104 protein-coding genes, 1 tRNA gene and 1 pseudogene (2 of these 106 cut by a window edge) are annotated in these 113,522 nt (G+C 70.5%); 55 read left to right on the top strand and 51 right to left on the bottom strand.

Annotated features, from left to right (window positions below; all coding sequences use genetic code 11):
* The 3 genes in view from ABZT06_RS26645 to ABZT06_RS26635 are tightly spaced (at most 8 nt apart) and all read right to left on the bottom strand, a layout consistent with a single transcriptional unit that may run on beyond the window.
* Positions 1 to 652: the 5' portion of an ADP-ribosylglycohydrolase family protein gene (locus ABZT06_RS26645; RefSeq protein WP_355745777.1), read on the bottom strand. Its footprint begins 515 nt before the window's first position; 652 of the gene's 1,167 nt are visible here — the first part of the coding sequence; its start codon is at positions 650 to 652; its stop codon lies beyond the left edge, outside the window.
* Positions 653 to 660: 8 nt separating this feature from the next.
* Positions 661 to 2,058 (bottom strand): ADP-ribosylglycohydrolase family protein, encoded by a 1,398-nt coding sequence (locus tag ABZT06_RS26640; RefSeq protein ID WP_355745774.1) that lies wholly within the window; start codon positions 2,056 to 2,058, stop codon positions 661 to 663.
* Complete coding sequence (locus ABZT06_RS26635) at positions 2,055 to 3,149, bottom strand: ADP-ribosylglycohydrolase family protein (RefSeq protein WP_355745771.1); 1,095 nt, start codon at positions 3,147 to 3,149, stop codon at positions 2,055 to 2,057. Before ABZT06_RS26635 ends, ABZT06_RS26640 begins: the two co-directional genes overlap by 4 nt.
* 282 nt (positions 3,150 to 3,431) lie before the next feature.
* Here ABZT06_RS26635 and ABZT06_RS26630 point away from each other — a divergent pair, with 282 nt between their 5' ends.
* The 3 genes from ABZT06_RS26630 (at position 3,432) to ABZT06_RS26620 (ending at position 10,626) form a co-directional block, all read left to right on the top strand.
* Positions 3,432 to 4,163: a VIT1/CCC1 transporter family protein gene (locus ABZT06_RS26630; RefSeq protein ID WP_355745768.1), complete on the top strand. Its 732-nt coding sequence runs from the start codon at positions 3,432 to 3,434 to the stop codon at positions 4,161 to 4,163.
* Between the two features lie 411 nt (positions 4,164 to 4,574).
* The gene (gene gltB, locus ABZT06_RS26625) at positions 4,575 to 9,173 is read left to right on the top strand and encodes a glutamate synthase large subunit (protein WP_355745765.1); all 4,599 of its coding nucleotides are present in this window, start codon (positions 4,575 to 4,577) and stop codon (positions 9,171 to 9,173) included.
* A complete protein-coding gene (locus ABZT06_RS26620) occupies positions 9,166 to 10,626 on the top strand; it encodes a glutamate synthase subunit beta (protein WP_355745762.1) in 1,461 nt (486 codons plus the stop codon). Before gltB ends, ABZT06_RS26620 begins: the two co-directional genes overlap by 8 nt.
* 99 nt (positions 10,627 to 10,725) lie before the next feature.
* Here ABZT06_RS26620 and ABZT06_RS26615 read toward each other — a convergent pair whose 3' ends face one another.
* Positions 10,726 to 11,655 (bottom strand): chitosanase, encoded by a 930-nt coding sequence (locus ABZT06_RS26615; protein ID WP_355745759.1) that lies wholly within the window; start codon positions 11,653 to 11,655, stop codon positions 10,726 to 10,728.
* Positions 11,652 to 12,569, bottom strand: coding sequence for a rhomboid family intramembrane serine protease (locus ABZT06_RS26610; protein ID WP_355745756.1), 918 nt, complete (start codon positions 12,567 to 12,569; stop codon positions 11,652 to 11,654). Before ABZT06_RS26610 ends, ABZT06_RS26615 begins: the two co-directional genes overlap by 4 nt.
* A 203-nt stretch (positions 12,570 to 12,772) precedes the next feature.
* On the opposite strand from ABZT06_RS26610, the gene ABZT06_RS26605 reads away from it, so the two are divergent.
* Positions 12,773 to 13,042, top strand: coding sequence for a hypothetical protein (locus ABZT06_RS26605; RefSeq protein WP_355746044.1), 270 nt, complete (start codon positions 12,773 to 12,775; stop codon positions 13,040 to 13,042).
* Here the strand turns inward: ABZT06_RS26605 and ABZT06_RS26600 are convergent.
* Positions 13,017 to 13,997 carry an acyl-CoA dehydrogenase family protein gene (locus tag ABZT06_RS26600; RefSeq protein ID WP_355745753.1) on the bottom strand — a complete coding sequence of 327 codons (981 nt, stop codon included), beginning with the start codon at positions 13,995 to 13,997 and terminating at the stop codon, positions 13,017 to 13,019. The genes ABZT06_RS26605 and ABZT06_RS26600 overlap by 26 nt on opposite strands.
* Positions 13,997 to 15,127 carry an acyl-CoA dehydrogenase family protein gene (locus tag ABZT06_RS26595; RefSeq protein ID WP_355745750.1) on the bottom strand — a complete coding sequence of 377 codons (1,131 nt, stop codon included), beginning with the start codon at positions 15,125 to 15,127 and terminating at the stop codon, positions 13,997 to 13,999. Before ABZT06_RS26595 ends, ABZT06_RS26600 begins: the two co-directional genes overlap by 1 nt.
* A gap of 48 nt (positions 15,128 to 15,175) precedes the next feature.
* Here ABZT06_RS26595 and ABZT06_RS26590 point away from each other — a divergent pair, with 48 nt between their 5' ends.
* From ABZT06_RS26590 to ABZT06_RS26580, 3 genes are read left to right on the top strand one after another with little or no spacing between them, the layout of a single operon-like run.
* Positions 15,176 to 15,958, top strand: a complete 783-nt coding sequence (locus ABZT06_RS26590) for an SDR family oxidoreductase (protein WP_355745747.1) — start codon at positions 15,176 to 15,178, stop codon at positions 15,956 to 15,958.
* A gap of 15 nt (positions 15,959 to 15,973) precedes the next feature.
* Positions 15,974 to 16,588: a TetR/AcrR family transcriptional regulator gene (locus ABZT06_RS26585; RefSeq protein ID WP_355745744.1), complete on the top strand. Its 615-nt coding sequence runs from the start codon at positions 15,974 to 15,976 to the stop codon at positions 16,586 to 16,588.
* Between the two features lie 17 nt (positions 16,589 to 16,605).
* On the top strand, positions 16,606 to 17,763 hold the full coding sequence (locus tag ABZT06_RS26580; RefSeq protein WP_355745741.1) for an acetyl-CoA C-acetyltransferase: 1,158 nt from the start codon (positions 16,606 to 16,608) through the stop codon (positions 17,761 to 17,763).
* A gap of 139 nt (positions 17,764 to 17,902) precedes the next feature.
* Here the strand turns inward: ABZT06_RS26580 and ABZT06_RS26575 are convergent, their stop codons facing one another.
* From ABZT06_RS26575 to ABZT06_RS26560, 4 genes are read right to left on the bottom strand one after another with little or no spacing between them, the layout of a single operon-like run.
* Complete coding sequence (locus ABZT06_RS26575; protein WP_355745739.1) at positions 17,903 to 18,952, bottom strand: nitronate monooxygenase; 1,050 nt, start codon at positions 18,950 to 18,952, stop codon at positions 17,903 to 17,905.
* Entirely contained in the window at positions 18,952 to 19,668 is a 717-nt protein-coding gene (locus tag ABZT06_RS26570) for a CoA-transferase (RefSeq protein WP_355745736.1), read from the bottom strand. Before ABZT06_RS26570 ends, ABZT06_RS26575 begins: the two co-directional genes overlap by 1 nt.
* Positions 19,649 to 20,470, bottom strand: a complete 822-nt coding sequence (locus ABZT06_RS26565; protein ID WP_355745733.1) for a CoA-transferase — start codon at positions 20,468 to 20,470, stop codon at positions 19,649 to 19,651. Before ABZT06_RS26565 ends, ABZT06_RS26570 begins: the two co-directional genes overlap by 20 nt.
* Positions 20,467 to 21,210 (bottom strand): enoyl-CoA hydratase family protein, encoded by a 744-nt coding sequence (locus ABZT06_RS26560; RefSeq protein WP_355745730.1) that lies wholly within the window; start codon positions 21,208 to 21,210, stop codon positions 20,467 to 20,469. The genes ABZT06_RS26565 and ABZT06_RS26560 overlap by 4 nt, the downstream gene beginning before the upstream one ends.
* Before the next feature lie 54 nt (positions 21,211 to 21,264).
* Here ABZT06_RS26560 and ABZT06_RS26555 point away from each other — a divergent pair, with 54 nt between their 5' ends.
* Together ABZT06_RS26555 and ABZT06_RS26550 are read left to right on the top strand one after the other, a co-directional pair.
* Entirely contained in the window at positions 21,265 to 22,005 is a 741-nt protein-coding gene (locus ABZT06_RS26555; RefSeq protein ID WP_355745727.1) for an SDR family oxidoreductase, read from the top strand.
* 22 nt (positions 22,006 to 22,027) lie between these two features.
* Positions 22,028 to 22,981 (top strand): SDR family oxidoreductase, encoded by a 954-nt coding sequence (locus tag ABZT06_RS26550; protein WP_355745724.1) that lies wholly within the window; start codon positions 22,028 to 22,030, stop codon positions 22,979 to 22,981.
* Here the strand turns inward: ABZT06_RS26550 and ABZT06_RS26545 are convergent.
* Positions 22,978 to 23,862, bottom strand: a complete 885-nt coding sequence (locus ABZT06_RS26545; protein ID WP_355745722.1) for a hypothetical protein — start codon at positions 23,860 to 23,862, stop codon at positions 22,978 to 22,980. The genes ABZT06_RS26550 and ABZT06_RS26545 overlap by 4 nt on opposite strands.
* 37 nt (positions 23,863 to 23,899) lie before the next feature.
* Positions 23,900 to 25,678 carry a beta-galactosidase family protein gene (locus ABZT06_RS26540; protein WP_355745719.1) on the bottom strand — a complete coding sequence of 593 codons (1,779 nt, stop codon included), beginning with the start codon at positions 25,676 to 25,678 and terminating at the stop codon, positions 23,900 to 23,902.
* Between the two features lie 84 nt (positions 25,679 to 25,762).
* Between ABZT06_RS26540 and ABZT06_RS26535 the strand changes: the two genes are divergently transcribed.
* Positions 25,763 to 26,635 carry an AraC family transcriptional regulator gene (locus ABZT06_RS26535; protein WP_355745716.1) on the top strand — a complete coding sequence of 291 codons (873 nt, stop codon included), beginning with the start codon at positions 25,763 to 25,765 and terminating at the stop codon, positions 26,633 to 26,635.
* Between the two features lie 83 nt (positions 26,636 to 26,718).
* Here the strand turns inward: ABZT06_RS26535 and ABZT06_RS26530 are convergent, their stop codons facing one another.
* Positions 26,719 to 27,513: a CAP domain-containing protein gene (locus ABZT06_RS26530; RefSeq protein ID WP_355745713.1), complete on the bottom strand. Its 795-nt coding sequence runs from the start codon at positions 27,511 to 27,513 to the stop codon at positions 26,719 to 26,721.
* Between the two features lie 423 nt (positions 27,514 to 27,936).
* Positions 27,937 to 28,524, bottom strand: a complete 588-nt coding sequence (locus ABZT06_RS26525; protein ID WP_355745710.1) for a TetR/AcrR family transcriptional regulator — start codon at positions 28,522 to 28,524, stop codon at positions 27,937 to 27,939.
* Positions 28,525 to 28,659: 135 nt separating this feature from the next.
* Here ABZT06_RS26525 and ABZT06_RS26520 point away from each other — a divergent pair, with 135 nt between their 5' ends.
* The 3 genes from ABZT06_RS26520 (at position 28,660) to ABZT06_RS26510 (ending at position 30,180) form a co-directional block, all read left to right on the top strand.
* Entirely contained in the window at positions 28,660 to 29,091 is a 432-nt protein-coding gene (locus ABZT06_RS26520; protein WP_355745707.1) for a nuclear transport factor 2 family protein, read from the top strand.
* Complete coding sequence (locus ABZT06_RS26515) at positions 29,088 to 29,930, top strand: NAD(P)H-binding protein (protein ID WP_355745704.1); 843 nt, start codon at positions 29,088 to 29,090, stop codon at positions 29,928 to 29,930. Before ABZT06_RS26520 ends, ABZT06_RS26515 begins: the two co-directional genes overlap by 4 nt.
* 91 nt (positions 29,931 to 30,021) lie before the next feature.
* A complete protein-coding gene (locus ABZT06_RS26510) occupies positions 30,022 to 30,180 on the top strand; it encodes a hypothetical protein (RefSeq protein ID WP_355745701.1) in 159 nt (52 codons plus the stop codon).
* Here ABZT06_RS26510 and ABZT06_RS26505 read toward each other — a convergent pair.
* Positions 30,117 to 30,725, bottom strand: a pseudogene (locus tag ABZT06_RS26505) (VCBS repeat-containing protein); the annotation flags it as partial. The gene ABZT06_RS26510 and the pseudogene ABZT06_RS26505 sit on opposite strands and share 64 nt — an antisense overlap.
* Positions 30,726 to 30,948: 223 nt before the next feature.
* Between ABZT06_RS26505 and ABZT06_RS26500 the strand changes: the two are divergent.
* The 5 genes from ABZT06_RS26500 (at position 30,949) to ABZT06_RS26480 (ending at position 37,524) form a co-directional block, all read left to right on the top strand.
* Positions 30,949 to 31,299 carry a chorismate mutase gene (locus tag ABZT06_RS26500; RefSeq protein WP_355745698.1) on the top strand — a complete coding sequence of 117 codons (351 nt, stop codon included), beginning with the start codon at positions 30,949 to 30,951 and terminating at the stop codon, positions 31,297 to 31,299.
* Positions 31,300 to 31,437: 138 nt separating this feature from the next.
* Positions 31,438 to 32,025 carry a response regulator gene (locus ABZT06_RS26495; RefSeq protein WP_355745696.1) on the top strand — a complete coding sequence of 196 codons (588 nt, stop codon included), beginning with the start codon at positions 31,438 to 31,440 and terminating at the stop codon, positions 32,023 to 32,025.
* A 56-nt stretch (positions 32,026 to 32,081) separates the two neighbouring features.
* Complete coding sequence (gene pepN, locus ABZT06_RS26490; protein ID WP_355745693.1) at positions 32,082 to 34,568, top strand: aminopeptidase N; 2,487 nt, start codon at positions 32,082 to 32,084, stop codon at positions 34,566 to 34,568.
* 116 nt (positions 34,569 to 34,684) lie between these two features.
* Entirely contained in the window at positions 34,685 to 36,103 is a 1,419-nt protein-coding gene (locus tag ABZT06_RS26485) for an aminotransferase class V-fold PLP-dependent enzyme (protein WP_355745690.1), read from the top strand.
* A complete protein-coding gene (locus ABZT06_RS26480; protein WP_355745687.1) occupies positions 36,100 to 37,524 on the top strand; it encodes a SidA/IucD/PvdA family monooxygenase in 1,425 nt (474 codons plus the stop codon). The genes ABZT06_RS26485 and ABZT06_RS26480 overlap by 4 nt, the downstream gene beginning before the upstream one ends.
* A 79-nt stretch (positions 37,525 to 37,603) precedes the next feature.
* Here ABZT06_RS26480 and ABZT06_RS26475 read toward each other — a convergent pair whose 3' ends face one another.
* Positions 37,604 to 39,403, bottom strand: coding sequence for a 5'-nucleotidase C-terminal domain-containing protein (locus ABZT06_RS26475; RefSeq protein ID WP_355745684.1), 1,800 nt, complete (start codon positions 39,401 to 39,403; stop codon positions 37,604 to 37,606).
* A 151-nt stretch (positions 39,404 to 39,554) separates the two neighbouring features.
* On the opposite strand from ABZT06_RS26475, the gene ABZT06_RS26470 reads away from it, so the two are divergent.
* Entirely contained in the window at positions 39,555 to 40,253 is a 699-nt protein-coding gene (locus ABZT06_RS26470) for an SIMPL domain-containing protein (RefSeq protein WP_355745681.1), read from the top strand.
* Positions 40,254 to 40,398: 145 nt separating this feature from the next.
* Complete coding sequence (gene pyk, locus ABZT06_RS26465; RefSeq protein ID WP_355745678.1) at positions 40,399 to 41,835, top strand: pyruvate kinase; 1,437 nt, start codon at positions 40,399 to 40,401, stop codon at positions 41,833 to 41,835.
* Positions 41,836 to 41,841: 6 nt separating this feature from the next.
* Here pyk and ABZT06_RS26460 read toward each other — a convergent pair whose 3' ends face one another.
* Positions 41,842 to 42,618: a helix-turn-helix domain-containing protein gene (locus ABZT06_RS26460; protein WP_355745675.1), complete on the bottom strand. Its 777-nt coding sequence runs from the start codon at positions 42,616 to 42,618 to the stop codon at positions 41,842 to 41,844.
* 86 nt (positions 42,619 to 42,704) lie between these two features.
* Positions 42,705 to 42,788: transfer RNA gene (locus ABZT06_RS26455), tRNA-Leu, on the bottom strand.
* Between the two features lie 104 nt (positions 42,789 to 42,892).
* On the opposite strand from ABZT06_RS26455, the gene ABZT06_RS26450 reads away from it, so the two are divergent.
* Positions 42,893 to 43,549: a response regulator gene (locus tag ABZT06_RS26450; RefSeq protein ID WP_031041938.1), complete on the top strand. Its 657-nt coding sequence runs from the start codon at positions 42,893 to 42,895 to the stop codon at positions 43,547 to 43,549.
* Positions 43,550 to 43,618: 69 nt separating this feature from the next.
* On the opposite strand, the gene ABZT06_RS26445 is transcribed toward ABZT06_RS26450, so the two are convergent.
* The 8 genes from ABZT06_RS26445 to ABZT06_RS26410 all read right to left on the bottom strand — a co-directional run bounded on the left by ABZT06_RS26445 (position 43,619) and on the right by ABZT06_RS26410 (position 53,099).
* On the bottom strand, positions 43,619 to 44,335 hold the full coding sequence (locus ABZT06_RS26445) for an ABC transporter ATP-binding protein (RefSeq protein ID WP_355745671.1): 717 nt from the start codon (positions 44,333 to 44,335) through the stop codon (positions 43,619 to 43,621).
* Entirely contained in the window at positions 44,332 to 45,120 is a 789-nt protein-coding gene (locus ABZT06_RS26440) for an ABC transporter ATP-binding protein (RefSeq protein ID WP_355746038.1), read from the bottom strand. The genes ABZT06_RS26445 and ABZT06_RS26440 overlap by 4 nt, the downstream gene beginning before the upstream one ends.
* 41 nt (positions 45,121 to 45,161) lie before the next feature.
* The gene (locus tag ABZT06_RS26435) at positions 45,162 to 46,931 is read right to left on the bottom strand and encodes a branched-chain amino acid ABC transporter permease (RefSeq protein WP_355745668.1); all 1,770 of its coding nucleotides are present in this window, start codon (positions 46,929 to 46,931) and stop codon (positions 45,162 to 45,164) included.
* Between the two features lie 5 nt (positions 46,932 to 46,936).
* A complete protein-coding gene (locus tag ABZT06_RS26430) occupies positions 46,937 to 47,866 on the bottom strand; it encodes a branched-chain amino acid ABC transporter permease (RefSeq protein ID WP_355745665.1) in 930 nt (309 codons plus the stop codon).
* Positions 47,867 to 47,995: 129 nt separating this feature from the next.
* Entirely contained in the window at positions 47,996 to 49,222 is a 1,227-nt protein-coding gene (locus tag ABZT06_RS26425) for a branched-chain amino acid ABC transporter substrate-binding protein (protein ID WP_355745661.1), read from the bottom strand.
* Between the two features lie 226 nt (positions 49,223 to 49,448).
* Positions 49,449 to 50,135 carry a hypothetical protein gene (locus ABZT06_RS26420; protein ID WP_355745658.1) on the bottom strand — a complete coding sequence of 229 codons (687 nt, stop codon included), beginning with the start codon at positions 50,133 to 50,135 and terminating at the stop codon, positions 49,449 to 49,451.
* Positions 50,136 to 50,303: 168 nt separating this feature from the next.
* A complete protein-coding gene (locus ABZT06_RS26415; protein ID WP_355745655.1) occupies positions 50,304 to 50,765 on the bottom strand; it encodes a hotdog fold thioesterase in 462 nt (153 codons plus the stop codon).
* A 54-nt stretch (positions 50,766 to 50,819) separates the two neighbouring features.
* Complete coding sequence (locus tag ABZT06_RS26410) at positions 50,820 to 53,099, bottom strand: FdhF/YdeP family oxidoreductase (RefSeq protein ID WP_355745652.1); 2,280 nt, start codon at positions 53,097 to 53,099, stop codon at positions 50,820 to 50,822.
* 168 nt (positions 53,100 to 53,267) lie between these two features.
* Here ABZT06_RS26410 and polA point away from each other — a divergent pair, with 168 nt between their 5' ends.
* Positions 53,268 to 55,997 carry a DNA polymerase I gene (gene polA / locus ABZT06_RS26405; protein ID WP_355745649.1) on the top strand — a complete coding sequence of 910 codons (2,730 nt, stop codon included), beginning with the start codon at positions 53,268 to 53,270 and terminating at the stop codon, positions 55,995 to 55,997.
* A gap of 363 nt (positions 55,998 to 56,360) precedes the next feature.
* Positions 56,361 to 56,807 (top strand): hypothetical protein, encoded by a 447-nt coding sequence (locus tag ABZT06_RS26400; protein WP_355745646.1) that lies wholly within the window; start codon positions 56,361 to 56,363, stop codon positions 56,805 to 56,807.
* Here ABZT06_RS26400 and ABZT06_RS26395 read toward each other — a convergent pair.
* The gene (locus ABZT06_RS26395; protein ID WP_355745643.1) at positions 56,734 to 57,585 is read right to left on the bottom strand and encodes a DUF4184 family protein; all 852 of its coding nucleotides are present in this window, start codon (positions 57,583 to 57,585) and stop codon (positions 56,734 to 56,736) included. The genes ABZT06_RS26400 and ABZT06_RS26395 overlap by 74 nt on opposite strands.
* Positions 57,586 to 57,893: 308 nt before the next feature.
* Here ABZT06_RS26395 and ABZT06_RS26390 point away from each other — a divergent pair, with 308 nt between their 5' ends.
* The 3 genes from ABZT06_RS26390 (at position 57,894) to ABZT06_RS26380 (ending at position 60,922) form a co-directional block, all read left to right on the top strand.
* Complete coding sequence (locus ABZT06_RS26390; RefSeq protein WP_355745640.1) at positions 57,894 to 59,636, top strand: lytic transglycosylase domain-containing protein; 1,743 nt, start codon at positions 57,894 to 57,896, stop codon at positions 59,634 to 59,636.
* A 144-nt stretch (positions 59,637 to 59,780) separates the two neighbouring features.
* A complete protein-coding gene (locus ABZT06_RS26385; RefSeq protein WP_107405601.1) occupies positions 59,781 to 59,915 on the top strand; it encodes an SPW_0924 family protein in 135 nt (44 codons plus the stop codon).
* Between the two features lie 20 nt (positions 59,916 to 59,935).
* Positions 59,936 to 60,922 (top strand): DUF3068 domain-containing protein, encoded by a 987-nt coding sequence (locus ABZT06_RS26380; protein ID WP_355745636.1) that lies wholly within the window; start codon positions 59,936 to 59,938, stop codon positions 60,920 to 60,922.
* Here ABZT06_RS26380 and hrpB read toward each other — a convergent pair.
* Complete coding sequence (hrpB, locus tag ABZT06_RS26375; RefSeq protein WP_355745633.1) at positions 60,912 to 63,446, bottom strand: ATP-dependent helicase HrpB; 2,535 nt, start codon at positions 63,444 to 63,446, stop codon at positions 60,912 to 60,914. The two genes, ABZT06_RS26380 and hrpB, sit on opposite strands and share 11 nt — an antisense overlap.
* A gap of 31 nt (positions 63,447 to 63,477) precedes the next feature.
* Positions 63,478 to 64,368, bottom strand: coding sequence for a class I SAM-dependent methyltransferase (locus ABZT06_RS26370; protein ID WP_355745630.1), 891 nt, complete (start codon positions 64,366 to 64,368; stop codon positions 63,478 to 63,480).
* Between the two features lie 316 nt (positions 64,369 to 64,684).
* Here ABZT06_RS26370 and rpsA point away from each other — a divergent pair, with 316 nt between their 5' ends.
* The 4 genes from rpsA (at position 64,685) to ABZT06_RS26350 (ending at position 68,447) form a co-directional block, all read left to right on the top strand.
* Positions 64,685 to 66,193 carry a 30S ribosomal protein S1 gene (rpsA, locus tag ABZT06_RS26365; protein ID WP_020120009.1) on the top strand — a complete coding sequence of 503 codons (1,509 nt, stop codon included), beginning with the start codon at positions 64,685 to 64,687 and terminating at the stop codon, positions 66,191 to 66,193.
* Positions 66,194 to 66,431: 238 nt separating this feature from the next.
* Complete coding sequence (locus ABZT06_RS26360; protein ID WP_355745626.1) at positions 66,432 to 67,370, top strand: PAC2 family protein; 939 nt, start codon at positions 66,432 to 66,434, stop codon at positions 67,368 to 67,370.
* A gap of 28 nt (positions 67,371 to 67,398) precedes the next feature.
* Positions 67,399 to 68,016: a dephospho-CoA kinase gene (gene coaE, locus ABZT06_RS26355; protein ID WP_355745623.1), complete on the top strand. Its 618-nt coding sequence runs from the start codon at positions 67,399 to 67,401 to the stop codon at positions 68,014 to 68,016.
* Between the two features lie 50 nt (positions 68,017 to 68,066).
* Positions 68,067 to 68,447, top strand: a complete 381-nt coding sequence (locus ABZT06_RS26350) for a tetratricopeptide repeat protein (protein WP_355745620.1) — start codon at positions 68,067 to 68,069, stop codon at positions 68,445 to 68,447.
* A 22-nt stretch (positions 68,448 to 68,469) separates the two neighbouring features.
* Here the strand turns inward: ABZT06_RS26350 and ABZT06_RS26345 are convergent, their stop codons facing one another.
* Positions 68,470 to 68,736, bottom strand: coding sequence for a DUF6343 family protein (locus ABZT06_RS26345; protein WP_355745617.1), 267 nt, complete (start codon positions 68,734 to 68,736; stop codon positions 68,470 to 68,472).
* 77 nt (positions 68,737 to 68,813) lie between these two features.
* Between ABZT06_RS26345 and ABZT06_RS26340 the strand changes: the two genes are divergently transcribed.
* The 3 genes from ABZT06_RS26340 to ABZT06_RS26330 all read left to right on the top strand — a co-directional run bounded on the left by ABZT06_RS26340 (position 68,814) and on the right by ABZT06_RS26330 (position 71,063).
* Positions 68,814 to 69,722, top strand: a complete 909-nt coding sequence (locus tag ABZT06_RS26340; RefSeq protein WP_355745614.1) for an acyltransferase domain-containing protein — start codon at positions 68,814 to 68,816, stop codon at positions 69,720 to 69,722.
* Between the two features lie 91 nt (positions 69,723 to 69,813).
* Complete coding sequence (locus ABZT06_RS26335; RefSeq protein WP_355745611.1) at positions 69,814 to 70,506, top strand: class I SAM-dependent methyltransferase; 693 nt, start codon at positions 69,814 to 69,816, stop codon at positions 70,504 to 70,506.
* A 92-nt stretch (positions 70,507 to 70,598) separates the two neighbouring features.
* The gene (locus tag ABZT06_RS26330; protein WP_355745608.1) at positions 70,599 to 71,063 is read left to right on the top strand and encodes a DoxX family protein; all 465 of its coding nucleotides are present in this window, start codon (positions 70,599 to 70,601) and stop codon (positions 71,061 to 71,063) included.
* A 147-nt stretch (positions 71,064 to 71,210) separates the two neighbouring features.
* Here the strand turns inward: ABZT06_RS26330 and ABZT06_RS26325 are convergent, their stop codons facing one another.
* Complete coding sequence (locus ABZT06_RS26325; protein WP_355745605.1) at positions 71,211 to 72,005, bottom strand: RNA-binding S4 domain-containing protein; 795 nt, start codon at positions 72,003 to 72,005, stop codon at positions 71,211 to 71,213.
* A 142-nt stretch (positions 72,006 to 72,147) separates the two neighbouring features.
* Between ABZT06_RS26325 and ABZT06_RS26320 the strand changes: the two genes are divergently transcribed.
* Positions 72,148 to 72,879, top strand: a complete 732-nt coding sequence (locus ABZT06_RS26320) for a uracil-DNA glycosylase (RefSeq protein ID WP_355745602.1) — start codon at positions 72,148 to 72,150, stop codon at positions 72,877 to 72,879.
* Between the two features lie 54 nt (positions 72,880 to 72,933).
* Here ABZT06_RS26320 and ABZT06_RS26315 read toward each other — a convergent pair whose 3' ends face one another.
* The gene (locus ABZT06_RS26315; protein WP_355745600.1) at positions 72,934 to 73,602 is read right to left on the bottom strand and encodes a GntR family transcriptional regulator; all 669 of its coding nucleotides are present in this window, start codon (positions 73,600 to 73,602) and stop codon (positions 72,934 to 72,936) included.
* Between the two features lie 177 nt (positions 73,603 to 73,779).
* On the opposite strand from ABZT06_RS26315, the gene ABZT06_RS26310 reads away from it, so the two are divergent.
* Positions 73,780 to 75,249 carry an NCS1 family nucleobase:cation symporter-1 gene (locus ABZT06_RS26310; protein WP_355745598.1) on the top strand — a complete coding sequence of 490 codons (1,470 nt, stop codon included), beginning with the start codon at positions 73,780 to 73,782 and terminating at the stop codon, positions 75,247 to 75,249.
* A gap of 5 nt (positions 75,250 to 75,254) precedes the next feature.
* Entirely contained in the window at positions 75,255 to 75,977 is a 723-nt protein-coding gene (locus ABZT06_RS26305) for an aspartate/glutamate racemase family protein (protein WP_355745595.1), read from the top strand.
* Positions 75,978 to 75,994: 17 nt separating this feature from the next.
* On the opposite strand, the gene ABZT06_RS26300 is transcribed toward ABZT06_RS26305, so the two are convergent.
* The 3 genes from ABZT06_RS26300 to ABZT06_RS26290 are packed head-to-tail and all read right to left on the bottom strand — an operon-like array spanning position 75,995 to position 77,561.
* The gene (locus tag ABZT06_RS26300; RefSeq protein ID WP_355745592.1) at positions 75,995 to 76,450 is read right to left on the bottom strand and encodes a GNAT family N-acetyltransferase; all 456 of its coding nucleotides are present in this window, start codon (positions 76,448 to 76,450) and stop codon (positions 75,995 to 75,997) included.
* The gene (locus tag ABZT06_RS26295; protein WP_355745589.1) at positions 76,447 to 76,860 is read right to left on the bottom strand and encodes a RidA family protein; all 414 of its coding nucleotides are present in this window, start codon (positions 76,858 to 76,860) and stop codon (positions 76,447 to 76,449) included. Before ABZT06_RS26295 ends, ABZT06_RS26300 begins: the two co-directional genes overlap by 4 nt.
* The gene (locus ABZT06_RS26290; RefSeq protein WP_355745586.1) at positions 76,857 to 77,561 is read right to left on the bottom strand and encodes a hypothetical protein; all 705 of its coding nucleotides are present in this window, start codon (positions 77,559 to 77,561) and stop codon (positions 76,857 to 76,859) included. Before ABZT06_RS26290 ends, ABZT06_RS26295 begins: the two co-directional genes overlap by 4 nt.
* Positions 77,562 to 77,648: 87 nt before the next feature.
* Between ABZT06_RS26290 and ABZT06_RS26285 the strand changes: the two genes are divergently transcribed.
* On the top strand, positions 77,649 to 78,410 hold the full coding sequence (locus ABZT06_RS26285) for a nucleotidyltransferase domain-containing protein (RefSeq protein ID WP_355745584.1): 762 nt from the start codon (positions 77,649 to 77,651) through the stop codon (positions 78,408 to 78,410).
* A gap of 17 nt (positions 78,411 to 78,427) precedes the next feature.
* Here ABZT06_RS26285 and ABZT06_RS26280 read toward each other — a convergent pair whose 3' ends face one another.
* Positions 78,428 to 80,347, bottom strand: a complete 1,920-nt coding sequence (locus tag ABZT06_RS26280; RefSeq protein ID WP_355745581.1) for a DEAD/DEAH box helicase — start codon at positions 80,345 to 80,347, stop codon at positions 78,428 to 78,430.
* 181 nt (positions 80,348 to 80,528) lie between these two features.
* Here ABZT06_RS26280 and ABZT06_RS26275 point away from each other — a divergent pair, with 181 nt between their 5' ends.
* The 6 genes from ABZT06_RS26275 (at position 80,529) to ABZT06_RS26250 (ending at position 91,800) form a co-directional block, all read left to right on the top strand.
* On the top strand, positions 80,529 to 81,629 hold the full coding sequence (locus tag ABZT06_RS26275) for a hypothetical protein (protein ID WP_355745578.1): 1,101 nt from the start codon (positions 80,529 to 80,531) through the stop codon (positions 81,627 to 81,629).
* Between the two features lie 120 nt (positions 81,630 to 81,749).
* The gene (locus ABZT06_RS26270) at positions 81,750 to 82,148 is read left to right on the top strand and encodes an SseB family protein (protein ID WP_355745575.1); all 399 of its coding nucleotides are present in this window, start codon (positions 81,750 to 81,752) and stop codon (positions 82,146 to 82,148) included.
* Positions 82,145 to 82,738, top strand: coding sequence for a hypothetical protein (locus ABZT06_RS26265; RefSeq protein WP_355745572.1), 594 nt, complete (start codon positions 82,145 to 82,147; stop codon positions 82,736 to 82,738). Before ABZT06_RS26270 ends, ABZT06_RS26265 begins: the two co-directional genes overlap by 4 nt.
* A complete protein-coding gene (locus tag ABZT06_RS26260) occupies positions 82,738 to 87,510 on the top strand; it encodes a putative T7SS-secreted protein (RefSeq protein ID WP_355745569.1) in 4,773 nt (1,590 codons plus the stop codon). Before ABZT06_RS26265 ends, ABZT06_RS26260 begins: the two co-directional genes overlap by 1 nt.
* A 984-nt stretch (positions 87,511 to 88,494) precedes the next feature.
* On the top strand, positions 88,495 to 88,848 hold the full coding sequence (locus ABZT06_RS26255) for a hypothetical protein (protein ID WP_355745566.1): 354 nt from the start codon (positions 88,495 to 88,497) through the stop codon (positions 88,846 to 88,848).
* A gap of 1,002 nt (positions 88,849 to 89,850) precedes the next feature.
* A complete protein-coding gene (locus tag ABZT06_RS26250; RefSeq protein WP_355745563.1) occupies positions 89,851 to 91,800 on the top strand; it encodes an FUSC family protein in 1,950 nt (649 codons plus the stop codon).
* Between the two features lie 35 nt (positions 91,801 to 91,835).
* Here the strand turns inward: ABZT06_RS26250 and ABZT06_RS26245 are convergent, their stop codons facing one another.
* Complete coding sequence (locus ABZT06_RS26245) at positions 91,836 to 92,816, bottom strand: endonuclease/exonuclease/phosphatase family protein (RefSeq protein WP_355745560.1); 981 nt, start codon at positions 92,814 to 92,816, stop codon at positions 91,836 to 91,838.
* Positions 92,817 to 92,953: 137 nt separating this feature from the next.
* On the opposite strand from ABZT06_RS26245, the gene ABZT06_RS26240 reads away from it, so the two are divergent.
* The 3 genes from ABZT06_RS26240 to ABZT06_RS26230 all read left to right on the top strand — a co-directional run bounded on the left by ABZT06_RS26240 (position 92,954) and on the right by ABZT06_RS26230 (position 95,446).
* Positions 92,954 to 94,306: an amidohydrolase gene (locus ABZT06_RS26240; protein ID WP_355745557.1), complete on the top strand. Its 1,353-nt coding sequence runs from the start codon at positions 92,954 to 92,956 to the stop codon at positions 94,304 to 94,306.
* A 92-nt stretch (positions 94,307 to 94,398) separates the two neighbouring features.
* The gene (locus ABZT06_RS26235) at positions 94,399 to 95,088 is read left to right on the top strand and encodes a DUF899 domain-containing protein (protein WP_355745554.1); all 690 of its coding nucleotides are present in this window, start codon (positions 94,399 to 94,401) and stop codon (positions 95,086 to 95,088) included.
* 172 nt (positions 95,089 to 95,260) lie between these two features.
* Complete coding sequence (locus ABZT06_RS26230) at positions 95,261 to 95,446, top strand: hypothetical protein (protein ID WP_125195555.1); 186 nt, start codon at positions 95,261 to 95,263, stop codon at positions 95,444 to 95,446.
* 2 nt (positions 95,447 to 95,448) lie between these two features.
* Here the strand turns inward: ABZT06_RS26230 and ABZT06_RS26225 are convergent, their stop codons facing one another.
* From ABZT06_RS26225 to ABZT06_RS26215, 3 genes are all read right to left on the bottom strand, one after another.
* Positions 95,449 to 97,392, bottom strand: coding sequence for an ABC transporter ATP-binding protein (locus ABZT06_RS26225; RefSeq protein WP_355745549.1), 1,944 nt, complete (start codon positions 97,390 to 97,392; stop codon positions 95,449 to 95,451).
* Positions 97,393 to 97,577: 185 nt separating this feature from the next.
* Positions 97,578 to 98,042 carry a hypothetical protein gene (locus tag ABZT06_RS26220; protein WP_355745546.1) on the bottom strand — a complete coding sequence of 155 codons (465 nt, stop codon included), beginning with the start codon at positions 98,040 to 98,042 and terminating at the stop codon, positions 97,578 to 97,580.
* Positions 98,033 to 98,695, bottom strand: a complete 663-nt coding sequence (locus ABZT06_RS26215) for an ATP-binding protein (protein WP_355745543.1) — start codon at positions 98,693 to 98,695, stop codon at positions 98,033 to 98,035. The genes ABZT06_RS26220 and ABZT06_RS26215 overlap by 10 nt, the downstream gene beginning before the upstream one ends.
* A gap of 269 nt (positions 98,696 to 98,964) precedes the next feature.
* On the opposite strand from ABZT06_RS26215, the gene ABZT06_RS26210 reads away from it, so the two are divergent.
* Positions 98,965 to 99,825: a helix-turn-helix transcriptional regulator gene (locus tag ABZT06_RS26210; RefSeq protein ID WP_355745540.1), complete on the top strand. Its 861-nt coding sequence runs from the start codon at positions 98,965 to 98,967 to the stop codon at positions 99,823 to 99,825.
* Entirely contained in the window at positions 99,826 to 100,080 is a 255-nt protein-coding gene (locus ABZT06_RS26205) for a DUF397 domain-containing protein (protein WP_123988480.1), read from the top strand.
* A gap of 151 nt (positions 100,081 to 100,231) precedes the next feature.
* Here the strand turns inward: ABZT06_RS26205 and ABZT06_RS26200 are convergent, their stop codons facing one another.
* Entirely contained in the window at positions 100,232 to 101,707 is a 1,476-nt protein-coding gene (locus ABZT06_RS26200; protein WP_355745537.1) for a PLP-dependent aminotransferase family protein, read from the bottom strand.
* Between the two features lie 46 nt (positions 101,708 to 101,753).
* Here ABZT06_RS26200 and ABZT06_RS26195 point away from each other — a divergent pair, with 46 nt between their 5' ends.
* A complete protein-coding gene (locus ABZT06_RS26195) occupies positions 101,754 to 102,233 on the top strand; it encodes a carboxymuconolactone decarboxylase family protein (protein ID WP_355745535.1) in 480 nt (159 codons plus the stop codon).
* Positions 102,234 to 102,282: 49 nt separating this feature from the next.
* On the opposite strand, the gene ABZT06_RS26190 is transcribed toward ABZT06_RS26195, so the two are convergent.
* From ABZT06_RS26190 to ABZT06_RS26180, 3 genes are all read right to left on the bottom strand, one after another.
* Positions 102,283 to 103,770 carry a glutamate synthase subunit beta gene (locus ABZT06_RS26190; RefSeq protein ID WP_355745532.1) on the bottom strand — a complete coding sequence of 496 codons (1,488 nt, stop codon included), beginning with the start codon at positions 103,768 to 103,770 and terminating at the stop codon, positions 102,283 to 102,285.
* 257 nt (positions 103,771 to 104,027) lie between these two features.
* Positions 104,028 to 104,513: an anthrone oxygenase family protein gene (locus ABZT06_RS26185; protein WP_355745529.1), complete on the bottom strand. Its 486-nt coding sequence runs from the start codon at positions 104,511 to 104,513 to the stop codon at positions 104,028 to 104,030.
* Positions 104,514 to 104,664: 151 nt separating this feature from the next.
* Complete coding sequence (locus ABZT06_RS26180) at positions 104,665 to 105,372, bottom strand: DUF2293 domain-containing protein (RefSeq protein ID WP_355745526.1); 708 nt, start codon at positions 105,370 to 105,372, stop codon at positions 104,665 to 104,667.
* Positions 105,373 to 105,374: 2 nt separating this feature from the next.
* Here ABZT06_RS26180 and ABZT06_RS26175 point away from each other — a divergent pair, with 2 nt between their 5' ends.
* The 3 genes from ABZT06_RS26175 (at position 105,375) to ABZT06_RS26165 (ending at position 106,771) form a co-directional block, all read left to right on the top strand.
* Entirely contained in the window at positions 105,375 to 105,533 is a 159-nt protein-coding gene (locus ABZT06_RS26175) for a hypothetical protein (protein WP_355745523.1), read from the top strand.
* Between the two features lie 14 nt (positions 105,534 to 105,547).
* Positions 105,548 to 106,180 (top strand): uridine kinase, encoded by a 633-nt coding sequence (locus tag ABZT06_RS26170; RefSeq protein ID WP_355745520.1) that lies wholly within the window; start codon positions 105,548 to 105,550, stop codon positions 106,178 to 106,180.
* Between the two features lie 159 nt (positions 106,181 to 106,339).
* Positions 106,340 to 106,771 (top strand): CBS domain-containing protein, encoded by a 432-nt coding sequence (locus ABZT06_RS26165; RefSeq protein WP_355745518.1) that lies wholly within the window; start codon positions 106,340 to 106,342, stop codon positions 106,769 to 106,771.
* Between the two features lie 22 nt (positions 106,772 to 106,793).
* On the opposite strand, the gene ABZT06_RS26160 is transcribed toward ABZT06_RS26165, so the two are convergent.
* Entirely contained in the window at positions 106,794 to 107,921 is a 1,128-nt protein-coding gene (locus ABZT06_RS26160) for a magnesium and cobalt transport protein CorA (RefSeq protein WP_355745515.1), read from the bottom strand.
* Between the two features lie 242 nt (positions 107,922 to 108,163).
* On the opposite strand from ABZT06_RS26160, the gene ABZT06_RS26155 reads away from it, so the two are divergent.
* Positions 108,164 to 108,958: a methyltransferase domain-containing protein gene (locus ABZT06_RS26155; RefSeq protein WP_355745512.1), complete on the top strand. Its 795-nt coding sequence runs from the start codon at positions 108,164 to 108,166 to the stop codon at positions 108,956 to 108,958.
* Positions 108,959 to 109,145: 187 nt separating this feature from the next.
* Here the strand turns inward: ABZT06_RS26155 and ABZT06_RS26150 are convergent, their stop codons facing one another.
* On the bottom strand, positions 109,146 to 110,093 hold the full coding sequence (locus tag ABZT06_RS26150) for a sugar kinase (RefSeq protein WP_355745509.1): 948 nt from the start codon (positions 110,091 to 110,093) through the stop codon (positions 109,146 to 109,148).
* A gap of 20 nt (positions 110,094 to 110,113) precedes the next feature.
* Positions 110,114 to 111,022, bottom strand: a complete 909-nt coding sequence (locus ABZT06_RS26145) for a pseudouridine-5'-phosphate glycosidase (RefSeq protein WP_355745506.1) — start codon at positions 111,020 to 111,022, stop codon at positions 110,114 to 110,116.
* 99 nt (positions 111,023 to 111,121) lie between these two features.
* Here ABZT06_RS26145 and ABZT06_RS26140 point away from each other — a divergent pair, with 99 nt between their 5' ends.
* Positions 111,122 to 111,550 (top strand): VOC family protein, encoded by a 429-nt coding sequence (locus tag ABZT06_RS26140; protein ID WP_355745503.1) that lies wholly within the window; start codon positions 111,122 to 111,124, stop codon positions 111,548 to 111,550.
* A gap of 164 nt (positions 111,551 to 111,714) precedes the next feature.
* Here ABZT06_RS26140 and ABZT06_RS26135 read toward each other — a convergent pair whose 3' ends face one another.
* The 3 genes from ABZT06_RS26135 to ABZT06_RS26125 are packed head-to-tail and all read right to left on the bottom strand — an operon-like array spanning position 111,715 to position 112,695.
* Positions 111,715 to 112,269, bottom strand: a complete 555-nt coding sequence (locus tag ABZT06_RS26135) for a methylated-DNA--[protein]-cysteine S-methyltransferase (protein ID WP_355745500.1) — start codon at positions 112,267 to 112,269, stop codon at positions 111,715 to 111,717.
* A 55-nt stretch (positions 112,270 to 112,324) separates the two neighbouring features.
* Positions 112,325 to 112,534 (bottom strand): hypothetical protein, encoded by a 210-nt coding sequence (locus ABZT06_RS26130; protein ID WP_355745498.1) that lies wholly within the window; start codon positions 112,532 to 112,534, stop codon positions 112,325 to 112,327.
* Positions 112,531 to 112,695, bottom strand: a complete 165-nt coding sequence (locus ABZT06_RS26125) for a glycerophosphodiester phosphodiesterase family protein (RefSeq protein ID WP_355746033.1) — start codon at positions 112,693 to 112,695, stop codon at positions 112,531 to 112,533. The genes ABZT06_RS26130 and ABZT06_RS26125 overlap by 4 nt, the downstream gene beginning before the upstream one ends.
* Positions 112,696 to 113,021: 326 nt before the next feature.
* Between ABZT06_RS26125 and ABZT06_RS26120 the strand changes: the two genes are divergently transcribed.
* A protein-coding gene (locus ABZT06_RS26120) for an MHYT domain-containing protein (protein ID WP_355745495.1) crosses the window boundary here: on the top strand, positions 113,022 to 113,522 show its 5' portion. 369 nt of this gene lie beyond the right edge of the window; only the first 501 of its 870 coding nucleotides appear in the window; the start codon lies at positions 113,022 to 113,024; the stop codon falls past the right edge of the window.

Raw genomic sequence — 113,522 nt, 5'->3', positions numbered from 1 at the left:
CCGAGTCCGGGGTCGCGCCCGGCTCGCACGCCGCCGCCACCGCCGCCGCGAAGACCCCCGCCGCCTCTCGGCCGTACGACGACTGGTGGGCGCCCGCGATGTCCAGCGCCTCGGTGTAGGCGGCCCGCGGTTCGGCCGCGTTGACCAGGCCGACCGGGGCCATGTACATCGCCGCGCCGCAGTTGACGATGTTGCCCACGCCCGCTTCCCGGGGGTCGACGTGGCCGTAGTGGAGCCGGGTGACCAGCCACTTCTCCGCGAGGAAGACGCGGTGCAGGGGGAGGGCCTCCGCCTCCAGTTCCGGGATCCAGCGCGGGTTCGTCATCAGGTCGGGGACCAGGTGGTCGGCGATCGCGTAGGCGTCGAGGTGGTCCCTGACCCGGTCGTAGACGCGGATCAGCGCGTGGGTCAGCAAGGTGTCGTCGGTGACGTGGCCGTCGCCCTTGTGATACGGGGCGATGGGGCGGGCGGTGCGCCAGGCGTCGCCGTTCCAGGGGCCGACGATGCCGTGGACGCGGCCGGCGTGGCGTTCGAGGATCTGGTCGGGGGAGTAGCCCTCGACGGGACCGCCGAGGGCGTCGCCCACCGCCGCGCCGACGAGGGCTCCGGTGATGCGGTCTTCGAGACTGCTTTCTTGGCTTTTGGGCGTCATGCCCGGAATCATCCTCCTGGGAGGGGTGGTTGTGCGGCTACCAGGAGTTCGGCGAGTTCCACGAGGTCGGTGCCGGTGAGACGGGGCAGGGCGCAGCCGGAGAGGGTGCGGCAGGAGTCCCGCCACGTGGCGGGGATCGCGGTGGCGCCGCCGAGTGCGCCGGTCAGGGCGCCCACCAGGGCCGGGGCCGAGTCGGCCACGCGGGAGAGACAGGCGGCCGCGGGGATCGCCTCGGCGATACGGCCCTGTGCGGCGGTGGCCAGGGCGAGGGCCACCGGGACGGTTTCGGCGGCGGCGATGCCGTAGCTGTAGACGTGGTCGACGATCTCGTGTTCCAGGGCGGGGATCAGGGCGAAGGCGGTGCCGAAGGTGCGGGCGAGCTGCAGGGCGTGGCGGGCGTTGCGGCCGATCTCCGTCTCCTCGGGGAGTTCGGCGAGGGCCGCCGTCACGCAGGCGTCGACGGGCGTGCCGCTGAGGGCCAGGGAGACGGCCGCGGCCATCGCTCTCGCTCCGTGCACCCCGTCTCCGTCCTGGGTGTAGCGGGCGTCGAACTCGGCCAGGTCCGCGGCGAGTCGGGGGTCGCCGGGGTGGGCGACCGCGAGGACACACGCCCTGACGCAGGCCGCGTCGTCGAAGTAGTGGGGGTTGTCGTGGCCGGTGGCGGGTGGGCGCAGGCCGGTGGCGAGGTTGCCGAGTCCCGCTCGCACGGAGATGCGGGCGCGGAGGGGGAGGACGGCGGACTCGATCTCGGGGGCGCGGTCCGCCGCGGCGGCCACCTCGGCGGCGAGAGCGTTCCAGGTGAGGTCGATGGCGGCTCTCGTACGGCGCTCTCTCGTCAGGTCGCCGAGGGCGGTGTCGTCGCCTGCCCTCAGGAGGGCCTCCGCGGTGAAGGCCGCCCATTCGGCGTCGTCGGAGGGGCCGAGGCGGAGGGGCTCGGGGGGCTGGTTGAGGGCGATGGGGACGGGGAGGGTGGTGGTGGCGTTCTGTTCGGCGAAGGTGTCGAGTTCGCGGGTGAGGCGGCGGGTCCAGTCGGGCATGCGGGCGGCTCTGTGGCGGGCGGCGGGCCAGCCCGCGGCGTCGCCTGCGGCCAGGCCCAGGAGGAGGCCGGTGACTCTTTGAGCGGCCTCGGCTTCGCGGGTTGCCTGCGGCAGCGGGGCCGCGTCGGTGTCCTCGGCTCCGCGGGTTGTCTGCGGTAGCGGGGCCGCGTCGGCGTCCTCGGCTTCGCCTTCGGCCTGTTCGTTCCCACCCGCACCACCCGTGCGGCTTTCGTTGTCGGGTGCGGGTGGCCCCTGTGGGGCGATCTCGCCGTCGGCGGCCGCGGGAGCGTTCGGCTTCGCCGTGGAGGCGGGATCAGCAGGACCCGGATCGTCCGTCGAGCCCTCGCCCCACGGGCCCGGCGGCCTCACCGGCCCGCCCCCGGCTCGCCCGCCGCCAGAGTGAAGGCGTCCGGGTCGGGTGCGGGCCACTCCCGCGTGAGTCCGGTCGTGCCCCACTTCCCGTCCTCGCCCGCCACCAGCAACTCCGCGACGTCCAGCACGTGATGGCCCGCCATGGAGGGCAGACAGCTGCCTCTCGCCGGGCCGATCGCCGCGGCCCACGCCGCCGGGATCGCCGACGCACCCCTCGTCGCGCCGGCCAGCGCACCCGCCACCGCCGCCGTCGTGTCCGCGTCCCTCCCCATGTTCACCGCCGTCAGCACTGCCTCGCGGAAGTCGCCGTCCGCCGCCGCGTACGCGCCGAAGGCGAGGGCCACCGCCTCCGGGGCCAGGTCGGTCCACGGATAGCCGCCGATCACCACCGCGGAGCGGACCGCCCGTTCGCCCCTGTGGGCCACCGCCACGGCGCGGCGCAGGGAGCGGGCGGTCCAGCTGTCGTCCGGGATCACCGCCAGCGCGGAGGCGACGACGGCGACCGCCGGAGCGCCCGCCATGGCCGCCGCCACGCCCGCGGCGACCGCCTGGCCGCCGTAGATGCCCTCGCCGTCGTGGCTCACCGAGCCGTCGACGGCCACCAGGCGGGCCGCCTCCGCGGGGCGGCCCGCCGCGAAGACGCCGAAGGGGGCCGCGCGCATCGCCAGACCGTCGCTCCAGGCGTGGCGGTGCTGAGCCGAGATCGGGGCCGCCAGGCCTCGGCGCAGGTTCTCCAGCGTGCCGCGCTCGCTGAACCCGGCGCCCCGGAACGGCCCCTCGTCCCGGTCCGCGATCCACTCGTGCCAGGCCGCCTCCACGTGCGAGGGGGTGAGGGCCGAGCCGTGGCGGGCGAGGAGCAGGCCCGAGAAGATCGCGTACTCCGTGTCGTCCGTGCCGGTCGGCTCGTCCACCACGTAGCCCTCGATACGGCCCCAGCGGGCGCGGATCTCCGACGGCTTCAGGTTCTCGGCGGGGGCTCCGAGGGCGTCCCCGACCGCCAGGCCCAGCAGGGCGCCGCGGGCCCGTTCGCGGAGTCCGGCGGCGTCCTGGGGGGCCGGGACCGAGGAAACGCGGGCGATCGATGTCATACGCGGCCTCTCCGGGGAGCAGAGGAGGTTCGCGCGCGAGGCGCGGAACCTTTTGCCGTATATGTCCCACCATCGGCGGTTGACCTCAGCCTCCCGGCCCTCAACGTCACCCGGTCGACATCTGAGCGCTCCCATGATCGTCTGCGCATTCGAAGGCAAAGCCGCAGGTTAGTCGAGCCTTTCCTTGCTGGCGGAGCGGAATGGGCCGACGTACTGTGAGCGTTGTTGAGAATTAGAACGTGTCCAAAGTTAGCTTTGGCTTAGCTTCCCTGGGGGACCGGAATGGCCATCATCGACATCGAAGCGCCGCTGCACGAGGCCCACCGCGACAACCACACGCACCGGGACGTGAACGGTGGCTGGCTCAGGCCCGCCGTCTTCGGGGCCATGGACGGTCTGGTCTCCAACCTGGCGCTGATGACCGGAGTCGCCGGTGGGGCCGTCGGTCAGCACACCATCGTGCTGACCGGACTCGCGGGGCTCGCCGCCGGCGCCTTCTCCATGGCCGCCGGTGAGTACACCTCCGTCGCCTCCCAGCGCGAGCTCGTCGAGGCCGAGCTGGATGTGGAGCGCGGGGAGCTGCGCAAGCACCCGCAGGACGAGGAGGCCGAACTCGCGGCCCTGTACGAGGGGCGCGGTGTCGAGCCCGAGCTGGCGCGCGAGGTCGCGCGGCAGCTGTCGAAGGACCCCGAGCAGGCCCTTGAGATCCATGCCCGTGAGGAGCTGGGGATCGACCCGGGCGACCTGCCCTCGCCGCTCGTCGCCGCCGTCTCCAGCTTCGGGTCCTTCGCCCTGGGCGCCCTCCTCCCCCTGCTCCCGTATCTGCTCGGCGCCACCGCGCTCTGGCCCGCCGTGCTGCTCGCTCTTCTCGGGCTGTTCGCGTGTGGTGCCGTCGTGGCCAGGGTGACCGCGCGGACCTGGTGGTACAGCGGACTCCGCCAGCTCGTTCTGGGAGGCGCGGCGGCTGGTGTGACGTACGCCCTGGGCACTTTCTTCGGAACGGCCGTAGGATAGATCGGCTGCTACTTATGCGATGGGCCGCATAAATAGCCGTTACTCGCTGGTTTCGAATGCTTAACCACTGGGCATGAGCCGTAAGCACTGTGGGCAATGACGCTTGCGGCGCGCTCGCGGGGTCGGTGACGACGTTTTCACCGCCCCCCTGGGTCGACGGACCATGATCTGACCGATCGGTCCGGTTCGGCCCCACCTACTTCAAGCCACGTGTGCGACACCCCCCTCGCACCGCGTGGCGTCCGCATGTTGGAACGGATTATCCGGTTCCCGAGATCCGCTCCATCATGTAACCTGCACGAAATTTTGCACTCACGCAGAGGGCCAACGTCGTCCCTCGGCAATATGCACCCCCAGAGCCTCACGTGCCTGGGAGGAGCCCCCAGCCAATTGACGACGACGGGAGAGCCGATGCGTACGCCGCGCCAGCCGTCCCAGCACTCCACGAGTGGCCAGAAGTGGTCGTTCATGGATGCTCGCCCTGCTGCGCAGGGTATGTACGACCCCCGCAACGAAAAGGACGCCTGTGGCGTCGGCTTCGTGGCCACCCTCACCGGCGAGGCGAGCCATGCGCTGGTCGAGCAGGCGCTCACGGTTCTGCGCAACCTGGAGCACCGCGGTGCCACCGGCTCCGAGCCCGACTCGGGTGACGGCGCCGGCATCCTGTCCCAGGTTCCGGACGCGTTCTTCCGCGAGGTGGCCGGCTTCGAGCTGCCCGCGGCCGGTGCGTACGCCGTCGGTATCGCCTTCCTGCCGGAGGACGGCACCGAGGACGCCGTCTCGAAGATCGATACGATCGCCGCCGAGGAGGGCCTCACCGTCCTCGGCTGGCGCGAGGTCCCGGTCGCCCCCCAGCTGCTCGGCGCCACCGCCCGGTCCACGATGCCCGTGTTCCGCCAGGTCTTCGTGACCGACGGTTCGTCGGAGGGCATCGCCCTCGACCGCAAGGCCTTCGTGCTGCGCAAGCGCGCCGAGCGCGAGGTCGACGTCTACTTCCCCTCGCTGTCCGCGCGGACCATCGTCTACAAGGGCATGCTGACCACCGGCCAGCTGGAGCCCTTCTTCCCGGACCTGTCCGACCGCCGCTTCGCCTCCGCGATCGCCCTCGTGCACTCCCGGTTCTCCACGAACACCTTCCCGTCGTGGCCGCTCGCGCACCCGTACCGCTTCGTCGCGCACAACGGTGAGATCAACACCGTCAAGGGCAACCGCAACTGGATGGCGGCCCGCGAGTCCCAGCTGGTCTCGGACCTCTTCGGCAACGACGACAAGGCCATCGAGCGCGTCTTCCCGATCTGTACGCCGGACGCCTCCGACTCGGCGTCCTTCGACGAGGTGCTCGAACTCCTGCACCTGGGCGGCCGTTCGCTGCCGCACTCCGTGCTGATGATGATCCCGGAGGCGTGGGAGAACCACGACTCCATGGAGTCGGCCCGTCGCGCCTTCTACCAGTTCCACTCCAACCTGATGGAGCCCTGGGACGGTCCGGCCTGTGTCACCTTCACCGACGGCAAGCAGGTCGGCGCGGTCCTCGACCGCAACGGCCTTCGCCCCGGCCGCTACTGGGTCACCGACGACGGCCTCGTCGTCCTCGGCTCCGAGGTCGGCGTCCTCGACATCGACCCCGCCAAGGTCGTCCGCAAGGGCCGCCTGCAGCCCGGCCGGATGTTCCTCGTCGACACCGTCGAGCACCGCATCATCGAGGACGACGAGATCAAGGCCGGCCTCGCCGCCGAGCAGCCCTACGCGGAGTGGGTGGAGGCCGGCGAGATCGAGCTCGGCGACCTGCCCGAGCGCGAGCACATCGTGCACACCCACGCCTCGGTCACCCGCCGCCAGCAGACCTTCGGCTACACCGAGGAAGAGCTCCGCATCCTCCTCGCGCCGATGGCCAAGGCCGGTGCGGAGCCGATCGGTTCGATGGGCACCGACTCGCCGATCGCCGCGCTGAGCGAGCGCCCGCGCCTGCTCTTCGACTACTTCACCCAGCTGTTCGCGCAGGTCACCAACCCGCCGCTGGACGCGATCCGCGAAGAACTGGTGACGAGCCTGCGCTCCTCGCTGGGCCCGCAGGGCAACCTGCTCGACCCGAGCGCCGCCTCCTGCCGTTCCGTCGTGCTGCCCTTCCCGGTGATCGACAACGACGAGCTGGCCAAGCTCATCCACATCAACGCCGACGGCGACATGCCCGGCTTCAAGGCCGCGACCCTGTCCGGCCTGTACCGGGTCTCCGGCGGCGGCGACTCCCTCGCCGCCCGCATCGAGGAGATCTGCGCCGAGGCGGACGCCGCCATCGACAACGGCGCCCGGCTGATCGTCCTCTCCGACCGCCACTCGGACGCCGAGCACGCGCCGATCCCCTCGCTGCTGCTCACCGCGGCCGTCCACCACCACCTCATCCGCACCAAGCAGCGCACCCAGGTGGGCCTGCTGGTCGAGGCCGGTGACGTCCGCGAGGTCCACCACGTCGCCCTGCTGATCGGCTTCGGCGCCGCGGCCGTGAACCCGTACCTCGCCATGGAGTCCGTCGAGGACCTGCTGCGCGCGGGCACCTTCCTGAACGGCCTGGACCCCGAGCAGGCCATCCGCAACCTGATCTACGCCCTCGGCAAGGGCGTCCTCAAGGTCATGTCGAAGATGGGCATCTCGACCGTCGCCTCCTACCGCGGCGCCCAGGTCTTCGAGGCCGTCGGTCTCGAAGAGGGCTTCGTCCAGAAGTACTTCAGCGGTACCGCCTCCAAGATCGGCGGCGTCGGCATCGACGTCATCGCCAAGGAGGTCGCCGCCCGGCACGCCAAGGCGTACCCCGCCTCCGGCATCGCGCCCGCTCACCGCGCGCTCGAGATAGGCGGCGAGTACCAGTGGCGCCGCGAGGGCGAGCCGCACCTGTTCGACCCGGAGACGGTCTTCCGCCTCCAGCACTCGACGCGCGCGAACCGCTACGACATCTTCAAGAAGTACACGGACCGCGTGAACGAGCAGTCCGAGCGCCTCATGACGCTGCGCGGCCTGTTCGGCTTCAAGTCGGACCGGCAGCCGATCTCCGTCGACGAGGTCGAGCCCGTCTCCGAGATCGTCAAGCGCTTCTCCACCGGCGCCATGTCGTACGGCTCCATCTCCAAGGAGGCGCACGAGACCCTCGCCATCGCCATGAACCAGCTGGGCGGCAAGTCCAACACCGGTGAGGGCGGCGAGGACGCGGACCGGCTGTACGACCCGGCGCGGCGTTCGTCGATCAAGCAGGTCGCCTCCGGCCGCTTCGGTGTGACCTCCGAGTACCTGGTCAACGCGGACGACATCCAGATCAAGATGGCCCAGGGCGCCAAGCCCGGCGAGGGCGGCCAGCTGCCCGGCCACAAGGTCTACCCGTGGGTCGCCAAGACCCGGCACTCGACCCCGGGTGTCGGTCTGATCTCCCCGCCGCCGCACCACGACATCTACTCCATCGAGGACCTGGCCCAGCTGATCCACGACCTGAAGAACGCGAACCCGCAGGCGCGGATCCACGTGAAGCTGGTCTCCGAGGTCGGCGTCGGCACGGTCGCGGCGGGTGTGTCCAAGGCGCACGCGGACGTCGTCCTGATCTCCGGTCACGACGGTGGCACGGGTGCCTCGCCGCTGACCTCGCTGAAGCACGCGGGCGGCCCCTGGGAGCTCGGTCTCGCCGAGACCCAGCAGACCCTGCTGCTCAACGGCCTGCGCGACCGGATCGTCGTCCAGACCGACGGCCAGCTCAAGACCGGCCGTGACGTGGTCATCGCCGCGCTGCTCGGCGCCGAGGAGTTCGGTTTCGCGACCGCGCCGCTCGTCGTCTCCGGCTGCGTCATGATGCGCGTCTGCCACCTGGACACCTGCCCGGTCGGCATCGCCACCCAGAACCCGGTGCTGCGCGACCGGTTCACCGGCAAGGCCGAGTACATCGTCAACTTCTTCAAGTTCATTGCCGAAGAGGTCCGCGAGATCCTCGCCGAGCTGGGCTTCCGCTCCATCGAGGAGGCCGTCGGCCACGCCGAGACGCTCGACGTCGAGCGGGCCGTCAACCACTGGAAGGCGCAGGGCCTGGACCTGGCTCCGCTCTTCTACGTGCCCGAGCTGCCCGAGGGTGCCGCGCTGCACCAGGTCATCGAGCAGGACCACGGCCTGGAGAAGGCGCTCGACAACGAGCTCATCAAGCTCGCCGCCGACGCCCTGGCCGCCGACTCGGCGACCGACGCCCAGCCGGTGCGCGCCCAGGTCGCCATCCGCAACATCAACCGCACGGTCGGCACCATGCTCGGCCACGAGGTGACGAAGAAGTTCGGTGGCGCGGGCCTGCCCGACGACACCATCGACATCACCTTCACCGGCTCGGCCGGCCAGTCCTTCGGTGCCTTCCTCCCGCGCGGTGTCACGCTGCGCCTGGAGGGCGACGCCAACGACTACGTCGGCAAGGGCCTCTCCGGCGGCCGCGTGATCGTCCGCCCCGACCGGGGCGCCGACCACCTCGCCGAGTTCTCCACGATCGCCGGCAACACCATCGCCTACGGGGCGACCGGCGGCGAGCTGTTCCTGCGCGGTCGTACCGGCGAGCGGTTCTGTGTCCGCAACTCCGGCGCCACCGTCGTCTCGGAGGGCGTGGGCGACCACGGCTGCGAGTACATGACCGGCGGTCACGCGGTGGTCCTCGGCGAGACGGGCCGCAACTTCGCGGCCGGCATGTCCGGCGGTGTCGCCTACGTGATCGACCTCGACCGGGACAACGTCAACGTCGGCAACGCGGACGCCGTGGAGGCGCTGGACGACACCGACAAGCAGTGGCTGCACGACGTGGTGCGCCGCCACCAGGAGGAGACCGCCTCCACGGTCGCCGAGAAGCTGCTCGCCGAGTGGGACACCGCCGTCGAGCGCTTCAGCAAGATCATCCCCAGCACGTACAAGGCAGTGCTCGCCGCCAAGGACGCCGCCGAGCAGGCGGGACTCTCCGAGTCCGAGATCACCGAGAAGATGATGGAGGCGGCGATCAATGGCTGACCCGAAGGGCTTCCTGAACCACGGCCGCGAGGTCGCCAAGTCCCGCCCCGTCGACGTACGTCTGAAGGACTGGAACGAGGTCTACGTCCCCGGCTCCCTGCTGCCGATCATCAGCAAGCAGGCCAGCCGCTGCATGGACTGCGGCATCCCGTTCTGTCACAACGGCTGTCCGCTCGGGAACCTCATCCCCGAGTGGAACGACTACGCCTACCGCGAGGACTGGGCGGCGGCTTCGGAGCGCCTGCACGCGACGAACAACTTCCCCGAGTTCACGGGGCGGCTGTGCCCGGCTCCCTGTGAGTCGGCGTGTGTGCTCGGCATCAACCAGCCGCCGGTCACCATCAAGAACGTCGAGGTCTCGATCATCGACAAGGCGTGGGACAGCGGCGATGTCGAGCCGCAGGCCCCCGAGCGCCTGTCCGGCAAGACCGTCGCGGTCATCGGGTCGGGCCCCGCCGGGCTCGCCGCCGCGCAGCAGCTCACGCGGGCCGGTCACACCGTCGCCGTCTACGAGCGCGCGGACCGCATCGGGGGCCTCCTCCGGTACGGCATCCCGGAGTTCAAGATGGAGAAGCGGCACATCAACCGCCGTATCGAGCAGATGCGCGCGGAGGGCACCCGCTTCCGCACCGGCATCGAGATCGGCCGCGACCTCAAGGCGACCGACCTGAAGAAGCGGTACGACGCCGTCGTCATCGCCGCCGGCGCGACCACCGCCCGTGACCTCCCGGTCCCCGGCCGCGAGCTCAAGGGCATCTACCAGGCCATGGAGTACCTGCCGCTGGCCAACAAGGTCCAGGAGGGTGACTACGTCACCGCCCCGATCTCGGCCGAGGGCAAGCACGTCGTGGTCATCGGCGGTGGCGACACCGGCGCCGACTGCGTGGGCACCGCCCACCGCCAGGGCGCGGCGTCGGTGACACAGCTGGAGATCATGCCGAGGCCCGGCGAGGACCGTGCCCCGCACCAGCCGTGGCCGACCTTCCCAATGCTGTACAAGGTCACCTCCGCGCACGAGGAGGGCGGCGAGCGGGTCTACTCGGTCTCGACGACCCACTTCGAGGGCGACGAGGACGGCAACGTCCAGTGGCTGCACCTCAGCGAGGTCGAGTTCATCGACGGCAGGCTGACCCCGAAGCCGGGCACCGAGCGCACGATCCCCGCCCAGCTGGTCACCCTCGCGATGGGCTTCACCGGCACCGACCGCGAGAACGGACTGGTCGAGCAGTTCGGCCTGGAGCTCGACGAGCGCGGCAACATCGCCCGCGACGCCGACTTCCAGACCAACGTGCCGGGCGTCTTCGTCGCCGGTGACGCCGGCCGCGGCCAGTCGCTCATCGTGTGGGCGATCGCGGAGGGCCGCTCGGCCGCCCGCGGCTGCGACCGCTTCCTGACCGGCGCGAGCGAACTGCCCGCACCGATCCGGCCGACGGACCGCTCGCTGATGGTCTGACCCACCCCTGAGAACGTCCCGTACAAAGGCGTACGGAACACTGGCGGCGCCTGCCTCCACGTCCCCGACCGGACCGGAAGGCAGGCGCCGTCGCCTTTGCTACGGCACCTTGTACGTCTCCCCGTACACCTGCCACTCCAGCGGTCTCCTCAGGTCCAGGTTCCCCTCGTCCAGGAAGCGCCGTTGCGCGGTGTCGACGCGGGAGGTGTCGATGTCCGCGTCGCGGGTCCGCATGGCGTCCTCGCGGACGTCGAGGAAGGTGTCCAGGTAGGCCTTCTCCGAGCCGCCCTCGGTCGGGCTGCCGGACTTCTGCAGGGCGCGCTCGCGCAGGCCGTAGAAGCCGGTGGGGCTGGTGCCGGGGCCGTGGAAGACCATGGCGTCGTAGTAGACGAACTGGCCGAGCGGGCCGAGGCCGTCGAGCTTGGCGAGGCGGACCGCGGGATCGAAGTAGACGCGGTCGCGCTCCGCGTCCTGGGCCTTCTGGAACGCCGGCCGGGTGGCCTCCGTCTTCCAGGCGGCGGTGAAGCCGGGGTCCAGGCCCTCGTGGGAGTCGGTGCCGTCGACCTCGCGCAGGGCGGGGAGGTATTTCGCGAGACCGTTGCCGGGGTGGGCCTTCGTATAGCGCTCGACGAGGGCGAGCAGGTCGTCGGTGCCGGTGCAGAAGCCGATGATGCCGGCCGTGTAGCCCTGGCCGTCGCCGATGTCCTCGATGTAGGCGTAGGCGCTGCGCCAGTCGAGGGTGGAGTTCTCGGCGCTCGCCACGAGTTGCTGGGCGAGGTCCTTCTCGGCGGGGGCGGCGAGGCCCTGCGGCCGGCCGGTGAGCACCTCGTCCGTGGCGCTGTCCGCCTGCTCGGCCCAGGCTTTGGCACCCTCGGCACCCTTGGCGTCCTGGGCCGCCTGCGACCGGTAGGCAAAGGAGAGGTCGGGGCCCGCCCCGCCCGCGTCGGGGTCCTCGGGCGCGAGGACGTAGACCGACGCCGTGACGAGCACGGGGACGGCCGCGAGGAGCAGCAGGCGGGCGCGTCTCACCGGGAAGCCGTCAGTTCGGCGACCTTGGCCCAGGCGGCCACCAGGAGCACCAACAGCAGTACGACGCAGGCTCCCGCCTGTACCAGGGCGCGGCGGTCGTTTCGGGGAGCGTACGCGTAGGCGAGGGTGACGACGGCTCCGGCGAGCAGGCCGCCGAGGTGGCCCTGCCAGGAGGTCAGCCCCGCGGAGATCAGCAGCCACAGCAGCAGTCCCGCCATGAACCGGTTGACCTGGGCCATGTCGGCGCCGATCCGGCGGGCGATCACGTAGTACGCCGCGCCGAGCCCGAAGATCGCGCCGGACGCGCCGAGCGTGGCCTCGGTGGGCGCGATCAGCAGGACGAGGACCGAGCCGCCGAGCGCCGACAGCAGATACAGGGTGACGTACCTGAGGCGGCCGAGCTGGGCCTCGACCACCCGGCCGATGTTCCACAGCGACACCATGTTCATCACGATGTGCAGGATCCCGAACGTGCCCCCGGTCGGCGGCAGATGGAGGAAGGCGCCGGTGAGCAGCCGGTACCACTCGCCGTCGACGACGCCCTCGGTGTGGAAGTCGGCGGGGTAGGCGGCCTGCCACTCGTAGTGGCCGCCGTCCGGGCCCACCAGGCCGATGCCCAGCATCTCGAACCGGTCCACGATCGCCGGGCGCACCAGCTCGCCGACGTAGGCCAGCACGTTGAGGGCGATGAGGACGTACGTCACCAGGGGGACGGCCGTGATGCGCCCGCCGAACGCGGTCCGGGCCTGCCGCACCGACCGTGCCCCCTCCCGCACGCACTCGGGGCACTGGTGGCCGACGGCCGCCTCCCGCATGCAGTCCGGGCAGATGTACCGCTCGCAGCGGGTGCAGCGGACATGGGACTCCACCTTGGGGTGGCGATAGCAGGTGGTGACGGCGGATTCGGGTTCCACGGCCGGCTCTCCTCGGAGTGACAGGGGTGATCTTGAGCCGGTGGGGACGGCGGCGATCAAAATATCCGACGTCGGGAGCGGGGTGAGTGGAGGGGCCGAGTCGATCGGCCGCTGCCGCACGCCCCGTTGGCTGGACCGGACGTGACCGCCACCCTGTGGGTGATCCGACGGGGAGGCGACGACGTAGGGACGGCGCGCGATCGGTGAACGAAACGGCCCGAGGGGGACAGGCCGGCAAGGGCGAGAGACTCGCCGACTGGGCGGACGGGCGGCTCGGCGTCTACGCGCTGGCCAAGGCCAGTCCACGCGCCCCTCGCGCAGGCGCAGCTGCACACCGGGGTGCGGCGGCCGGTCAGGCGCTCCCAGCGGGTGCGGGCCCAGCTCGCGCGGGCGATGTCCGTCCCGGCACGCGGATCGAGAAGACCACGGTGGCGGAGTACCGGGAGCTCACCAGCGGCGATCACCACCACTGAGGACGGTGTCGCGGCACTCGTCGGGGCTGCCCCAGGCGGTGCGCAGGGCGCGGGCCCTGGTGAGCCACAGGGACAGGTCGTACTCGGCCGTGTACCCGATGGCGCCGTGGAGCTGGAGCGCGGTCCGGGCGGTCCGGTACGCCGCCTCGCACGCGGTGACCTTGGCGGCGGCGACGTCTTCCTCGGTCATCGTCAGGGCGGCGCCGAGGATCAGGGGACGGGCGAACTCCAACGCGATCGCCGCGTCGGCGAGTTGGTGCTTGACGGCCTGGAAGGAACCTATGGGTGCGCCGAACTGGGTGCGCTGCTTCACGTGGACGACGGTCCTGTCCAGGAGAGCGAGGCCCGTGCCGAGGGCTTGGGCGGCTGTGGTGAGGCGGGCAATGAGAAGGGCGGGGGCCAGGGGCGGGTCGGTGGCGAGCAGCTCGCCGCCGAGGGGGGTCTTGAAGAGGCGGCGGGCGGGGTCGAGGGAAGGGCTCGGGGGATGGCCGGGTGGGGGTGCGAGGCGGAGTTCGGTGGGCGTCGGACAGGCGGAGACGGCCAACCGTACGTCTGCCATGTCGGCGTCGAGTGTGTACGACCCAGTGGCCAGGGTTGCCGTCGACTCGCCCGTGGCCAGCGACGGCAGCAGGCGTTTCGCCGGGCCGGTGTCGTCCAGTGACGCCAGCAGCGTCGACGCCGTCACCGTCTCGACCAAGGGGCCCGGTACCGCGTGGCGGCCCAACTCCACGAATGCCAAGGCCAGTTCCACGGGACGCGGGCCCAAGCCCTCGTAGGTCTCCGGTACCGCCAGTGCGAAGACGCCCGCGTCGGCGATACGGCGCCACAGGGCACGGCCACTGGTGTGGTGGCCGCGGCTCCAGTCCCGTACGACGGAGGGGGTGTCGGCGGCGGCGAGCATCGCGTTCAGGGAGGTGGCGAAGTCGCGTTGCTCGGCGTCCAGGAGGAAGCGCATCACCGGCGTCCCTTCGGCAGGCCCAGCAGACGCTCGGCGATGATGTCGCGTTGGATCTCGTTCGTGCCGGCGTAGATGGGGCCGGCGAGGGCGAAGACATAGCGCTCGGACCAGTCGGGGTCCTCATCCTCGCCGAGGAGATCCAGAGCCGTCTCGGTGAGCGCGATGTCGTACTCGGACCAGAAGACCTTGTTGAGGCTGGACTCCGGGCCGATCGACTCCCCGTCCAGGAAGCGGGAGGCGGCGGCGAAAGTGAAGAGCTGGTACGCGCGGGCACCGATCAGGGCGTCGGCCACGCGGGTGCGGGCGGACGCGGGGCCGCCCTGGGCCCGCCAGAGGGCGCGCAGCCGGTCGGCGCTCGCCAGGAATCGGCCCGGTGAGCGCAGCATCAGCCCCCGTTCGTTGCCCGCCGTCGACATCGCGATCCGCCAGCCCTGGCCGGGCTCGCCGATGACGTCCTCGTCCGGCACGAACACCTCGTCCAGGAAGAGCTCGGCGAAGGCCGGCTTCCCGTCGAGGCGGCGGATCGGGCGGACGGTGACCCCGGGGGCCCGCAGGTCGAACATCAGGTAGGTCAGGCCCTGGTGGGGTTTCGGGGTGTCCGGGTCGGTGCGGAAGAGCCCGAAGGCGCGGTCCGCGAAGGCGGCCCTGGAGGACCAGGTCTTCTGGCCGCTGAGCAGCCAGCCCCCTTCCGTGCGCACCCCCCTGGACCTCAGAGACGCCAGGTCCGAGCCCGCCTCCGGCTCCGACCATGCCTGCGCCCAGATCACCTCACCGGTGGCCATCGGCGGCAGCACGCGCGCGCGTTGCTCCGGTGTGCCGTGGTCGAAGAGGGTCGGGGCGAGGAGGCTGACGCCGTTCTGGTTGACGCGTCCGGGCGCCCCGGCCGCGTAGTACTCCTCCTCGAAGACCAGCCAGCCGACGATTCCCGCGTCCCGGCCGCCGTACTCGGTCGGCCAGTTGACCACCGACCAGCGGTCCTCGGCGAGTTCCGCCTCCCAGACGCGATGGGCGGCGAAGCCCTCCCGGGTCTCCAGGGAGGGCAGCGGGGAGGCGGGCACATGCGCGCGCAGCCACGCGCGGGCCTCGGCGCGGAAGGCCTCTTCCTCCTGCGTGAACGCCAGATCCATGGACACCCGTCCTTCCCTAACAAGTGTTTGGTAGGTTAGCGTGGCGCTATGACAGGCGTCGAGAGTCCGGTGTACGAACCGGGGCACGGGCTGCTGAAGGGACGCACCGCCGTCATCACCGCCGCCGCGGGCGCGGGCATCGGCGGGGCGACCGCGCGCCGCTTCCTGGAGGAGGGCGCCCGCGTCCTGATCAGCGACGCGCACGCACGCCGGCTGAAGGAGTACGGCGCCGAGCTGGCCGGGGAGTTCCAGGGCGCGGTGACCTCCGTGCCGTGCGACGTCACCGACGAGGCGCAGGTCGGCGCACTGTTCGACGCGGCCGTCCGGGAGCACGGGCGACTGGACATCGTCGTCAACAACGCCGGCCTGGGCGGGACTTCGGAGCTCGTCGAGATGACCGACGAGCAGTGGACCCGGGTCCTGGACGTCACCTTGAACGGCACGTTCCGGTGCACGCGGGCGGCCCTGCGCCGTATGCGCGCAACAGGTGGTGCCATCGTCAACAACGCCTCCGTCGTCGGCTGGCGCGCCCAGGCCGGACAGGCCCACTACGCCGCCGCCAAGGCCGGGGTCATGGCGCTGACCCGGTGCGCGGCGCTGGAGGCGGCCGAGTACGGCGTACGCGTCAACGCCGTGTCACCGAGCCTCGCCATGCACCCGCACCTGGTGAAGGTGACCTCGGCCCAGCTGCTGGAGGAGCTGACCGCGCGCGAGGCCTTCGGGCGGTACGCCGAGCCCTGGGAGGTGGCCAACGTGATCGTGTTCCTGGCCTCCGGCTACTCCTCGTACATGACGGGCGAGGTCGTCGCCGTCAGCAGCCAGCACGCATAGGACGACAATGACTTCGTGCCGACCAAGAAGAAGCCCCAGGTGAGTGCCGCCGCGCCCGCGCGCCGCCGTGAACTCCTCGAGACCGCCGCCGAGGTCTTCGCCGAGCAGGGCTACAACGCCACGACCGTACGCAAGATCGCGGACCACGCGGGCATGCTCGCGGGCAGCCTCTACTACCACTTCGACTCCAAGGAATCGATGCTGGAGGAGATCCTGCGGACCTTCCTCGACGAGCTCTGGGACGGCTACGACGCCGTCCTGGGCGCCGAACTCGGCCCGCGCGAGACGCTGGAGGCCCTGGTCACCGAGTCGTTCCGGGAGATCGACCGGCACCGCGCCGCCGTCGCGATCTACCAGAAGGAGAGCAAGCAGCTGGTGGCGCAGGAACGGTTCGCGTTCCTCGCCGAGTCGCAGCGCAGGTTCGAGAAGGCCTGGCTGTCCACGCTGGAGCGCGGGGTCGCGGCCGAGGTGTTCCGGGCCGACCTCGACGTACGGCTGACCTACCGGTTCGTGCGCGACACCGTGTGGGTCGCCGCGTCCTGGTACCGGCCCGGCGGACAGCACAGCCCGGAGGAGATCGCCCGGCAGTACCTGTCGATGGTGCTGGACGGGATCGCCGTACGTACGTGACTCACTGGGGAGTTGCCATGGCCGAGGCCTACATCGTCGAAGCGGTCCGTACGCCCGTCGGGCGGCGCGGGGGAGGACTGAGCGGGGTCCACCCGGCCGATCTGGGCGCGCATGTGCTGCGCGCGCTGGTCGAGCGGGCCGGGGTCGACCCCGCAGCCGTCGAGGACGTCGTCTTCGGGTGTCTGGACGCGGTCGGGCCGCAGGCCGGAGACATCGCGCGGACCTCCTGGCTCGCGGCCGGGCTGCCCGAGGAGGTGCCCGGGGTGACCGTGGACCGGCAGTGCGGGTCCTCGCAGCAGGCCGTGCACTTCGCCGCGCAGGGCGTGCTGTCCGGGACGCAGGACCTCGTGGTCGCCGGCGGGGTGCAGAACATGTCGATGATCCCGATCGCCTTCGCGACCCGGCAGGCCGCCGAGCCGCTCGGGCTGACCCAGGGGCCCTTCGCGGGCAGCGAGGGGTGGCGGGCGCGGTACGGGGACCGGGCGGTGAACCAGTTCGTCGGCGCCGAGATGATCGCCGGGAAATGGGGGATCAGCCGCGAGGACCAGGAGGAGTTCGCGCTGCGGTCCCACCGGCGGGCACTGCGGGCCATCGACGAGGGGCGCTTCGAGCGCGAGACGGTGGCCTACGGCTCCGTGGCGGTCGACGAGGGCCCGCGCCGGGACACGTCCCTGGAGAAGATGGCCGGACTGAAGCCGGTGATCGAGGGCGGCACCATCACCGCCGCCTGCTCCTCCCAGGTCTCCGACGGGGCGGCGGCCATGCTGCTGGCCTCGGAGCGGGCGGTGCGCGAACACGGCCTCACCCCACGCGCCCGCGTGCACCACCTCTCCGTACGCGGCGAGGACCCCATCCGCATGCTCACCGCCCCCATCCCGGCCACCGCGCACGCCCTGAAGAAGACCGGCCTCACCATCGACGACATCGACCTCGTCGAGATCAACGAGGCTTTCGCGCCGGTGGTGCTGGCCTGGCTGAAGGAGACGGGAGCCGATCCGCGGAAGGTCAACGTCAACGGCGGCGCGATCGCCCTCGGGCATCCGCTGGGCGCGACCGGAGTGAAGCTGATGACGACCCTGCTGCACGAACTGGAGCGCACCGGCGGCCGGTTCGGGCTCCAGACCATGTGCGAGGGCGGGGGACAGGCGAACGTGACGGTCATCGAGCGGCTGTGAGGCGGTGGGACGCCCGCTTCGGCGGACGGAGTCCGGCGCAGGCTCCCGAAGCCCGTGAGGCCCCCTGGGGCCGAGCGGTGCGAAGGGGCCGTCGGGGATGGTGCCCATGTGCGAGGGCGGGGGCAGGCGAACGTGACGGTCATCGAGCGGCTTTGAGGCCCTCCAGGACTTCCTCCGCCTCCTTCATGATCCGCTCCACCAGCTCCGCGCACGACGGCAGGTCGTCGACCACCCCGGCGACCTGCCCGGAGGCCATGACCCCGAGATCCGTACGGCCGTCCACCATCGCCGACTTGAGGAGCATCGGGGTGTTGGCGGCGAGGAGGACCTGGCTCCAGGTGAGGTCCTTGCCGTGGCGCATCGCGAGGCCGTCGTGGAGGAGCTGCCGCCAGGTCAGACCGGAGAGCCCGCGGAAGCGGGCCGCGTGCCGGCCGGCCCGCAGCAGGGCGCGCGTACGCCCCGCGCGCTCCAGGGAGTCCACCAGGTCCGTGCGGAGCATGCGGTGCGGTAGGCCGTCCACCGCCCGGGTCACCGTCACGTCCTTCACCGTCGCCGCCAGGTAGCGCGCCTTCACCGCGTCCGGCACCGTCGAGTCCGAGGTGAGCAGGAAGCGGGTGCCCATGGCGACGCCCGCCCCCCCGTACGCCAGCGCCGCGACCAGACCCCGCCCGTCGAAGAAGCCACCCGCCGCCACGACCGGGATGTCCACCGCGTCCACCACCTGCGGCAGCAGGACCGTCGTCGCCACCTCCCCGGTGTGCCCGCCACCCTCCCCGCCCTGCACGATCACCGCGTCCGCGCCCCAGGCCGCGACCTTCTCGGCATGGCGCCGGGCGCCGACGGACGGGACGACGACGACCCCCGCCTCCTTGAGCACGCCGATCAGCTCGGCGGAGGGCGCGAGTGCGAAGGACGCCACCCGCACGCCCTCGTCGATGATCACGTGCACCCGGTCGCCGGCGTCCGCCGCGTCGGCCCGCAGATTGACCCCGAAGGGCGCGTCCGTGCGGGACCTGACCTCCCGTACGGCCTCCCGGAGCTGGTCGATGGTCATGGTCGCCGAGGCCAGGATGCCGAGCGCCCCCGCGTTCGCCGTGGCCGAGACCAGGCGGGGTCCCGCCACCCATCCCATCCCGGTCTGCACGATCGGATACCTGACCCCGGCCAGCCGGGTGAGCGCGGTCTCCATCAGCCGCCGACCTCCCGTGCGCGCGTGCAGGCCGGGTCGAGCACCTCGCGGATCAACTCCAGTTCATGGGCGGTCGGTTCGCGGGTGTACGGCACCTCGTGCGGGATCACCGGATCGAAGCCGGTGGCCTCCCGGACCTGTTCCACGGTGACCCCCGGATGCAGCGAGGCCAGCCGCATCGAGCGGTCCGGGGTGTCGAAGTCGAAGACGCCGAGGTCGGAGACGACTCGCGGGATGCGGTGGAAACGTGCCCCGGCGGCGTGGTCGTACCCGACCCCGCACACCATGTCGACCTTCTCGACGAAGACCCGGCGGGAGTGTTTGGGGATCCAGTAACTGGTCGGGTTGTTCAGGGTGTTGACCGGGGCGCCCCGCACGCCCAGCAGCTGCCGCTTCGGCCTCGCCCAGTCGCCGATGCAGGAGATGTTCTGGTTGCCGTGGCGGTCGATCTGGCTCGCGCCCATCATCACGTGCCGCCGGCCGCCGGTGACCAGGGCGAGGTGCTGGCGGTAGGGCAGCCAGCCCTCGGGCGTGCCGTCCGGGCGGACCAGCAGGGCCTCGCCGTCGGTCAGCAGCAGGTCGGGGGAGAAGGTGAGGCGGGCGAGCCGGGCTCCGATCGAGGGGATCAGGCCCATCGGGCTCGCGAGGATCTCGCCCGCGTCCCGCCATGCCTCGGCGCAGGCGATCACGCAGTACTCACTCCGGGTCACGGTCATGAAGTCCTCCCCCGGGATAGCGTGCGGCGAACTCCGGCCAGGGCGTGGTCGCGTACTCCCGCTGCACGGCCTCGTCCCGGCCGTAGTCGGGGGCGCAGGAGGTGAAGTGCGCGCCGCCCGGAGCCTCGACCACGCCGGTGACCGTGTGCCGCTTGACCAGCAGCGACTGCGGCGGCGCCTCCTTGGTCAACTCCGCGGTGTCCACGATCCGTTCGCAGGAGACGTACGCGGCGTCGGCCGCCTCGCAGAACAGGTCGTCGAAGTACGGGTCGGGGCCCAGACACTGGCCGTTGCCCAGCCGGTCGGCGCGGTTCAGGTGCACCAGGGCGGCATCCAGGGCGAGCGCGGGCATGGCCACGAACGTCTCCTGGTCGTCGTACGGCGAGGTCACCGTCCGCAGGCCGGGGTTGACCCGCATGACGTCCGAACCGATACCCGCCCGCACCGGCAGGAACGGCAGCCGGTGCGCCGCTGCCCGCAGGCCCCACATGAACATCGCCTCGTCGACCTCCACGAGCTCGAAGGCACCGGCCTCGCGGGCCGCCCGGTAGTGCGGTTCGAGCGGGATCGAGTCGAGGGTGACGAAGGCGGCGACCAGCTTGCGGATACGCCCCGCGGCGGCGAGCATGCCGACGTCCGGGCCGCCGTACGAGACGATCGTCAGGTCGGTGACGTCCGAGCGCAGCAGCGCGCGGACCAGCGCCATCGGCTTGCGGCGCGAACCCCAGCCGCCGATGCCGAGCGTCATGCCGCTGCGCAGCCGGGAGACGACCTCGTCGGCCGTCATGGTCTTGTCGCTCACTCGGCCTCCCTGCCGAACCTGTCACGGACCCGGTCGGCGATCCCGCTGACGCTCGCCTCGTAGGTGAAGCCCTGCTCGTAGCGGTAGCCGCGGCGGACGTCGACCGGGTCGATGCCGTTGATGGCGGCCTTGGCGAGACGCAGCAGCTCACCGTCCTTCGCGGCTATCTCACGGGCCAACTCCCGTGCTGCGACGGCGAGTTCGTCCCTCGGTACGACCTTCCACACCGAACCGTGCCGGTGCAGTTCGGCGGCGGTGACCGTGCGGGAGGTGAAGTACAGGGCGCGCATGAGGTGCTGGGGCACCAGGCGGGCCAGATGCGTGGCCGCGCCGAGGGCCCCGCGGTCCAGCTCGGGCAGGCCGAAGGTGGCGTCCTCGCTCGCCACGATCACATCCGCGTTGCCCACCAGGCCGACGCCTCCGCCCAGGCAGAATCCCTGCACGGCCGCCACCACGGGCACCTCGCAGTCGTACACCGCCGAAAATGCCTCGAAGCAACCGCGGTTGGCGCCGACGAGGGCGGCCGCGCCGCGCGTCTGGATCTCCTTGATGTCCACGCCCGCGTTGAAGCCACGCCCCTCGGCCGCCAGGACCACACACCTGACCTCCGGATCGCGGCCCGCCGCGCGCACGGCGTCGGCCAGGGCGAACCAGCCGTCCACCGGAAGGGCGTTCACCGGCGGGAAGTCGACCCCGACCAGGACGATCCCCTTTTCCGGGGACGAGGTGGAGACACCCATGGCCGCATCAGCTACCTTTCCACCAAACGTTTGTTAGGTGAAGGGTAGCGGTGAATGGAGCTGAACGGGAGGGTCGTGGTCGTCACCGGCGGCACGCGGGGAGTCGGCGCCGGGATCGCCCGCTGCTTCGCCGAGGCGGGGGCGGACGTCGTCGTCTGCGCGCGCAGGCCGCCCGAAGTCCCGTTGCCGAAGGCGCGGTTCGTGGAACTGGACGTCCGCGACGCGGACGCCGTACGGCACTTCTTCGCCGAACTGCCGCGCCTGGACGTCCTGGTCAACAACGCGGGCGGGGCGCCCCATCGGCTGCTCGCCGACGCTCCCGCCGAACGGCATGTCCGCGTGCTGGAGTTGAACCTCCTCGCCCCCTTGGCGGTGTCCCTGGCCGCGTTCGAGCACCTCAAACGGACCCGGGGCTCCATCGTCATGATCGGGAGCGTCAGCGGCGGCCGGCCCTCGCCCGGGACGGCCGCGTACGGGGCGGCCAAGGCGGGCCTGGAGAACCTCGCCCGCTCGATGGCCGTGGAGTGGGCACCGGACGTGCGCGTGAACACCCTGGTCGTCGGCATGGTCCGCACCGAGCAGTCGCATCTGCACTACGGCGACGAGGAGGGCATCGCCGCCGTCTCCCGCACGGTCCCGCTCGGCCGCCTGGCCGAGCCCTCGGACGTGGGCGCGGCCGCCGTGTTCCTCGCCTCGGACGCCGCCGCGTACATCAGCGGGGCCTCGCTTCTGGTGCACGGCGGCGGGGAGCGGCCGGCGTTCCGGGACGCCGCCACGGTCAACAAGGAGACGTGAACCATCAACAGGGAGACGTGAGATGACCGGAATCTGCGACGGCCGGGTCGTCGTCGTCACCGGCGCGGGCCGCGGTCTCGGCCGCGCCCACGCGCTCGCCTTCGCAGCCGAGGGCGCCCGGGTCGTCGTCAACGACCTCGGCGTCGGCCTCGACGGCACACCGGGCCCCGGCAGCCCCGCCTCCCTCGTCGCCGCGGAGATCCGCGCGGCGGGCGGGGAGGCGATCGCCCACGGCGGCGACATCGCGACACCCGACGGCGCCGCGTCCCTCGTCCAGGCCGCCCTGGAGGCGTACGGCCGCCTCGACACCCTCGTCAACAACGCCGGGTTCCTGCGCGACCGGATGCTGGTGAATCTCGACGAGGACGACTGGGACGCGGTGCTGCGGGTCCATCTGAAGGGCCACTTCCTGCCGCTGAAGCATGCGGCGGCGTATTGGCGGGCGCAGACCAAGGCGGGACGTACGCCGGTGGCCAGGATCGTGAACACGTCCAGCGGGGCGGGTCTGTCGGGCTCGGTCGGACAGGGGAACTACAGCGCCGCGAAGGCCGGAATCGTAGGCCTGACCCTGGTCGCGGCGGCAGAACTCGCCCGCTACGGCGTCCAGGTCAACGCGATCGCCCCCGCGGCCCGGACGCGGATGACGGAGCGGACCTTCGCCGACACCATGACCGCCCCCTCCGACGGCTTCGACGCGATGGCCCCGGAGAACGTGTCCCCGCTGGTGGTCTGGCTGGGCTCGGCGGCGAGCGCGGGGGTGAGCGGCCGGGTCTTCGAGGCGGAGGGCGGCCGCATCACGGTGATGGAGGGCTGGCGGCCGGGCCCGACGGCCGACAGAGGTGCGAGATGGACCCCGACGGAGGCGGGAGAGACAGCACTGAAGCTGTTGGGGGAGGCCGAGACACCCCAGCCGGTCTACGGGGCGTCACCGGATCCGCTCCGCCACGACGACGCGGCAGACGGCACACAACCCTAGGTGTCACACTCCAGCACCGTCCGGCACACAGCACACCGCGCCCGCACCCGCCCCCGCACAGGCACCCGGATCCGCTGATGGCACGTGGGGCAGGGGAAGGACACCCGCAACCGCCCGCCCCCGTCGGGGGTGAACGTGTAGGGCACCCCGGGCTGCGGCCCCGGACCCGCGTGCCGCCGATCCCGTGCGTACCGCCGCCGCCCCGCCCACCCCGCGGCCGTGAGCGGCGGCTGCTGCTCGTCCTCCCGAGCCCGCGCCATCCCCCTCACATACGCCGTATACGCCTGAGCGCTGGTGAACCACACCGAGGGATCCTCCCCGAACACCAGCGACCGCTTGGCCAGCACGTACCCGAACTCCTCCGGCGTCAGATACCCCAGCTTCTGCGAGGACGCCGCGTCCTCCCGGTACGCGTCCAGCAGCAGCCACCCCGCCCCCAGATACGTCGTCGCGGTGTCCGTGAGGATCTCGTTCTCGCGCACCCCCGGGAAGGAGAGGTCCAGCCGGTGCAGGTACACGTGCATGACCTCGTGGGCCAGCGCCGCACCGATGTCCCGCCGATGCGTGCGGAAACGGTCGTTCAGCTCGACGAAGTACTCGGGGCCCGCGGTGAGTTCGACGTTCGCCGCGTGGGTCATCTCCCGGAAGCTGACCACGAACCGGGCGTCCGGCAGCCGGTAGTGCCGCACCAGCTCCCGGGCCACCCGCTGCGCGCCGAGATAGAGATCGTCCGTGTCGCAGAACGCCACGTCCACCGGGGCCACGCTCGTCGCGAACGTCTGGACGGTGTCGTAGGAGAGCCGCTTGTAGAGCGCGTTGATCGAGGCCCGCACCGTCTCCAGGTGCGGGTAGCCGTGCTGGACCGGTCCGTCGTTCGTCACGCCCGTACCCCCAAGACGCCCAGAACCCGATTCCACTCTACGAGGTTGTGAGCGGATTCTCGTGGGTCGGATCCGGGGCGCGCAGCCGAAGCCCGGGTGTGTGGGCCGGTGCCTCCTCCAGCTCCAGCACCCACACGTCGTTGCCGTCCTCCCGCAGCACCGGACCGGGAACGTACAGCGTCCGCTGCGGGCCCGCGGACCAGTACCGGCCGAGGTTGAAGCCGTTGACCCACACGAACCCCCGGGTCCAGCCCGGCAGCTCGAGCACCGCGTCCCCGGCGCCCCGCACGCTCACCTCACCCCGGTACAGGCCCGCCGAGCCGTCCCAGGGGACTTCCCCGAAGCCGATCCCCGCCACCTGGTCCAGCGAGTCCAGCGAGTCCAGCCGCAGCCCCCGCGCCCGCACCCCGTGCAGGAACTGCCGCTCGTGCAGCAGCCCCCCGGTGATCCCCTTGGCCTCCCCGCTGCGGGGCCCGTAGTTGACCCGCCCCAGCGACTCCACCCACAGTTCCACGCGCGCGTGCCCCGCGACCGGCTCCTTGAGCTGCACGTCGTCCTCGGTGAGCACCCCGGCCCGCTCCCCGTCGACGTACACCACCGCGAGATCCCTGAGCCCCCGCGCGATCAGCGGGTACGGCTGCCGCGGCCCCGGCACGGTCACCTCGTACCGCACCAGCCCCCGGTCCACGTCCAGCTCCTCGAAGGTCGGCGGGACGGGCCCCTCGAAGAGCGGTCCGCCGCACTCCTCCAGAACGGCGGGCAGGGAAGCCCACTCGGGCAGATTCACGTCACCGCCCTCCGCGAGCACCCCGGGCGCGGGCGGCAGGTCGGCCACCGGCCCGTACGCGGCCAGCACCTCCCTGAAACGCCAGAACTTCTCCGTCGGCCTGCCGTACTCGTCGATCGGCGCGTCGTAGTCGTACGACGTCACGTCCGGCTCCAGCGGACCGTCGTGCAGCGCGCCCCCGCCCCGGTTGGCGCCCGCCCAGCCCGCGAAGTTCGTGCCCCCGTGCGCCATGTAGAGGTTCACCGAGGCCCCGCACTCCAGAATCTCCCGCAGCGCCGCGGCCGCGTCCGCGGCGTCCCGTACGACCTGCTCCCCGCCCCAGTGCTCGAACCAGCCGCACCAGAACTCCATGCACATCAGCGGGCCGTCCGGCCGGTACCGGCGCAGCGTCTCGAAGGCCGTGCGCGCGTCGGAGCCGAAGTTCACCGTGGCGAGGACACCGGGCACCGAGCCGCCGGTGAGCATGTGGTCCTCGGGGCCGTCCGAGGTGCACAGGGGTACGGACACGCCCTCCGTGCGCAGCAGTGCGGCCAGCCACCGCAGGTACTCGGCGTCCGAGCCGTAGCTGCCGTACTCGTTCTCCACCTGCACCATGAGCACCGGGCCACCGCGGTCGATCTGCCGCTCCACGACCTGCGGCAGCAGCCGCCCGAACCAGCGCTCGACCTGGCTCAGGTACCGTTCGTCGTTCGTGCGCGCATGCCCTTGGAGCCAGTGCGGCAGGCCGCCGTTCTCCCACTCCGCGCAGATGTAGGGGCCAGGGCGGACGATCGCCCACAGCCCGGCGTCCCGGGCCGCGTCCAGGAACCGGCCCAGCGCCTCCACGTCCCGGAACTCACCCGGGTGCGGCTCGTGGAGGTTCCACGGCACGTACGTCTCCACGCAGTTGAGGCCCATCGCCCGCAGCATCGCCAGCCGGTGCCCCCACTGCGCCTCGTGTACCCGGAAGTAGTGCAGCGCGCCGGACAGCAGCCGCACCGGCCGCCCGTCCAGCAGGAAATCGGTTTCACCCACCGTGAACTCGCTCATGGGCTCCACCCTCACCACTGGCGACGACCACGTCCATGGACAAAGATCAACGCTGCTTGGACCGAAGCGCAGGCAAGGAGCGCGATGTACCACACCTGGATGCGTTTCCTGACCCCCAGCCCCGTCCACCACCGCCTGGGCCTGGTCTGCCTGGGAGTCGGCCTCCAGTACGGCGCGCTGCCCACCGTCGGTCCCCGCACCCTCGACAGCCACGTCGCCGTCGTCATCAGCACCGGCACCGGGTGGTACGAGACTCCCGACGGGCGGCGTACGACGGTCACCGCGCCCGCACTGCTGTGGCTCACGCCCGGCATCCCCCACCACTACGCGCCGGACCCGGAAACCGGCTGGGACGAGGGGTTCGTCGGCTTCACCGGGCCCGCCACCGCCACCTACACCGAACTCGGCTACATCGCACCCGACCGCCCCGTCGTGCCCCTGTCCGACGCCACCAGCCCGCGCGCGGTGATCGCCCGCATCGCCCGGGCCGCCCGCCGCGACAACCCCCTCCTGGAGGTGGAGACCGGCGCCGCCGTCCACGAGCTCCTGGTCGCCCTGCGCCGCGCCCGCGCCGACCTCGCCCCCGATGGCGACCCCGTCCTCAAGGCCCTCGCCCGCGACGCCTTCAAACCCATGTCCGTCGCCGACCACGCCACCCGGCACGGCATGACCCTCGCCGAACTGCGCACCGCCGTCCGCCGCGGCGCCGGCTGCAGCCCCAAGGACTACCTCCTCGGCATCCGCCTCGGCCGCGCCAAGGAACTCCTCGCCGCCACCGAACTCCCCGTCGCCTCGATCGCCCGCCGCGTCGGCTACGACGACCCCGCCTACTTCTCCCGCCTCTTCACCCGCCGCGTCGGCATGGCCCCGATCCGCTTCCGCGCCCAGGAAAGCCGGACCGTCCCCGGCGGCTGGAGCAACCAGGTGCCGGATCCGGATGATCCGCCGCGGATCTGACGCCGGGGTGGGGGACGCGGGTGCGGGGGAGCGGGTTCCGTTCCGGGCCGATGCGGCCTGATCCGCCGGACAGGCTCTCGCGGCTACGAGGTCGCGCCGAAGTCCTGGGTCCAGTAGGAGCCCGGCTGGGCCAGGCCGATGCCGATCTCCTTGAAGGCGCAGTTGAGGATGTTCGCCTTGTGGCCGGGGCTGTTCATCCAGCCGTCCATGACGCTCTCGGGGGAGCTGTAGCCGTAGGCGACGTTCTCGCCCGCCGTCCTGAACGCGTAGCCCACGCGGGCGAGCCGGTCGCCCATGGACGAGCCGTCGGAACCGGTGTGGGACATGTTCTGGTGGTCGGCCATGTCCTGGCTGTGGTCCTGGGCGGCCTTGGTGAGCTTGGCGTTCTCGGCCACCGGCGAGCAACCGGCCTTCGCGCGCTCGGCGTTGACGAGAGTGAGCACCTGGTCCTTGGGCCCCGGGTCCACGTCGGCGGCGGCCTGAGGTGTGCTGCTGAAGGCCGTGGACTTGGGGAAGCTCGACGGCGTCGCGGGCGAGCCGGCGACCGGCGTGGCGGTCGGGGTGCGGGACGCCTTGGGGGACGAGCTCGGGGAGGGGCTGGCGGAGGCGCTCGGGGTGTCGGTCGGGGTGGCCTTGGCGGAGGTCGGCGACGCCAGTGCGGTCGCGGATGCGAAAGCCGACGACGACGGCTTCGGAGTGGCCACCGGATCCGGCTTCTCGCCCCAGCCCCACCAGCTGAACGAGAGGATGTCCCAGCCGCCCAGCCCATTGCCGCTCGCCTGGGCTGCCACAGGGACCGCCACGGCGCCCACCGACACCACGGCGGCTATGACACCGGCTGTCCTACGGCGCTTCGGCTTCTGGCGATGTCGGGCCATGGTGACCTCATTCAGATAGTCCGGTGTTCGATGGCAAACGTCAGTGCAAAGGGGTTCTCCTCCTGCGGCCCGTCGACGAGCCCGGTCATTATGTGGACCGCTGGGCACACCGGGCAACGAACGCCCCTGCGGCGGCGGGGCTCACGCTCCGTGACGCCCCGATCCGCGAATCCGGATCCCTTCACATCTCCTTGCGCAGCCGCACACACGTGTGACCAGGCGGAGCGCGGCTTTTCGCAACCGCGATCACGACGCCGGGCGATCGGCCGAATTTCCCGGTCCAGGTGACAGCATCCCGATTCGGCCCGGAGGGGCACGCTTGCCACTTATCGGCAACGGGCCAATCGGCGCCATCGCCGACAATTCCGGCGTGACGCACATCACTGCAACCTGACGGCGCCCGGTGACGACCAGAAGGCATCTCTACACAACAGGACCGTTCAGGACTCTCGCGGTGAAGGTGGCCAGGTGGGCGCGGAGCGTTTCCCGGGGTGCGCCCTCGTGTCCGGCGAGGTGTTCGACGAGGTCTGCACGGGTGACGGCGAGGAGGGCGTGGGCGGTGAAGGCGGGATCCGGGAGGCCGGGGATCCGGCGCAGGGTGGATTCCAGCAGGGCGTGCCAGTGCCCGTAATGCTCCGCCCGGTACGGGCTGTCGTCCCCGGTGCCCTCGAGGGCCAGGACGAGGTGACGGTTGTCGAGCTTGAAGCGCAGGAGGGTGTCGAGCAGGGCGAACACGCGCTCCGGCGCGGGGGTTTCGGGCCCGAGCGGAGGCGGGCCCGATTCCACGGCCTGGCGCACCGGTTCGAGCCGCGCCTCGTACAGCGCGCGGATCAGCCCGGTGCGGTCGCCGAAGGCCCGGAAGAGCGACGCCTTGCCGACTCCGGCCGCGGTCGCGACGTCGGCCATCGTGACGGCTTCCGCGCTCCCGCCGTCGGCGAAGAGCGCGTCGGCGGCCGCGAGGAGGGCCGCCCGGTTCCGGACGGCGTCCTTGCGTGGTGTGCGCTCGGCCATGCGATGTGGTTCCCTCCGGCTGCGAAGCGGACTCCGGGTCCGTATCCGCTTGTAAAGCGGACCCCGGGTCCGTATCGTTCCTGTCGGTTGAAGCGGACCTCGGGTCCGTATCGTACGACGGGACGGAGATCCCCCATGCCCGCGATCACCACCTCACCGGCGGACCTGTACCGACACAGTCTGCGTCTGCTGCTGGACAAGGACATCGCCGCCTGGGTCGACCTGTGGGCCGAGGACGGCACCATGGAGTTCCCCTTCGCGCCGCCGGGCCGACCCCGGCGACTGGACGGCAAGCAGGCCGTCGCCGCGTACATGCGCCCCTACCCCGACCACATCGACCTGCACGACTTTCCCGAGGTGCGGATCCACGAGACCACCGACCCCGAGACGATCGTGGTGGAGATGCGCGGAGTGGGCCGCGTGGTCGCGACGGACGGCCCCTTTGAGATGACCTACATCGCCGTGGTGACCGTACGGGACGGGCTCATCGTCTCCTACCGGGACTACTGGGACCCGCTGGCCGCCCTCGCCCTCGACGGCACCGGCCTCGGGGAGACCGACCGATGACCGGCCTCACCCTGGTCACAGGCGCCACCGGCACCACCGGCAGCCGCGTCACTGCACAGCTCACCACCGCCGGTCACCGCGTCAGAGCCGCGAGCCGCCGCGGCACCCCCGTCCCGCAGGCGGAGCCGGTCCCCTTCGACTGGTACGACCCCGCCACCCACGCAGACGCCCTCTCCGGAGTCGACCGCGTCTACCTCGTACCGCCCGTGGGCGACCCGCACCCGGCGGCGGTCATGCTCCCCTTCCTCCGGCGGGCCCGCGCGGCCGGCGTCGGCCGCGCGGTGCTGCTCAGTTCGTCGGCCGTTCCCGAGGGCGGCCCGGCCGTGGGGGTGGTCCACCAGGCGCTGCCGGACCTCTTCGACGCATGGGCGGTCCTACGGCCGTCCTGGTTCATGCAGAACTTCACGGGCACCCACATGCACGCGCTCGGCATCCGCGACACCGGCACCATCCATACGGCGGCCGGGAAGGGCCGGGTCGGCTTCGTCGACGCCGAGGACATCGCCGCCGTCGCCGTGCGCGCCCTGACCGACGTACGCTCCCCCGACTCCGACCTGGTCCTCACCGGCCCGCAGGCACTCAGCCACGACGACATCGCCACGGTCGTCACCGAGGTCACCGGCCGCCCGGTCGTCCACCGCCACCTGACCCACGAGCAGCAGTGCGACCGCCTCGCGCCGCTGGTGGGACGGGAGTTCGCCGAGCTGCTGGCCGGCCTGGACCGCGCCATCGCCGAGGGCGCCGAGGACCGTACGACCGACGTGGTCCGGCGCCTCACCGGGCGACCACCGCACGACTTCCGCACGGTGGTCGCCCGCGAGTCGACGGACCTGGGCTGAAGTCCGGTCAGAACACGCCCTTGTACCCCTGCCACCCGGTCGCGATCTTCGTACGGGTCCCGAAGGGCCCCTTGCCGTTACCGGTGTTGCGGTGTTGCGCCACATCGCGCCCGAGGTGTCCCGGGAGACGATGTCCGCCTTCCCGTCACCGGTGATGTCGCCGACGCCGACGACGACGTCGTACGACGAGCCCCAGTTCGCGGCGAGCTTCCCCCGCGCCTCGAAGCCGCCGGAGCCGTTCCCGTCGTAACGCCACAGGGTGTTCGACTTGTCCTGGGCCAACAGGTCCCCGCGGCCGTCGCCGTTGAAGTCGCCGACGCCCACGATCTTCTTGTACGTCTTCCAGTTGTCGTAGAGCTTCACCCGCGCCGACAGCTTCCCCGCGCTCGTCCCCTTGTACAGGTACACGGTGCCGGTGGAGCTGTTGCGGGCGATGAGGTCGGGCCGCCCGTCGCGGAACGGCCCTCCTGGGCATGCAGATAGCCACTGGGCCCCGCGCTGCGGATCCGGTCCGCGCGCGCGGCATAACGGTTGGACTGGAAGACCTTCTCCGCCGCGAGGGCGGTGCCGGCAGAGGCGGTGGCCGTGCCGGTGATTCCTCCACCGATCGCGGTGAGGACCGCCAGTGCGGCTATGACCCCGCGGGAAGTGGTACGTCTGGCCGACATCGGCTCCTGGGCCTCTGGTCGGAACGAAGGCAGAGCACGACGGGACGACGGCGGCCCAACAGGCGCACGTCACATGAACGGTGGAATGTCCCCGGCCCCCCGGCCGTCCCCCCAGGCACAGCCGCATGAGGCCAATACCAGCCTGTGCGGCCGTGCCGGTCGCTCCCCGCCGGGGCCCGCGCCGGGCCGCGAGGGGCCGAGCGCGGCCGTGATCGTCTAGCACCCCGTCCCTCACGATCGCCCCGAAGAGCAGATGATCGGAAAGACGCTGCCCAGGGTCGAACCCGCGGTCCCCGATCCGGCCGATCCGACGAGGAACCCGTCGACCCGCCCCCGTAGGGTTGTCGCTCATGACCACCAGCAACATCGGACCCGGTGACGTCGACCCCGCCGTCCGCGAAGAGCTCGCCCGGCTGCGCGACAGCATCGACAACATCGACGCGGCCGTCGTCCACATGCTCGCCGAACGGTTCAAGGCCACCCAGCAGGTCGGCCACCTCAAGGCCCGCCACCAGTTGCCGCCCGCCGACCCGGCCCGCGAAGCCCGCCAGATCGAGCGGCTGCGCACCCTCGCCGAGAACGCCAAACTCGACCCGGCCTTCGCTGAGAAGTTCCTGAATTTCATCATCGCCGAGGTGATCAGACACCACGAGCGCATCGCCGAGGACGCCGTCAACGGATCCGACCCCCTGGCCGATTGACCTCGGCCGACACACAAGGGAGGTGACACGGCCGCCCGCACCCGGCATGCTGCGCTGTGCACTCCTTGTCAGCCCGCGAGCACTCCGTGTCAGCGCACGGGCGTAGGCTGGCTGTCCGCGAGGGAGGGACGTCGGGCCATGCCTTCGGATGCCAAGATCCTCATCGTCGACGACCACGAGGACACGCTCTACGCCCTGGAGAGCGCGCTGGCCCCGCTGGGTTACCAGCTCGCCCGCGCCACCAGCGGTGACGAGGCCCTCAAGCAGGTGCTCAGGGGCCAGGTCGGCCTCCTGCTCCTCGACGTACGGATGCCCGGCGTCAGCGGCCTCGACGTGGTCCGCTACATGCGGCGCCTTGAGCAGACCCAGCACATCCCCGTCATCCTGCTCACCGGCTTCGGCCCCGACCACGAGCTGACCTCCGCCGCCTTCGGCCTCGGCGTCGCCGACCTCTTGATGAAGCCCATCGACCCCTGGGCCCTGCGCACCAAGGTCCGCTACCTCTTCGACGCCCATCACCGCCACCTCGCCCTCGAACACGAGGTGCGGGAGTTACGGGCCCTCGTCAAGGACCACACCGAGGACAAGGACCACACCGAGGACAAGGGCCACGACGAGGACGAAAACCCCGCCACCCACCGGACCCTGCCCCACCCGGGCGCCCGGGTTCCCGTACAGCGCCTGGAAGGGGCGCACACCGGGGAGCTCGAACAGGACAGGACATAAGGCGTGTACCGATCCGCCTCTGTGAGTTGCCCGTGCCATCAGGCAGCATGTCCTGCATGTCCGTACTGACGCGCGACGAAGCGCAGACCCGTGCCAAGCTCCTCGACGTCCACCGCTACACCATCGCGCTCGACCTCACCACCGGCGACGAGACCTTCGCGTCCCGGACCGTCGTCAAGTTCACCGCGCGCGCGGAGGCGGACACCTTCGTCGAACTCAAGCCGGCCGAACTGCGCGAGGCTACCCTCGACGGCCACCCCCTCGACCCGGAGACCCTCGACGAGAACCGTCTCCCCCTCAAGGGCCTGACCGCCGGCGAGCACGAACTGCGCATCGACGCCGTCATGCGGTACTCCCGCACCGGCGAGGGCATGCACCGCTTCACCGACCCCACCGACAGCGAGACCTACGTCTACACCCAGCTGTTCCTGGACGACGTCCAACGCGTCTTCGCCGCTTTCGACCAACCCGACCTCAAGGCCGCCTTCGACCTGTCGGTCAAGGCCCCCGAGAACTGGACCGTCCTCGCCAACGGCATCACCACGGACCTCGGCGACGGCACGTGGCAGGCCGCCCCCACCCCCCTGATCTCCACCTACCTCGTCGCCGTCGCCGCGGGACCCTGGCACTCCGTGCGTACCGAACACCGCGGCCTGCCCTTTGGCATCCACTGCCGCCGCTCCCTCGCGCCCTACCTGGACCAGGACGCCGACGAACTCTTCGAGATCACCCAGCAGTGCTACGACCGCTACCACGAGAAGTTCGAGGAGCCCTACCCCTTCGACTCCTACGACCAGGCGTTCGTCCCCGAGTTCAACGCCGGCGCCATGGAGAACCCCGGCCTCGTCACCTTCCGCGACGAGTTCGTCTACCGCTCCGCCGTCACCGACACCGAACGCCAGACCCGCGCCATGGTCATCGCCCACGAGATGGCCCACATGTGGTTCGGCGACCTCGTCACCCTGCGCTGGTGGGACGACATCTGGCTCAACGAGTCCTTCGCCGAGTACATGGGCTACCAGACCCTCACCGAGGCCACCCGCTTCACCGACACCTGGGTCGACTTCGGCGTCATGCGCAAGGGCTGGGGCTACGACGCCGACCAGCGCCCCTCCACCCATCCCGTCGCCCCCGAAGCCGTCGACGACACGGCCTCCGCCCTCCTGAACTTCGACGGCATCTCCTACGCCAAGGGCGCCTCCGCCCTACGGCAACTGGTGACCTGGCTCGGCGAGAAGGACTTCCTCGCCGGCATCAACACCCACTTCGCCCGCCACCGGTTCGCCAACGCCGCCCTCGCCGACTTCATCGACTCCCTCGCCTCCGCCACCGAACGCGACGTCCACGCCTGGGCCGACACCTGGCTGCGCACCACCGGCGTCGACACCCTGCGGCCCGTGGTCACCCGCGGCGAGGAAGGCACGTACACCCTCCAGGTCGAACACAAGGGCAGCCGCCCGCACCGCATCGCCGTCGGCCTCTACGACCAGGACGTCGCCGACGAGGGCCGCCACCTCGTCCTGCGCGACCGCCTCGACCTTGACATCCCGCAGACCGCACCGCTGCCCATCGGCAAACGCCCCGCACTCCTCCTCCTCAACGACGGCGACCTCACCTACACCAAGGTCCGCTTCGACACCGACTCCTTCAAAGCGGTCACCGAAAGCCTCTCCGGCCTGCCCTCACCACTGACCCGCGCCGTCGTATGGAACGCCCTGCGCGACGCCGTCCGCGACGGCGAACTCCCGCCCACCGCCTACCTGGACGCGGCCCGCGCCCACCTCCCGCACGAAACCGACCTCGCCCTCGTCCAAGGCGTCCTCGCCTTCGCCGCCGGCTACGTCACCGACCGCTACGTCACCCCCGAACAGCGCCCCGCCGCCCTCGCCACCCTCTCCTCCCTGTGCCGCGACCTCATCCGCCGCACCGAGGACGGCGACAACCCCGGCCTGCGCCTGATCGCCGTCCGCCACTGCATCGACGTCGCCGCCCACCCCGACACCATCGCCGCCTGGCTCGCCGAAGGCACCGTCCCCGGCGGCCCCGAACTCGACCCCGAACTGCGCTGGCGCGTCCTCGCCCGCCTCGCCGTCCTCGGCGCCACCGACGAGAGCGCCATCGCCGCCGAACTCGAACGCGACCTCTCCGCCACCGGCCAGGAAGGCGCCGCCCGCTGCCGCGCCGCCCTCCCCACCGTGGAGGCCAAGGAGCGGGCCTGGGAAGCGATGTTCACCCGCGACGACCTCTCCAACTACCTGTTCACCGCCACCGCCCAGGGCTTCTGGCAGCCCGAACAGACCGAACTCGTACGGCAGTACGTGCCCCGCTACTACGAGGACGTCGTCGCCCTCGCCGCCGCCCGGGGCCCCGCGATCGCAGTCGCCGCAGGCCGTTCCGCGTTCCCCGACTACGCCATCGACGAGGACAGCCTGCGGCTCGGCGAGGCCTGCCTGCGCGACGCCGACCTCACCCCCGCCCTGCGCCGGAAACTGGTCGACCAACTCGACGACCTGGGACGGGCCCTGCGGGTGAGGCAGGCCTAGAGCGGGTTTTCCCCGTACGGGAGTACCCCCTTTCGGGTCAGGATCGTTGAACTCTCCGGGCGCGCCCAGGCAACCGCGTCCAAGCTGGAAGCTCCCAGCGCCCCCGGAGGTCGACGATGCACACGCCGCCCCTGGCCTCGGGCCCCGAAGGCCCCACCTCGCTGCGCCCGTTGCTCGACACGGTCCTGGACGCGCTGGGGGAGGGGACGCGATCGCGCGGGGGCCCACTGCCGACCGGCGGCCCGTCCGAGGTGGCGGCCCGGATGCGGGCCGCGCTGGGGGACCTCCTCACGGACGAGGGCGATCCCGATGCCCTACGGCGCCTGGTACGAGCCTTGGCGGAAGGCGCTGCGGACCCGGCGGACCCTTTCTGCGCGGCCCACCTGCACTGTCCACCCCTCGCGGTGGCCGCAGCAGCCGACCTGGCAGTCAGTGTGCTGAATCCGTCGATGGACTCATGGGACCAGGCCCCAGCAGCCTCGGAGCTGGAAGCCCTGGTGACGGGGCAACTTGCGAGAGAGGTGTTCGGCAACCCACCCAGGGGCGCGGGGCCCTATCGACATGCGGCTCCGCCGCGGGGCGCGACAGGCCCCCACCGGCCCGACGCTCTGATCACAACCGGTGGCACGGAATCCAACCAACTCGCCCTCCTCCTGGCCCGAGAGACCCACGGCCCGGCCGTCCAACTGGTCTGCGGCGAAAACGCCCACCACTCCCTCCCCAGAGCCGCCTGGCTACTCGGCCTGCCCGCCCCGGTCATCGTCCCCACCCCCAACGGCACCCTCGACCCCGCAGCCCTCGACAAGGCCCTGAGCGGACCGTCGGTCATCGCCGCCACCGCGGGCACCACCGACGCCGGCCTCATCGACCCCCTCCCCGAGATCGCCCGCCTCTCCGCGGCGCGCAACGCACGGCTGCACATCGACGCGGCCTACGGCGGAGGGCTCCTCTTCAGCGACTCCCACCGCCCCAAGCTCACCGGCCTGAGCGCCGCAGGCACCGTCACCCTCGACCTGCACAAACTCGGCTGGCAACCCGTCGCCGCAGGACTCCTCGCCGTCCGCGACGGCCACGACCTCGCCGCCCTGAACCAACGCGCCGACTACCTCAACGCCGACGACGACACCGAGGCCGGCCTCCCCGACCTCCTCGGCCGCTCCCTGCGCACCACCCGCCGCCCCGACGTCCTCAAGATCGCCATCACCCTTCGGACCCTCGGCCGCCAAGGACTCGCCGCCCTGGTCGACCAAGTCTGCGAGCGGGCCCAGGAGTTCGCGCAACTCGTCCACGACCACCCCGGGTTCGAACTCCACCGGCCCCCCACCATCAGCACGGTCCTGTTCCGCCCCGCGGGCGCCACCGACGACGCCGTGGCCGCCGTACGCCGCAACCTCCTCACCGCCGGCCGCGCAGTCCTGGGACGAGCCCGCGCAGAGCGCCGGCTCTGGCTCAAGGTCACCCTCCTCAACCCCACCACCCGGCCGGCCGACCTCGCCGGACTCCTGAAACTCGTGGAAGGAACCACCCCCCGATGAACCCCCACCCCCCACACCACGAGCCCGACGCACCCCGCGACCTCGTCGGCATCGGCATCGGACCCTTCAACCTCTCCCTCGCCGCCCTCGCCCAGCCCCTCACCGCACTCGACGCCGTCTTCTACGAACAGCGCCCCGCCTTCGGCTGGCACCCCGGGCTCCTCATCGACGGAGCCACCGTCCAAGTCCCGTTCCTCGCCGACCTGGTGACCCTCGCCGACCCCGCCAGCGACTGGACCTTCCTCAACTACCTCAAGGCCCGCGAGCGCCTCTTCCCCTTCTACTTCGCCGAGCGCTTCCACATCGAGCGCGCCGAATACGACGCCTACTGCCGCTGGGTCGCCGAGAACCTCCCCGGACTCCACTTCAGCCACCAGGTCGACGCCGTCCGCTTCAACCCCGAACGCGACGTCTTCGAAGTCGACTTCACCCAGCTCGACACCGATGGCGAGGCCGAAGCCCTGGGCCGCACCTACACCAAGAACATCGTCCTCGGCATCGGCACCGAGCCCTACGTACCCGAACCCCTCAAGCCCCTCGTCGAAGCCCCCGGCGTACCCGTCATCCACGCCACCGACTACCTCGCCCACCGCCACACCCTCCTCGCCGCCGACCACGTCACCGTCGTCGGCTCCGGACAGTCCGGCGCAGAGGTCTTCCTCGACCTCCTCCGAAGCCGCCCCACCGGCCGCGAGGGACTCCACTGGCTCGGCCGCACCGAAGCCTTCGCGCCCATGGAGTACTCCAAGCTCGGCCTCGAACACTTCACCCCCGACTACACCCGCTACTTCCACGCCCTGTCCGAGAGCGTCCGCGACCGACTCGGCACCACCCAGTGGCAGCTCCACCGCGGCATCGACGCCGACACCATCGCCGCCATCCACGACGAGCTCTACCGCCGCACCCTGCACGGCGGCTGGCCCGACACCGTCCTCACCCCCGGCGTCCGCGTCCGCACCGCCGGAAGAATCGCCACCACGAAGATCGAACTCCACCTCGAACACCTCCAGCAGGGCACCCGCTCCCGCCTCACCACCGACGCCGTCGTCCTCGCCACCGGCCACCGCGAACGCCCCCTCGACCGCATCCTCGCCGGACTCGACCCCTACCTGCGCCGCGACAGCCGCGAACGCCCCCGCGTCGACGAACACTTCCGCCTCGTCCTCGACCCGTCCGTCACCGGCGCCGACTGCCACGTCTACGTCCAGAACGCCGAACGCCACACCCACGGCGTCGGCACCCCCGACCTCGGCCTCGCCGCCTGGCGCAGCGCCACCATCCTCAACACCGTCACCGGCAAGGACGCCTACCCCCTCCCCACCCGCACCGCCTTCACCACCTTCGGCCTCGAAGACCGCCTGCCGCAGATCCCACCCGCCCGCCAGGCCCCCGTCCTGACACCCCTCGTCGAGGGACGGTAAGAAACCGGCGACGGCCTCCACGCCAAGGCGCCGGCGTGAAAATCATCGCCGACGCCGTGGACACCACCCTGCTCAACCCCTAGAAGACCGGCGCACCGTCCCGCGTGAGCCTCCAGTCCACCGACGCGAAGTCCTTCGGGTCCAGCACACCCTTCGAGGTCACCCACTCCGCGATCCGCGTCCGGATCTCCGTCGACTCCGACCACACCTCGGTGGCGGAGGCCACGTGCGGAAACGCCCCGCCACCGTTCGCCCGGTAGTTGTTCACCGCGAACACGAACTTCTGCGCGTCGTCCAGCGCGGCACCGTTGTAGGTGAGGTTCTTGATCCGCGACCCGGCCGCCTGCGCGATGTCGATCTCGTACGACAGCCCCGACACGTAGTCGTAGTTGTAGTCCGGACGGTTGTTCGCGTTCGTCAGCTTCTCCACGTCCACGGCCGCGCCCGCCGCCGTCCGCACGAAGTACTCCGCCGAGTACTCCAGGTACGCCCTGACCTGCGCACTCGTCAGCAACTTCGCCACCAGCGTGTTGTCGTACACGTACAGGCTCGACAGATCCCGGATCGTCACGTTGCCGGCCGGGATCTCCGAGGTACGGGAGAAGGGGGAGGCCTGCGCGATGACGGGCAGCGAGGCGTACTCGGTCGACGCCAGCGCCGCGCGGACCACGTCCTCCTGGACCTTCGTGATCAGGTCGATGATCGGCGCGTCCTTGTAGCGCGCCTCGACCGTCGTCAGCGTCTCGGTCGCCGTACCGACCACCTGGTTCACGTACTTCACGACCACGTCATGGTCGGCCTTCAGCAGCTTGGTGATCTTCGGGTCGTCGGCGACCGCGTTCGAGTTCAGCACCTTGGACGACACGGACTCGACCGACCAACGGCCCTTCTCCAGAACCAGCTCGATGTCGAACAACGACAACCGCTCGGCGTACGCCAACGGCTCCGACAGCACGACCGTCTTCCCGGTCTTCGCGTTGGTGACCTTCAGCTCCGGAATCTCCACGTGCGCGTGCCCCACCAGGATCGCGTCGATCCCCGGCACCTCCTGCGCCACCAGCGCCGCCGAGTTCTCGACGTACGGCAGCTGATCACCGTACGACGACGTCCCCGACGAACCCGAGTGCGCCGACACGACCACCACGTCCGCACCCATCGACCGCAGCTTCGGCACCCACTTCGCCGCCTGCTCCTCGAGCCCCGGGAACGTCAGCCTGCCCTGCACATACGCCTTGTCCCAGATCGCGATACCCGGGTTCGTCAGACCCAGCACCGCGACCCTCACCGGCGGCGCGCCCTTCACAGGGAACTTCTTGATGAAGTACGGCGGGAAAGCCGGCTTCAGCGTCTTCGCGTCCAGCGCGTTCGCGCCCAGGAGCGGGAAGTCGCACTGCTCCTCGAACTTCCGCAGTGTCTCGATGCCGTAGTTGAACTCGTGATTGCCCAGCGCCACCGCGTCGTACCCGATGGCGTTCATCGCCGCGGCCATCGGGTGCACCGGACCACCCTTGGCGGTGATCGGGTCGACCTTCGCGTAGTAGTACGTCAGCGGCGTGCCCTGGATCGTGTCGCCCGCGTCGAGCAGCAGCGTGTTACAGCGGCCCTTCTCCGCACGGACCTGGTTCACCAGCGTCGAGATCCGCGACAGACCCTGCGCGTTGCCCGCCGCGTCCTTGTACTTCGCGTCCTTGAAGTAGTCCCAGTTGAAGACGTGACCGTGCAGGTCTGTGGTGCCCATCACCGTCAGCGAGTACCGCTTCTCGCGCCCCTTCCCGGCCTCCGCGGCCTGGGCGGCCGGCGCACCCACGGCACTCGCCAGGGCGACACCCGCACCGGTCACGGCGGACTTCTCCAGGAACTTCCTGCGGTTCAAGGCCATGTCTTGATCTCCTCGAGGAACGGTCAACAACGCGCGTAGATTCTGACCCGCTCATGGCGAACGGCAACAGCCCCCGCAGGTTTCGATCTGATGACCCGACCAGCGACCGACCAGGTCCGTAACCGGCCAAGAACTGACACAGTGGGTCGTTATGGCCACCGACTCCGTTCCCTACGGCACCCCCGACGCCCCCCGCATCGCCGTCCGCGGCGAAGCCCACCTCGAAGTCGACCCCGAGATCGCCCGCCTCGGCATCACCGTCGCCGCCCGCGGCAAGGACCGCCGCACCGCCCTCGACGACCTCACCCGCCGCAACACGACCGTCCTGGACCTGCTCAAGTCCTACGGCGATGCAGTCGAACGCCTGGAAACCGGCTCCTTCTCCGTCACACCCGAACTCAAGGAACACGGCCGCGGCGAACGCGTCCACGCCTACCACGGCCGCGTCCACATCACGGCCGAACTCACGGACTTCACCGCACTGGGTGAACTGACCACGCGTCTGGCCGACCTGGAGCTGACCCGGGTCGACGGACCCTGGTGGGCCCTGCGCCGCGACTCACCCGCCTACCGGGAAGCCCGCCAGCAAGCCGTACGGGAAGCGGTCCAGCGGGCCAGGGAGTACGCGGAAGCCCTGGGCACCTCACTCGCCTCCCTGGTCGAACTCGCCGACATCGGCGCCGAGGACCCCGAACCCCGCTTCGTCGGCAAGGCCAGCCGTGCCCGCTCCATGGCCTACGAGGCCCAGGCCGCCGACACCGGAGCCGCCCCCCTCGACCTCGAACCCCAACGCCAACACGTCCACGCCCAGGTCAACGCACGCTTCACCATGGCACCACCGAGCCTGTGAGCCGACGCCGTGATGTGCACACGAAATGCTCATCGGAGCGGGGTGCCGCACAATTCAACCTTTGTCAACAGCCCTTCACCCAAAGGTTGTTGAGCCGTCATACCTACCCAATTCCCTACTCATCGGTAAGGTCTAGGCTCGAACCATGCGCCGAGCAAAGATCGTCTGCACCCTGGGCCCCGCAACCCACTCGTACGACCAGATCAAAGCGCTGGTCGACGCCGGAATGGACGTAGCCCGCTTCAACCTCAGCCACGGCAGCTACGCCGAGCACGAGGAGCGGTACCACCACGTCCGCAAGGCCTCCGACGAGACCGGCCGCAGCGTCGGCCTCCTCGCCGACCTTCAAGGCCCGAAGATCCGCCTCGGCCACTTCACCGAAGGACCCGTACTCCTTGAACGCGGCGACACCTTCACCATCACCGTGGAGGACGGCGCACAGGGCGACCAGCGGTCCTGCGGGACGACGTACAGCGGACTCGCCGAGGATGTCACTGTGGGTGAGCGCATCCTCGTCGACGACGGCAAGGTCTGCCTGGAGGTCACCTCGGTGGAGGGTCCCCGGGTCCACACCAAGGTCGTCGAGGGCGGCATGGTCTCGGACCACAAGGGCCTCAACCTCCCGGGAGTGGCGGTCTCGGTGCCCGCCCTCTCCACCAAGGACGAGGAAGACCTCCGCTGGGCCCTGCGCATGGGCTTCGACGTGATCGCCCTGTCCTTCGTCCGGTCGGGCCGGGACATCAAGAACGTCCACCGGATCATGGACGAGGCGGGACGTCGGCTCCCTGTCATCGCCAAGGTCGAGAAGCCCCAGGCCGTCGAGGCCATCGACGACATCGTGGCCGCGTTCGACGGGATCATGGTGGCCCGGGGTGACCTGGGCGTCGAGATGCCGCTGGAGCAGGTGCCCATCGTCCAGAAGCGCGCGATCAAGCTGGCCAAGCGCAACGCCAAGCCGGTGATCGTGGCGACACAGATGCTCGACTCCATGATCGAGAACTCCCGCCCGACACGCGCGGAGGCCTCCGACGTGGCCAACGCGGTCATCGACGGCACGGACGCGGTGATGCTGTCCGGCGAGACGAGCGTCGGGAAGTACGCCGTCGAGACGGTCCGGACGATGGCGAAGATCGTCGAGGCCGCGGAGGAGGACATCCTCGCGAAGGGGCTGCCGCCGCTGACCGAACGCAACAAGCCCCGCACCCAGGGCGGTGCGGTCGCCCGCGCGGCGGCGGAGATGGGCGACTTCCTCGGCGCGAAGTTCCTGGTGGCCTTCACCCAGTCGGGCGACACGGTGCGACGGCTTTCGCGGTACCGGTCCCCGATCCCCCTGCTGGCGTTCACTCCGGAGCCGGCGACCCGGTCGCAGCTGAGTCTGACGTGGGGTGTGGAGACGTTTTTGGGCCCGCAGGTCGACACCACGGACGCGATGGTCGACCAGGTGGACGAGCTGCTGATGCAGTACGGGCGCTGCGAGAAGGGCGACGTGGTGGTGATCACGGCGGGTTCACCGCCCGGCGTCTCCGGCTCGACGAACCTGGTCCGCGTCCACCACATCGGCGAGGACGACAGTCCCAAGTAGGGGTGGTCAGTGCTTGGGGCCTACGTGGGTGTCCATGAGGGCTACTGAGGCTTTGCGGGCGATGGAGGTGTTGCAATTGTTCATCCGTCGCCAGTCGACGCCGACCCGGTCAAGGGCGTCGGTGAAGAGCCGCATGATGTCGGCGGACCTGTTGCTGAAGCAGTACCGGGGGTACTCGTAGCGCTTTCGCTCACCGGCTACGAGGCGGGTCGTCCAGTTGGTGATGCGGCACCCGTCCGAGTGGATGAGGCCGCGGATGAACTCCCAAGGGTGTGCGTCGACGATGGCCTGCTGCCAGGGAACGAGGGCGATGGAGCGCTCGTGCTTCTTACCGGGACCATGCTGGGGGAACAGGCAGTGCAGGTGCTTTGAGTAGACCTTCACGTTGCGGCAGCCGGTTTTCCGGACGCGACAGACGGCGTTGTCGGGGAACACCGTGCGCATGGCCTCCTCGCAGGCGTCCATCAGGCCGGGCCAGGACTCGTCGCACGTGATCATGAGGTTGGGCACCCGGTGTTCTGCATAGCGGCTGATGTGGCCGTCGCCCAGATAGAGGCCGAGTAAGTAGCCGTACGCCGCTGCGTCGAGGTCTCTGCCGTCGCATCGCGGGCACTCCGGATCGTGCTTCCCCGGGCACTCGCCGCGCTTGGCGCGATCCACATGCTTCCAGTAGGCGATGGTGCCCGGCGGGACGCTGAACTTGCGAGCGACTTCTGCGTTTCTTGCACCGCCGCGCAGCAGTGCGAGCGCCTTCTGTCGAACCTCAGTGCCGTGAAAATTCATACGGATACTCTGAGTGAGTGATCGCAACCGTGTGCAGCAAAAAGCGGATGTTCACGAGAACGTGAGCATCCGCTTCCTGGTAAAAGTGCCCGGTGTGGGATTCGAACCCACATGCCCAAAGGGCACGGCATTTTGAGTGCCGCGAGTCTGACCAGTTCCTCCAACCGGGCAGGCTGGGGCGCTGTCGGGAAGTGTACCGGGTCACCACAGTTCCCCGCCTCTAGGTAGGCTGCACAAGCAGCAGTACCTGCCCGGCCCGCAACAAGGAGCCCCCGTGACCGCCCCCGAGTCGCCCCAGCCCGTAGACGCGCCCGACGACGACAAGTCGCACGTGCCTCCGCTGACGACCCGTGTCGTCATTGCCGAGGACGAGGCCCTGATCCGGCTCGACCTCAAAGAGATGCTGGAGGAAGAGGGCTACAGCGTCGTAGGCGAGGCAGGTGACGGCGAGCAGGCCGTCGAGCTCGCCCGTGAGCACAAGCCGGACCTCGTGATCCTCGACGTGAAGATGCCCAAGCTCGACGGGATCTCCGCAGCCGAGAAGATCGCCGAAGAGCGCATCGCCCCCGTCCTCATGCTCACCGCCTTCTCGCAGCGCGACCTCGTCGAGCGGGCGAGGGACGCCGGTGCCATGGCGTACCTCGTCAAGCCGTTCAGCAAGAGCGACGTCGTGCCGGCGATCGAGATGGCGGTGTCCCGGTTCACCGAGCTGCGGGAGCTGGAGAACGAGGTCGCCGACCTGACCCTGCGTCTGGAGACCCGCAAGCTGGTCGACCGGGCGAAGTCGATTCTTCAGACCTCGTACGGCCTGACCGAGCCCGCCGCGTTCCGGTGGATCCAGAAGACGTCCATGGACCGGCGTATGTCGATGCAGCAGGTCGCCGAGGCGGTCATTCAGGACGCCGACGAGAAGAAGGCCAACAAGGGCTGAGACCGGCGGCAGTAGACAAAGGCCCGCGTCCCCGACTGGGGGCGCGGGCCTCGTCGTACGGCCGGAGCGTCAGTCCTCGCCGAGGTACGCCTTGCGGACGGACTCGTCGTGGAGCAGGTCCTGGCCGGTGCCGGAGAGGACGATGGTGCCGACCTCCATGACGTGTCCCTGGTCGGCCAGGGACAGGGCAGCCTGGGCGTTCTGTTCGACGAGGAGGATCGTCGTGCCCTGGGACTTGAGTTCGACGATGGTCGCCATGATCTTCTGCATCATGATCGGGGAGAGGCCCATGGAGGGCTCGTCGAGCATCAGCAGCTTCGGCTGGGACATGAGCGCGCGGCCCATGGCCAGCATCTGCTGCTCGCCGCCGGAGAGGGTGCCTGCCGCTTGGTTGCGGCGCTCTCCGAGGATCGGGAAGAGGTCGTAGGCGCGCTGGATGTCCTTTTCGATCCCTTCCTTGTCCTTCCTCAGGAACGCTCCGAGTTGGAGGTTCTCGAAGATCGTCAGGCGGGGGAAGATGTGCCGGCCTTCGGGGGAGTGGGCGAGTCCGAAGGAGACGATCTTGTGGGCGGGGACGCCGCTGAGGGGTTTGCCGTCGAAGAGGATCTTGCCGGAGGTGGGCTTCAGCAGACCGGACAGTGTCCTGAGTGTCGTCGTCTTGCCGGCGCCGTTGGTGCCGATGAGGGTGACGACCTGGCCGGCTTCGACGCTGAAGGAGATGCCTTTGACGGCTTCGATCTTGCCGTAGGAGACGCGGAGGTCCTCGACTTCGAGGAGTGCGGTCACTGGCCTTCTCCCTTGGTGCTGGTGGTGCTCTGCGCTTCGGCCGCGCCGGGGTCGCCTTCGAAGGGTTCGCCGAGGTAGGCGGCGATGACGCGTTCGTCGGCCTGGACGACCTCGGAGGTGCCTTCGACGAGTTTTTCGCCCTGGACGAGGACGGCGACGCGGTCGGAGAGGTTGAAGACGAAGCGCATGTCGTGCTCGATGAGGAGGACGGCGATGCCCTTGTCGCGGATGGCGAAGACCAACTCTTCGGTGGCTCGCGTCTCCTGGGGGTTCATGCCGGCGGTCGGCTCGTCGAGCAGGAGCAGGCCGGGCTCGGAGGCCAGGGCGCGCGCGATCTCCAGCTTGCGCTGTTCGCCGTAGGGGAGGTTGCGGGCGAGGTGGTCGCGCTTGGCCTCCAGGCCGATGAACTCCAGGAGTTCCATGGCCCGTTCCTCGCTGGCCTTCTCCGCCTTCTTGAAGCCGGGGCCGCGGAGGAGGGCGGACCAGAGGCCTTCCTTCGTCCGTGTGTGGCGGCCTACGAGGACGTTCTCGAGGACCGTCATGTTGGCGAAGAGGCGGATGTTCTGGAAGGTGCGGGCGATGCCGGCCTTGGTCACCAGGTGGGGCTTGGGCGGGAGGACGGTGCCCTTGTAGGAGACCGTGCCTTCGGTGGGGACGTACAGGCCGGTGAGGCAGTTGAAGAAGGTGGTCTTGCCGGCGCCGTTGGGGCCGATGAGGCCGACGATTTCGCCTGCGTTGACGGTGAAGTCGACCGAGCGGACGGCGGTGAGGCCGCCGAAGCGCATGGTGACGTTGCGGGCCTCGAGTACAGGTGTCGTCACGGTGCTCACGCCCCCGCCTTGGTGACGGTGGCCGGTTCACCGGACAGCGTCGTTTGTTCTGGTATGTCGAGTTGTCCGGTCTCGTGGAATTCGAGTTGGCGGCGGCGGTTGGCGATGATGCCTTCGGGGCGGAAGCGCATCAGCAGGATGAGGGCGATGCCGAAGGCCAGCAGCGACTTGTCCTGGAGGAACACCAGCTTCTCGGGCAGCAGGTAGAGGAGTGCGGCGCCGAGGATGGGGCCGGCGACCGTGCCCATGCCGCCGAGGACGACCGCGGCGAGGAGGAAGGCCGAGTTGGGGGGTGTCGAGCCCGCGAACTGGTACGGCGTCGGGACGACGCTGTAGGTGACGTGGGCGCTGACGGTGCCGGCGAGGCCGGCGAGGGTGGCGCCGAGGGCGAAGGCGACGAGTTTGACGCGGAAGCCGTTGATGCCCATGGCGGTGGCGGCGGTCTCGTCCTCGCGGATGGCGATCCAGGAGCGGCCGATGCGGGAGTCGGCGGCGCGGGTGTAGACCAGGACCACGATGGCCATGATCAGCACCATGAGCAGGTAGTAGTTGGCGAAGCGGCCGAGCGTGAAGCCGCCGATGTCGTGGGCTTCGCCGAGGTTGAACCCGAGGAGGTTGAGGTCGGGAATGGCCGGGATGCCGTTGGGGCCGTTGGTGAGGTCCGGGCCGGAGTCGCCGTCCATGTTGTTGACGGCGATGCGGAAGATCTCTCCGAAGCCGAGGGTGACGATGGCGAGGTAGTCGCCGCGCAGTCGCAGGGTGGGGGCGCCGATGAGGACGCCGAAGATCAGCGAGGCGGCGGCGCCGGTGATGGCGGCGGCCCAGAAGGGGAAGTGGACGCCGGAGAAGCGGGAGAACTCGGAGCCGGAGACGAGGGCGGCGGTGTAGGCGCCGACGCCGAGGAAGGCGACGTATCCGAGGTCGAGGAGGCCCGCGAGGCCGACGACGATGTTGAGGCCCAGGGCGACGGTCCCGAAGATCAGGATGTTGACGCCGATGTTGGCGTAGTGGTCGTTGGTCTGGGTGAAGGGGAACGCGATCGCGGCGGCGAAGCCCATGGCGAGCGTGAAGCTGCGGTTGCGGGCGACGATGCGGGAGAAGCGGTCGTTGAGGCCGGCGGTGTGCAGGGCCCAGACGGCGAAGACGACGACGATGAGGTAGCCGACGAAGAGTTCGCCGTACTCGGTGTCGATGCCGTAGGTGAAGACGGCCAGGCCGACGATGGTGACGAGGGTGATGATCGCGCGCTCGACCCAGGGGCTGATGGGCGCGGGGGCGGGGATGCCGTCGGGCTTGGCGAGGTAGGCCTTGAGGTTGCCCTTGGCGCTCGCGGTGCGGGGCTCGGGGAGGGCGAAGGCGCCGATGACGGGGAGGAGGGAGGCGATGGCCGCGACCCAGCCGCCCGGTTCGAGGTTGGCGAGTCCGCCGAGTTCGGCGGCGATCGAGACGACCGTGTACCAGGTGACGCCGAAGCCGCCGAGTGCGGTGAGCACCAGGGGGGCGTTGTTGCGGGCCGGGATGAGGCCGCGCAGCCCGGGTATGTCGTACGCCGCGAGGGCGAACAGGGTGGTGAGGAGGCCGGCGATGAAGGTCAGCCACTGGAGGCCGCCGGGGTAGCCGGTGAAGGTGAGGTCGCCGGGGAACTCGCTGGTCCAGGTCCAGGCGAGGAAGGCGGAGGCGGCGGTGGCGATGCCTCCGGCGAGGAGGAGTGCGCGGGCCGCGGCGAGGGGCAGCGGGATCAGGCCGCGGGTGGTGGTGTCGGTCATCGTGATCACGCCCTGTCCGCTACGCGTTCGCCGAGTAGGCCTTGTGGCCTGACGAGGAGGACGAGGATGAGCAGGCAGAAGGCCCAGACGTCCTTCCAGGAGCCGCCGCCGAAGAGGTGCATGCCGGGGATGTCGTCTATGTAGGCGGAGGCGAGGGTCTCGGCGACGCCGAGGACGAGGCCGCCGAGCATGGCGCCGTAGATGTTGCCGATGCCGCCGAGGACTGCGGCGGTGAAGGCCTTGAGGCCCATCAGGAAGCCCATGCGGTAGTCGATGCTGCCGTACTTCATGCCGTAGGCGACCGCGGCGACGGCGGCGAAGAAGCCGCCGATGGCGAAGGCGATCACGATGATGCGGTTGGTGTCGATGCCCATGAGCTGTGCGGTGTCCGGGTCCTGGGCGGTGGCCTGCATGGCGCGGCCGGTGCGGGACTTGCGGACGAAGAAGGCGAGGGCGGACATGCAGATGACGGCCGCCACGATGAGGAAGATGTCGGCGTCCTTGATGGTGACGGACCCGATGTCGTGGGTGGCGTCGAGGCCGGGGAAGGCGACGGCGCGGTCGGCGCGGGGGTAGAAGTTGCGGACGACTTCCTGGAGGGCCAGGGAGAGACCGATCGCGGTGATGAGCGGTGCGAGCCGTGGGGCTCCGCGCAGGGGCCGGTAGGCGAACCGTTCCGCTCCGACGGCGATGAGGATGGCGACGATGCCGCCGCCGATCAGCATCAGGGGGACGGCGAGGGCCATCGAGGTGCCGTCGGGCAGGAGGTAGAAGTAGACCGTGAAGGCGCCGAAGGCGCCGGTCATGAAGATCTCGCCGTGCGCGAAGTTGATGAGCTGGACGATGCCGTACACCATCGTGTAGCCGATGGCGATCAGCCCGTACATCGAGCCCAGAAGCAGCCCGTTGGCCAGCTGCTGCGGCAGGGTGTTCACCGCGTGGCCTCCATTGTCGCTGGTGGTCGTGTGCACATATCGCGTGCTGGGGTGGGGTGTGGCAAGGGCCGCGCGGTCGGGGTCCCCTCCCGCGCGGCCCGTGGTGGTGCTGTGCTGCTGGGGCCTTGACTAGCCGAGGTCGGCGGTGCCGGTCTTCACTGCCTTCCACGCACCCTTGGTGACCTGGTAGACGGTGAGCTGCTTGTTGGTGGTGTCGCCGTACTGGTCGAAGGCGACCTTGCCGGAGATGCCTTCGAAGTCGGACTTCTGGACGCCGTCGACGACGGAGGAGCGCAGGGCGTTGATGTCGCTGGGGACCTTGCCGTCGTTGGCGTCGACGGCGGCCTTCACGGCCTTGATGATGGCGGTGGTGGCGTCGTACGCGTAGGCGCCGTAGGCGCCGTAGTCACCCTTGTAGCCCTTGGCCTTGTAGGTCTCGATGAAGGTCTTGGCGGCGGGCAGGGTGTCGGCGGGGACACCGACGGCGGTGGCGAGGTCGCCCTCGGAGGCCGCGCCCGCGGTCTCGATGTAGGTGGAGGCGAACATGCCGTCGCCGCCGAAGAGCGGGATCTTGACGCCGGCGCCCTTGAGCTGCTTGGTGATCAGCGAGGACTCGTCGTACTGGCCGCCGTAGTAGAGCAGGTCGGCCTTGGCGTTCTTGATCTTGGTGACGAGCGAACCGTAGTCCTTGTCACCGGTGTTGACGTGGTCGGTGCCGGCGACGGTGCCGCCGAGCTTCTTGAACTGCTCGGTGAAGATCTTCGCGAGGCCGGCGCCGTAGGTCTGCTTGTCGTCAACGACGAAGACCTTCTTCTTCTTGAGGCCGTTGTACGCGTAGTCGGCGGCGAAGCTGCCCTGGAGTTCGTCGGTGGTGGCGGTGCGGAAGTACGTCTTGTAGGGACGCTTCTTGTCCGTCTGCCAGTTCTTGCCCTGGGTGAGCTCGGGGTTGGTGTTCGAGGGGGAGATCTGCACCATGTTGGCCGAGGCGAACACCTGCTGCATCGTCTGGGCGACGCCGGAGTTCAGCGGGCCGACGGCGCCGACGGCGGTCTTGTCACCGGTGATGGTGGTGGCGTTGGACTGGCCGGTGGCGGGCTGCGCCTTGTCGTCGTAGGCCTTCAGCTTGAAGGTGACGCCGGGGACGAGCTTGGCCTTGTTGGCGTCGTCGACGGCGATCTGGGCGCCGTACTGGATGCCGAGACCGGTGGTGGAGTTCTCGCCGGACAGGGGGGCGTCCACGCCGATGGTGAGGGTGGTGCCACCCCCGTTGTTGCTGTCGCCGCCCTTGTCGTCTCGGGAGCCGCAGGCGGTGAGTGTGAGAGCCCCCGTCGCCATGACGGAGGTCAGTATCACCATGGAACGTCGCACAATCATTCCTTTCCGCAGGCTCGCGCGCCCTGTTGGGTGCGGCTGGTGCCCGCGCTTTACCGAACTCCCGATGGAGCGGTGACTGGCCGTGACTCTAAGCCCGGTTTGCGGGCAGGGGCATCGCTGTGCGCGGGCTTGTGACTTTCTTGTTATGACGTGATGGATGGCGGGCTTCCGCGGAGGGGGGTCTCGGCCGGTTTGGCGGAATATCCCCTCAGTCCGCATTTTGAGAACCTGCACTTCCGCTTGGCCGTCCGGGTTGTGACGCCGGTGTGGTGGCGCAGGCGCCCCGGAGGAGCTGGAAAAGGTCGTGGGAGTAGGCCCGGCCGAAGATGAAGCTGTGGTGCTGTATTGCGCGCGCGTTACGGAGGGTTACGTCAAGAAAAGGTAGGTCGGCATTCAGGGGCAGACCCGAACAGTCGGAAACCGTGACTTCCACGGTGACCCGGCGTGTGGTGCCGGGGTGGACGGTGAACGTCTCGGGGAGGGCGTGGGCGGTGAGGCCGGTGAAGGCGGCGCCGGTGACCTGGAGGGTGACGGGGGGTCCGCCGTGGACGTCGACGGCGAAGCGGAAGCGGCCGCTGGTGGGGTGGGTGCCGGGGGGTTCGGGGAGTCCGGCGGGTCCGAGGTATCGCCAGGCGGTGACGTTGGCGGGCCAGGGGACGGGGGTGTGCTCCGGCTCGGGGTGGTGGTCCTCGGAGGGGATGCGGGGGACGAGAACTCCGGCTGCCAGCAGGGCGATCGCCGTGGCGGTCAGGGTGGCCCTGCGGGCGCGCGGTGGCATGCTGCGCCACCGCGCGTTCCAACGGTCCGTCAGCCGGGTGCCGTCGGTGCCGATGACGTCGTAACTCTCTCCGGAATCCGGTGAGTCGACGGGCTCGACGGGGCCGATGCCGGTCATGGGAGAACGGTAGGGGAGTTGGGGGGCCGTGCCCAGTCGGGGGCGTCCCGTGCGATCCGGGCTCGGAGTGAAGTCGAGGGTGGCCGGGGAGTGCTGGGGGCGCGGCTGGGACGCCCCTGAGTGAGGGCGTGCCAGACCGCGCGACGCCGGCGGATGCGCCGGAGTGGCCTAGCGGGCGGGGGCGTCCCGCAGGAGGCAGGTGAGGCGGGCGGTGCACACGCGGCGCTCCTCCTCGTCGCTGATCACGATCTCGTAGGTCGCGGTGGACCGTCCCCGGTGCACCGGTGTGGCCACGCCGGTCACCAGGCCCGAGCGGGCCCCGCGGTGGTGGGTGCAGTTCAGGTCCACACCGACGGCGATCTTGGAGCTGCCGGCGTGCAGCATGGAGCCGACGGACCCGAGGGTCTCGGCGAGTACGGCGGAGGCGCCTCCGTGCAGCAGCCCGTACGGCTGGGTGTTGCCCTCGACCGGCATGGTGCCGACGACGCGGTCCGCCGAGGCCTCGACGATCTGCACGCCCATGCGGGTGCCCAGGTGCCCGGCCGAGAACATGGCGACGAGGTCGACGCCGAGCGCCGCGTACTCGTCGATGACCTCCTGCGGGAACGTGACGTGCTGCTGCTCACCCATGGGGCCGGGCTCCGTTCGTCCTGGTCACTACGACTGCCTGTGCTGAGCAAACGCTCAGTCGGTTGCCGATTGTTCCAGACGTACGACGACGGACTTGCTGGCCGGGGTGTTGCTGGTGTCGGCGGTGGCGTCCAGCGGCACCAGGACGTTGGTCTCGGGGTAGTAGGCGGCCGCGCATCCCCTGGCCGTCGGATAGTGCACGACCCGGAATCCCGGTGCCCGCCGCTCCACACCGTCCTTCCACTCGCTGACGAGGTCGACGTACGACCCGTCGGCGAGCCGGAGCCGGCCGGCGTCCTCGGGGTTGACCAGGACGACCCGGCGGCCGTTCCTGATGCCCCGGTAACGGTCGTCGAGGCCGTAGATCGTGGTGTTGTACTGGTCGTGCGAGCGCAGTGTCTGCAGGAGCAGCCGGCCCTCGGGGAGTTCGGGGTACTCGACGGGCGCGGCGGTGAAGTTGGCTTTGCCGGTGGCTGTGGGGAAGCGGCGTTCGTCGCGGGGGGCGTGCGGCAGGGTGAAGCCGCCGGGCCGGGCCACGCGCGCGTTGAAGTCCTCGAAGCCGGGGATCACGCGGGCGATGCGGTCGCGGACGGTGGCGTAGTCCTTCTCGAACTCCTCCCAGGGTGTGCGGCTGTTCTCTCCGAGGACCCGGCGGGCCAGCCGGCACACGATGGCCGGTTCGGACAGCAGCTGCCCGCTCGCGGGCTCCAGGCGGCCCCGGGAGGCGTGCACCATGCCCATGGAGTCCTCGACGGTCACGAACTGCTCGCCACTGCCCTGGAGGTCGCGCTCGGTGCGGCCGAGGGTGGGCAGGATCAGGGCACGCGCGCCCGTGACCACGTGCGAGCGGTTGAGCTTGGTCGACACGTGCACGGTGAGGCGGGCGCGCCGCATGGCGGCCTCGGTGACGTCGGTGTCCGGGGAGGCGGAGACGAAGTTGCCGCCCATGGCGAAGAAGACCTTGGCCTCGCCGTCGCGCAGGGCGCGGATGGCGCGCACCACGTCGAAGCCGTGCGCGCGTGGCGGGGCGAAGCCGAACTCCTTCTCCAGCGCGTCCAGGAAGGCGGGCGCGGGGCGCTCGAAGATGCCCATGGTGCGGTCGCCCTGGACGTTGGAGTGGCCGCGGACCGGGCAGACGCCGGCGCCGGGGCGTCCGATGTTGCCGCGCAGAAGTAGAAAGTTGACGACCTCGCGGATGGTCGGCACGGAGTGCTTGTGCTGGGTGAGGCCCATGGCCCAGCAGACGATGGTCCGCTCGGAGGCGAGGACCATGGAGAGGGCTTCCTCGATCTCCTTCCGGGACAGGCCGGTCGCGGTGAGGGTCTCGTCCCAGTCGGCGGCGCGGGCGGCCTCGGCGAACTCCTCGTAGCCGTGGGTGTGTTCGCGGACGAAGGCCTCGTCGACGGCCCCGTCCGTCTGAAGGATCAGCTTGTTGAGGAGGCGGAAGAGTGCCTGGTCGCCGCCGATGCGGATCTGCAGGAACAGGTCGGTGAGCGCGGCGCCCTTGACCATGCCCTGGGGGGTCTGCGGGTTCTTGAAGCGCTCCAGGCCGGCCTCGGGCAGCGGGTTGACGCTGATGATCCTCGCGCCGTTCGCCTTGGCCTTCTCCAGCGCGGAGAGCATCCGGGGGTGGTTGGTCCCGGGGTTCTGTCCCGCGACGATGATCAGGTCGGCCTGGTAGAGGTCGTCGAGCAGGACGCTGCCCTTGCCGATGCCGATGGTCTCGCTGAGCGCCGAACCGGACGACTCGTGGCACATGTTGGAGCAGTCCGGCAGGTTGTTCGTGCCGAGCTCGCGGGCGAAGAGCTGGTAGAGGAACGCGGCCTCGTTGCTGGTGCGGCCCGAGGTGTAGAAGACGGCCTCGTCGGGGGAGCCGAGGGCGGCGATCTCCTCGGCGACGATGTCGAAGGCGCGCTCCCAGGTGACCGGTTCGTAGTGCGTGCCGCCCTCGGGGACGTACATGGGGTGGGTGAGCCGCCCCTGCTGGCCCAGCCAGTAGCCGCTCCTGTTCGCGAGGTCGGCGACGGGGTGCGCGGCGAAGAACTCCGGCGTGATGCGACGCAGGGTGGCTTCCTCGGCGACCGCCTTCGCGCCGTTCTCGCAGAACTCCGCCGCGTGGCGGTGCTCGGGCTCCGGCCAGGCGCAGCCGGGGCAGTCGAAGCCGTCCTTCTGGTTGACGCGCAGCAGCGTCAGCGCGGTGCGCTTGACGCCCATCTGCTGCTGGGCGATGCGCAGGGTGTGGCCGATGGCCGGGAGGCCGGCCGCCGCGTGCTTCGGTTCGGTGACCTGGGGAGCGTCCTGAACCGGATCACCCTTGGGCGGTTTCGTGGCCATCGGACTCTCTCCTTCGCACACACATGTGAGGTACGTCTCCGATCCTCGCACGCGCCGGTGACAACGGTGTTTGCCGGGCGTGCGGGGAGCGCCGGCCGGGCCTGCCCCTTCCGTGCCGTCGGTGGCGGGCGGGTCTGACTGTCAGTGGGGCGTGGCAGGATCGGGGGCGTGGCAGAGACAGCAGCGAAGAAGACCGACAACAGCCCCGGCGGCAGCCGCCCGCGCCTGATGCTCATGGACGGGCACTCGCTGGCCTATCGCGCGTTCTTCGCGCTGCCCGCGGAGAACTTCACCACCGCGACCGGCCAGCCGACGAACGCGATCTACGGCTTCGCGTCGATGCTGGCGAACACCCTGCGTGATGAGGCCCCCACCCACTTCGCGGTGGCCTTCGACGTGTCCCGCAAGACGTGGCGCTCCGAGGAGTTCACGGAGTACAAGGCCAACCGCTCCAAGACCCCCGACGAGTTCAAGGGCCAGGTCGAGCTGATCGGCGAGCTCCTCGACGCGATGCACGTCTCGCGCTTCGCCGTCGACGGCTTCGAGGCCGACGACGTCATCGCCACACTCGCCACACAGGCCGAGGCCGAGGGCTTCGACGTGCTGATCGTCACCGGCGACCGTGACTCCTTCCAGCTGGTCAGCGAGCACACCACCGTGCTGTACCCGACGAAGGGCGTCTCGGAGCTGACCCGGTTCACCCCGGAGAAGGTCTTCGAGAAGTACGGCTTGACGCCCGCCCAGTACCCCGACTTCGCGGCCCTGCGCGGCGACCCGTCCGACAACCTCCCCGGCATCCCCGGCGTCGGCGAGAAGACCGCCGCGAAGTGGATCAACCAGTTCGGTTCGTTCGCGGAGCTGGTCGAGCGCGTCGAGGAGGTCAAGGGCAAGGCCGGGCAGAACCTCCGCGACCACCTGGAGGCCGTCAAGCTCAACCGCCGCCTCACCGAGATGGTGCGCACGGTGGAGCTGCCGAAGACGGTCACCGACCTGGAGCGCGCCCCGTACGACCGCAAGACGCTCGCGATGATCCTCGACACCCTGGAGATCAGGAACCCCTCCCTGCGGGAGCGGCTCCTGGCCGTCGACCCGGGGGCCGAGGAGGCCGAGGGCGCCCCGGTGGCCGCGCCCGGCGTGGCGGTGGACGGTACGGTGCTCGGCACCGGCGAGCTGGCCGGCTGGCTCGCCGAGCACGGCGCACAGCAGGCCCTGGGCCTCGCCACCGTCGACACCTGGGGTCTCGGTACCGGCTCGGTCGCCGAGGTCGCCCTCGCCGCGTCCGGCGGGGCCGCCGCCTGGTTCGACCCGTCCGAGCTGGACGAGGCCGACGAGCGGGCCTGGACCGGCTGGCTCGCCGACGCCGACCGGCCCAAGGTGCTGCACAACGCCAAGGGCGCCATGCGCGTCTTCGCCGAACACGGCTGGAGCGTCGCCGGCGTCACCATGGACACCGCGCTCGCCGCGTACCTCGTCAAGCCGGGGCGCCGCTCCTTCGACCTGGACGCACTGTCCCTCGAGTACCTGGGCCGGGAGCTGGCGCCCGCCGCCGCGGCCGACGGGCAGCTCGCCTTCGGCGCGGACGACGGGGCCGAGGCCGAGGCGCTGATGATCCAGGCGCGGGCCGTGCTCGACCTGGGCCTGGCCTTCGAGGCCCGCCTGGAGGAGGTCGGCGCGGCGGATCTGCTGCGGGACATGGAGCTGCCCACCTCCGCCCTGCTGGCCCGCATGGAGCGGCACGGCATCGCGGCCGACCGGGCCCACCTGGAAGCCATGGAGCAGATGTTCGCCGGGGCGGTCCAGCAGGCCGTGAAGGAGGCGCACGCGGCCGCCGGGCACGAGTTCAACCTCGGCTCGCCCAAGCAGCTCCAGGAAGTCCTCTTCGGCGAGCTGGGCCTGCCCAAGACGAAGAAGACCAAGACCGGGTACACCACGGACGCCGACGCGCTCGCGTGGCTGGCGACCCAGACGGACAACGAACTGCCGGTGATCATGCTCCGGCACCGTGAGCAGGCCAAGCTGCGGGTGACCGTGGAGGGCCTGATCAAGACGGTCGCCGCGGACGGCCGTATCCATACGACGTTCAACCAGACGGTCGCGGCGACGGGTCGTCTGTCGTCGACGGATCCGAACCTCCAGAACATTCCCGTCCGTACCGATGAGGGGCGGGCGATCCGGCGCGGGTTCGTGGTCGGGGAGGGCTTCGAGTCCCTCATGACCGCCGACTACAGCCAGATCGAGCTGCGGGTGATGGCCCACCTCTCCGAGGACGAGGGGCTCATCGAGGCGTTCACGTCGGGGGAGGACCTGCACACCACGGCCGCCTCCCAGGTCTTCGCGGTCGAGCCCGGCGCGGTCGACGCGGAGATGCGGCGGAAGATCAAGGCGATGTCGTACGGGCTGGCGTACGGGTTGTCCGCGTTCGGGCTCTCGCAGCAGCTGAACATCGAGGCCGGAGAGGCCCGGACCCTCATGGACGCCTACTTCGAGCGGTTCGGCGGGGTGCGGGACTATCTGCGCCGGGCGGTCGACGAGGCGCGGGCCACGGGGTACACGGCGACGCTCTTCGGGCGCCGCCGCTACCTCCCCGACCTCAACAGCGACAACCGTCAGCGGCGTGAGGCGGCCGAGCGGATGGCTCTCAACGCGCCGATCCAGGGCACGGCGGCGGACATCGTCAAGATCGCGATGCTCAAGGTGGACGGCGCGCTGCGCGAGGCCGGCCTCGCGTCCCGCATGCTGCTCCAGGTCCACGACGAAATCGTGCTGGAGATCGCACCGGGGGAGCGGGCGGCGGCGGAGGAGATCGTCCGCCGGGAGATGTCGGATGCCGTGCATCTGAACGTCCCGCTGGGCGTCTCGGTGGGGGACGGGTCGGACTGGGAGTCTGCCGCGCACTGACCTCCGGCGGTTGGGCGGTTCTTGTGCGGCTTGGTGGGGGCGGGCGTCTTTGCGCAGTTCCCCGCGCCCCTGGGTGCCGGGGGCGCGGGGAACTGCGCGACCAGCCACAACGCACCCGCACCCGCCCGACAACCCGATCCGGCACCCCCCGTAGGCGCCCCGCCGAGGCCCAGCGCAGCTGCCCGCGGGGAACTGCGCGACCAGCCCCCACAGGCCCGCCCCCCCGCCCGGCAACCTGACCCGGCACTCCTGAGGCGCGCCCCGCCCAGCTGCCCACAACCGCCCCGGCAACGCCGTAGGCGCCGTCACTCACGTGGGCGCCACAACAACGCCCCCGACCGCACCCCCGGCCAGGATGCGCTCATGGGTATACGCATGCTCCACCGCCGGACGGCCCCCGCACAGGCGTACGCCGACCAGGCCCCGCTCTCCGCGCAGCGTCCCGTCCCGGCCCACGCGGCCGCCGCAAGCACCGCCCGCATCCCCTTCGACCTGGCGAGACTCCTGCGCCGGGCGCGAGCCAAGGCGGTGAGCCCCCGCATCCCGGACCGCCTCACCACGCCCCTGCGCCCCGCCGCCACAGACCTACGGCACCGTGTGGCCCGCCGCGACCGGGACGCCGTAGAACGCGAGGAGCCGTCCAGCCGGCGGCTGTGGGCCGAGCTGGCCCTCAGTTATCTCGCTCTCGCCCTCACCCTGCTGCCCCGGTCCCGCCCGATGCCCACCATGACGGTGTTCATCGCCGAACAGGCCGCGGGAGACCGGCCTCTTCCCGGGCGTCGGACACCGGGGTCGGGCGCCACAGCCTGACCCCCGCGGCATACAGCAGGACCCCGAGCACAAGGCCCGCGCCCGCGCCGAAGCACAGGGCGGGGATCAGTTCCCAGGGCTTCGCGGTGGAACCCCAGTACGCCCACCACCGCGAGGCCCGCTGCAGCGCGCCCACCGTCATGCACCCGCCGATCACGGCCACGGCCCACCACCTGTCCCGCACCGACAGCGCGGGGACACCGCGTGGCTCGGCCGCCACGGGTGCCCGGCGCAGGGCGTTCAGGCAGAACACGGCGATCACCACCGCGGCCAGCGCTGAACCGCCGTACTGCAGGTACCAGTACAGCGGGGACCCGGCCACCTCCCGGCCCAGGACGGGGAGCAGCCGCATCCCCCACCGGTCGTGATGCGTGAAGGCGTCCCACACGACGTGGGTCAGCGCTCCGACGACCGCGGAGGCGTACCAGCGCACGGCCAGTGCCGTACGCACGCGTGCGCGTGGCGTGCCGCAGCGCAGCAGCGTCGCCGGCCCGCCCTGGCGCCTTCGTGGCAGCAGGGCCACCAGCGGTTCTCTCAGCAGCAGCCACAGACCGACCAGGGCCCAGGCGACGAGCACGTCGATCGTGAAGACGCCCGGGAAGGAATGCGTGACGGTGCCGAACTCCATCGCCCCGGACACGACACTTGCCGCGTAGTAGGTCATGTCGGGCGAGAAGGATCCGGCCACGAGCACGGCCGGAACCAGTCGCCCCCGGCCCGTTCCGTCGGTGCGCACCGCGGGCAGTACCGCCGCCGCATGGCTCAGGGTGAACGGCAACGGGGCTCCTCGCGGCGGGTGTTGGCCGGGCGGCGGCCCGGGGCATCGGCTGCGTCCAGTATGAGCGACGCGAGGCCGCACCGATCGAACATGGCCAACTGGTGAATATCGGGCACGAACCGGTGTCCGTGAAAAGGAAGTTGTCGTAGGGTCACACGGGTCACCGCGCTGGGGAGCTCGGTCGAACGTGCGCATCAGGAATTGCCGCGCGTCACAGGGGCAACCTCCAGGACGGTTCGACTGTCACTACTGGACGAGAGCGACAGACGGAGACGGGCGTTCGGGCGTCCACAGGAGGGGTTCACTTTATGGCGGCGCAATTCGGCAGGAGGCTGGCCAAAGGTGCGACGACCACCGCCGTGGCAGCACTCGCGGTCGCGGCACTGTCCGCCTCCCAGGCCCCGGGGGTCACGGCCGACGACAACGGCAGATCGACCGCCGCCGGTGCCGAGGCATCCCCCGACCCGACCTCCGGGAACGGCGCGACCGGCAAGTCGCCGTACTACACGGACCTGCCGCCGCTGAACACCCCGAGCCCCGCGCCGACCGACGGCACCGCCACCACCCCCGTCACCCCGGTCGAGTCCGAGGCGGGCATACCCGCGACCGTCCTCGACGCCTACAAGAAGGCCGCGGCCGAACTCCAGGAGTCCAAGCCCGGCTGCAACCTGCCCTGGCAACTCCTCGCCGCCATCGGCCAGGTCGAGTCGGGCCAGGCCCGGGGCGGCCGCGTCGACGCCGACGGCACCACGACCTCCAGGATCCTCGGCCCGCAGCTCGACGGCAACGGCTTCGCGCTCATCAAGGACACCGACGGCGGTGCCTACGACGGCGACACCGCGTACGACTCGGCCGTCGGGCCCATGCAGTTCATCCCGTCCACGTGGAAGTGGGCCGGCCGTGACGGCAACGGCGACGGGGTGAAGGACCCGAACAACGTCTACGACGCCTCCCTGGCCACCGCTCACTACCTGTGCCGCAACGGCTGGGACCTGTCGGACAGCGGTGATCTGGAAAGCGCCATCCTCAGCTACAACCCCTCGGACGCCTACGTCAACACAGTGCTGTCGTGGCTGGAGTACTACCGCAAGGGCACCTACGAGGTCCCCGACGGCACCGGCACGATCCCGGGCAACCGCAGCGACGGCAGCGGTGGCGGCAGCGGCTCGACCTCCTCGCCGTCGTCGCCCTCGACGCCGAACTCGCCGAACTCACCGAAGCCGAGCACGCCCGGCTCGCCCAGCCCGACCCCGCCGTCGACCACCCCGCCCCCGTCCGGGACCCCCACCACGCCGCCCCCGACGACTCCCGTGACCCCTACCCAGTCGGTGGACCACCTGGAGGACTCGGGCACCGGGAAGCTCACCGCCATGGCGGGCGACGCCTTCACCGCGAAGATCAGCACCAAGGCGGAGAACGCCGCCGGCAAGGGCGTCGCCAAGGTCCGGATCCGCTACACGATCGTCGGCGACACCGACGCCACCTTCACCGGCGGCGAGAAGGTCGCCACGGCCCTGACGGACAGCTCCGGCGTGGCCACCGCGCCCGCGCTCCAGGCGGGCGAGACCACCGGCACCTTCGCGGTCCGCGCCACTCTCATCGGCCGTACCGTCACCGGCCCGATCTACTCGGCCGCCGTCACCCAGCGCGTCGCCGACACCCTCGTCCGCACCGCCGACACCGCGCTGACCTGCACCCCGGGCGGCCAGTTCGCCGACCCGGTCCAGGTGAAGGCCACCTATAAGGACGCCGTCGCCGACAAGGTCGCCGCCACCGCCACCTTGGTCAAGTCGGCCGACGACGCGACCGAGAACGACAAGGGCCCCTACTTCAAGGACGCCGACGGCAAGACCGTCCGCACCCTGACCGGCCTCACGACGGACGCGGACGGCGTGCTGAAGCTGCCGCAGCTCTACGCCGACGACACCACCGGCACCTTCGTGCTCCGCATCACCACCGCGGGCGGCGCGACGCTCGACGTGACGCTGACCGTGGCGGCCGCCACGGACACCTCCGCGAGCCCCTCGCCGAGCCCCAGCGCGAGTTCGTAGCCACCGAGCACCTCGAAGGGCGTCCTCTCCGCTACGGCGGACAGGGCGCCCTTCGCCCGTGCGCGAGCTGTTCTCATCTCGCCCCCACGTTGCTACGGTGCCGGACCTGACGATGCATCAGTTCCCGCCCGCAGGGAGGCAGTCATGCGCGCCCTGATCGCCGCCGCGACCGGTCTCGCCCTCGCGTTCGCGCTGGTCCTCACGATCACCGCGCTGGGCACGCCCACCGGCAAGACGTCCCCCAAACCGTTGCTGACCACGGTGCCCGCGCACCCGTAACCGTCCGCCGGGAGGCCGAGATGCGCCGCAAGACCAGCCTGGTCCTGCTCGCCCTCGCCGTGTTCTTCGCGGCGCTGTCCCCGCTGCTGCGCTGGTACGCCTTCCCGCGCCTCGCCAAGATCCCCGCGAACCAGTACCAGGACATGGTCCTGGAGGCCAAGGACGCGACCCTCATCGACTACAACGACGGAATGAAGGAGAAGAAGGTCTCCAAGGTCACCATCGTGCAGACCCTCAAGGGCAACGTGGAAGCCTCGGAGAAGATCGAGAAGATGGCCGGGAAGGACGTCGTCGTCTGGGACGGACTCTCCTACGTCGTCGGGCCCGACGGAAAGATGGTCTCCAAGATCCCCGAGCGCTACATCTTCGACGCCCACACCCAGGACCCCGTCCACGCCACCGGAGAGATGGTCGACGGCGACCCCGTGAAGCGTGCCGGCATCGAGTTCAAGTGGCCCTTCCTCACCGAGAAACGGGACTACGTGTACTTCGACGCCCAGGCCCGCACCTCGGCCCCCATCCATTACAAGGGCACGCGCAACTTCCGCGGCGTCGACGTCTACTACTTCGAGCAGACCATCCCCTGGACCAAGGTGCCCTTCCCGAAGACCATGCCGATCCAGGGCATCACCCCCGCTTCCATCGCCAGGACCGGCACCACCCGCTGGTACACCACGGTCCGCAGGTTCTGGGTCGAACCCCTCACCGGCGCCCCGGTCTACGGCGAGGAACTCCACAAGGAGGAACTGCGCGGCGGCACCCTGCTCGGCGGCCGCGACAAGGTGACGGTCTTCGCCGGCGACGTCAAGATGCGCGAGGACTACATCAGGCACACGGTCGACCTGGTCAAGTCGAACCGCACCCTCGTCCTCCTCATGACCTCGTACCTGCCGTGGGGCTTCCTTACCCTGGGTGCCCTGCTGCTGGCGGTGGCCCTGTTGCTGGAGGCCCGCGGCCGCCGCCCGGCCCCCGCGAAGGTCGACGAGCCCGAACCGGTCACCGCCTGAGCCGCGCGTTGGTGTGCCGCGTCGGCTCGGCGGCCGCCGGGTCCTCGGGCCACGGATGCTTCGGATACCGGCCGCGCAGCTCCGCCCGTACGCCCCTGTAGCCGTCCTTCCAGAAGGAGGCGAGGTCGGCGGTGACCGCGACGGGGCGCCCGGCGGGGGAGAGGAGATGGACGACGAGGGGCACGCCGGCGATCCGGGGCGACTCCTGGAGCCCGAACATCTCCTGCACCTTCACCGCGAGGACCGGCTGTTCGGGGCTGCCGTAGTCGATCCGGATTCTGGACCCGCTCGGTACGGCGACCCGTTCGGGCGCCAGTTCATCGAGCCGCGCGGCCTCGCCGGAGGCCCACGGCAGGAGCCTTTGCAGTGCCTGTCCGGCGTCGAGGCGTGCCAGGTCGGCCCGTCGCCGGGCGCGGCTCAGCTCGGGCTCCAGCCATTCGTCCACGCGCGCGTGGAGCGCGTCCTCGACGACCTCGGGCCACGGGTCGCCGAGGTGGTGGCGCAGGAACGCGAGCCGCTGCCGCAGGACCTCGGCGTCAGGCGTCCACCGCAGGAGCCGCAGCCCTTCCTGCCGGAGCCCTTCGAGGAGGGCCTCGCGTACGAGGGCGGGGTCCGCGTCCCTCAGGGGCCGTACCGCGAGCTCGATCGCCCCGAGCCGCTCCACCCGCCGGGCCACCACGTCCCCGTCGGCCCAGTGCACCTCCTGGCGCTCGGAGTACAGGGAGGCGGCCGCCGACCGGGCCGTGTCCTCGTCGATCACCGCGGCGAGCTGCACACGCGCGTGCCCCTTTCCGACGGGACGGTCCGCCACCGCCACCGCGATCCAGGGCGAGCCCCGCAGCGGGGAGCCGTCGGAGAGTTCGGCGCGGGTGCCGGAGGCCATGAGATAGGAGCCGCCGTCGGCCCTCGCCACGCGCTCCGGGAAGGCGAGGGCGGCCACGAGCCCGACGACGCCGTCCTCGCCGGTGTCCGACGGGCGCATCTCCTCGTCCACCCCCGCCGACGGGCGGCCGGCGGACTCCGTCGCGACGGCCCGCAGCCGGCGCACCTCCGCCCGCCACCGCGCCGCGTAGGCGTCACCCCCACGCCGGGCAGCCCGCAACGCACCCGCGAGGTCGTTCCCGTACTCCCGCGGTGCCTCCTCGCTCAGCAGCGCGACGACCTCGGCAGCACGCTCGCCCCCGACCGACGCGGCCGCGTCCAGGAGCGCCCGTCCCACCCGCGGGTGCAACCCCAGCCGTGCCAGCCGGACACCCCGCCGCGTGCCATGACCGGCCGGGTCCACCGCGTCCACCGCCGCGAGAACGGTCCGCGCGGCCGCCATCGCCCCGCCCGGCGGCGGATCCAGCAGGGCGAGACCGGACGCGTCCGGATCGCCCCAGCAGGCCACCTGAAGCGCGAACGCCGTCAAGTCGGCCACCTTGATCTCCGGCGACGGGAAACGCGGCAGCCGGGCGTCCTCGGCCTCCGCCCAGCACCGGTACACCGCACCCGGCGCCTCCCGCCCGGCCCGCCCCGCCCGCTGCCGCCCGGCCGCCTGCGAGGCCCGGACGGTCGCGAGCGCGCTCAGCCCGCGCGCGTGGTCGACGCGCGGCTCCCGCGCGAGCCCCGAGTCGACGACCACGCGCACCCCCGGCACGGTCAGGGACGACTCGGCCACCGCCGTCGCCAGCACCACTCGCCGCCGCTCCCCGCCCGCCAGCACCGCGTCCTGCACGTCCGCAGGCGCCCTGCCGTGCACCTGGAGCACCTCCACGTCACCGAGACCGCCCAGCTGCCCGGCCACGCGCCCGATCTCGCCCACACCCGGCAGGAAGCACAGCACGTCCCCGTCCCGCTCGGACAACGCCCGCCGTACCACCGAGGCCACATGCGTGAGCAGCGCGGGATCGACGCGCATGCCGTGCGGCGGCCGTACGGGACGCGCCGGTGGCGCCCAGACGACCTCCACCGGATGCGAGACACCCTCCGCCTCGACGACGGGCGCGTCGCCCAGCAACCGCGCCCACCCCTGCGCGTCGGTCGTCGCGGACGCGGCCACCAGCCGCAGCTCCGGGCGCAGTGTCTGCCGTACGTCCCACAGGAACGCCGCCGTCGTGTCCGCGTCCAGATGCCGTTCGTGGCACTCGTCGAGCACCACCACGTCGACGCCCGTCAGTTCCTGGTCGCGCTGGAGCCGCTGGAGCAGGACGCCCGTCGTGACGACCTCCACGCGCGTGTGCCGTCCGACCACCCGCTCGCCGCGCACGGAGTAGCCGACGCTCGCGCCGACCTTCTCGCCCAGCAGCCACGCCATCCGCCGGGCGGCCGCGCGGGCGGCGATACGGCGGGGTTCGGCGACGACGACCTTCCGCGCGGTTGCGCCGGAATCCAGCAGGCCCGCGAGCACCAGCGGGACCAGGGTCGTCTTGCCGGTGCCGGGCGGTGCCACCAGGACCGCCGTGCCGTGCTCCTCCAGGGCGTCGCCCAGCGCGGGCAGGGCACTGCGTACGGGAAGGGCGTCCAGGGCGTCGTAACGGATCACGTCACCAGTGTCGTACGACTGCGGGAACGCCTCAGTCGCGCTCGCACACGAAGATCGCGGTCCCGGGGATCAGATTCCCGCGCAGGGGAGACCAGCCGCCCCACTCCGAGGTGTTCCAGACCGGCCACTCCGGCTCGACCAGGTCGACCAGGCGGAAGCCGGCGGCGACCACGTCGCGCACCCGGTCTCCGATCGTGCGGTGATGCTCGACGTAGACAGCGCGGCCCTCCTCGTCCTGTTCGACATAGGGCGTGCGGTCGAAGTAGGAGGCGGAGACGGAGAGGCCCTCGGGGCCCGGCTCGTCCGGGAAGGCCCAGCGGATCGGGTGCGTCACCGAGAAGACGAAGCGGCCGCCCGGGCGCAGCACACGATGCACCTCCTTGAGGACCAGCACCGGCTCGGCGACGAACGGCAGCGCCCCGTACGCCGAGCACGCCAGGTCGAAGGAGCCGTCCGCGAAGGGCAGCACGCCCGCGTCCGCGCACACCAGGGGGAAGGACGTACCGATGCGCAGGGCGTGCTGGAGCTGGCGGTGGGAGATGTCCAGGGCGACCGGGCGGGCACCCTGCGCCGCCAGCCAGCGCGCGCACTGGGCGGCACCGGCGCCGATCTCCAGGACATCCCTGCCCTTGAGGTCCTCGGCCGGGCCCAGCAGCTCGGCCTCCACCTCGTCGAGGCCCTCGGGGCACCAGACGAAGCGGTCGTCGCCGAGGAACGTGCCGTGCTCGACCTGGTACTCGTCCGCGTTGCGGTCCCACCAGCCCCGGTTGGCGCGGGCGCTCTCGGTGACGTCCGCGTCGCGGCGCGTGGCCTGCGACTCCGCGTCCGGTCCGGACTCCTGCGGGTGTGATGCGGACTCTTGGATGATCGGCTCCCTCGTACTAGTCTGCGGGCTCTTCCGTCCGACCCGTGGCGGCGTCACGAATGGGACGCCACCGGGCCCGCGTGGCCTCGTGAGACAGGTTTTGTGCCGGGTATGCGGCGATCCGCCCCGGGTGTGCGCCTTCGCGCATTGACCCTGCCCGGCTGCCCCCGTATGCTACAAGTTGCGCTGCGGGCCTGCGCACCTCAGACGTAGCAGGTCGCGCTCGCATCTGTTGTATGTCCCCTCGGTTGTCGAGGCGCCACCAGTGGTTTTGTGTGGCGCTTCCTTGGCTGTCCGGCTTCTTCAGAGCGAAACGGGCTCCCGGCGTAAGCAGTACCTACGACTCACTGTCCGTACCGGAGCCCTTTCCCACATGACGAGCAGCACCGAGACCACCTCTACCACTCCGCAGGTAGCGGTCAACGACATCGGTAACGAGGAAGCCTTCCTCGCCGCGATCGACGAGACGATCAAGTACTTCAACGACGGCGACATCGTCGACGGCGTCATCGTGAAGGTCGACCGGGACGAGGTCCTGCTCGACATCGGTTACAAGACCGAAGGTGTCATCCCGAGCCGCGAGCTCTCGATCAAGCACGACGTCGACCCCAACGAGGTCGTCGCCGTCGGTGACGAGATCGAAGCCCTTGTTCTCCAGAAGGAGGACAAGGAAGGCCGCCTGATCCTCTCGAAGAAGCGCGCCCAGTACGAGCGCGCCTGGGGCACCATCGAGAAGATCAAGGAAGAGGACGGCATCGTCACCGGTACCGTCATCGAGGTCGTCAAGGGTGGTCTCATCCTCGACATCGGCCTCCGTGGCTTCCTGCCGGCCTCCCTCGTCGAGATGCGCCGTGTCCGCGACCTCCAGCCCTACGTGGGCAAGGAGCTCGAGGCGAAGATCATCGAGCTGGACAAGAACCGCAACAACGTGGTCCTGTCCCGCCGCGCCTGGCTCGAGCAGACCCAGTCCGAGGTTCGCCAGACGTTCCTCACCACCCTGCAGAAGGGTCAGGTCCGCTCCGGCGTCGTCTCCTCGATCGTCAACTTCGGTGCCTTCGTGGACCTGGGTGGCGTCGACGGTCTGGTGCACGTCTCCGAGCTCTCCTGGAAGCACATCGACCACCCCTCCGAGGTTGTCGAGGTCGGCCAGGAAGTCACCGTCGAGGTCCTCGACGTCGACATGGACCGCGAGCGTGTCTCCCTGTCGCTGAAGGCGACCCAGGAAGACCCGTGGCAGCAGTTCGCCCGGACCCACCAGATCGGCCAGGTCGTGCCCGGCAAGGTCACGAAGCTGGTTCCGTTCGGTGCGTTCGTCCGCGTGGACGAGGGCATCGAGGGTCTGGTCCACATCTCCGAGCTGGCCGAGCGCCACGTGGAGATCCCGGAGCAGGTCGTCCAGGTCAACGACGAGATCTTCGTCAAGGTCATCGACATCGACCTCGAGCGCCGTCGCATCAGCCTCTCGCTGAAGCAGGCCAACGAGGCCTTCGGTTCCGACCCGGCCTCGGTCGAGTTCGACCCGACGCTGTACGGCATGGCCGCGTCGTACGACGACCAGGGCAACTACATCTACCCCGAGGGCTTCGACCCCGAGACCAACGACTGGCTCGAGGGTTACGAGTCCCAGCGTGAGGTGTGGGAGAACCAGTACGCCGAGGCGCAGACCCGCTTCGAGCAGCACCAGCAGCAGGTCATCAAGTCCCGCGAGGCCGACGCCGCTGCTGCGGCCGAGGGCGGCGACGCTGCCGGTGCGGCTCCGGCCGCGGGCGGTGGCGGCGGTGGCGGTTCGTACTCCTCCGAGGGTGCGGACACCTCCGGTGCGCTGGCTTCCGACGAGGCGCTTGCCGCGCTGCGTGAGAAGCTTGCCGGTGGCCAGAGCTGAACGCTCACTGAGCAATAGCTCTTGAACTGAAGGGCCGTACCTTTCGAGGTGCGGTCCTTCAGTGTTTTCGGCTGCGGGCCGGTGGGGGCTGGTCGCGCAGTTCCCCGCGCCCCTAGGGAGTTCGAGCCGCTCTTGGTCATGAAAAGCCGTTAAGAGATGGGCTGATCAGGGCCCCGGGTGGGAATGCCGCTGTTCCAGGGCGTGTTGTGCTGTATGAACACGAGGAGGAGCGGTCACTGTGCTTGATCCGCAGGGTTTGTACGCATGGGAGCCCCAGGGCCTCGCCGTCGTCGACATGGCGCTCGCGCAGGAGTCGGCCGGCCTGGTCATGCTCTACCACTTCGACGGATACATCGACGCGGGCGAGACCGGCGACCAGATCGTCGACCGGCTGCTCGACTCGCTGCCCCACCAGGTCGTGGCACGTTTCGACCACGACCGGCTCGTGGACTACCGGGCCCGCCGTCCGCTGCTCACCTTCAAGCGTGACCGCTGGACGGAGTACGAGGAGCCCACGATCGACGTGCGGCTCGTCCAGGACGCCACCGGAGCGCCCTTCCTGCTGCTGTCCGGCCCGGAGCCGGACGTGGAGTGGGAGCGTTTCGCCGCGGCCGTCCAGCAGATCGTGGAACGGCTCGGCGTCCGGCTGTCCGTGAACTTCCACGGCATCCCCATGGGCGTCCCGCACACCCGCCCCGTGGGCCTCACCCCGCACGGCAACCGCCACGACCTCGTACCCGGTCACCGCAGCCCCTTCGAGGAGGCCCAGGTGCCCGGCAGCGCCGAGGCCCTGGTCGAGTACCGGCTCATGGAGGCCGGCCACGACGTCCTGGGCGTCGCGGCGCACGTTCCGCACTACATTGCGCGCTCGCCGTACCCGGACGCCGCCCTGACCGTCCTGGAGGCCATCACGGCTGCCACCGGCATGGTCCTGCCCGGCATCGCCCACGCCCTGCGCACCGACGCCCACCGCACCCAGACCGAGATCGACCGCCAGATCCAGGAGGGCGACGAGGACCTCGTGGCCCTCGTCCAGGGCCTCGAGCACCAGTACGACGCGGCGGCCGGCGCGGAGACCAGGGGCAACATGCTCGCCGAGCCCGTGGAGATCCCGTCGGCGGACGAGATCGGGATGGAGTTCGAGCGCTTCCTGGCGGAACGTGAAGGCGACAACTGACGCGCGCGGAGCGTCTAGGCTTCCGGTCATGCTGAAGGTGGGCCTGACCGGCGGTATCGGCGCCGGCAAGAGTGAGGTGTCGAGGCTCCTCGCGGAGCACGGCGCCGTCCTGATCGACGCGGACCGCATCGCGCGCGAGGTCGTCGCGCCGGGCACGCCTGGCCTCGCCGCGGTCGTGGAGGCCTTCGGCGAGGACGTACTCGCCGAGGACGGCAGCCTCGACCGCCCCAGGCTGGGATCCATCGTCTTCGCCGACCCGGACCGGCTCGCCGTACTGAACTCGATCGTGCATCCCCTGGTGGGCGCCCGCTCCCGCGAGCTGGAATCAGCGGCCGCCGAGGATGCCGTCGTCGTCCACGACGTCCCGCTCCTCGCGGAGAACGCCCTGGCGCCGCTCTACGACCTCGTCGTCGTCGTCGACGCGAGCCCCGACACCCAGCTCGACCGGCTGGTCCGGCTGCGCGGCATGACCGAACAGGACGCACGCGCGCGTATGGCCGCCCAGGCCACGCGCGAGAAGCGCCTGGAGATCGCGGACGTCGTGATCGACAACGACGTACCCCTGGAAGAGCTGCGCCGACGCGTTCAGGAGGTGTGGGGCGATCTCCTGCGCCGGGCGCGCGCGTCGCGGGCAGCTCAGGAATAGCGTCCCCCGGTCCGGGCGTTGAACCCTTCCAGTGAGGGAAGGACTGTGCCGTGCCCGAGATCAGCGGTTCGACCGGACGTACTCCGGAGACGCATGTCATCGACTACCGCGCAGCCGAGCAGTTGCTCTCCGCGCGGGACCCGCGGGGCGCGGTGAAGCTGCTCGACTCCGTCATCGCCGCCCACCCGGAGAACACCGCGGCCCGGCTGCTGCGCGCGCGGGCCTTCTTCGCCGCCGCGCAACTGCGCCCCGCCGAGCTGGAGTTCACCATCGTCCTGGAGCGCGAACCGGACAACGCCTTCGCCCACTTCGCGCTCGCCCGCACCTACGAGCGGCAGGGACGGTCCGACCAGGCCAGGCGCCACTTCCGGCTGGCGGCAGCGCTGGACCCCAATCCGGAGTTCCTGAGGGCGGCGCGGTTCGACTCCTGACGGCCGCCTCGAGGTGCCGCGGCTACCGGGGGCGGTTCTCCGGTGGCCGGTACGGCGGGATGTCGGGGCCCGGCTGGTAGTGCGGGCCCTGACGGATGTGCCGGAGGATCATCGTCATGTCGACGGTGATCACCAGCCAGAGCACTCCGCAGCCGATCGCCCACCCGGGGCGGCCCGCCAGCGCGAACGCGACGGTGCCGAAGACCGCCCAGACCAGCCCCCACACGCTCAGCCAGAACCGTGCCCGCAGTGCACTGCGCGCAGTCGTCGGCTCACTGCCTGTACGCATCGGGATCACCCACTCCTCCCTCGCAACGTACTCTTCGGAACGGACGTTGACCAAAGGGCCGAAGAGGGGGTCGCCGCGTGCTTCCGGATGCCGACGAACTGGCCGAGGTGCTGGTGGAACTCGCCGTACCGCATGAGGACGTCAACGAACTCGTACGGATGGGCCGACGGGTCATGGACGACCCGGAGCTGCGGCGGTTCCTGGAACACTCCGTCGACGAACTGGTCCGGGACATGGGAAGGGCCGACGATCCGGTCGTCCTGCCCGAGCTCGACTGGCCGGCCGGCGCCCTCCAACGCTGCTTCCCCGCCTACGTGTTCGTGGCCGCGCTGCCCCACACGCGCGCGTACCACCGCTCGCGCGGCATCCCGGCCGAGGTGTCCCGGCGCACCCTCGCCGACCTCGGGCGAAACATGGCCGTGCACCGCAGGCGGTACGGCAGGGCGGGTGTGCAGTCACCGCGCTGGCTGACCCGGCACTCGCGAGGAGAGCTGTACCAGCTGGGGCGACTCCAGTTCGAACGGACACGGTACGGGCCGTGGAACAGCCGGACGCTCACGGCGGCCGGACCGGACATCGCTCCCGGCACGCCCTGTCTGAGCCTGCACGTCCCCGACTTCCTCGGCCCGCTGTCACCGCAGGCGTGCGACCGCTCGCTTGCCCTGGCCGCCGAGTTCTTCGCCCGGCACTTCGCGGAGGAGCCGTACCGTGCCGTGCTGTGTCATTCCTGGCTGCTGGACCCGCAGTTGAAGGAGTATCTGCCCGCGGACTCCAACATCGTCCGGTTCCAGAAGCGTTTCCGGCTCGCTCCCGAGGACCGGGTACCGGAGGACACCGAGCCGGTGCAGTTCGTGTTCGGGGACCCGGAGCTGCCGGTGGAGAACCTGCCGCGGCGGACCGCGCTGGAACGGGCCGTCGGCGATCACCTGCGGGCCGGCGGGCACTGGTACATCGGGCACGGCTGGTTCCCCTTGCAGCCGGGGTGAGGACGGTTCCGCTGTAGCTCGGACGGGTGAACCCGTGCGACTCGGGAACGGCCGTGCGGACACGGGCCGTTGGACGGGCATGGAGCTGAAGATGCGAGCGGGACATCGGGGGACGGGCCCAGGGGCGATCACCCCGGACGGATGCGCGGTCGAGCTGTACTCGCGGCTGCCCGTGGGAGCGGAGCCGGAGATCATCGCCGGGGCGGTGCCGACGGGGGCGCACATCCTGGAGCTGGGCAGTGGCGTGGGGCGCATGACACATCCGCTCCTGGAGCGGGGGTTCACGGTCACCGCGGTGGACGAGTCCGCCGAGATGCTGGAGCACGTGCGGGGGGCGCGCACGATACGCGGCCCGATCGAGGACCTCGACCTGGGCGAGACGTTCGACGTGGTGCTGCTCGCGTCGTTCCTCGTGCACAACGCCGACCTGGAGGTGCGGCGCGGGATGCTGCGCGCCTGTGCGCGGCATGTGGCGGAGGGCGGCTGTGTGCTGATCCAGCGGGAGGGCGGGGGCTATCACGGTGATCTGCCGCGCGAGCGTACAGGGAGGGGCGACTCCGGCGAGTTCACCGTGCGGATCGTCTCCTCGGAACCGGTAGCGGAGGGCGTCCACTCGGTACATGCGGAGTACGAGTTCCCGGACGCCACCTGGACCCAGACGTTCCGCTCCCGTCCACTGACGCGGGAACAGTTCGAGGAGGCGCTGCGGGAGGCGGGGTTGAGAGTGGACCGGTATCTGACGGAGGACCGGACATGGGTGCGGGCGGTGCCGGTGACGGGCTGAGGAAATCGGTCCTGCGGCGGCGATGAGTTCGGGTGCGGGTGCGGGTCTACCCCTGCGACAGCAACACGGACCGCTTCCCACAGGAGACCCCGATGTCCGAGACCACCGTCCCCGTCACCCCCACCGCTGTTTCCGCCGCCTCCTCTGTCATCGCCGAGTCCTCGTCCGCCCGCGGACGCCGGGCCCGGATCGCCCTGCGCACCCTGCAGGTCGTGCTCGCCCTCTTCTACGTGATCGCCAGTGCGCTCCCCAAGCTGATCGCGCACCCTTCGGCCGCCGAGGGCTTCGACAAGATGGGCTGGGGCAGCGCGGGGATGTACACCATCGGCGTGCTCGAACTGGCCGGTGGGATCGCCCTGTTGATCCCGGTGCTGCAGTCGGTGGCGGCCGTGGCGCTGAGCGCGCTGATGGTCGGCGCGTTCGTCGTCCAGCTCACCTACTTCGACGGGGAGAACGCGGCCACTCCGCTCATCCTGATCATCCCGCTCGCCCTGATCGCCTGGGCCCGGCGACGGCACAACGCGGACCTGCTGCGGCTGGTACGACGACGGTCATGAGGAGAGCGGCCCACGGTCAGTGTGGTGAGGCCGGTGCCCTGCCCTTCGGGGAGGGCACCGGCCTCGGCGTGGTGACCGGCGGTGCGTCGCAGTCGGTGCCTGGTCAGTGCCTGGTTCTGGGCACCGGCTGCTGATCGGGCGTTCTGCTCAGCGCGAGCGCCCGCTCCTGCCCGCGTTCCCGCCCCTGTCCGAGCGGCGGGCCGTGTCCGAACGGCGTGCCTTGCCCGAGCCACGGGAGCCACGGGCACTGGTGGGCTGAACTGAACCGGCAGAGCTTCCCGGGTCGGCGGTCGCGCCTGTGTCGGCTGTCGCCTCGGCGCCGCCTGAGCCCTCCGGGCCGTCGGATCCGCTCACGCCGCTCGGTCCGGCGAAGCGGCCGCGGCGGTTGCCTTCCGTGAGGCCGCGGAGCCGTTCCAGTTCGCGGCGGTCGCGCTTGGTCGGGCGGCCGGTGCCGCGGTCGCGGATGCCGGCGGGGGCGAAGGCCGCGCGTGGCGGGGGCGGGGGAGAGTTGTCGACATAGCACTCGGCGGCCACGGGGGCACCGACCCGCTTGCGGATCAGACGCTTGACGATGACGATCCGCTCCCGGCCCTCCTGGCGGACGCGCACCTCGTCACCGACGCGCAGGGAGTGGGCGGGCTTCACCCGCTCGCCGTTCACATGCACATGCCCGCCCCGGCAGGCGGTGGCTCCCGCGGAACGGGTCTTGGCCAGCCGTACGGACCAGATCCAGCTGTCGACCCGAACGCTCTCGCCGGTCTGCGGCCCGGCGGCCTCCGCGGCGGCTACGGCGGCGGCGATCTTCGGGTCCGGTGCCTCGGGGGCCAGGGCACCGGGAGCCGCGGGGTCCCGGCCGGCGACCTTCGCGCCGGGGCCGTCGGCCGTCGTGCCCGCCCGGCCTGTCCCACCGGTCTCGTTGTCGTCCGTACGTTCCACAGCCATGGCTCCGACCTTAGTACTCGGGGCCGCGCACTCCCGGTGGGTTTTCCGGGCGGTGCCCGTCGTCACCGCCTGACCGCCACCGGCCCGGCCACCACTGTCCCGACCGCCACCGCCCCGGCGAGCTGCCCGTACGGTGGACCCCATGGACGCCCTGGCCGATCTCGACCGCCGGATCTCGGGCTGTCGTGCCTGCCCTCGGTTGGTCGACTGGCGGGAGGAGGTGGCCCGGACCAAGCGGGCCGCGTTCGCCGACTGGACGTACTGGGGCCGCCCGGTGCCCGGCTTCGGACCGGCGGACGCGCGGATGCTGATCGTCGGGCTGGCCCCGGCCGCGCACGGCGGGAACCGTACCGGGCGGATGTTCACCGGCGACCGTTCCGGGGACGTGCTGTACCAGGCGCTGTACGACGTCGGGCTCGCCTCGCAGCCGACCGCCGCGACCGCGGACGACGGGCTGGAGCTGTACGGCGTGCGGATCACCTCGCCCGTGCACTGCGCCCCGCCCGCCAACAAACCCACCCCCGGTGAGCGCGACACCTGCCGGCCCTGGCTGGTCCAGGAGCTGAACCTGCTGCGGCCCACGCTCCGTACCGTGGTTCTGCTCGGCGCCTTCGGCTGGCAGGCCGCGCTGCCCGCGTTCGCGGAGGCGGGCTGGAGCGTGCCCCGGCCGCGGCCCGTCTTCGGGCACGGGGTGCGGGTCCCGCTCGACGGGCTCGACCTCTTCGGCTGCTTCCACGTCAGCCAGCGCAACACCTTCACCGGCAAGCTCACGCCCGAGATGCTGCGCGACGTCCTGCGCACAGCGGCCGGGGCGGCGGGACTGCATGGCCGTACCGCCGAAAACGAGCCGACCAAGCCGCCGTACGACGATTAGGGTCGCCGGATGCCCCGTTCGAGGACCGGACAAGTACGCCCGCCGCTCGGCCGGTCAGACCGTCTCGCCCGGGTCCCCGAACAACTGCCGTACCGTCGACTCGTAGTTGGTCCGTACGTGGGCGAGGGCGTGCGCGCGGGCCCGTTCCGGGTCGCCGGAGGCGATCGCCTCGTACAGGTCGCGGTGTTCGACGAGGAGTTGGGGCCACTCCTCGTTGCGCCGGGTCATCCACCGCAGCCGCCCCGCGACCGGTTCCAGTGCCTCGACCAGCAGGCTGTTGCGGGCCATGGCCACGATGCTGTCGTGCAGACGGCTGTTGACGTCGGTGATGGTCTCCGCGTCACCCGCCGCGGTCGCCGTCGCCGCGAGGTCGAGGAGCCGCTCGACCGCGGCGAGATCCTGCGGGGTCGCACGGGCCGCGGCGAGTCCCGCGGCGTACACCTCCAACGCCTCGCGCAGTTCGAAGAGTTCCTTGACGTCGTTCGGGGTCAGCCGCCGTACGACCGTGCGGCGGGGTGTCTCGAAGTGGACGAAGCCCTCGGCGACCAGCGCGCGGATCGCCTCGCGGACGGGCACCCGGGAGACCCCGAAGCGGTCGGCGAGCTCCCGCTCGACCAGCCGGTCGCCCGGGCGCAGCCCACCCGCGATGATCTCCTGCCTGAGGGTGGCCAGGACGCGTTCGCGGACCGCGCCAAGGGGCTCGGTGTTCGTCGTGGAGCTCATGAATCCATCTTCTCCGACGCCGGAGCCGTCGTTGACGCCGGAGCTGTTTTACGGAGCCTTAACGAACGCGACATCCGTCGGGACTCTTGACGAGGGGACCATGGCGGCAGTTTGGTATACCAAAACCGGATGCCAGGCGGCCGCCCTCCTCCTGTCCCTCCCGTCCCTGGAGGTCCTGTGTCCCTCGCCGACCGTGCCGAAGTCACCGGCACACCAGCGTTCGTCCCCGATCCCCGGCTCACCAACGAAGACCTGGCGCCCGCCGACAAGCGGAATTGGAAGGTCTTCGACCTCTTCGCCATGTGGATGTCCGACGTCCACAACCTCGGCAACTACACCTTCGCGGCCGGTCTGCTGGTCCTCGGCATGAACGTGTGGCAGGTCTTCACGTCCCTGCTCGTCGGCTTCGTGCTGATCTATGTCGGCATGAACTGGATGGGGAGGATCGGCCAGCGCCACGGCGTGCCGTTCCCCGTCGTCAGCCGCATCAGCTTCGGTGTGTGGGGCGCCAACATCCCGGCGCTGATCCGGGCCGTGATCGCCATCATGTGGTACGGCATCCAGACCTACCTCGCCTCCGTCGCGGTCAACGTGATGCTGCTGGCCGCCTGGCCGGGCCTGGAGTCCTGGACACACAGCTCGTTCCTCGGCCTCGACGCGCTCGGCTGGGTCTCCTTCCTCTCCCTCTGGCTCATCCAGGCGCTGATCATCAGCCAGGGCATGGAGTCGGTCCGGAAGTTCCAGGACTTCTGCGGACCGGCGATCTGGCTGGTCATGATCGCGCTGGCGGTCTGGGTGCTGGCCAAGGCCGGCTGGAGCATCTCGCTCACCTCCACCCCGCACCCGGTCTCCGTCGGCGAGCAGTGGCGGCAGTGGTTCGGCGCGATCGGCCTGATCCTCGCCACCTACGGCACGCTGATGCTCAACTTCTGCGACTTCTCCCGCTTCGCGCCGGACTACAAGACCGTCCGCCGCGGCAACTTCTGGGGTCTGCCCATCAACTCCACGGCCTTCGTGGTCGTCTCCGTGATCGTCACCGCGGGCTCCCTGGAGGTCTGGGGCCAGGCCATCACCGACCCGGCCGAACTCGTCGCCAAGGTCGGCAACACCTGGGTGATGGTGCTGGGCGCGCTCACCTTCGCCGTCGCCACCATGGGCGTCAACATCGTCGCCAACTTCGTCTCACCGGCGTACGATCTCGCCAACGTCTGGCCGCAGAAGATCACTTTCAGGGTCGGCGGCATGATCAGCACGGTCGCAGCGCTGGTCGTGACCCCGTGGAACCTCTTCTCCAACCCCACGGTCGTCAACTACTTCCTCGGCGGCCTCGGCGCCTTCCTCGGCCCGCTCTTCGGCGTGATCATGCTCGACTACTACTGGGTCAAGAAGGGCCGCGTGGACGTCGACGAGCTGTTCAAGGCCGAGCCCGGCTCCCGCTACTACTACCGCAAGGGCGTCAACCCGAAGGCCCTGTGGGCCTTCCTGCCCGCGGCCGCCGTCGCCGGTGTCCTCGCCCTGGTGAAGACGTTCAGCGACGTGGCCCCGTACTCCTGGTTCATCGGTACGGCCCTCGCGGCCGGGCTGTACGCGCTGCTGTGCCGGAGCGAGCGAGCCGCTCGTGCGGTCCCCGAGGCCGTGGAGGTCTGAGAAGCGTGCGGATCGTCGTCACCAACTGCAACACCACGCAGGAGATGACCGAGGAGATCGTACGAGGTGCCCGGGCCGCGGCAGGCCCGGGCACCACCGTGCTCGGGCTCACCCCCACGTGGGGCCCCGAGTCCGCGGAGGGCTGGCTCGACAGCTACCTCTCCGCCGCGGCGGTCATCGACCTGCTGCGCACGTACGAGGGTCCTCCCTACGACGCCCTCGTCATGGCCGGCTTCGGCGAGCACGGACGGGAGGGCGTCCGGGAGTTGGTGGACGTGCCGGTCGTCGACATCACCGAGGCCGCCGCACATCTGGCCTGTCTGCTGGGCCGGCGCTACGGGGTCGTCACCACGCTGGAACGGTCCTGCGGGCAGATCGAGGACAGCCTGGAGCTGGCGGGGGTGGGGCGCAACTGCGCCGCCGTCGTCGGGACGGGGCTGGGGGTTCTCGACCTGGGCGACGCCGACCGCACGCAGGCCGCGTTCCTGGCGGCCGCCGAACGGGTGCGGGACGCGGGCGCCGAGGTGCTGGTGCTGGGGTGCGCGGGGATGACCGGCCTTCAGCGGACGGTGGGGGAGAAGCTGGGGCTTCCGGTGGTCGACGGGGTGGGCGCGGCGGTGAAGCTGGCGGAGTCGCTGGTGGGGCTGGGGCTGAGCACCAGCCGGGCGGGCGGCTATGCGAAGCCGGTGCCGAAGAGGCGGGTGTGGGGATCGCCGGTGGCGAAGTGACCTCCTGGGACGCTGCTTCAGGGCCGCCACACGTACCGCACGTCAGGCTCCCGCTCCTCGTTGCCGCTGCCGTCGGTGCGTTCCGCCTCGACGAAGCCGTGACGTTCGTAGAAGCGGTGGGCCGGCTTGTTGACCTGGAAGGTCCACAGACTCAGCCCCCGCGGACTGCGCTCCTTGGCGAGCGCGACGAACCGGTCCCCGATGCCGCGCCCCCGCCGGTCGGGGTCGAGATACAGCTGGGACAGCAGATCACCGGCGAGCACCATCAGCCCGACGATCGCGCCGGTCTCGGAGTCCTCGGCGACCCAGGTCTCCCGATGCGGCACGACGACGTCCCGTATGTAGGCGCGCACCTCGTCGTCGGACCTGGGCCGCACCACCGTCGGCAACGCGGCGGTGAAGGAGCGCAGATAGACGTCGGCCGTGGCGGAGGCGTCGGGGGCGGTGGCCCGGCGGATGACGACCGCGCTCACCGGGAGGCCCCCTCCGGGACGACGGCCGTGGCCGTGATCTCCACCAACTGGCCGGTATATCCCAGGCAGGCGACTCCGATCAGCGTCGACGAATGCGGACCGGTGCTCAGCCCGGACGCCTCGACGACCTCCCACACGGTGGAGAGCACCGCGGGCGCGCTGCTCACGACATGCACATCGGTCGACAGGACGTGCTCCAAGTCGCTGCCGACCGCGTGCAGTTGCTCCCGCAGGTTGGCGATCACCTGCTCCGCCTGGCGGGCGGGATCCCCTTCACCCACGAGGTTCCCCTCGGCGTCCAGCGGTACGGACCCGGCGAGGAACGCGAGCTTCGTGCCCGCCTCGACCACGGAGGCGTGGGAGTAGGTCGGCGGCGGGAAGAGGGCCGGGGCGGTGACGCGCTGGATCACGTGGACTCCTCGGGTGGACGGCGGACAACCTTTCGATCATCGGGGGCGGGGGGACCGGACCGCACCTGAATTTCCGGGCCCGACCGGCGTGCGCACTCCTGTGCGAGGTCCGGGTACGCCTGGGAGATGGCCGTGTACACCCTGCGCCGCAGCAGCTGTTCCGCGGCCGCGCGGCCGGTGCGGCCGGACAGCTCGTCGAGGATGCCGTCGTAGCGGGACAGCCGATGACGGAGGTAGTCGACCTTCCAGCGGTCGAGGTCACGGCGGTCGAGGGTGCGGTGGTCGAGGTCATGGTGGTCGGGTGCGGACCCTGGCTGTCCGTCCAGGCGGTCGCGGTACTCGACGGCCTGCGCCGCCAGTCTCTCCTGGGCGAGCACCGGCACCTCGATCGGTTCCGCCGCGATCCTGGCGAGCACCTCCCGCCGCCTGCGGAGCGCCGCCTCCTTCACCGCGGCCGACCGCCGGGCGGCAACCGCCGACACCGCCCTGAACTCCTCGCTCCGCTCGGCCGCCTCGACCCGCTCGACGCTGTAGAGACGGGTCGGCGGGGCCGTACGGAAGAACGGGTTGGCCCGCCGCAGATCGGGCTCGCCGAGCAGCCGGCGGATCATCCCGGCGGTCCAGCCGCGCGCCCGCAGTCCGGCAGCGGAGAGGTGCGTGCGGTGCGCTCGCCGGCCCGGATCCATCTCGTACGTCGTCATCGCCGATTCCCCCGTCGTCGTAACACTGAGTGACGACTTCATTGATAACGCGTACCACTGACAACGGGGATTTCGTACGCTGCGCCCATGGCCCCCATGCTCTCCGACGCCGTCTTCCTCGACACCTCCGCGGACCGCCTCGCCGCCCTCCCCGCCGTCCGGGCCGTGGCCCTCGGCGGCTCCCGGGCCCAGGGCACCGAACGCCCGGACAGCGACTGGGACCTGGCGGTCTACTACCGGGGCGCCTTCGATCCGGCCGATCTCCGTGCCGTCGGCTGGGCGGGCGAGGTGTCCGAGATCGGCGGCTGGGGCGGCGGGGTGTTCAACGGGGGCGCCTGGCTGACGATCGACGGGCGGCGGGTCGACGTCCACTACCGGGACCTCGACGTGGTGGAACGGGAGTTGGCGGAGGCGGAGGAGGGGCGATTCCGGGTGGAGCCGTTGCTGTTCCATCTGGCGGGGATTCCCACCTACCTGATCGTGGCCGAGCTTGCGATCAACCAGGTGCTGAGGGGTGAACTGCCGCGCCCGGCGGCCTATCCGGAGAAGCTCCGCACCGCCGCCGCCACCCGCTGGCGCGACACCGCCCACCTCACCCTCGCCTACACCGAGGCCAACCATGCCCCGTCCGGCCGCCTCACCGAGACGGCCGGCGCCCTCGCCATGGCCGCCGTACAGATGGGGCACTCGGTGCTGGCGGCGCGAGGGGAGTGGGTGACCAACGAGAAGCGGCTGCTGGAGCGGGCAGGGTTGCGAGGAGTCGACGGAATCATCAAGGGCATGCGGACGGAACCCGAGTCCTTGAGCGCGGCGATCTCCGAAGCAGAGGCTCTCTTCGACACGGCATGACAGTCGCCACGTGAACGTCAGCCGGTCAGTAGAGGGTTGAGGAACTGGCTGGGTTCGGTGATCGCGAGGGCGAACCAGCCGTCCTGGAGCTCCTCGCGGTCCGCCGGGGCCGGCAGGCGGTATGTCCCCTGGGCGCCGTCCAGGACGACGACGGACAGCGGGTCGACACCGCTCGCGGGTGCCGTCCTGGCGCCGGTGAGGGCGTTCAGTGCCTCGTCCCGCTCGGCGGCCGTGGCGGCGATGAAGTACCGGATACGCCGCTTGTCGCGGCCGACCCCCGCACGCCACACCTTGTCCTGCGCCATGACGAGTCGCTGTGGGTCGGATTCCGGCGACAACGCTGCCCAGCCGGACCGCCCGCAGTTGCGGCAGTAGACAGCCGGCAGGTGGACGGCGGCAGGACGCGCCGCCGTGTCCGAGCCCGGCTGCGCCTCCGCCCGCCGCGCGTCACCGGACGGCCAGCCGCCGGAGGACCGGTCGTCCTCGTCGGCGCTCGGCGGCGCCGCCAGCGCGGCCCTGCGCGCGGCCGTGCGGTCGTCCTCGTACCAACGGAACTCCGGGGTCGGCCCCACCCCGCGCAGGACACGTGTGACAGGTCGCACCCACAGGTGCGCCTCGATGTGCAGCAGCGGTCGGGGGCGCTTCTCGTCCGACTCGGGATCCCGGGCCGCGGAGAGCAGGGCCACGAACCGTGACAGTGCCTGGAGCACGAGTCGCGGATTCTCTCGGGCGGCCCGCCCCCACGCGTACCCGAACCGGCTCATCCGGTCCCGCAGTTCCCACTCGCTGAGCGGTTCCCCGTCCAGGAGGGACAGCACAGCGTGGGTGAAGTCGTGCCGCTTGAGGAGTCTGCCGAGCCGGAAGGGATCGAGCCCGCGCCGGCCGAGCAGCCGTTCGGCGAGTCCGTCGAGGTCGAGCAGATCCGGCCTGGCCTCGACTCCGGGCCCTCCGGAGCAGTCGATGACTTCCTTCGGTGACGGCGGCACGGGCAGTTCGTAGTCCACCTCGCCGGTGAACCGCTCGGCGGACATGCGCTCTTCACCGATCACCGCGTCCGGCGAGAACGACGTCCCGAAGACCTGCGCCGCCACGTCGAGGATCCCGTCGCCCTGGCTTCCGGGGCCGCCCTCGCCCAGCGTCGCGGAGGTCGCCACCGGACAGATGGTCCCCAGGGGCTGCCCGGGCCTGCTCTGCCCCGTGGCCAGGGCGAGGCGGCGCAGCAGCATCGCCACGTCGGTGCCCTGCGCTCCGTCGTAGGTGTGGAACTCGTCGAGCACCATGTACGCGAGGTCCGCGTCCTCCCACAGGGGCTGGTCCTCGCCGCGCTGGAGCAGCAGGTCGAGCATCTTGTAGTTGGTGATCAGCACGTCGGGAGGCGACCCCCGCATCTCCTCGCGCCGGGTCATCACCCGCCGGAAGTCGGTGTCCGGCCGGTCGCCGATGTAGAGGCCCGCGGTGACCTGGGCGAGCTCGGGCTGCGCGAGGTACTCGCCGATGCGCCCCGCCTGGTCGGTGGCGAGCGCGTTCATCGGATACAGCAGCACGGCCTTGACCCCACTCCGGCCGCGCGCCTTCTCGCGCCGGCAGTGGTCCAGCACCGGCACGAGGAACGACTCCGTCTTGCCGGAGCCGGTGCCCGTGGTGATCAAGGTGGGCCGCGCCGGTCCGCGCAGGGTGCTCAGCCGCTCCCACGCCTTGGCCTGGTGCCGGTACGGCGGGAATCCAGGAGCCCATTCCAGGTGCCCCTGCCATCCGTCGTCGGCCTTGTGGGAGGGCGTCCTGATACGGAGGTACGGCCCGCGGAAGACACCGGTCTCGGGGTGGCCGAGGAAACCCTCCACGGCGCTACGGGTGCTTCCGTCGGCGAGGGCGTACGTCGTCGTGAGGCATTGGATCAGACTGCCGCGGACCTGTGCGGCGGCCAGGGTGGGCCTCACGACGTGCTCCTTCGTCCCGTGTTGTTGTCCGGGTCAACCGTGGGCCTGTGACAGCGTCTTCCGAATGCCGTCTCACATGAGCGGGCATGGCCGGAATCGCGCTCTTTCGTCACGGAGCGTCTCGCCGCACCCTTCGACCAGGGGTGATACGGCGATTCGGCGGGGTCTAGGGGGAGCCGCGATGGTCGAGCCGGTCTACATGCCCGTCCTGCCGACACGACGGGACGCCTGGAACGCCTATGCGCAACTGGACTTCCGATTACGGCGACAGGTAGCGCCACTGTGGACGCTCGTCCCGCACTCAGGTCCGGAGCGCACACGCGGCGAGCCTGCCGCTCCGGACTGGGACAGCGATCAGACCGCACTCGACCGCTGGCTCACCCCACGTACCAGTCAGCTGATCGAGGCCATGGACGGCCTGCCGGGCTGGGTGGACGCGACCCATGTCGAAGGCAGCATCCACGGATCCGCGGCGAGCTTGTGGCAGTTGATGACCCGCAGCCGCCTGCGGCTGGTGACGGGCCCTGAACGGGATCCCCGACTTCAGAGATATGCCGCGGATCTCGCGTTCCTGAGCGGGCGCGGCATGGGCATACGCTTCCTGGTCGACGCCCCGCCGGAGGAGCCCCAGGCGACGGAGCTGTTGAACCTGATGGACCGGCTTCGTCTGCCCCCGTCGGCGGTCGACCTCATTCTTGACGTCGGAGCCGTGTCGGACGCGGCAGAGACCGGCAAGACGGCCATGGCGGCACTCGACCTGCTGGGCGCGCTGGCCCCTTGGCGTACGGTCGTCCTGACGTCCGGTGCCTTCCCCCGCGTGCACGACAGCCCCGGCGCCGAATCCGCCTACGTCGCCCAGCGTCATGACCAGGACGTCTACGAAACGGTGCGCGCTGCTCGGCCCGCGTTCCCGAGAGCTGTGGTCTACGGGGACTATTCGGTCGAGAACGCCTTCAGCGCGAACATCCCCCATGTGCGCGCCCCTGGTCCTCCGTGGGGCGTGATGCGCTACACCGCACCGGACGGCTTCATGATCGGCCGGGTCCCCACCCGGGGCAATGAGCGGGTCGACCGCGTCCGGGCCACGGCGCGCTGGATCACGTGCTCCGACGCCTTCCGCGGTGCCGACTACGGCGACGGCGAGCGGTGGTTGCACGAGTGCGCCCAGGGAGAAGGGTCCAAGGGCTCGGGCAATGCGGAGACGTGGATCAAGGTGGGGCACATGCAGCACATGAGCTTTGTCGTGAACCAGCTCACTCCCGAAACAGAGGCAGTGTCTTGAGCCGGCGTACGGGCTGACCGGGCGCGGCCGAGATGCGGCTGGTGTTCCCTGAATTCAACGGTCTAGCATGATCGTTCACTTGTGCGACGTTCGATGAGGGCTACGACGGGGGCGGCTGGCGTGAGTGCCGAGGCGTTGCGGGGACGGCTGACGGATCTGGCGGCGTCCGGGCAGGGTGACCTGCGGGCACTGGTAGGGGAGTTCCGGCGCGGCGAGGTGTTGGTGCCGGTGGTGGACGGCTCCTTGTTGTCGGCGGAGTCGGGCGGTATCCGCTGGCTGTTCGCGTTCACGGACGAGGAGGCGCTGAGGCGTTTCGCGGAGGCGCGGGGTGAGCCTGTGCCGGAGCGAATACCGGTGTACGGGGCGCGACTGCTGGACCAGGTGGTCCCCGCTGTGGACGTTCCGGTGGGGATCGCGGTGGACGCGGGGAGCCCGAGGGGCTTCGTCCTGCCGCCGGTTGCCGGGATCGTGCCGGACGCGGTGGCCGTGGACGTCGCTTCGAAGGAGTCGGCGGCATGAGCGACGGCTACCAGGTCGATCCGGAGGCGATGCAGCGGATCACGCGCGGGATCAACCAGGCGATGGCGGAGCTGAAGGAGTTCGGTTTCGACATCGAGGCGAACCTGGGGCGCGGCTTCGACGACCTGTCGATGACGGGCCTGGAGGTCGGCGACGACGCCCTGCAGGGGGTCTTCGGGGACTTCTGCGACCGCTGGGGCTGGGGTGTGCGTTCGCTGATGCAGGACGCGAACGAGTTCGCGGGCCGGCTGGGGTTGTCGGCGGGGATCTACCACGAGCAGGAGCAGTACGTCTCCGACACCCTGAAGTCGGTGTGGACGGCAGGCACGGGCAACCCGTATCTCACCCCGGACGAGGTGAAGGAACGTTCCTGGTCCGAGACGCTGAAGGACAACCCCGTCTCGCAGGTGGCGAACGCGGACTACAGCGCGGAGTCCTTCACCTCGGGTCAGGACGAGGTGGCGGCGGCCTGGTCGCAGGCGGCGCAGGACGTGGAGACGTCGACGGTGACACCGGACGCGTTCTTCGACCCGCGCACGGACTGGCAGTGGAGCGGTCCGCCCGCCGCCGATGGGCAGGGTGAGGGCTGATGGGTTTCGGAGATTTCGTCGACGGCCTCGGAGACGGTCTGGAGAGCGCCTCGGACAGCCTGAACAAGGGCGTCGGCGAGGCGGTCAACTGGGGTACGGACAAGACGGCGGGCCTGCTGTCGGACGTGGGCGCGGACGGCGCGGCGGAGAGCGTCCGTGACTTCGGCGAGAGCGTGAACAACCGGCTGGGCGGCACGGTTTCCGAGCGCGCGCTGGGCGAGAGCGAGGACCCGAAGGAACTGGTCCACGGCAGTGAGCCGGCGTTGCGTGAACGGGCCGGGCATCTACGGAAGTTCGCGGGAGCGTTCGAGAACGTCGGCCAGGGCATGCGGTCACTGGACCCGGGCGAGTGGCGGGGCCAGGCCGCGGACACCTTCCGCGCGAAGTTCGACGTACAGCCCAAGCAGTGGCTGACCGCGGCGGACGCGTGTACGGCGGCCGCCGCTGCGCTGGACGCCTACGCGGACATGGTGCGGTGGGCGCAGCAGCAGGCGCAGTTGGCGATCGACACCTACCGCAAGGCGCAGGAGAGCAGCCGGAAGGCGGAGGAGGCGTACCGGGCCGAGGAGAAGAGGTACGCGCAGGCAGCCGAGCAGTACAACGCGAAGGCCCTGGCGGGCCAGGACCCCGGCCCGAAGCCGACCGAGCTGGGAACCTACGTCGACCCGGGGACGGCGGGCCGCGAGGAGGCGCAGGAAATCCTGTCCGACGCCCGCCGCCGGCGCACGGACGAAGCCGAGGACGCCCGCCGCAAGCTGGCCGCCGCCCTGGAGTCGGCCCCGCCGAAGCCGGAGTTCACCGACCGCATGGGCGCTGACGCGACGGACATGTTCGTCGGCACCCAGCTCAACTCGGTCCACGTCCTGGGCGGCCTGCTGCGCGGCGGCACGGACGTGCTGAAACTGGCCCGCACGGTCAACCCGCTCGACCCCTACAACCTCACGCACCCCGGCGACTGGTCGAAGAACTCCAGCATGTTGCTGGCGGGCCTGGTGGGCACGGCGGCCCACCCGGAGCGGCTGCCGATGTCGTTGCTGGGGACGGGGTGGAGCAGTGACCCTGGGGACGCGGGCGGGTACTTCATCTCGAACCTGATCGGCGGAAAGGGCGCGGGAGGTGTGGGCCGGGCCGCGCTGAAGGATGCCCTGCGCGGAGCGGCCAAGGACGCGGCGACGGGAGCAGCGCGCAGCGGCACGCGGCGGGGACTCATGGACGTCGCCCGGGAGCTGAAGTGCAAGATCTTCGGCAGCGACCCGATCGACATGGCCACCGGCCGCATGTCCCTGCCGGTCACGGACGTGACGTTGCCGGCGAGGCTGCCGCTGGTCTTCTCCCGCCAGTTCGAGTCGTCGTACGAGGCAGGCCGCTGGTTCGGCCCGAAGTGGACATCCACCGCCGACCAGCGCCTGGAGGTGGACGCGGAGGGAGTCATCTTCGTCCGCGAGGACGGTTCCCTGCTGGCCTACCCGCACCCCGCCCCCGGCGTACCGACGCTCCCGTTGGCCGGTGAGGGGCACCCGCTGACCGTTGACGTGTACGGCGACTACACCGTCACCGATCCGGAAACGGGCCGCGTATGGGACTTCGCGGGGCCGGGCGGCGACGGCAACGGCATAGCGCTGCTCTCCCAGCTCATCGACCGCTCCGGAAGCCAGTGGCTGACCTTCGAATACGACGACCAGGGCGCCCCTACCGGGATCGTGCACTCCTCCGGCTACCACGTGAGGATCACCACTGCCGGGGACCGGATAACCGCCCTGCACCTGACGACGACCGGCGACCAGGCCGTCGAGCTGGTCCGCTTCGGCTACGACGACCACGGCCACCTCGCCGCCGTGACGAACTCCTCGGGCCTGCCGACCCGCTTCACCAACGACACGACCGGCCGGATCACCGCCTGGACCGACACCAACAACTCCTCCTACCACTACGTCTACGACGACGAGGACCGCTGTGTCTCGCAGGGCGGCGAAGCCGGCCACCTGAGCTACACCTACACCTACGGCGAACCTGATCCGGATAGCGGCCACCAGGTGGTCACGGCCGTCAACTCCCTGGGCCACAGCACCCGTTACGAGATCAACGGCGACCTGCAGGTGGTGTCCGAGACCACTCCCGACGGCGAGACGACCCGCACCACCCACGACGCTGCCCACCGCCCCCTGACGGTCACCGACCCGCTGGGCCGCACGGTGAGTTACGCCTACGACGAGGCGGGCCGCACGGTCCTGGCCATTCGCCCGGACGGCCGCTACACGAGCATCGCTTACGACGGCCAGGGCATGCCGGTGTCCATATCCGGCCCCGACGGTACTCACGTCACCCAGCAGTTCGACGAGTTCGGCAACCGCACGGCCGTCACCGACACCGCCGGGACGACGACCCGCTTCACCTACGACGACCTCGGCCACCTGGCATCCATCACCGACGCCCTCGGACACACCACCCGGGTCCGCTGCGACCCCGCGGGCCTCCCCCTGGAGATCACCGACCCGCTGGGCGCGGTCACCCGCTACGAACGTGACCCCTTCGGTCGGCCGGTCACCATCACCGACCCGCTCGGCGCGGACACTCACCTGGAATGGACCGTCGAGGGCCGCCTGTCCCGCCGTACGGCGGCAGACGGCACGTCGGAATCGTGGACGTACGACGGCGAGGGCAACTGCACGACCCACACCGACGCGTTGGGCGCCGTCTCCCGCTACGAGTACACCCACTTCGACCTGCTGTCCGCCCGCACGGGCCCGGACGGCGTCCGCTACGAGTTCGACCACGACACGGAACTCCGCCTGACACAGGTCACCAACCCGCAGGGGCTGACGTGGAGTTACGCCTACGATCCGGCGGGCCGTCTGATCGCGGAGACGGACTTCGACGACCGTACGGTGTCCTACGAGCATGACGCGGCGGGTCAACTGACCTCGAAGACCACCGCCTTGGGACAGGGCATCCGCTTCGAGCGGGACGTGCTGGGCCGGGTCGTGCGCAAGGACGCGGCGGGTCGGGTGACGGGATATGTGTACGACGAGAGGGGCGGCCTGGCCGAGGCGGCCGGCCCGGACGCGGTCCTGACCCTGCGGCGGGACGAGGCGGGCCGGGTGCTGTCCGAGACGGTCGACGGCCGCACCCTCACATACGCCTACGACGCCCGGGGCCGCCGCATCGGCCGCACCACCCCGGCGGGCGCGACGAGCACGTGGACGTACGACGCGACAGGCCGCCGTACCGGCATGGTGGCATCGGGCCGCACCCTCGACTTCACGTACGACGAGGCGGGCCGCGAACTGGCGCGCCGCATAGGCGAGTCGGTGATCCTCACCAACGCCTTCGACCCCCTGGGCCGCCTGACGAAACAGGAACTCACCGGCCCGTCCGGCCGGCGTCTCCAGCACCGCGCCTATACCTACCGCGCCGACGGCAACCTGACCGCCGTGGACGACCACCTCAACGGCCCCCGCCGCTTCGACCTCGACACGGCGGGCCGGGTGACCGCCGTCCATGCGGCGAACTGGACGGAGACGTACGCCTACGACGAGGCGGGCAATCAGACGCGGGCGTCGTGGCCGACCGGTCACCCGGGCGAGGAGTCGACCGGCGACCGCTCCTACACCGGCACCCGTATCACCCGCGCGGGCAACGTCCGCTACGAGCACGACGAAGCCGGCCGCATCACCCTGCGCCAGAAGACCCGCCTGTCCCGCAAGCCGGACACCTGGCGCTACACCTGGGACGCCGAGGACCGCCTCACGTCAGTCACCACCCCGGACGGCACCACCTGGCGCTACCAGTACGACCCCCTGGGCCGCCGCACCGCCAAACTCCGCCTGGCCGACGACGGCGAAACCGTCGTCGAACGGGTCGACTTCACCTGGGACGGCACCACCCTCTGCGAACAGACCACCACGTCCGCAGACCTGCCCCACCCGGTCTCCTTGACCTGGGACCACCAGGGCCTGCACCCGATCGCCCAGACGGAACGCATCACGGCCGCGGACGCCCCGCAGGACGAGATCGACTCCCGCTTCTTCGCGATCGTCACCGACCTGGTCGGCACACCGACCGAACTCATCGACGAACAGGGCGACATCGCCTGGCGCACCCGGAGCACCCTCTGGGGCACCACGGCGTGGGCGGCGGGCAGCACCGCATACACGCCGCTCCGCTTCCCGGGCCAGTACTTCGACCCCGAAACCGGACTTCACTACAACTACTTCCGCCACTACGACCCCGAGACGGGCCGGTACGCCAGTCCGGATCTGCTGGGCCTTGCTCCTGCCGCTAACCCGTCCTCGTACGTCAAAAACCCCCATACATGGGCGGACCCTCTTGGGCTGACGCCTTGTGTGCCGAAGGGGGAGCGAGGTAATCCATTTGAGCATCGACAGGATGCGGAAAGAGCAGCATTCGAGTCCGCTGGAGTTCCGTACGGTACTGCGCCGGACGCCGAATGGATTGTGACAGACGTAAAGCACTTGGCTCACATGCCTGGATATTTCTATTCTGATAACCCTGCCCACTTGGGCAATTTTAGGCAGTTCGAGACCCCTAATGGATCGCGCGTTATAATTGAGCACACATTCGATAAGGCGGGGCCACATTTCCATGCCGGAAAGCCGAAGTTTGACGAAACGAGAAGTGAAGTCAACTTCGGATGGGATAACACTCCCGGGGACTTCTTCCGGTATAAAGATAATTGGGAGCGCTATGATAAGATCAATAAGCCGGGCGGGGATCATCACTTCTTTTATGAACAAGGGTGGGGTTCGGGATGAATGAGTATAAAATCAATGATGGGGGAAGGGTTGATTGGGAAGCTGTCATCGAGAACTGTGGTCTATCGGTGCTGGAGAAACCGACTCGCTCCGAGGTGATAGACCCAGTTACTGCCATGCTGGCTGTCACAGGTGGGAATGTCCGACCGACTGTTTCCGTCAGGCGAGACAGTACTACCGCCATGGATTCACTGGACGCTCAGTGGCAGTTGTATGCAGCTCCACTGCTCGCGTCTGCCGCAGGGGAATTTCTACTCATCCTTGGGGGGCCTGGAAGTGTGGCCGAGGGATGGTTCCGCGTCCGTGACCCGATTGGCGCCCGCCTTCCTTCTCGGATTTCCTCTGCCATCGGACGGCCTGAGTTTATCGGATTGTCCCAGGATGGTGCCTGTTTGTGTGCCGTCTCGCTGGAGGACGACGAGTACTGGATCGTCACTCGTACTTTTCCATCCCCGGAATAGTGTGGCAAAACCCGGCAGATCACTGAACAGAGCGCGAGATGCGATCGTTGGAGACTCTGTAAAATGGGGGAACAGTGACTGGGAGAAAATTATCTTCTACTTCAAAGGTGAAGAAGTACAGTTCCCTTGCCCAGTATTTCTTGGAGGTCGAATCACCTGAAACTCATTGCCGCATGGGAACGCCCCTTTCGCCTCTGGTCCTACACGGTAAGCTACTCACAACTCCTGGTGCGGAGCGTGAATACAGAAGGTAGCAATACAAGGATCGACGGGCTGTTCTCCAACGTGGAGATGATGCACCTATCTCCCAAAATGGAACGCTTGGTCATCGACGAGGGAGACCTCTCGGAAGTCGAGAGGATCATTCTCAAGGCGGGATACAGTCCGCATACTCGAGTCTTCCTCATCAATGGCGGCGAGTCGTACATCTGTGCAACTCATTGCCAGTGGCATGAGGACGAAGGTGGACCGCACGACCCTTCTAAGTTCGAGCCGACTCGAGGGGTTCCGGGGTATCCGGAAAATGAATGAACCAGAGTTCGCGCCTTCCCGCATATTGGATGCTCGCGAGTTCGTCGCAATGACCCGCGAAATCCTCGATCCTGAATCCGTTGCGCGGGAACGCGCAGCCGACGAAGTTACCGACCTGTTGAGTTCCTATTCGTCCACCCAAGTGTCGACTCTGGCGACGCTACTCTCGGCAGTTGCAGCATGCGAGAAGGGGAATTCAGCGTTGGAGGCCGAGTTGCACGCGATCCTTGAACTGATGTCCACCGGACATGTGGCTTTTGGCCATGTCGCACAGCTGCAGGACATTCGACTCAAGGAGCTGTCACCTGAGCTTCGCGAATATGTCACCGACTTGCTTGACGGTTGACACAAAGGCCACTGAGGGTGAGATGTTGCACACTGTAGAAAGTCTCGAGCAGGATCACCCATGTAATGGAACACGCCCGCGAAGACCCGTCGAAGCCGAGACATGGAGTTTTCGACGCCGGCAGCAAGGGAGTCCTGGAGACTGTCGACGAGGCATGGGCCAATCGGGATCTGGCGGTTTCCGTCAATCATCAGGGAGCCCGCGCAACCTACGTTATCCCCCTGAATCGCCAAGTAGGATTTAATTTTGGCGAGAACTACATATCGATCACTGTCGAGCACGGAAACGAAATGATCACAGCTTTCCCGAAGAGTTGGCCATAATGAAGAAAGTTGCTTGTCCGCACTGTGGTCAGGATTGGGTTCGAAAGTATCGTAGGAAAGATACAGAGGGAACCTTCTTTATGTGCCCGGAATGTGAGTCCCTCTGGCTCAACGAGGATGACATTGAATGTCAAACGGATCTTTATTTGAGTGAGTACCTGTCTCAATATGATGCAGCATCCACGTGGGACGTCATCGAACCAGTCAGTTGATCTCCTGCGATTCGGGATGGGGGATTCGGAGTGGTTATTACTGATGACCTTCACCGCCGCGGGCTCTCCACCAGGAGACTCACCGAGGTAGACCTGGCCCATGCCGCCGTGACCGATACGCCCGAGCAACTCGAAACCGCCGAGTTCGGTCGGGTCCTCGGGGCTCAGCGGAGCCGCGTTCACGTAGGTCGTCCTTTCGCCCTGGTCAGCGCTGTATGTCAGCAGTCGTAACCGTAGTCCAAGAGGGGGCGGCCGACTCTGGTCTTGACTGATCGGATCCCCGGTCCTCGTGCTCCCGCGGCCCATTGCGTTCATAAAGAACGTGGCTTCTGCATGCATCGTCACACGGGGGTAACACAAGAGCCCCGGACCGTCCAAGAACGCGATCTACCGTGGAGACCGCAACCCACCGCCCGGCCACCGTCGCCCGAAGGCACACCCCCGCCTCCCCCGACGACAGGAGCCCTGTGTCCCGCCCCGCCGCACGGATGCACCTACCGCCCTGGCTCGCCCACACCCTCCGTACCCAGCGCGGGCCGATCCCCTGGAACGCGGTCGCGCGAGGGGCCCTGTCCGCCGGGCCCCTCCTTCTTGCCGCCGTGCTCGTCGAGCAGACCTCCGTGGGTGTCGTCGCCGCCATCGCCGCCATGCTCGCCGGGATCAACGACCGGCCCGGGAGCCGGCGGGTCTCCGTGAAGAGGATCGGGGTGCCCGCGCTCGCGGGTGCGGTCGGGATGACTGTCGGGACGTATGCGGGGGAGTACGTGGGGGCCGTGACCCTCACGGTTCTGCTCACCCTGGTCGGGCTGGTCGCCGGCGGCATCAGCGCCGTCGGGCCCGTCGCCTCCGGGGCCGGCACGCAGTTGCTCGTCGCGTCGGCGATCGGGGCGGGCATGCCGTTGCCGGAGGAAGGGTGGCTGCGGGCCGTCGCCTATCTCGGTGGGGCCTGCTGGCTGCTCGGACTGCGGCTCGCGCTGCCCACCCCCGGTGGCCTCGCCGGGGACTTCCGGTTCGACGGCGAGCGGGAGGCCGTCGCCGAGGTCTACGACGCCGTCGCCGACCTGCTCGACGCCGTGGGGGGTGAGAACGCCACCTCGCGGCGCGTCGCGCTCACCGCCGCCCTCGATCACGCGCAGGACGCGCTCACCGGACCCCGGCTGCGGCGGTACGCCAGCTCGGCCGCCGAGCGCCGGCTGCACGCGCAGTACGCCGCCGCGCTGCCGCTCGCCGAGGCCGCCACCGCGCTCGCCTGGGCGGAGGAAGCGGTGCCCGGGCGGACCTCCGCGGGGCCCCGGCGGCTCGCCGCCGCCGTACGGGAGAACACGCACACCGGGCCGCTGCCCGCGCCCAGCCGGTCCGGGCCCGCGCTGCGCGCGCTCGACGACGCGTTGCTGCGGGCCGCCGAGGCGTTCGACCGGGGCCGGGGCGGAGATCTGCACACGCGCCGGCTCAGCGCCCGGGACCTGGTGCGGTCCGTGTTCGGGGCCGGTGGGCGGGAGTACGGGCTGCGGGTCGCCCTCTGCTTCGGGGCCAGCGTCGCCGTGGCACAGGCCCTGCATCACTCCCACTGGTACGGGGAGCACCAGCACTGGTACTGGCTGCCCGCCACCGCCGTCTTCCTCGTCAAGCCCGACCTCGGACCGCTCGCCTCCCGGGTGCTGTGCCGGGCCGCCGGGACCGTCCTGGGGGCGCTGGTCTTCGCCGGGTTCGCGCTCGTGCTGCCGAGGCCCGAAGGGCTCATCGCGCTCGTCGCCGTCAGCGGGGCGCTCATTCCCGTGGCCACCCGGCACTTCGCCGCGCAGACCGCCGTCGTCACGGTCCTCGTCCTGGCGCTCGTGATGGTCGGCGGCGAGCCGCAGGCCTCCGTCAGCCGCATCACCGAGACCCTGCTCGCCTGCGCCATCGTGCTGATCGTGGGGCATCTGCCGATGCCGGGGCAGCGGGGCGGGGGAGTGCGGTCCCGGCTGGCCGCGGCGGGCGGGGCGGCGCAGGCGTACCTCGCGCATGTCCTGCGGGAGACCGAGCGGCCGCCTGCCCTACGGGACTCCGCGCGGCCTGTCCCGCGGGGCGCCGGGTCCGCCGTACGAGCCACCCCCACCGAGGACACCCGCGCCCTGCGCTGGACCCTCCGCCGCGAGGCCTACCGCGCGCTCGCCGAGGCCCGTACCGCCATCGCCCACGCCGCCGCCGAACTCCCCGCGCTCGCCCGGCACTCGGAGGGCGCCGACGAGATCGTCGCCGTGCTCGAACGGATCGTCGACACGACCACCGCGTGCGCCGTCCACCTCGACGACTCGGGGCGGCTCACCCCCGAGCAGGCCGACCGGCTGACCGAACTCCTCGACGAACTCGGCCGACTCGACGAGGGGCGGGGGCGCGTGGAGCTCCGGCTGCCCGGAATTCCCCTCGCCGGCTAGGAGTCGCACCGGTCAGGAGTCACACCGGCTGGGAGTCAGACCCGTACCCACACCGGTGCGTGGTCCGACCCGGGCGTCCCCACCCGCTTGACCGGATCCTGGCCCACCGACGGCAGGACGAGCGCGTCGTCCTGCTGCTCGGGCAGACCCGTCCCCGCCTCGGCTATGCGGCGGGCCAGACGGTGGCTCACCAGGATGTGGTCGATCAGTTCGGCGCGTCCGAAGCTGACGCGGGAGAAGCGGCGCCTCTCGGGTATGCGGGGGGCGATGTCCCAGAGCCGGAACGGATCGCCGACGTCGGGCTTGAGGAACGCGCGCTTCTTGTCGAGCTCGGAGCCGGGCGGGCCCAGCAGGATCTGGGTGGTGGCGGCGTCCACCACGTCGTTCATGTCGCCGAGGACGATCACGTCCCGTTCGGTCCCGGCGCCTTCGAGCAGGAAGTCCGCGAGGGCGCGCAGGGTCGTCGCCTCGGCCGCCCGCCGGTAGAGGGCGTAGGCGCCGAAGCGGGCCCGTTCGGCCTCGTCGTGCGGCTGGAAGCGGTTCCTGCCCTCGGGGGCCGGATACGACAGCAGCTTCGACTTGAGATGGGCGACGGCCAGGTGGAGCACCCCGTCCCCGGTGTCGGTCTCCACCGCGAGGAAGCCGCGGCTGGTCTCGCTGTCATGCGCGTCCGGCTCGGTGCCGTCGTCGCCCTGCACGGGGCGCAGCCTCTCCGCGAACACGTGGGTGTCCCGGCGTATCCGCAGCGGCGTACGGCTGAGGAAGCCGACGCGGATGCCTCTGTGGTCCGCGTGCCGGGAGAGCGCGGTGTGCCACTGCCCGCCGACGGCCTTGGCCAGATCGGCGAGCGTCTCCTCCTGCCTGACCTCCTGGACGCCCAGCAGTGCCGGGTCGAGCGCGGTGATCACGGAGGCGAGCGCTTCCACTTTCGCCTCGTACTCGGCCTCGGTCCTGGGAGCGCCGTCGCCGCTGCGCGGCAGCATCAAATTCTCCAGGTTCCAGGTGCCTATGAGCATGCCGGACCCCTTCCGGAAGGGCGGACGACGGGCGGTGATGAGGCCAGGGTGCATGCGGCCGCGCCGCCGCGACAGGGCGGCGCCGGGATGCGCGGTTCACCCACTGCGAGGGCACGACCGCGTCGTACGGTGCCTGTATGACGCCATCTCCCGCGGGTCTCATCATCTCCCCGTGCACGGTGCTCACGCACGACGATCATGAGCGGGTCGACTTCGTGCAGGACGCCGCGATCGTCGTACGGGAGGGGGTCGTCGAGTCGGTGACCAGCAGTGCGGAGGCCGAGGAACTGCCGGCGGCGGAGCGCATCGACGCGCGGGGGCAGATCGCCCTTCCCGGGCTCGTCAACTGCCACACCCACACGCCCATGGTCGCCCTGCGCGGGATCGCCGAAGACCTGCCGACGGACGAGTGGTTCAACGACGTCGTCTGGCCGATCGAGTCCAACCTCACCGCGAACGACGTGGCGTCGGGGGCCCGGCTGGCCTGCGCCGAGATGATCCGCGGCGGCGTCACCTGCTTCGCCGACCACTACTTCGCCATGGACGCCGTCGCCGCGGTCGTCGAGGAGTGCGGCATGCGCGCGCACCTCGGGGAGGCGTACTTCTCCTCGCAGGGGCCCCAGGGGCGGGAGAGATCACTGGAGTTCGCGCTCCGGCACCGCGGAGCCGCCGGTGGCCGCATCACCACGGCCCTCGCCCCGCACGCGCCCTACACGGTCGACGACTCCGACTTGGCCGCGACCGCCGCGCTCGCCCAGGAGCACGGTCTACCCGTCCATCTCCACGCCTCCGAGAACCGCGACCAGGCCGAGACCAGCCTCGCCCGGCACGGTGTCACGCCCATCGAGGTGTTGCGGCGCACCGGGATCCTCGACACGGACGTCCTGATCGCGCACGGCAGCGGCATCCTCGACCGCGACCTGCCCCTCCTCGCGAGCGCGGCAGGCCGTACGGCCGTTGCCACCGCGCCCCGCGGCTACCTCAAGTTCGCCTGGCCCACCACCACCCCCGTCCGCGCCCTGCGCGACCTCGGCATCCCCGTCGGCCTCGCCACGGACGGGGCCGCCTCCAACAACTCCCTCGACGTATGGGAGTCGATGGCACTCACCGCGCTGATCCAGAAGTCCGCCACCGGCGACCCACGCTGGCTGACATCACGTCAGGCACTGCACCACGCAAGCCTCCAGAGCGCCCGCGCGGTCGGACTCGGTGACGTCGTCGGCAGCATCGCGCCCGGCCGCCGAGCCGACATCATCCTGGTCGACCTCACCGGCCCGCACACCCAGCCCGTCCACGACCTCGCCGCGACCCTCGTCCACAGCGCCCGCTCCTCCGACGTCCGTACGACGATCGTCGACGGCCGCGTGCTGATGCGGGACCGTGAGCTGCTGACCATCGACGTGGGCGCGACCGTACGGGAGTTGGGGGAGCGGATGCCCGCACTGCTGGACCGCAGCCATGGCAGGCGGATCCAGGACTACACGACCTGAAATCCGTACGGGAAAAATCTCCCGCACCACCGATGAGTTCCGCCCCGCCCCACGGTCACCACCCGGACGGACCGTTGCACAGGAGGGACCCCATGGCGTTTCCGGAGATCGTCTCGCGGGACGAATGGCGCGCGGCGCGCGAGGAACTGCTGGTCAGGGAGAAGGCGGCCACGCGCGCGCGGGACGCCCTCAACGCCGAGCGGCGCAGACTGCCCATGGTCGAGGTGGAGCAGGAGTACGTCTTCGAGGGCGGCGACGGCAAGGCCACTCTGCTCGACCTCTTCGAGGGGCGCGGCCAGCTCGTCGTCTACCACTTCATGTTCGCGCCGGAGTGGGACGCGGGCTGCCGCAGCTGCTCCGCGTTCCTGGACCAGATCGGGCACCTGGCCCATCTGAAGGCCCGGGGGACGACGTTCGCGGCCGTGTCGAGAGCGCCGTATACGAAAATCCTGCCGTTCAAGGCGCGGATGGGATGGACCGTGCCCTGGTACTCGTCGTACGGCGGCGACTTCAACCAGGACTTCGAGGCCACCCTGGAGATCGCGGGCGAGCCGGCCGAGCGGCCCGGCGTCAGCTGCTTCCTGCGCGACCGTGACCAGGTCTTCCACACGTACTCGACCTATGAACGCGGCCTCGACGGACTCGGCTCGACCACCAGCTTCCTCGACCTCACCGCGCTGGGACGGCAGGAGGAGTGGGAAGAACCCAAGGGGCGCGCGTCCGCTCTTGGGGCGCCTGCGGGCAGCGTACGCATCAGGTATCACGATGAGTACGAGGACTGACGCATAAAGTAACCGAAGTGACCGTTGAGTAATCGAACTATCACGCTTCGCGCTGAACTCGTGTCAACTACGTCTCAGTACGGCAACTCACCGAGGCTTTCTGGGTCCGGAAGGCGTTAACTCCTACAAGCGCTCCATGGGTGAGTGCAACGCTTTCTGGAGGTGCAGGGTGGTGAACGGGCGAACAGTGCTCGAACGCTTTCCCGCTGGCGGGCCGCGAGGATCGTGGCCGGCGGAGGAGTTCGCGCAGGCGAGGCGTCTCGAGGGACTACAGGCGGAGGTCGTCATGGACCTCGCGTCCGATACGTTCCTGGTGATCGTCCGCAGTGGAGAGACGGCGGCAGACGCCCTCGCATGAGGTCAGCCCGCCTCTTTGGCGGGCACCTTTGCCGTGAACTGCTCGGCCTGGAGCGAGTACAGCTCCGCGTAGACACCGCCGGAGGCCAGGAGCTCGTCGGGTGTGCCGGACTCCACGAGGCGGCCCTGCTCCAGGACGTGCACCAGATCCGCGTGGCGTACGGACGCCAGCCGGTGGGTGATCAGGATGACCGTCTGACCGGTGCCGGCCAGCGCGCGGATCTTCTCGAAGACCTCCAGCTCGGCCCGGGCGTCCAGGGCTGCCGTCGGCTCGTCCACGATCAGGATGCGCCCGCGCCGGTAGGCGGCCCGGGCGATCCCGAGCCGCTGCCACTGCCCGCCCGACAGCTCGTGCCCGCCGCTGAAGTTGCGGGCCAGCAGTGTGTCCAGGCCGCGCGGCAGATCGGCCAGCACCTCCTCGGCGCCGGCCTCGGCGACCGCGCCGGACACCCCTTCGTCGGTCAGCGGTACCGAGGAGCGGCCCACCGCCACGTTGACGCGGGCGGTGAACGGCCACCGCTTGAAGTCCTGGGCGACCATCGCGACCCGCTCGGCGAGCAGGTGCCGGTCCGCGTGCGCCGCGTCCACCCCGTCCCACAGGATGCGGCCCCGGCCGGGGGAGTACAGGCCCGCGAGCAGCTTCACCAGGGTGGTCTTGCCGGAGCCGTTCTCGCCGACCAGCGCGACGATCTTGCCGAGCGGCACGGTGAGCGTCACGTCGTCGAGGGCCGGGCGCGCCGCGTCACCCGGGTAGGTGAAGGAGACGTGCTCGAAGCGGATCTCGCCCGGCTCGTCCGGGAGCGCGGTCCCGCCCACCGGGATCGCCCACTTGGCCGCCTCCTCGTAGAGCCGCTGCAGGTCGCCGACGAAGAGGGCCTCCTCGTGCAGCGCGTTCACCTCGACGACCAGCGTGTCCAGGCTCTGCGAGCCGGTACGGATCGCGATCACGGCCGTCCCCGCCACCGACAGCGCCATCGCGCCCGCCAGCAGGAGCCCGCCCAGCGTCGCGTACGTCGCCGCCGTGGCGATCCCGGTCCAGGCCGCGGCGATCAGCCCCGTCCGGGCGGCCAGCTCGGCCAGCCGGGCCTGCTCCTCCTCCGCCGTCTCCGCCATCGCCCGGAAGTGCCGCAGCAGGAACGGACCCACCCCGTGCACCCGGATCTCCGGTGCCGCCTCGGGTTCGATCAGCAGGGCGCCCAGCAGCCGTCCCGCGCGCGCGTGCTGCACCCAGGCGTGGAAGGACTCGTACCGACGGCGCGCGATGGTCAGCGCGCTCCAGCCGCTCGGGATCGTCATCGTGATCAGCAGCGGCAGCAGCGCCGGATGCAGCACGGTCAGCACACCGGCCGCCGCGATCAGCGAGATCATCGCGTTCACCACGCGGGTGCCGAACGAGATCATCCGGCGGGCCGAGGCGGCGCCGTACTGCGCGGTGTCCAGCAGCTTGTGGAAGGCGTGGTCCTCGATCGCGGCGAGCTCGACGGTGGCGGCCCGTTCCAGATAGCGCTCGGTCGCCACCCGCTCCACCTTGGGCTCGAGGCGCCCGGTGGCATACGTCGACGCGGCCCGCAGCAGTGCCCCGACGAGCATCACGGCGGCCATGGTGACCAGCGCGGGCACGGCACCGCGGAGCCGGCCCTCCAGCGCACCCCCGCCGATCAGCCGACCCAGCACACTGTTGACGGCGAGCAGACTCACGGCCTGCGTCAGCCCCCGCGCCACCTCGGCCCCCACCACGATCCGCGCGGCCCGCCGATCGGCCTGCCAGGCCAGCCGCAGACTGGCCGACAACAGCGACGGCAGCCGGACCACCATGGCCCGGAACCCCAGCTCCAGAAACGCGTCGGCATGGGAGTTCCATCCCATGTCGTACCGCAGGGGCCCACCGAAGAGCAGCTGCTCCGACTCGGAGACCCCGGGTTGCTCGGCGTCCGGTTGTTTCCCCACGGTGGACCTCCCCCGATCGCTGGACGGGGGCAACTATGGCGGGGCGGACGGAGCGGGGGCAGGGCGCAGAGGGGAATTACGGACAGCGCGCGGGCGCACACCTTTGAACGCGGGGGACATCGGCCTGCTCGGCGGCGCGGGGGAACGGAACGACAAGCCCCCGAAGGCCCGCGCCGAAAGACGGCCTAGCCGGCGGAGCTGACCGGCCGGGACCAGCTCGGAGTGGCCCCCGTCAGCCGGCACAACGCCAAGTACAGCGGTATCGGCGGCGTGTACGGCAGCGTCCCCTCCGCCCGGTGGACGAGAGAGGGCACCACCGGGGCGTCCGGAACAACCGCCCCGGTGGCGTACTGGGCAGGCGCGGGCCACTCGAGCGCGTAGTCGGAGTCGCCGGGAACGAGCCACCACCAGTGCGTGGCATCGGCGTACACACACCCGACCCGTGGCAACCGGGACACCAGCTGCTTGCTCAGCAGTACCGGCACCCCCACCGCGTCACAGCCCAGCGGCACCGTCATCCCCTCCGGCACGGCCAGCCTGTACGGCGTCCCAGGCGTCCCAGGCGTCCCAGGCGTACGCAGCCCGCGTCCGAGGCGGACCAGCGTGTCCAGGGTCAGCACCTGGCCGCCGGACCCGCTGCTCACGCCCATGGGCCCGCGCCCCCCGCTCCGTGCTCGCGCGCTTCCCCCTCGGGCACCGCTCGGTGATGCTCCTCGGCCTCGTCCCCCTGGCCGGGCTCCCCGGAGGGAACCGGCTTCGGGCGGGCCCCCCAGCCCAGGTCGTTGCGCGGACCGGTGTCCTCGCGGGGCTCGTCCGCCTTGCGCGGCAGCTCCGCCCAGACCAGCAGACCGGGGCCGTGCTCATGGGCGCCCCACGCGTGACAGAGGGAGTCGACGAGGAGCAGTCCCCTCCCGTGCTCCTCTTCGCCGCGCTGCGGGGACGGATGTGGTTCACCCGGCGCGCAGCCCTCGTCACGTACGGCTATCCGCACCAGGTCGTCGTTGTCGTGCAGCTCGCAGACCACACGGCTGCTCGCGGTGTGCACGATGGCGTTGGTGACCAGCTCGGAGACCACCAGGGCGGCCGAGTCGCAGGTGTCCTCGCAGACCGACCAATGGGTCAGTCGCGCCCTCGTCAGGCGTCTGGCCTGCGCGGGAGAACCCGGGTGCGCGGCCAGCTCGAAGCGGAACCGGCGCCGGGCAGCGGCCCTGTAGAGGCCTGCTCCCGCGGCGGCACCGAGACCCTGGGGGTGATCTTCGGCTGCATCTGTTCCTAAGGGCGGGGACGGAATCACGCTTGCCACTATCGCCCCGTCGTGAACACTTGGCAAGTGTCACTCTGAAAAATGCAGAGTGCTGTGTGACGTGGCGGAAGGCCGTGGCACACTGCTCGCAACAGCATGTTGAGCGGCGCCAGTTGGGATCACCGGAGATCCGTACGTACCGGTATTCGTATCCGTACAGATCTTCGAATCAGGTCTTCGAATGGCGCCGCTGGCCTGTCAGCATGCTGGTGGCTGCGACGCCCGTGCATGACTTCGACGCCCGTACGCGACTTGAGTGGAGGTGGAGCGTGAGCGAACCGCGGTCCGCGCCGACGGTCGGCCAGGTCGTCCTCGGTCGGCGCCTGCTGGACCTGCGGGAACGCGCCGGGCTCAAGCGCGAGGAGGCCGCCCGCGTCCTCCGCGTCGCCCCCGCCACCGTCCGCCGTATGGAGATGGCCGAGGTCGGGCTCAAGATCCCGTACCTGCAGCTGCTGCTGAAGGCCTACGGCGTCTGCGACCAGGAGGCCGAGGACTTCGTCCAGCTCGCCGAGGACGCCAACCGCCCCGGCTGGTGGCAGCGCTTCCACGATGTACTGCCCGGCTGGTTCTCGATGCACGTCAGTCTGGAGGGCGCGGCCGCGCTCATCCGCGAGTACGAGCCGCACTTCGTGCCCGGTCTGCTCCAGACCGAGGACTACGCGCGTGGTGTCCTGCGCTCGGGCGCCATCGGCCAGACCAGCCCCGAGGACATCGAGCGCCATGTGGCCCTGCGCATGGAACGGCAGGGACTGCTCACCCGTCAGGACGCGCCCCGGCTGTGGGTGGTCATGGACGAGACCGTGCTGCGCCGCCCCGTCGGCGGCCCGGAGGTGATGCGTGCGCAGATCGACAAACTGCTCGAGGCAACGAAGCTGCCCAACGTGACGCTTCAGGTCGCCCCGTTCGCCAACGGGCCGCACCCCGGCACGTACGGACCCTTCGTGCTCTTCCGATTCGCCGTGCCCGAACTTCCGGACATGGTCTACAGCGAGTACCTGACCGGCGCGGTCTACCTCGACGCGCGCGTCGAGGTGGCGACCCACCTCGAGGTCATGGACCGCATGGCGGCGCAGGCCGCTACGGCACATCGCACGAAGGAGATCCTCCGGGATCTCCGCAAGGAGCTGTGAATGAACCGCATCAAGCCACGCCGTCCCGTCTACAACGGCATGCCCGCCCGGGAGCTGGGGAGCGAAGGCTGGCACAAGCCGTGGAGCGGCGGCAACGGCGGCAACTGCCTGGAGGCGATGAAGCTTGCCGACGGCCGGATCGCCGTGCGCCAGTCCACCGATCCGGACGGGCCGGCGCTGATCTACACCACCGACGAGATGACCGCGTTCATCGAGGGCGCGAAGGCGGGGGTGGCCGACTTCCTGCTCTCCTGACCTCGTTGCTCGATTGCTCAATTGCTCGATAAACGCTGATGGTTGAGATGCTCGTCCTTCACCCTTGAGGGGCATGCCGCAACAGATCTCTTCGACGCCGACGACTGCTCCCCTGTCTCCACGAGATGCGGGAGCAGTCGCGCGTTCGTCCCTACGACACCCGTGTCCCACCCGGCGCCAGCGCCCCGCACAGCGCCTCCACCGCCGCCCCGTACGCGTGCTCCGAAGGCGTCGCGTACCCCACGACCAGACCGTCATGGGCCGCCATGTCCGTGTCCGGGTGGCGGAACTCCGCGAGCCCGTCCAGCGCGACCCCCTGCCGGACCGCGGCCTCGACGGCGGACCGCTCGGTGCCCGGGGGCAGCCGCAGCACCGCGTGCAGCCCCGCCGCGACCCCGCTGACCTGGATGTGCGGGGCCCGCTCGGCCAGCGCGGCGACGAGCCGGTCCCGGCGGCCGCGGTAGCGCTGCCGCATCCGGCGTACGTGACGGTCGTAGGACCCGGAGACGATCAGGTCGGCGAGGGCCAGCTGGTCGGGCACGCTCGCCCAGGCCTCCCGCTCGCCCTTGGCCGCGAGCACATCGCCGACGTAGCGCTCGGGCAGCACCATCCACCCCAGCCGCACCGCGGGCGACAGGCTCTTGCTGACCGAGCCGATCAGGATCACCCGCTCGGGGTCGAGGCTCTGCAAGGCGCCGACCGGCCTGCGGTCGTAGCGGAACTCCCCGTCGTAGTCGTCCTCCAGCACCACCGCCCCACGCGCGCGTGCCCAGTCGACCACCGCGGCCCGGCGCTCGGCGTGCAGCGGACCGCCGGTGGGGAACTGGTGCGCCGGCGTCAGCAGTACGGCCCGCTCGCGGGTCAACCGGTCGACGAGCGCGCCGTGTTCGTCGAGGGGGAGTGGCACGGTCCGTACCCCTTCGGCCGCCAGCAGCTCCCGGTGGAACGGCAGTCCGTACGCCTCCACGGCGAGCGGTCCGCGCAGGACCTGCCTGCCCCCGTCTCTGTTTCCGCCTCCGCCCCCGAACAGCAGCCGCAGGGCGTGCGCGAACCCGGAGCAGACGACGATCCGGTGCGGCTCCGTCCGCACGCCGCGCGCGCGTGCGAGATATGCCGCGAGAGCCGCTCTCAGCTCCGGCCGTCCGGCGGGATCGCCGGGGCCGAAGACCTCGTTGGGGGCCTGTGAGAGGGCCCGGCGGTAGGAGGCGAGCCACGCGGGCCGGGGGAACGCGGAGACGTCCGGGGTGCCCTGACGGAGGTCGTGCCGGGGGGACCGGCCGTGGCGCGGGGCACGCGCGCATGGGTCAGGTGCGGGCGCTTTCTTATGTACGGCGGGGTGGAGCGGCCGGGTCCGTTCGGCGACGTGGGTGCCGGCACCCTGGCGGGCCGTCAGCCAGCCCTCGGCGACGAGTTCGGCGTAGGCGTCGGCCACCGTGTTGCGGGCGACACCGAGGTCGGCGGCGAGTGAGCGGTACGGCGGCAGCCGGGTGCCCGGAGCGAGCCGCCCGCTGCGTACGGCCTCACGCAGCGCACCGATGAGAGCGGCCCGCTTGCCGCCCGGCGCGGAGAGCTCCAGGTGCAGGTCGGAGCCGATCCGCTCCGCGTAATTGACCCATGATTCCCGCATGGAAATGCACCCTACAGCCGGTCTTTCCAACCCGTAGGTTGGTCACATGACCACGACGAACACGCACATCACAGGTACGGCTCGACTGAACCTCGCGAAGGCCGCCCCGAAGGTGTTCCGGGCCCTGGTCGGCTTCGACACGGCGGCCCGCGAGGGCCTCGACCCCGCCCTCGTCGAACTGATCCAGATTCGCGCCTCGCACCTCAACCACTGCGCGTACTGCCTCCACATGCACACCAACGACGCCCGCAAGGCCGGCGAGACGGAGGACCGCCTCCACATGGTCCCGGTCTGGCGAGAGGCTCGCCATTTCTTCACCGAGAAGGAACAGGCCGCCCTCGCCCTCACGGAGGCCGTGACGCTGGTGGCCGACGGGGGAGTCCCCGACGAGGTCTACGGCGAGGCCGCGGCCCGCTTCGACGAGCAGGAACTGGCCCATGTGCTGTCCCTGATCCTCACGATCAACACGTGGAACAGGGTGGCGCTGGCCACGGCGAAGGTGGCGGGGACGGACGAGCGGGGGTGAGCGGCGCGGGGGTGAGCGGCCGGGGGCCGGGACTCTTCTCTGCGCCGCCCTACACGGTCATCGGACGGTCGTACGGCCCGATCGGCGCGGGCAGTCGCGAACTCCCCGTGAGATACCGGTCGACCGCCGCCGCGACCGCCCGCCCCTCCGCGATCGCCCACACGATCAACGACTGCCCCCGAGCGGCGTCCCCGGCGGCGAACACCCCCGGCACGTTCGTACCGAACCCGGCGTCCCGGGCGACCGTCCCGCGGGGCTCCATCTCCAGCCCCAACTGCTCCACCAGCCCGTCCCCCCGGTCCGGCCCGGAGAACCCGAGCGCCAGCAGCACGAGGTCGGCGGGAAGCGTCCGCTCCGTGCCCTCCACCGGCCGCCGCGCCGCGTCCACCTCGACGAGGTGCAGTGACCGCACGTGTCCGTCCTCGTCCCCGGTGAAGCGCAGCGTGGACGCCGCGAACAACCGCGCGTCCGCATCCGCCGCGGGCGCCGTCTCCAGATCGCGGGCCTCCTCGTGCGCAGCCGACAACCGGTAGATCTTCGGGTAGGTGGGCCAGGGCTCCACGTCCTCGTCCCGCTCACCGCCCGGCTGTGCGTAGATGTCCAACTGGCTCACGGAAGCGGCGCCTTCACGTACCGCGGTCCCCAGACAGTCGGCCCCCGTGTCACCCCCACCCACGATCACGACATGCTTCCCGGCGGCCGACATCGGGGACACCGCCAGTTCCCCCTCGCGCACCCGGTTGGCCAACGGCAGGTACTCCATGGCCTGTTGGACCCCGGCCAACTCCCTCCCCGGCACGTCCAGTTCACGCCACGCCGTGGCCCCCGTGGCGATCACCACCGCGTCGTACCGCGTCCGCAACTCGGCCGCCCCGACATCCCGCCCGACCGCCGTGGACGTGCGGAACTTCGTCCCCTCGGCCCGCATCTGCTCGATCCGCCGCTCCAGATGGCGCTTCTCCATCTTGAACTCGGGGATGCCGTACCGCATCAGCCCGCCGAGCCGATCGTCCTTCTCGAAGACGGCGACCGTGTGCCCCGCCCGCGTCAACTGCTGTGCCGCGGCGAGCCCGGTCGGCCCCGACCCGATCACCGCGACGGTCCGCCCCGACAGCCGGTCCGGCGGCCGCGGCGGCGTGAACCCGAGCTCCCAGGCCCGGTCCGCGACGGCCACCTCGACGTTCTTGATGGTGACCGCCGGCTGGTTGATGGCGAGCACACACCCGGCCTCGCACGGCGCCGGACACAACCGCCCGGTGAACTCGGGGAAGTTGTTCGTCGCGTGCAGCCGGTCCGCCGCCTGCCGCCAGTCCTCCCGCGAGACCAGGTCGTTCCACTCGGGGATGAGGTTCCCCAGCGGACAGGCGTCGTGGCAGAACGGGATGCCGCAGTCCATGCAGCGATCCGCCTGTTTCGTGATGATGGGCAGCAGTGCTCCGGGGACGTACACCTCGTCCCAGTCCCGGACCCGCTCCTCGACCGGCCGACGGGGCCAGTCCTGGCGCGGGGTGGTCATGAATCCCTTGGGATCGGCCATGGCCGTCTTCCTCGCTCGCACTGGTGACGCTGACGCGTCCGACATGGCCGTGCGTCATCGGGCGGCACTCCTGCGGAACTTCTTCCGGCCACGATACGACTCCTCGGCCACTCGCGCAGAGTGCCGGGGAGCTGTCGGGGACAGCGCTTTCACTGTGCTCCGGAGGTGGGGCGTAGGTGGAGGTGGAGGTGGAGGTGGGGGCGGAGGGGGAGGTGGGGCGGAGGTGGAGGGGGAGGCCTGGGACGGTGGGCGTGCGTTCACGTGAGGGCCAGCACGTACGCCAGCGCCGCCCCGCCCGAGGCGATCGCGCGGACGTGGTTCCACATCGTCCACTCGCGCACGTACGCCGGCCAGTAGGCCGTGGCCTCCGGGGTGCCCGGGGCCAGCCTGAGCAGGGCGTCGTTGCGGGGCACGTTCGCCACCATCGTCAGCCCGAACGAGCCGAACAGGTACAGCGCGCTGCCCACCAGCAACTCCACGGTCCCCTCGTCCGGCCACAGCACGAACGTCACCACCGCGATCACCGCGGACAGCACCGCGGAGCCCGCGAACACGGCCATGAACGGTGGCCGCACCGCGCTCACGTTGATCGCGTTCATCGCCGCGACGCCCTGTGCGGGCGGCAGGTCGGCGAGCCCTCTCACCACGAACGTCGAGAAAGCGCAGAACACCCCGGCCACCAACCCGGTCCCGAGCACCCCGAGCACGACCAGTACGAAGTAAGGCCCATCGATCGTCACCACACCAGCTCCTGCCTCCTGCCCCGCACCACCCGTCCCGACCAGTGAATCCCGCCGCCGCCTCCCGAACCATGGCCATTCCGCGCACCCCCATAACCAGACGTCCATCCGTACGGGTTGCCCAGCCGTGCCGAGCAGTCCAACGCCGGGGTCGTCAGCCCGCCTTCTCCCGCACCACCATCCCCAGATCCCGCCATTCCCTCAGCACCGCCTCCACACGCCCAGAGATCCGCCGCCGCGCCTCGTGCCGTGCCACTCCGCTCATCAGCAACGAGTCGTACGGCGTGTCCACATGCCGCACCGACGCCACCACCGCCGACACCACCGCCCCCTCCGACAACGCCCGCCCCGCCGCACTCCGCCCCACCCGCCCACTGCCCCGCAGGGACGCGTGCGAGGCGATGGCCCGGGCCCGCTCGTCAGGGCACCCCGGAAAAAGCCGCCGTATCTCCGCAGCGAACTCCGCCGCGAACCGCACGTCCTCCGCCGCCCGCCGCCGCGCGTCCCGTGCCCGGCGCCGTCGTCGTGCCTCCGCGTCAGCCAGACACCGCTCCTCGGCCCGCGCCAGCCCCGCCTCCTCGACGAGGACGCCCTGCCGCTCGTAACGCCCTTTGCGCCGGTTGAACCGCACGACGACCGCCGACAGCGTGCTCTCCTCCCGCGACCGACGCGTGAGCGCCGTGTCCCCGCGCGGCAGAAACACCAGGTGTCCGAGGTCGGCGCAGTCGAGACACCGCGGCGCCCCGCCCTCGACGACGAGCAGCGCCAGCGGCCCGCCCCGGCACTCCCCACAGTGCCGCCTCCTCAACGGCTGGACGACGAGAAGTCCGCCACGGGTCGGGGGAGTCGCCAGGCCTGTCATGAGTGGTTCATTCCCCGGCCGCACCCACCACCGACACCCACGTCCGACGCCGCGTCGGCGACACGATCCCGCCCGCCACCGCCAGCCTGGCGGGCGGCGCGCAGGTGCGCACAGTCGATCTCGCGGGCGAGACCACCAGCGACGTCCTGAACGTCGGCTGACGCATCATGGCCGTGTGCGACTCGAAGCGATCACCTGGGACCTGCTCGGCGAGCGGCTGGCCGACCGACTGCTCGACCTGAAGCCGGCCGACGGCAGCCCCTGGCCCCGCGTCGCCCTCGACGGTGCCCCGGCGGCCCGCCCGGGCGAACTCGCCGAACGGGTCGCGGAGGCCCTGCGGATACGCGGCCGCCCTTCGCTCGTCGTCGGCATGGAGGGCTTCCTGCGTCCCGCCTCGCTCCGTCTGGAATACGGCCACCACGACCTGGAGGCCTACTACGACGGCTGGTTCGACATCGGCGCCCTCTGGCGCGAGGTCTTCGGCCCCCTCGAACCCGGCGGTGACGGCCGAGTCCTGCCCGACCTGTGGGACCCGGTCACCGACCGCGCCACCCGCAGTCCCTACGTCCGTCTCCCGCCCGGCGGCGTTCTGTTGATGCACGGCCCCCTCCTGCTGCGCCACTGGTTCCCCTTCGACCTGACCGTCCACGTCCTCCTCTCCGAGGGCGCCCTCCGCCGCCGTACCCCCGAGCCCGACCACTGGACCCTCCCCGCCTACGAGCGCTATGCCGACGAGAGTGACCCGGCCGGTACAGCCGATGTCCTCGTCCGCGCCGACGACCCCCGCCACCCAGCGTGGAACGGCTGACCGGGCAGGTCCGGGCACTGCGGCGTCGCTGCCAGGGCCCGGCCGTCGTCACTGCGGGGTTCCGGGTGCGGGCCCCCGGCGGCGCGGCGAGAATGTAGGGCGCCGGGACTTGCGGTGCCGCCCGCGCCGCGCCGGCCGTCCGGCACCGGGAGGTACTCCATGACCACCGCCGGAGACATCATGCACCGGGGCGCCCAGTGGATCCCCGCCCACGAGACCCTCGACCGCGCCGCCCAGCTGATGCGTGAACTCGGCGTCGGAGCCCTGCCCATCAGCGACGCGGACGAACGGCTGTGCGGCATCCTCACCGACCGCGACATCGTCATCGGCTGTGTCGCCGTGGGCCACGACCCGGCCAAGGTGACCGCCGGTGAGATGGCCCAGGGGACACCCCGCTGGATCGACGCCGGCGCCGACGTCGCCGATGTCCTGCACGAGATGCAGGAGCACCGGATCCGCAGGCTCCCCGTCATCGAGAACAAGCGTCTGGTGGGCATGATCAGCGAGGCCGACCTGGCCCGGCACCTGACGGACGAGCAGATCGCCGGCTGGGCCGAGAGCGTCTACGCGCGCTCCTCCACCACCCACTGACCCCGACCCGGGGACACCCCCGTCACAGCCAGCCGTTGCGCCGGAAGCCGCGGTACAGCACACCGCAGCCGACGACTATCACGCCCATGACCAACGGATAGCCGAACGTCCAGTGCAGCTCCGGCATGTGGTCGAAGTTCATGCCGTACACACCGCAGATCATCGTCGGGACGGCGATCACCGCCGCCCACGCAGTGATCTTCCGCATGTCCTCGTTCTGCGCGACCGTCACCTGCGCGAGGTGTGCCTGAAGGATCGAGTTGAGCAGTTCGTCGAACGCGGCGATCTGCTCCTTGGCGCGCAGCAGATGGTCGGACACGTCGCGGAAGTACGCCTGTATCTCCGGGGCGACGACCTGGATCGGCCGGGTGGAAAGCTCCTCCAGCGGACGGCTGAGCGGGGCCACCGCCCGCTTCAGCTCCAGGAGTTCACGCTTGAGCTGGTAGATGCGGCCCGGGTCGACCCGGGCGCCGTTGTCCGCGAACACCGCCGTCTCGACCAGGTCGATGTCCGACTGCATCGAGTCGGTGACGTCCAGGTAGTCGTCGACCACATGGTCCGCGATCGCGTGCAGCACCGCGGCCGGCCCCTTGGCGAGCTGCCCGGGGTCGGACTCCAGCTCCTCGCGCAGCGGGCCCAGCGATCCGTGGCTGCCGTGCCGCACCGTGATCACGAAGTCCTCGCCGACGAACACCATGATCTCGCCGGTGTTGACCACCTCGCTCGTCGCCGTGAGCTCTTCGTGCTCGACATAGCAGACCGTCTTGAACACCGCGAACAGCGTCTCGCCGTAGCGCTCCACCTTCGGACGCTGATGGGCCTCGACCGCGTCCTCGACGGCCAGCGGGTGCAGGTCGAAGAGGTCCGCGATGCCCTCGAACTCATGGTCCGACGGCTCGTGCAGGCCGAGCCAGACGAAACCGTCACGCCTCTTGCGTACCCGCTCCACGGTGTCGACCAGATCGCCGTCGACCGGGACGCGGGCTCCCTCCCGGTACGTCACGCAGTTGACCACCGAGGTGCCCAGCGGGGAGCGGGCGTGGTGGCTCAGGTCGACGCGCGGGCGCCGCCGGGCCAGCCGGGCCACCTTGCGCAGGCCGCCGACCCTGCCGAGGCCGGTGACCCTTCGCAGATTCCCTGCCATGGACATCTGGATCTCCTTGCGTGGATCTCCCCGTTCGACGCGTTGCTGCGCCCTGGCGAGCCAGTGTGCCAGGCCGACGTAAGCGCCGGGTGAGCCTGTGGACAGGGCAGGTTCCGCTTGGTTCCCGCCTGTGGAAAACCGTGCGCACCTGCCTCGGCGCCGCTCGCCCGACAGCTCATGTCGGCCGTCTCCTCGTTGGAGCCGCGTCGTCCGTTTCCGACAAGCCAGGCAACTGGGATCATCGCGGCATGACAGGAACAGACGGGTATCTCCTCGACAACCGGCAGGCCGAGGCGGGAGAGCGCTTCGACGCCTTCGCCACGCTCTTCGACCCCACGACCTTCCGGCACATCGAAGGATTCGGCATCGGATCCGGCTGGCGCTGCTGGGAGGTCGGCGCGGGCGGCACGTCCGTGGTGTCCTGGCTGGCCAAGAAGGTCGGCCCGACCGGAAAGGTCGTCGCGACAGACATCGACACCACGCTTCTCACCGCGGCGGGCCGCCCGCCGGTGGACGTACGGGTCCACGACGTGAGCGCCGAGGAGCCCCCCGGGGAGGGCTTCGACCTGGTGCACGCCCGGCTCGTTCTGGTCCATGTGCCGGACCGGGAACGGGCCCTGCGGTCGATGATCAAGTCCCTCCGGCCCGGTGGGCGGCTCCTGCTGGAGGACGCCGACCCCGCCCTGCAACCCCTGACCTGCCCCGACGAGCACGGCCCCGAGCAGCAGTTGGCAAACCGGTTGCGCCAGGGCTTTCGCCGACTGCTCGCCGACCGCGGCGCCGACCTCTCCTACGGCCGCACCCTCCCGCGCCTGCTCCGCGAGGCCGGTCTGCGTCAGGTCGCCGCCGACGCGTACTTCCCGCTCGCCTCGCCGGCCTGCGCCGCCCTGGAGTCCGCCACGATCCGCCAGATCCGCGGCCAGCTCGTCACGGCGGGCCTCGCCACGGACGAGGACATCGACCGCCACCTCGCCAACGTCGCCACCGGCACGATGGATCTGGCCACCGCCCCGTTGATCTCGGCATGGGGGCGCAAGGGGTAGAAGCGGAGCGGGAGCGGGCGGGGAACGGGTGTCCGGCCGGGAGTCGGGGAACATGTGGTCGGCCGGGAGTCTGGAGAGACGGCGGCTGGGCGGGAGCTGGAGAGGCGGCCGTGGACGGCGGTGGCTGATCGGTCGGCCGTCTGTCCGGAGAGGTGTCCGCGGACGGCGGTGGCCCACCGGCCGGCCGTCAGTCCTGCCTCGGCGGTCTCCCGCCCACTCGCTCCACCGCCAGCGCGCCCGCCCGGCATCCTTCCGCCGCCGCGTCCTCGGGCGCGGCGCCCGCCAGCAGGGCCGCGAGGAACGCGCCCGTGAAGGCGTCACCCGCTCCGGTGGTGTCCCGGGGCGTCGCCGCCACGGCGGGCACGTGGGCGTACACGGTGCCGGACCGGGCGATCAGCGCCCCCTCCGCTCCCCGCTTGGCCACCACCAGCGGGACGTGGCGGCTCAACTTGGCCGCCGCGTCCGCGACATCGGGCAACCCGGTGAGCAGGCACGCCTCGTCCCGGCTCGGCAGCAGGACATCCACCCCGTCGACCAGCGAGAGGAAGCGGTCCACCCCCACCTCCCGGAGGAAGCCCGCCGAGGCCGGGTCAAGGCTCACCGGCACACCACGCGCGCGTGCCGACTCCAGGGCGACCGCGACCAGGGCTCGGCTCGGCTCCGAGAACAGGAGATAGCCCGACAGATGCAGCCCCGCCACGCCGTCGAGCAACCCGTCGGACCAGTCGTCCGGCTCCAGCCGCAGTGACGCGCCGCTGTCGGTGAGGAACGTCCGCTCGGCGGCCTCACCCGTGTCCACGAGGCAGATCACCGTCCCGGTCGGCGCCTCCGGATCGACGACCAGGTGCGGTCGCACCCCGCACGCGGCCAGCTCCCGCTCGTGCCACGCGGCCGCGTCCGCGCCCACCCGCCCCAGCAGCCGTACCTCCGCACCGCCCGCGCGGGCGGCCCAGCAGGCCACGTTGGCCCCCGCCCCACCCGGCACCGTACGGATCGCCGCGGCGGTGTCCGTACCGGCGGCGAGCGGCCCCCGGTGCCGGGCGACGACGTCCGTGATGACGTCCCCGACGACCAGAAGGGCGCCGCCCCGGGCGGCCGCGGTGATACCGGGCGCGCCGCCTGGGCGGGTCGCCACGTCACCCCGCCCGTCCGTCGTCACTTCCCGGCCCGGGCCGCCGCGATCCGCCCCGCCAGCCGCACGTTGCCGCGCACCGCGGCCAGGTTGGCGCTCAGGGAGGCGCCGTCGGTGTGCCGCACCAGATGGTCCAGCAGGAACGGTGTGACCCCCTGACCGGTGACCCCCGCCTCCTCGCAGGCCTGGAGCGCCTCCGCGAGCACCCGCGCGTGCAACTCGGGGTCCAGCTGCTCCTCCTCGGGCACCGGGTTGGCGACGATCAGCGCCGAGCCGGGCGCGTCCAGCGCCTCACGCGCGCGCATGACCGCCGCCACCTGCTCGGGGGAGTCCAGCCGCCACTCCACCGGATAACCGGAGTCGGAGAGGTAGAAGCCGGGGAAGCGGTCCGTGCCGTACCCGGCGACCGCGACCCCCAGCGTCTCCAGCCGCTGGAGCGTGGCGGGCACGTCCAGGATGGACTTCACGCCCGCGCACACCACGGTGATCGGTGTGCGCGCCAGCAGGCCGAGGTCGGCCGACTCGTCCTGGGTCGTCGTCCACTGCCGGTGCACCCCGCCGAGACCGCCCGTCGCGAACACCTCCACTCCGGCCAGGGCCGCCAGCTGCGCCGTCGCCGACACGGTGGTCGCCCCGCTCACCCCCGCGGCAACCGCCAGCGGAAGATCCCGGTGGCCCAGCTTGCGGATCCCGTCCTCGTTGGCGACCCGCTCCAACTGCTGCTTGTCCAGCCCGACATGGGGCCGCCCGTCCAGTACGGCGATCGTCGCCGGTACGGCGCCCGCCTGGCGTACGACGTCCTCCAGCTCCAGCGCCACCTGCAGATTGCGCGGACGCGGCAGCCCGTGCGCGATGATCGTGGACTCCAGGGCCACCACGGGTCGACGCGCGTCGATCGCCTCGCGCACCTCTTCGGACACCACCAGCACCACGGGCCTGCCTCCTGTCGATCGGTCTTCCCTCATCTCTGGCGGGCGGCGCGTCCGGTCAAACCCTTGCGGGCTGTGGAGGACCCCACCAGCCTGGAGTGCATGACGGACAACTCGGCGCGTCTCGACCATGTCGTCCTCTGGGTGCGTGACCCGGTGGCATCGGCCGACTTCTACGAGAAGACCCTGGGCCTGGAACCCGTGAGGCTCACCGACTTCGCCGCGGGGGCGGTGTCCTTCCCCTCCGTACGGCTCAACGACGAGACCATCTTCGACCTCATGCCGCTCACCCTGGCGGACCGCATGCAAATGGTCCCTGGCGCTGCCGAGAGCGCGGGACACCCTGTCAATCATGTCTGCCTGGCCCTGCCCACCGACGATTTCGAGACACTCCGCGCCCGCCTGGAGGAACGGTCCGTGCCCGTCTCGGACTTCTCCCACGGCTCCTTCGGCGCCCGCGGAACGGCCCGGCGCAGCTTCTACTTCCGTGACCCGGACGGGAACGTCTTCGAGGCACGCCACTACGACTGACCGCGCGAGGTGGGACGCGCCGGCGATCAGGCAGATGCCGGGCCTCGTTCGACGGCTTTCGCCGGTGACCTTGGCCTGAGGTCCGCGGCTGACCTGTTTCCGTTCCCCGGCCGGCCGCCGCGCGAACCCGAGGAGCACTCCTCAAGGCCCCGGACGGGACCGCCTCAGAACAGCGGCTCGGGCAGCACGCCCTCCAATGCGAGCAGCTTCCGCTTGGTCTCCAGGCCGCCGCCGAACCCGCCGATGCCCCCGTCGCTCTCGACGACCCGGTGGCAGGGCACGACGACCGGCAGCGGGTTGGAGCCCATGGCCACCCCCACGGCCTGCGCGGCACCCGGCTGGCCGACCCGCCCGGCGAGATCGCCGTACCCGACGACCTGGCCGAACCGCACACCAGACGCCAGCTCGCGCAGCACCTGCCGGTTGAATCCCGAGATCAACGACCAGTCCAGAGGCAGCTCGAAGTCGTGCCGCTCGCCCGCGAAGTACGCCTCGACCTGGCGTATCGCCTCGGCCAGCAACGGAGAGCCGGGCGCCTCGACGGGCTCGGCGCCCAGCCGGGACGCGAGCCGCTCGAGCGCCTTGGCGCGGACCGGGTCGGTGGCGTGGAAGACCACGTTGACCAGACCCTCGTCGGTGGCGGCCAGCAGCAGCGGGCCGATGTCCGTGCCGACGACGGTCCACACGATCCGCTGCTCGTCCTGCCCATGGCTGTTCATGCGACCACCGTACGAGCCGCCACTGACAACGGTCGGCGACCTGCGCGAACATCCGCTACTCGCGCAGCGCGTCCCGCACCACGTCGGGCCTGTCGGTGATGAGGCCGTCGACGCCGACCCGGCGACCAGCCGCGCGGGCCGGTGAAGGCATGGACCGCGGAGACACAGGCCCTGGAGACGGAGGGTGTACGACGGGTTGCTCGGTGAAGACCGCGTACGCGTGCAGGTCCGCCACGGGCGGTGTGCCGAGGAAGCCGGCCTTCACGCCGGGCACCCTTCGTTGCCGAGGAGCTTGAGGTGCTCCACGTCGGTCGTACGCCGGACGCTGTCGTCGTGGAGGACGACGAGCTCGTCTTCCCTGGTGCGCCGGACGTCGTTCTCGACCCGGACGCCGCCGATCCGGGCGGCCTTGTCGACGGTGGCCAGGGTGTTCTCGGGGGCGCACGCGGAGCCGCCCCGATGGGCGATGATTACCTACTCCTCGCGTCGAGCAATCACGTACAGCGCGACTCTGACAGCACCGGGTCAACGGCACCCGGGTACAGAATGGACACATTCTGAACGTGCGTGTCCCACGTCCGCTCACGGGTGCCGCACAACTGGGGCAAGGGCGTGTTTCTTTGCCGGAAAATCGTTCGACCATTCCGGTGGCGGTCATACTCTCTGCCTCAACCCTGATCGCTCGGGCGATGCTGGGAAGGGGCGCATTTCAGGGAATTCCAGGACGTAAGAGGGCGGAAGGGTAGCCGCGCATGCAAGGCACGGTCGACGGATTCAGCTACGGACTCGTCACACCGCTGGTGGCCTACCTCATGGCCTGCCTGGGCGGTGCCCTCGGACTGCGCTGCACCACCAGATCCATGCTGGTCAGCCGGTCCTGGCGACCCGGCTGGCTGGCGCTCGGCTCGGCGGCGATCGGCTCCGGCATCTGGACCATGCACTTCGTCGCGATGATGGGGTTCAAGGTCGCGCAGACACCGATCCACTACGACAGGTCGATCACCTTCGCGAGCCTGGGCGTCGCCATCGTCATGGTGGGCATCGGGGTCTTCATCGTTGGCTACCGGGGCGCCTCCGGAACGGCCCTGATGACCGGCGGTGCCGTCACCGGCCTGGGCATCGCCTCGATGCACTACCTCGGCATGGCCGGCATGCGCCTGAACGGGCAGTTGGAGTACAACACCGTCACCGTCGGCATCTCCGTGGTCATAGCCGTCGTCGCCGCGACCGCTGCCCTGTGGGCCGCCGGGCAG

It is taken from the genome of Streptomyces sp. NPDC005483, assembly GCF_040606035.1.
GTDB lineage: Bacteria > Actinomycetota > Actinomycetes > Streptomycetales > Streptomycetaceae > Streptomyces.
The sequence above is the reverse complement of the archived record's forward strand: the minus strand, read 5'-3'. Positions and strand labels throughout refer to the sequence as shown.

Bases quoted from the DNA above. Each gene is read 5' to 3' on its own strand.
- ABZT06_RS26390 (WP_355745640.1), top strand. From the start codon at position 57,894: ATGGCGGCGCAATTCGGCAGGAGGCTGGCCAAAGGTGCGACGACCACC.
- ABZT06_RS26540 (WP_355745719.1), bottom strand. From the start codon at position 25,678: ATGAGCGAGTTCACGGTGGGTGAAACCGATTTCCTGCTGGACGGGCGG.
- ABZT06_RS26520 (WP_355745707.1), top strand. From the start codon at position 28,660: ATGCCCGCGATCACCACCTCACCGGCGGACCTGTACCGACACAGTCTG.
- ABZT06_RS26550 (WP_355745724.1), top strand. From the start codon at position 22,028: ATGACCGGAATCTGCGACGGCCGGGTCGTCGTCGTCACCGGCGCGGGC.
- ABZT06_RS26385 (WP_107405601.1), top strand. From the start codon at position 59,781: ATGCGCGCCCTGATCGCCGCCGCGACCGGTCTCGCCCTCGCGTTCGCG.
- ABZT06_RS26260 (WP_355745569.1), top strand. From the start codon at position 82,738: ATGGGTTTCGGAGATTTCGTCGACGGCCTCGGAGACGGTCTGGAGAGC.
- ABZT06_RS26400 (WP_355745646.1), top strand. From the start codon at position 56,361: ATGGGTATACGCATGCTCCACCGCCGGACGGCCCCCGCACAGGCGTAC.
- ABZT06_RS26240 (WP_355745557.1), top strand. From the start codon at position 92,954: ATGACGCCATCTCCCGCGGGTCTCATCATCTCCCCGTGCACGGTGCTC.
- ABZT06_RS26440 (WP_355746038.1), bottom strand. From the start codon at position 45,120: ATGCGCTTCGGCGGCCTCACCGCCGTCCGCTCGGTCGACTTCACCGTC.
- ABZT06_RS26530 (WP_355745713.1), bottom strand. From the start codon at position 27,513: ATGGCCCGACATCGCCAGAAGCCGAAGCGCCGTAGGACAGCCGGTGTC.
- ABZT06_RS26515 (WP_355745704.1), top strand. From the start codon at position 29,088: ATGACCGGCCTCACCCTGGTCACAGGCGCCACCGGCACCACCGGCAGC.
- ABZT06_RS26205 (WP_123988480.1), top strand. From the start codon at position 99,826: ATGAACCGCATCAAGCCACGCCGTCCCGTCTACAACGGCATGCCCGCC.
- ABZT06_RS26580 (WP_355745741.1), top strand. From the start codon at position 16,606: ATGGCCGAGGCCTACATCGTCGAAGCGGTCCGTACGCCCGTCGGGCGG.
- ABZT06_RS26525 (WP_355745710.1), bottom strand. From the start codon at position 28,524: ATGGCCGAGCGCACACCACGCAAGGACGCCGTCCGGAACCGGGCGGCC.
- ABZT06_RS26155 (WP_355745512.1), top strand. From the start codon at position 108,164: ATGACAGGAACAGACGGGTATCTCCTCGACAACCGGCAGGCCGAGGCG.
- ABZT06_RS26485 (WP_355745690.1), top strand. From the start codon at position 34,685: ATGCACACGCCGCCCCTGGCCTCGGGCCCCGAAGGCCCCACCTCGCTG.
- ABZT06_RS26415 (WP_355745655.1), bottom strand. From the start codon at position 50,765: ATGGGTGAGCAGCAGCACGTCACGTTCCCGCAGGAGGTCATCGACGAG.
- ABZT06_RS26570 (WP_355745736.1), bottom strand. From the start codon at position 19,668: ATGACCGTGACCCGGAGTGAGTACTGCGTGATCGCCTGCGCCGAGGCA.
- ABZT06_RS26135 (WP_355745500.1), bottom strand. From the start codon at position 112,269: ATGAACAGCCATGGGCAGGACGAGCAGCGGATCGTGTGGACCGTCGTC.
- ABZT06_RS26255 (WP_355745566.1), top strand. From the start codon at position 88,495: ATGAATGAACCAGAGTTCGCGCCTTCCCGCATATTGGATGCTCGCGAG.
- ABZT06_RS26335 (WP_355745611.1), top strand. From the start codon at position 69,814: ATGCGAGCGGGACATCGGGGGACGGGCCCAGGGGCGATCACCCCGGAC.
- ABZT06_RS26590 (WP_355745747.1), top strand. From the start codon at position 15,176: ATGACAGGCGTCGAGAGTCCGGTGTACGAACCGGGGCACGGGCTGCTG.
- ABZT06_RS26410 (WP_355745652.1), bottom strand. From the start codon at position 53,099: ATGGCCACGAAACCGCCCAAGGGTGATCCGGTTCAGGACGCTCCCCAG.
- ABZT06_RS26495 (WP_355745696.1), top strand. From the start codon at position 31,438: ATGCCTTCGGATGCCAAGATCCTCATCGTCGACGACCACGAGGACACG.
- ABZT06_RS26180 (WP_355745526.1), bottom strand. From the start codon at position 105,372: ATGACAGGCCTGGCGACTCCCCCGACCCGTGGCGGACTTCTCGTCGTC.
- ABZT06_RS26190 (WP_355745532.1), bottom strand. From the start codon at position 103,770: ATGGCCGATCCCAAGGGATTCATGACCACCCCGCGCCAGGACTGGCCC.
- ABZT06_RS26165 (WP_355745518.1), top strand. From the start codon at position 106,340: ATGACCACCGCCGGAGACATCATGCACCGGGGCGCCCAGTGGATCCCC.
- ABZT06_RS26630 (WP_355745768.1), top strand. From the start codon at position 3,432: ATGGCCATCATCGACATCGAAGCGCCGCTGCACGAGGCCCACCGCGAC.
- ABZT06_RS26320 (WP_355745602.1), top strand. From the start codon at position 72,148: ATGGACGCCCTGGCCGATCTCGACCGCCGGATCTCGGGCTGTCGTGCC.
- ABZT06_RS26245 (WP_355745560.1), bottom strand. From the start codon at position 92,816: ATGCTCATAGGCACCTGGAACCTGGAGAATTTGATGCTGCCGCGCAGC.
- ABZT06_RS26555 (WP_355745727.1), top strand. From the start codon at position 21,265: ATGGAGCTGAACGGGAGGGTCGTGGTCGTCACCGGCGGCACGCGGGGA.
- ABZT06_RS26220 (WP_355745546.1), bottom strand. From the start codon at position 98,042: ATGGGCGTGAGCAGCGGGTCCGGCGGCCAGGTGCTGACCCTGGACACG.
- ABZT06_RS26160 (WP_355745515.1), bottom strand. From the start codon at position 107,921: ATGTCCATGGCAGGGAATCTGCGAAGGGTCACCGGCCTCGGCAGGGTC.
- ABZT06_RS26635 (WP_355745771.1), bottom strand. From the start codon at position 3,149: ATGACATCGATCGCCCGCGTTTCCTCGGTCCCGGCCCCCCAGGACGCC.
- ABZT06_RS26325 (WP_355745605.1), bottom strand. From the start codon at position 72,005: ATGGCTGTGGAACGTACGGACGACAACGAGACCGGTGGGACAGGCCGG.
- ABZT06_RS26470 (WP_355745681.1), top strand. From the start codon at position 39,555: ATGGCCACCGACTCCGTTCCCTACGGCACCCCCGACGCCCCCCGCATC.
- ABZT06_RS26345 (WP_355745617.1), bottom strand. From the start codon at position 68,736: ATGCGTACAGGCAGTGAGCCGACGACTGCGCGCAGTGCACTGCGGGCA.
- ABZT06_RS26380 (WP_355745636.1), top strand. From the start codon at position 59,936: ATGCGCCGCAAGACCAGCCTGGTCCTGCTCGCCCTCGCCGTGTTCTTC.
- ABZT06_RS26475 (WP_355745684.1), bottom strand. From the start codon at position 39,403: ATGGCCTTGAACCGCAGGAAGTTCCTGGAGAAGTCCGCCGTGACCGGT.
- ABZT06_RS26235 (WP_355745554.1), top strand. From the start codon at position 94,399: ATGGCGTTTCCGGAGATCGTCTCGCGGGACGAATGGCGCGCGGCGCGC.
- ABZT06_RS26425 (WP_355745661.1), bottom strand. From the start codon at position 49,222: ATGGTGATACTGACCTCCGTCATGGCGACGGGGGCTCTCACACTCACC.
- coaE (WP_355745623.1), top strand. From the start codon at position 67,399: ATGCTGAAGGTGGGCCTGACCGGCGGTATCGGCGCCGGCAAGAGTGAG.
- ABZT06_RS26435 (WP_355745668.1), bottom strand. From the start codon at position 46,931: ATGACCGACACCACCACCCGCGGCCTGATCCCGCTGCCCCTCGCCGCG.
- ABZT06_RS26275 (WP_355745578.1), top strand. From the start codon at position 80,529: ATGGTCGAGCCGGTCTACATGCCCGTCCTGCCGACACGACGGGACGCC.
- ABZT06_RS26330 (WP_355745608.1), top strand. From the start codon at position 70,599: ATGTCCGAGACCACCGTCCCCGTCACCCCCACCGCTGTTTCCGCCGCC.
- pepN (WP_355745693.1), top strand. From the start codon at position 32,082: ATGTCCGTACTGACGCGCGACGAAGCGCAGACCCGTGCCAAGCTCCTC.
- ABZT06_RS26560 (WP_355745730.1), bottom strand. From the start codon at position 21,210: ATGGGTGTCTCCACCTCGTCCCCGGAAAAGGGGATCGTCCTGGTCGGG.
- ABZT06_RS26460 (WP_355745675.1), bottom strand. From the start codon at position 42,618: ATGAATTTTCACGGCACTGAGGTTCGACAGAAGGCGCTCGCACTGCTG.
- ABZT06_RS26500 (WP_355745698.1), top strand. From the start codon at position 30,949: ATGACCACCAGCAACATCGGACCCGGTGACGTCGACCCCGCCGTCCGC.
- ABZT06_RS26420 (WP_355745658.1), bottom strand. From the start codon at position 50,135: ATGACCGGCATCGGCCCCGTCGAGCCCGTCGACTCACCGGATTCCGGA.
- gltB (WP_355745765.1), top strand. From the start codon at position 4,575: ATGCGTACGCCGCGCCAGCCGTCCCAGCACTCCACGAGTGGCCAGAAG.
- ABZT06_RS26195 (WP_355745535.1), top strand. From the start codon at position 101,754: ATGACCACGACGAACACGCACATCACAGGTACGGCTCGACTGAACCTC.
- ABZT06_RS26265 (WP_355745572.1), top strand. From the start codon at position 82,145: ATGAGCGACGGCTACCAGGTCGATCCGGAGGCGATGCAGCGGATCACG.
- ABZT06_RS26290 (WP_355745586.1), bottom strand. From the start codon at position 77,561: ATGACGACGTACGAGATGGATCCGGGCCGGCGAGCGCACCGCACGCAC.
- ABZT06_RS26595 (WP_355745750.1), bottom strand. From the start codon at position 15,127: ATGGATCTGGCGTTCACGCAGGAGGAAGAGGCCTTCCGCGCCGAGGCC.
- pyk (WP_355745678.1), top strand. From the start codon at position 40,399: ATGCGCCGAGCAAAGATCGTCTGCACCCTGGGCCCCGCAACCCACTCG.
- ABZT06_RS26535 (WP_355745716.1), top strand. From the start codon at position 25,763: ATGTACCACACCTGGATGCGTTTCCTGACCCCCAGCCCCGTCCACCAC.
- ABZT06_RS26620 (WP_355745762.1), top strand. From the start codon at position 9,166: ATGGCTGACCCGAAGGGCTTCCTGAACCACGGCCGCGAGGTCGCCAAG.
- ABZT06_RS26140 (WP_355745503.1), top strand. From the start codon at position 111,122: ATGACGGACAACTCGGCGCGTCTCGACCATGTCGTCCTCTGGGTGCGT.
- ABZT06_RS26285 (WP_355745584.1), top strand. From the start codon at position 77,649: ATGGCCCCCATGCTCTCCGACGCCGTCTTCCTCGACACCTCCGCGGAC.
- rpsA (WP_020120009.1), top strand. From the start codon at position 64,685: ATGACGAGCAGCACCGAGACCACCTCTACCACTCCGCAGGTAGCGGTC.
- ABZT06_RS26600 (WP_355745753.1), bottom strand. From the start codon at position 13,997: ATGCGCTTCCTCCTGGACGCCGAGCAACGCGACTTCGCCACCTCCCTG.
- ABZT06_RS26480 (WP_355745687.1), top strand. From the start codon at position 36,100: ATGAACCCCCACCCCCCACACCACGAGCCCGACGCACCCCGCGACCTC.
- ABZT06_RS26200 (WP_355745537.1), bottom strand. From the start codon at position 101,707: ATGCGGGAATCATGGGTCAATTACGCGGAGCGGATCGGCTCCGACCTG.
- ABZT06_RS26575 (WP_355745739.1), bottom strand. From the start codon at position 18,952: ATGGAGACCGCGCTCACCCGGCTGGCCGGGGTCAGGTATCCGATCGTG.
- ABZT06_RS26315 (WP_355745600.1), bottom strand. From the start codon at position 73,602: ATGAGCTCCACGACGAACACCGAGCCCCTTGGCGCGGTCCGCGAACGC.